Raw genomic sequence first — 114,975 nt, 5'->3', positions numbered from 1 at the left:
CATGGTAGACGGCGGAGGGGTCGCCGGCGCCAGCCTCATAGGCGTAGCGGATGCGGTCCTCCGACACCATGATGTTGCCGTGCACGTCCGTCACGGCATGGAAGATTCCCAGCTCGGGTGTGTGGGACCAGCGTCCGCCGTCCACACCCTGACTGGGTTCTTCGGTGACCTCGAAACGCAGGTGCGCCCAGCCCCGGAGGGCAGAGGCAAGCTGCGCACCTGTCCCCTGCGCGCCGGTCCAGGACAGCTCCGAGCGGAACATGCCGGGCGCGGCGGGCTGAGGGGTCCATTCAAGGTCCGTTCGCTTGTCCACGACGGATCCGATGGCCCACTCAACGTGAGGGCACAGTGCGGTAGGGGCCGAGTGAATAAACAGCACACCGCGGGTCATTGCAACAGACATTCCATCCTCCATAGCTGTAGGTACGTCTTCCCCAACGACCTGCATGGACGGGATAGTTGCTGCTTTGGGCGCCGCGTGGTGCCGGTGATTCCTGCCATCTATGAAACTGTCTGCCGGACTGACAAGGGGCGCATGGAGACAGTGCTTCAAGCACAACTTGAAAGTTGCCGAACTTGGATCTTATTGTGCCGTACACCGCCTAATTACGCCAGTGCAATTCGGCGTGGTGTAGAAGACGCGCCGAAGAAATGTCCTAGGCGCGCGGGTGGGCCTGCTGGTAGCTCTTGCGCAGCCGGTCCACGGACACGTGCGTATAGATCTGGGTGGTGGCCAGGCTGCTGTGACCCAGGATTTCCTGGACCGCCCTAAGGTCCGCGCCGCCGTCGAGCAGATGCGTGGCGGCCGTGTGCCGCAGGGCGTGAGGGCCAGTGGCGGAAGTGTCGCCCAGCGCGTCGAACAACTCCTTCACCACGCTGCGAACCTGGCGCTGGTCCACCCGGCGGCCGCGCATTCCAAGGAACAGGGCCGGTCCGCTGTCCGCGGCAGCAAGTTTCCCCCGCCCGCGGCGCAGCCAGTCGTCGACGGCGAGCGCAGCCGGGAGCCCGTACGGCACCGTACGCTCCTTGTTGCCTTTGCCAAGCACACGCAGTGTTCTGCGGTCCGGGTCGAGGTCATCGACGTCCAGACCTGCCAGCTCACCGACCCGGACGCCCGTGGCGTAGAGCAATTCGACCATGGCCCGGTTGCGCAGCGCCAAGGGCTTCCCGTCTTTGGCTGCCTCGTTGAGGTCCCCCAGCAGCCGGGCCAGCTGCTGCTGCTGCAAGACGCCCGGCAGCGAACCGTCCCGCTTGGGGGCTTGCAGGCGCAGGGCGGGATCGGTTTCGATGAGTTCTTCGCGCAGCGCCCAGGCGGTGAAGCTCCGTGCCGTGGCGGCACGGCGGGCAAGCGTGGAACGGGACGCCCCAGCCTCACTCTGGCTGCCCAGCCACCGCCGGAGGGTGCCCAGTTCGAGTTCCGCAGTATCGGTGACCCCTTCACCGGCCGCATAGCCCAGCAGGCTGGAAACGTCAGACAGGTATGCACGCACGGTATGTTCGGACCGCGCCCGCTCACCCGTCAGGTACCGGCCGAAACCCGTGACGGCCCGGTCGAGGGCCGCCGGCAGTTCCTGTTTCTCCACTCCCCCACTGTCCCAGCATTTGGCCCGGATTCAAGGAACGGCGCGCTAATCAAGAAACGGCAGGAGCCGTCCGGCGAGAGGGACGGCGCCGGACGGCAGTCCTTAGGTTGACTGCTTGGTCCGCTTCCAGCCTCCGTTCTCGGTGACGGCCAGTCCCAGCAGTGCCAGCCTGCCCAGACCGGCCCGCACGGATTCCGCGCCCAGGCCAGCGACGCTGCAGAGCTTTTCGACGGAGCTGGCGGACCGCACTGGAAGGGCGTCCAGCAGGATCAGGTCCTCCAGCGTCAGTCCGTCGTGATCCGCCGCCTGGCCGTACTTTTCATCAGGCAAGGACTGGCCGCTCGGCGAGGCAAGCTCGGCGATCTCTCCGGCGTCAGTGACGCAAACGGCACCGCCGTCGCGCAGTAGCCGGTGGCAGCCGGCCGAGTTGGCGCTGTGCACCGAGCCGGGAACGGCCCCGACGGCCCGTCCCAGGGTTTCCGCGTGGTGGGCAGTATTCAGAGCTCCCGACCGCCATCTGGCCTCCACCACAACCGTGACAGACGCGAGCGCAGCGATCAGCCGGTTGCGCTGCAGGAACCGGTAGCGGGTGGGTGCAGAGCCAGGCGGCACCTCGGCGAGTACGGCACCTTGGTTGGCAACGGCGCGCAGGAGATCCTCGTTTCCCGACGGATAGAAGCGGTCCACGCCGCCCGCCATCACGGCAATGGTCGGCATGTCATCTGAGGCCCCTGCCAGTGCTGCCCGGTGCGCGTGGGCATCTATCCCGTACGCACCGCCTGACACTACCGTGAATCCCCGCTGCGCCAGGGAGTACGCAAGATCACCGGTGACGGACGCACCGTAGCTGGTGCTGTCCCGTGAGCCCACGAGTGCCACCGCCTTGGCCGCGGGAGGCAGCTGGAGCTCAATTCCCCGCCACCACAGGCAGATCGGCTGGTGCAGGCCGAGATCGTCCAGCTGACGCGGCCACAGCCCGTCCGCCGGGATGATCATCCGGCCGCCCAGGCGCTGCATCGTGGCCAGGTCGCGTTCCGGGGCAAGGTCCGGAATCCTCGGCGCCCAGCGTTTCAACGCGGCGCCGAGTCCGGCCCAGGAACTTACGGCGCTGTGCTCTGCCAGCAACCCGGTGATGTCCTGTTCCAGCCCCGGCCCGTAGCTGACCTGGCCGGTGGCGATCCGCAAGGCGTCCTCGGCCCCGGCGACATGCACCAGGGCGAGGCCCGCCACGTCCTGCGGTTCCATCAGCCTGGACAGCGCGGCCCGGGCAAGTCTCTCGTTCTGCATGTGGGTTCCTTTCACGCCGCCGCTGAGGCGGTCTGGCGGAGGCTCAGGGCCTGTCCGATGTCGTTCCCGTCCGGCTGCTCCCTGCCTGCGAGGTCGGCCAAAGTCCAAGCGAGGCGCAGGACGCGGTCATAGCCCCTGGCCGTGAGTACTCCCCGTTCCAGTGCGTGGTCCAGGATCCGGGTTGTAGCGGCCGCCAGTCTCAGTTCGCTGCGCAGGATGCGCCCGGGCACCTGGGAATTGGTTTCCATGCCCCAGTGCTGCAGCCGCTGCAGCTGGCGGGCCCTCGCAGCCAGGACACGCGCACCGACCGTTGCACTGTCTTCTTCTCCCCCGGACTGGCCGAAGTCCGCCAAGGACACGCGGTCCACCTGCAGCTGGATGTCCACACGATCCAGGAGCGGGCCGGACATGCGCGCCATGTAGCGGCGCCTCATGAAGGGGGTGCAGGTACATTCGATACCCTTCCCCGAGGCCTTGCCGCACGGACACGGATTAGCCGCCAGAACGAGCTGGAACCGGGCCGGGTAGGCGGCCGCGCCCGCTGAACGGTGGATGACCAGCTCGCCGCTTTCGAGGGGCTGCCTGAGCGCGTCCAGGACCCTGCGTTCGTATTCTGGTGCCTCGTCGAGGAACAAAATGCCGCGGTGCGCCCGCGACGCGGCGCCGGGACGCGGGAGCCCCGACCCTCCGCCGATGATCGCCGCAGCCGTTGCCGTGTGGTGGGGATTCTCGAATGGCGGCCGACGGACCAGCTGCACACCGGCCGTGGGGAGCTGGCACAGGGAGTGGATCGCCGTCACTTCCATCGCCTCGGTGTCCCGAAGGTCGGGAAGAAGCCCGGGCAGCCGCTCGGCAAGCATGGTCTTGCCGGCTCCGGGCGGGCCCGTCAGCAACAGGTGGTGGGCACCGGCAGCGGCCACCTCAAGGGCACGGCGGGCCTCCGCCTGGCCGGACACGTCGCACATGTCCGGAGCGGGTGCTTCCCCGGACGCAGGCTCAGTCCCGGCGGGTTCGTCCTCCGGTTCAAAGTCGAGGACAAGTTCGTGCGGGTCGGCCCCAAAATCGAACACCAGCCGTGCGAGGGTCCGGTAGCCCCGGACCCTGGCACCGGGGACGAGCTCTGCCTCGGCAGCGTTAGAATCGGCCACCACAATGTCGTGGAACCCTGCCTGCACCGCGGACATCACAGCCGGAAGTATGCCGCGGACGGGCCGAAGCCGTCCGTCCAGCCCCAGCTCGGCGATGAAGACCGTGCGCCCGGTGGGCTTGATGTCCTCCGCGGCCCGCAACACCGACATCGCAATGGCAAGGTCGAAGCCCGAACCGCGCTTGGGCAGCGACGCCGGGATGAGGTTGGCCGTGATTTTCCGCCGGCTCAGCGGAATGCCGGAGTTCTGCGCTGCTGAGCGGATGCGGTCCCTGGCTTCGTTGAGGGAGGCGTCCGGGAGGCCGAGAAGCACAAAGGCCGGCAGCGTCTGGCCGATGTCGGCCTCGACCTCCACGACGTAGCCGTTCAGGCCGACGAGGGCCACCGAATAGGCTCGTCCCAGCGCCATCACAGCACCTCCTTGAGGTGCTCAACGGTGGGTTGACCGACGCCGTCATCCAGCACGGCAATCACGTCCACCCGGCGCAGCGGCAGCCGCAGTCCATTATCGCGGCACCACGCCGAACCCAGACGGTGCAGCCGGGCGAGCTTGTCTGCGCCCACCGCCTCGAACGGGTGACCGTAGGCGAGTGAACGCCGTGTCTTCACCTCGGCAATGACCAGCGCGTCGCCGTCCAGGGCGACGATGTCGATCTCACCGTCGGGGCAGCGCCAGTTGCGCTCCACGATCAGCATTCCCAGCGATTCCAGGTATTCGGCCGCGAGCTCTTCCCCGCGGCGACCCAGCAGATCCTTGGCTTTCATGTCCACCTCCGCAACAAGACTGCGGGGGCGGACTCACGCGGAACAGGGCACTGTCACGCTATGTGGGAAAAGTCAGCGAGAACCCGGTAAACGCCCGGCTGTGGAGGAACAGTGACGCCCGGGGAGGCACCGGGGAATGCCGAGCCGTAACCTCAGTTGCCGAGGTCGACGTCCTTGGGCAGCGCGAGCTCCTCGTTGCGCGGAAGTTCCTCGACGTTGACGTCCTTGAACGTGATGACCCGGACGCTCTTTACGAACCGCGCTGAGCGGTAGACATCCCAGACCCAGGCGTCCTGGAGCGTGAGGTCGAAGTAGACTTCGCCGTCGGCGCTCCGCGCCTGCAGGTCAACGTGATTGGCGAGGTAGAAGCGCCGCTCGGTCTCGACCACATAGCTGAACAGACCCACAACGTCGCGGTACTCCCGGTAGAGCTGGAGCTCCATGTCGGTCTCATAGTTCTCAAGGTCTTCGGCACTCATGGTTCCATCTTGCACCATGCGGCGGGAACCCGCGCACCACGCTGCTCCGACGGCAGGTTCGCTACTCGGACAGCAGGTTCCAGCTGACCCGGTGGTAAGGGCTTGGGCCGCGGGTACGGATGGCTTCCCGGTGCGCCGCGGTGCCGTAACCCTTGTTGACGTCCCAGCCGAAATCCGGGTACTCGAGGTGGAGCTGCTGCATGTGCTGGTCGCGTTCCACCTTGGCCAGGACACTCGCCGCGGCTACGCTGAGGCACTGCATGTCCGCCTTGACCAGGGTGTGGACGGGCGCGTCGCAGCCAGGGTCGGTGACGACTTCATCGAACAGGGAGGGCTGGACGGCGGGCGAGAGCCAGTTGTGGCTGCCGTCGAGAAGGACCACGTCGGGCGTGATGCCGGCGCCGAGGATCTGAAACCAGGCCCTGTTTCCGGCGGCGCGAAGGGCCCCCATGATGCCGAGCTCGTCGATTTCGCCCGCGCTGGCGTGTCCGACGGCGGAGGCGACGCTCCAGGCCCGCACCAGCGGGTCAAGACGCTCGCGGTCTGCCGCCTTGAGCAGCTTGCTGTCCCGGACGTCGGCGAGCAGTTCCATGTTCTGCAGGTCGACGACGGCGATTCCCACGCTCACCGGCCCGGCGAGGGCGCCGCGGCCTACCTCGTCGACGCCGGCCAGGAACCGCGCCCCGCGGGGCAGGAAGCGCTTCTCGTAGTCAAGGGTGGGTGCAACAGACATGGTTAGCCTGCCGACGGCACATTCTTGAAGACGCCGGGATAGTTGTCCAGGGCCGCCCAGCGGTTCATGGGCCAGGCGATCACGGCGGCTCTGCCCTCGATATCGACGATGTCAACGAAACCACCGTTGGTGTCGGTGTGGGCACGGGAGTCCGCCGAATGGTTGCGGTTGTCCCCCATCACCCAGACTTTGCCCTGGGGCACGACGACGTCGAAGGTACGCACTGCCGGAACTTCTGCCGGATTGACATACTTTTCGTCAAGGGAAGCGCCGTTGACGGTGATCTTTCCGCCGGCGTCGCAGCAGACTACGTGGTCCCCCGGAAGCCCGATGACCCGCTTGACCAGGTGCTGCTCGGAGTTGTCCGGCAGCAGGCCCACGAAGGTCAGCCCGTCCTCCACGACGCTGAACGGCCCGTCAGCCTTCTGCGGCGTGGGCGGCAGCCAGCCCTTGGTGTCCTTGAAGACCACCACGTCGCCGCGCTCCAGGGCGAAGGGTTCCGGAACGAGCAGGTTCACGAAGATGCGGTCGTTGATGTCCAGTGTGTTCACCATCGACTCGGACGGTATGTAGAAGGCCCGGAAGAGGAAGGTCTTGATGAGGAAGGACAGCACGACGGCGATCACCACCACCGTTGCGATCTCCTTGAGCCACAGCAGGAACGGGTTGCGGGCACGGCCCTTTCCCTGGCGGCGGGGGCCGGCAGGGACGCGTGATCCGCGTCCGGGCTCCCCGCCGGGGGTGGTCACTGCTGAATCGGGCTCTGGGGCGGCGTGCCGTCCCGGCGTAGCAGCAGTCTGCCCCGGCTCGGAGCTCCCGGGATCGATTTCCGGCATCTACTGTCCGTCCTTTGTTGTTGTATTGGCCGCCGACGGCGGCCGCGCCACTGACGCAAATCTATCAAGCGGCCAGAGAATCTGTACCGGCCGGCCGATCACCCTGTCCGACCGCACCATCCCACCGCCCGGGGCCCCCAGCAGGCTGCGGGAATCCGCGGACACTGACCTATGGTCACCGAGCAGCCACAGCCGGCCCTCCGGAACGGTCACGTCGAACTTCTGGGTGCTCGGTGCATCGCCCTCATACAGATAGGGTTCCACCAGCGGCTGACCGTTGACTGTGAGGCGTTTATCCGCGTCGCAACAGAGCACGCGGTCGCCGGGAAGCCCGATGACCCGCTTCACGTATGTCGTGTCACTGCCGGTCAGCCCCAGCCACTGTCCCGCCGCGGCCGCTGCTTCCTGCAGCGGACCCTTCCCGCTGTTCAGCGGGGCGAACGAGCCCCGGCCGTCGAACACTACAACGTCGCCGCGGCGGATGGGTTCCGTCTGGAAGGCGGTCCGGGAAACCAGGATCCTGTCACCGGTGCCGAACAGCGGTTCCATGGAGGCGGACGGGATGTAGTAGACATCCAGCAAAAGAGAGCGGATCAGCCCGCTGACCAGGACGGCAGCCACCACGGCCAGCAACGCAAAACGCCAGCCCGGTCTCCCTGGCTGGCGTTTTGTCTGGTCCATGATCCGTATCCTGTGGCGCTGTTGCGGATGGCTCCGGCGCTGGCCGGACACGGGTGGGACCCGCCGCGAAAGTCCGTCTGGACTTACTTGGCAGTGCTGAAGTCGCGCTTTTCCTTGATCTTCGCAGCCTTACCGCGCAGTGCACGCATGTAGTAAAGCTTGGCGCGGCGGACGTCACCCTTGGTGACGACCTCGATCTTTTCAATGATCGGGGAGTGCACCGGGAAGGTACGCTCAACACCGACACCGAAGGAAACCTTGCGGACGGTGAAGGTCTCGCGAATGCCGTCACCCTGGCGGCCCAGGACGAAGCCCTGGAATACCTGGACACGGGAGTTCTTGCCTTCGATGATGTTCACGTGAACCTTGAGGGTGTCACCTGCGCGGAACGCGGGAACATCAGTGCGCAGCGAGGCTGCATCTACGGAATCGAGGATATGCATTGATCCACTCCTGGTGAACGCCACAGGTCATTCACTTTGGGTCACGGCGGCCAAGCCCGGAAAATTCCGGGAATCGCTGCCGAAGTGTTGTGGTCCGGTCCCGCCACCCTTTGGCGGTACCGGGGTGTCCCACTGTTGGTTACGCTCCCCCTGTGGCAGGTGCGGACCCAGCAGACACAAGGATTAATTTTGCCACATATGGCACGAATTGGTTAATTTTGGAACATTCCGTCCCATATGGGACACCGGGTCGGGTGACAGAAACAGCTCAGGCGTCCGGCCGCCGCCGGAGGTGACCGTCGACGACGTCGTACCCCAGGTCCGCGAGTGCGGTGCGGTCCGCGCGGGGCAGCGTCCCGGCGTCGAACGTCTCCAGCAGGTCAGGGCGGCGGTCCGCCGTCCTGCGGTACTGCTCGTGCCGGCGCCACTGCGCGATCTTGCCGTGGTTGCCGCTGAGCAGCACGGCCGGGACCTCCCGGTCGCGCCAGACCGACGGTTTGGTGTAGACCGGGTACTCAAGCAGTCCGTCCGAATGCGACTCCTCCACGAGCGACTCGGGATTGCCCACCACGCCCGGGAGCAGCCGGCCGATGGTTTCCACCATGGCCAGGACAGCCACCTCCCCGCCGTTGAGGACGTAGTCGCCGAGGCTGACCGGGCGGACCGTGAAATGCTCCTCGGCCCATTCGATGACGCGCTCGTCAATGCCCTCGTACCGCCCGCAGGCAAACACCAGCTGCTCCTCCTCGGCGAGCTCATAGGCCAGCGCCTGGTTGAAGCGCTCCCCCGCCGGGGACGGGACGATCAGCACGGGCTTGGCCGCACCGGCCGGCCGGGCGGCCGCCACGGATTCGAGCGCCTGGGCCCACGGCTCGGCCTTCATGACCATGCCGGCGCCGCCGCCGTACGGGGTGTCGTCCACGGTGCGGTGGCGGTCGGTAGTGAAGGAGCGGAGGTCGTGCACGTTCAGGTCCAGCAGCCCGTCCTGGCGGGCCTTGCCGATGAGCGACAGCTCCAAGGGTGCCAGGTACTCGGGAAAGATGCTGACGACGTCGATCCTCATCTAAGCTGTGGCTTCCGGTTCAGGCTCTTCCTCGGCGGAGTCCAACCCCTTTGTCTCCGGGTCCTCCGCACTGTCCTCGTTGATCTCGAACAGGCCGGCCGGCGGAGTGAGCAGGACATAGCCCTCCTCGATGTTCACCTCGGGGACGATCTGTTCCACGAACGGGATGAGGATTTCCTTGCCATCGGGCGTTTCGACGACCAGCAGGTCCTGCACCGGCATGGTGTTCAGGCCAGCGACTTTGCCCACAGCCTGCGAGCCGACGCGGGCCTCGAGCCCGACGAGTTCGTGTTCGTACCAGCCCTCGTCGTCGTCCTCGTCGAGCTCTTCGGTCTCGATGAACAGCTTGGCGCCGCGGAGGGTCTCAGCGCTGTTGCGGTCGGCCACCTCGTCGAAGCCGAGCAGGAGGATGTCCTTGTTCCAGCGGGCGCTGCGTACGGTGAGCGGGCCGGCAGAGGCGGGTTCCACCACGAATTCGGTGCCGGGAACGAACCGGTCCTCCGGCGCGTCAGTGAGCACCTGGACGGTCACCTCGCCGCGGATTCCGTGGGGTTTGCCGATACGGGCCACCTGAAGCTGCATGTGTTCCTCTGTTTTGGGCTGCGTGTTGATGCGTGGTTAAGACTTTTGCGGGGGCCCCGAATACTTGTAGGGTCAGGGGCCCAAAGCAGTCCGGCCCCTCCACCGTTAGCTGGTGGAGGGGCCGGACTTTAAGGCAAGTGTTGCAGACGCGTTACCGGCGGCGGTCGGTGTCGACGACGTCGACCCTGACCTGCTCGCCATCTGCCAGTGCCGCCACGACCGTGCGCAGTGCACGTGCGGTGCGGCCCTGGCGTCCGATTACCCGTCCGAGGTCTTCCTGGTGAACGCGCACCTCGAGGGTATCCCCGCGGCGGTTGTTCTTGGCACTGACCTTGACATCCTCAGGGGAGTCGACAATGCCGCGGACAAGGTGTTCGAGCGCTTCTGCCAGCAACTTACTCAGCCTCGGTGGTCTCTGCTTCAGCCTCGGCGGGGGCTTCCGATGCCTTGGCCTTCTTGGTGATGGCTTCCGGGATGATCACGGAACCCTTCTCCGGAGCCACGAAGGCTTCCTTGTCGGCCTTGGTCTTCAGGGTGCCTTCCTGGCCCGGCAGACCCTTGAACTTCTGCCAGTCACCGGTGATCTTGAGGATCGCGGCGACCTGCTCCGACGGCTGCGCACCGACGGACAGCCAGTACTGTGCACGCTCGGAGTTGACCTCGATGTATGAGGGCTCCTCGGTGGGGTGGTACTTGCCGATCTCCTCGATGGCACGGCCATCACGCTTGGTGCGCGAATCGGCGACAACGATGCGGTAGTACGGTGCGCGCATCTTACCGAAGCGCTTAAGGCGAATCTTTACGGCCACTTTTGTGGTCACTCCTGTTTCTGAAACGGGGTTGAACCCGCGTTCTGCACCCGTGGGGCGGGCCGTACTTGGGGGTTCGAAAAGGACAGGATCCGGACGCGGAGAGAGGGGCCACGCAGATCGAGTACCTGTTTATTGTGCCAGATCGTGCGCGTTATTTCGACTTGACATGCGGACCGGGCCCCGTGGGGCGCCGGAAAGACCCAGCGACGCTAGGAAGTCCAGACGTAGAGGCCGGTCTTGCTGCCTTCGTCCACGGTCCCGGCGAGCTCGGCAAGCTGCTGCACGTACTTCCGGGCCTCCCCGGCACCAAAGGGCATGTCGTCCTCGGCCGCCCAGCGCTCGGCCACCCCATCCAACACGTTGCCCTCCCCCTCGGACTCATACGTGAGCAGTTCGGCCAGGGCCCGGACCATCGCGGCCGGCACGCCAAGGAGGGAGTCGCTGGCCACGTCCACCATGGCCAGCTCGTAATCCGCGCCGGCGGCATGCACCGCGGCACCGGCGAAGTCGCCAAGCTGCTCGATTTCGAAGTCACTGATGCCGGCAATCCGCAGGCCGTCTGCGGGCACGGCCCCGCCTTCGAGCGCCTCGGCCCGCTTGAGGGCGTCGTTGTGGGTGGCGACAAACACTTCGGTGAAGGCCATGGATTCGTCCTCATTCCGTCGGCGGTGCATGCCCCGGCAGCGGCAGTGCCGTCCGGGGCTGTTCGAAATCAGCCTAACCCAACTAAGTTCGCGCCACTCAGCGCACGGCGACCCGCAGACGGTTGCGCCACGGATCCTCAAAGCGGAGCTCGGCGCCGGTGTGGTGGGATTCCAATCCGGCGACCTTGAGGCGGTCGGCGAGGGCACCGACGTCGTCCCCGGAGGGCACTTCGATGAGGACTTCGCCGAGACCCAGGGTGTCCCGGCGAGGGCCGGCGCCGCGGCTGTTCCAGACATTCATGGCCATGTGGTGGTGGTATCCACCGGCGGACACAAAGAGGGCCTGGCCGTGCCAGCCTGCGGTTTTCTCAAAACCCAAGACGCCAACGTAGAAATCGTGGGCGGACTGCACGTCGCCCACCTGCAGGTGGACGTGCCCCACCCCCGCATCCGTGTGGCGCTGGCCCTCCACCGACTCCTGCGTGAGGTGCTCCTGCAGGTACCTCTGCGGCGGCAGTGCCAGGCTGTCCATGACGACGTTCTTGCCTTCCCAGGACCAGGCCGCGCGCGGGCGGTCCCAGTAGAGTTCGATCCCGTTGCCTTCCGGGTCGGTGAAGTAGAACGCTTCACTTACCAGGTGGTCTGCGCTACCCACGAAGGACTGCGGCTCGTACTGGGCCGCGCTGGCAATGGTGGCGGCCAGCGAGGACTGGTCCCGGAACAGGAGTGCCGTATGGAAGAGGCCGGCCTCGCCACGGCCGGGGATATTGAGGCCCGGAGCCGGAGCGAGGTGCACCAGCGGCGTCTTGAGCCGGCCGAGGTAGAGGCCGCCGTCCTGCTCGGCCACGACGTCCAGGCCGAGGGCACGCTGGTAGTAGTCGGTCATGAGCTTCATGTCGCCCACCTTGAGCATGACGGTGCCCATGGTGAGGTCGGCAGGAAGCAAGTCCTGGCTGCTGTCTGCTGCTGTCATTGAATACTCCCGAATGTCCGGACCGCCGGATTTCGGTGGCCTCTACATCATTAAATTACTTGAAGCTTCAATTTATTCCTAATGCACGATCCTGCCCCGGAGCACCACATTGCTGAGGCTGCGGATGGTCTCCGGCTCGGCGCGCGGGTCCTCCCGGCACACCACGACGTCGGCGGCCGCCCCTTCCGACAGGCCTTCGGCTCCCAGCCAGCGGCGCGCACGCCAGCAGGCTGAGTCCAGCGCCGCCGATGCCGGAAGCCCGGCGGCGTGCAGCTCCAGGATTTCGTCCGCGATGCGGCCGTGGCGGATGACGCTGCCGGCATCCGTTCCCGCGTAAATTTCGACGCCGGCCTCGTACGCTTCCAGGACGCGCTCGCGACGCCGGGCCCACAGGGCGCGAATGTGCTCCGCATACCGTGGAAACTTTGGCCCGGCCTGGGCAGCAATGTCAGGGAAGGTGGCGATGTTGATGAGTGTGGGAACGATCGGCACCTGCTGCTCCACGAACCGGGGAATATGCCTGGGCAGCAGCCCCGTGGCATGTTCGACGCAGTCGATGCCGGCGTCCAGCATGTCATCGAGGGTGTCCTCGCCAAAGCAGTGCGCGGTGATCCTGGCCCCCTCGTCGTGGGCGGCCCGGACGGCGTCCCGCACGGCGGCGGCAGGGAACGACGGCGCGAGATCGCCGGCGGTCCGGTCGATCCAGTCCCCCACCAGCTTGACCCAGCCGTCCCCTTCCCGAGCCTGCTTGCGCACGGCCTCCACCAGGCCATCCGGTTCAACTTCCACGGCGAAGTTCCGAAGGTAACGGCGGGACCGTGCAACGTGCCGGCCGGCCCGGATAATCCGCGGCGCTTCGGGCCGCTGCTGCAGCCAGTGCGTGTCGCTGGGCGCCCCCGCGTCCCGCACCAGCAGCGTGCCGGCGTTGCGGTCTGTCATGGCCTGGTCATACATCACCTCGTCGTCTACGGAGCCGCCGGGGCCCAGCCCGATGTGGCAGTGGGCATCAGCGAAACCCGGCAGGACCCAGCCATCCAGGACGGCGTCCGGCCGCTGGCCTGGAGGATTGAACGTCAGTTTCCCGTCGACGGCCCAGAGCCCATGGCGTTCTTCATCTGCCGACGTGAGCACAGTTCCGCTGAATTCGATGATGTGCGCCATGGATCAAGCTTAATCGGCTCCGCAACGGGGATCCCGCCTCGCCACTGCTTGGCAAGTGGACGCGTGCTTCACAGATGGACGGGCACAATCCGGGCTGTGGTAGCTTCGTTTACGACCACACGGGTGCCCCTGCAGGGGCTGAGATCAGGCTGGTGCAGCCTGCGACCGTTGAACCTGTCCGGGTAATGCCGGCGAAGGAAGTGAGCAGTAAATTGAGCACCCAGAAATCACAGCTGATCCCTGCCCAGATTGATCCGGCCCAAAATGAAGCCGCCGGTGATCCTGCCGGCGTCACGCAGTCGCTGAAATCCCATTCTCTGGCTTACCTGGAGGGGGACGGCCTGCGGGTTCCGGTAACGGAAATCGCCTTGGAGCCTTCCCCGAACGGCGGGCATAACGATCCGCTGCGTGTTTACCGCACGGCGGGTCCGGGCAGCGACCCGGTGGTGGGCCTCGCGCCGTTCCGAGCGGAGTGGATTGAGGCGCGGGCAGACACGGAGCCGTACGACGGACGCGAACGGAACCTGCTCGACGACGGCAAATCAGCCGTGCGCCGCGGCGCGGCTTCCGCCGAATGGAAGGGTGCCAGGCCGGTGCCCCGCCGTGCGGCGGACGGCAGGACCGTGACGCAGATGCACTATGCCCGGCAGGGTGTCATTACGCCTGAGATGCGCTTCGTGGCCCTCCGCGAGAATTGCGATGTGGAACTGGTCCGCAGTGAAGTCGCCGCCGGACGGGCCATCATCCCCAGCAACATCAACCACCCGGAATCCGAGCCAATGATCATCGGCAAAGCGTTCCTCGTGAAGATCAACGCCAACATCGGCAACTCGGCCGTCACCAGCTCCATCGCCGAGGAGGTGGACAAGCTGCAGTGGGCCACCCAGTGGGGCGCGGACACCGTGATGGACTTGTCCACGGGCGACGACATCCACACCACCCGTGAGTGGCTCATCCGCAACTCCCCCGTCCCCATCGGCACGGTCCCGATCTACCAGGCCCTGGAAAAGGTGAACGGCGAAGCGAACGCCCTGAGCTGGGAAATCTTCCGCGACACCGTCATTGAACAGTGCGAGCAGGGTGTGGACTACATGACCATCCACGCTGGCGTGCTGCTGCGGTACGTGCCGCTCACGGCGAACCGCGTCACCGGCATCGTCTCCCGCGGCGGATCGATCATGGCCGGCTGGTGCCTTGCGCACCATCAGGAAAATTTCCTGTACACCCACTTCGACGAGCTCTGCGAGATCTTCGCGAAGTACGACGTCGCGTTCTCGCTGGGCGACGGCCTCCGCCCGGGCGCGACGGCGGACGCCAACGACGCCGCGCAGTTCGCCGAACTGGACACGCTCGCTGAGCTGACCCAGCGGGCCTGGAAATACGACGTCCAGGTCATGGTCGAAGGTCCGGGCCACATCCCGTTCCACCTTGTCCGCGAAAACGTCGAACGCCAGCAGGAACTCTGCAAGGGCGCCCCGTTCTACACGCTCGGCCCGCTGGTCACGGACGTTGCCCCCGGCTACGACCACATCACCTCGGCCATCGGCGCCACGGAAATCGCCCGCTACGGCACGGCAATGCTGTGCTACGTCACGCCCAAGGAACACCTGGGCCTGCCCAACAAGGACGATGTGAAGACCGGCGTCATCACATACAAGATCGCCGCCCACGCCGCCGACCTCGCCAAGGGGCACCCCGGCGCGAACGAGCGGGACGATGCGCTGTCCAAGGCCCGTTTCGAGTTCCGCTGGCGCGACCAGTTCGCGCTGTCGCTGGATCCGGTGACGGCCGAGGCCTTCCACGACGAGACGCTGCCGGCAGAGCCAGCCAAGACGGCACATTTCTGTTCAATGTGCGGACCCAAGTTCTGCTCCATGCGGATCAGCCAGGACATCCGGAACGAGTACGGCTCCGCCGAGGCTCAGGCCGCCCTCGCCGAGATGGCGGAGGGCATGCGCGAGAAGAGCCAGGAGTTCCTCGCTGCGGGCGGAAAGGTGTACCTGCCGGAGCTGCGGCTTCCGGAGTCCGCCCGCCAGTAACGGCTGGTCGGGCCGAGTTAACCTATGGGCCTGTCCGGCTGGCATTGGGGGCCAGCTGGACAGGCCCTGAAGGTTGATCAGGACGCCGTTTTGTCAGGACGCCGTTTTTGTCGGGACGCCGTGTCTTTAAGATGCACGGGGCTGCTGCCGCCGGCTGACCTCGGCGATGAACGACCTGATGTACCGGTCGCCTTCCGGGGAGTCGTGAGGCCGGTGCCCGCCCGCAGCGATGCGGTGCAGGGCGCCGGTCTCGCGCAGGTAGCCGGCGATTTCCTCGTACAGCGGCTCCCAGCCACCGGTCAGGACCAGGGTGGGAACGCCCGGGACGATCTGCAGCGGCGCCTGCCAGGGCGGTGCCTGCAGCCGGAGGCGCCTGGCCGCGCGTTTCGCCTCGGGGGTACTGGGCTCCGGTGTGTCCGCGGCGAAGGCGCGGCGCAAAAATTCGCGCTCGTAGTCGTCGTCGCCGAGCTGGTGCCGGACCTCGAACAGCGGCTCCATCAGGGCGCGGTGCGCGGCGGTGGCCGGCAATTCGGCGGTGAGCGACAGGCAGGCAGGTTCCACAAGCGTCAGCGAGAAGATCAGGTCAGGGCGTTCGACGGCGGCCATCATCGCGGAAATGGCGCCCTGCGAATGCGCCACCACGTGGCCGCCGGCGGCCCCGCGGCCGTCATCGGCGAGCGACTGCAGCACAATCCGGACGTCCTCCGCGAAGTCCGTCTCCAGCGGTTCGGCCTCGGCACCAAAGCCGTGGCGCCGCAGGAACAGGGCGTCGTACTGCAGGGCCATGCCATGCTGGCGCGGCCACGCCGCGGAGCCGAAGTTACCGGCACCGTGGACGAACACTACCCGCTGCTTAAACATGACCCAACCTTATGGCAGCGCTCTGACATCACGCCGGCCGACATGACGGTGCTCCCTATTTGCCGCCCATGAACTTGTCGAAGCCCTTGGGAAGGTTCAGCTGTGACGGATCGAAATCGGCGCCCTGCTGGCCGAAGGCAGCGCCGGTGGGCACCGCCTTGGCGCCGGCAGCCCGCCGGGCCTCGGCTTCGCGAAGCTCCTGCGCCGCCTTGGCAGGGTTGCCGGAACGGGCCTTCTTCTTGGGCGCGTTCTTGCCGCCCTTGCGGGCACCGCCCGCCCCCATTCCCGGCATCCCGGGCATCCCCGGCATGCCCCCGCCCTGGGCCATCTTCTTCATCATCTTCTGGGCCTGCGCGAAGCGCTCCAGCAGCCCGTTGACCTCGGATACGTGCACGCCGGAGCCGCGGGCGATGCGGGCCCGCCGTGAGCCGTTGATGATCTTGGGGGCCACGCGCTCGTGCGGGGTCATCGACCGGACGATGGCCTCCACCCTGTCGATCTCGCGCTCGTCGAACTGCTCCAACTGCTGCCGGATGTTCTGCGCACCGGGCATCATCATGAGCATCTTCTTCATGGAGCCCATTTTGCGGATCTGCTGCATCTGCGCCAGGAAGTCATCAAGCGTGAAGTCCTCCTGGTCGGCGAACTTCTTCGCCATCCGGGCAGCTTCATCCTTGTCCCAGGACTTTTCAGCCTGCTCGATCAGGGACAGGACGTCACCCATGTCCAGGATGCGCGAGGCCATCCGGTCCGGGTGGAACAGTTCGAAGTCGTCGAGGCTCTCGCCGGTGGACGCAAACATCACGGGCTTGCCGGTGACCGACGAGACGGACAGCGCGGCACCGCCGCGGGCATCGCCGTCGAGCTTTGACAGCACGATGCCGGTGAAGTTCACGCCTTCATCGAAAGCCATAGCCGTGTTGACGGCGTCCTGGCCGATCATGGAGTCGATCACGAAGAGGACTTCGTTGGGGACGATGGCCCGGCGGATCTGGCGCGCCTGCTCCATCATGTCGGCGTCGACGCCGAGTCGGCCGGCGGTGTCCACGATGACGACGTCGTGCAGCTTCTGGCGCGCTTCCTCGACGCCGGACTGTGCGACGGCGACGGGGTCACCTGCCGGGTGCGCCAGTTCGGAGGTGGCGCCCGGGTGCGGCGCAAAGACCGGAACTCCCGCGCGCTGGCCCACAATCTGGAGCTGCGTCACGGCGTTGGGGCGCTGGAGGTCACAGGCCACGAGGATGGGGCTGTGGCCCTGCGCCTTCAGCCACTTGGCGAGCTTTCCGGCCAGGGTGGTCTTGCCGGCACCCTGGAGGCCGGCGAGCATGATGATGGTGGGGCCGGTCTTGGCCATGCGGATGCGCCGCGTCTCGCCGCCGAGGATCTCAACAAGCTCCTCGTTGACGATCTTCACGATCTGCTGGCTGGGATTCAGGGCGCCGGAGACCTCGGCGCCGAGGGCGCGCTCACGGACCTGCCCGGTGAATTCCCGGACCACGGGCACGGCAACATCCGCGTCCAACAGGGCGCGCCGGATCTCACGGACTGTGGCGTCTACATCTGCCTCAGTGAGGCGGCCCTTGCCGCGAAGATTCTTGAAGGTTGCTGTCAACCGGTCAGAGAGTGAATTGAACACGCGCCGTGCACTTCTTTCAGTGGATGTACGGGACTCGACTATCTAGGGTATCAAGACACGCCTTCAAGGTGGCATGCTGACAGGGTGACGAGCCAAATGACTGTAAAAACCTTGCTCATCCTCGGCGCCTCCGGCGATCTCACCGGCCGGCTGCTCCTCCCCGGCCTGGCCAGGCTGGTGGCCACGGGCCGGACACCCGGGCTGAAGCTCGTGGGGGCCGGTTCTGATCCCTGGTCACCGGCGGAGTGGCAGGAACGCGTCCGCACCGCCTTTGCCGATGCCGCCAAAACTGCTGACGACGCCGGCAAGGACGCGCTGGCGGCCATGGAAAAGTCCACGGAATACCACCAGGCCGACGTCACCGCGGACGGCCCGCTGGCCTCGCTGCTGGCCGATCTCGCAGGGCCGGTGGCGGTCTACTTCGCGCTGCCGCCGCAGGTGAGCCAGAAGGCCTGCGAAATCCTGCGCCCGGAGCAGGTCCCCGCCGGGACACGGCTGGTCATGGAAAAGCCCTTCGGCTCCGGCGAGGAGTCCGCCCGTGAACTCAACAGGACTCTCCTGACCCTTGTCCCGGAGGACCACATCCACCGGGTGGACCATTTCCTGGGCAAGGCCACTGTCCTGAACATTCTGGGCCTGCGGTTCGCCAACAATTTCCTGGAGCCGGTCTGGAGCCGTGACCACATCGCCAAGGTGGAAATCATCTTCGACGAGGACCTGGCTCTTGAAGGCCGGGCACGCTACTACGACGGCGCGGGTGCACTGCGCGACATGATCCAGAGCCACCTGCTTCAGATCATGGCGCTGCTGGCCATCGAGCCGCCTGCCACCATCGGCGAACGCGACCTCCGCGACGCCATCGCCGCCGTCCTGCGGGCCAGCAGCATCAAACCGCCCTACACGGACAGCACCCTGAGGGCGCGCTACCTGGCGGGCAGCCTCGGCGGGAAGGACGTCCCCAATTACGCCGAGGAGGAGGGCGTGGACCCGGACAGGCACACGGAGACCCTGGCCGAGGTGCACGTGGACATCGACAACTGGCGCTGGAAGGACGTTCCTTTCATCCTGCGCTCCGGCAAGGCCCTGGGCAGCAAGCGCAAGGAGGCGGTGGTCACGTTCCGGCCGGTTCCGCACCTCCCCGGAGGTTTTACGGGCCGGGATGAGCCCAACACGCTCCGGATCGGTTTCGGCCCGGACACCCTGGAGCTCGACGTCGACGTCAACGGGCCGGGTGACATCTTCAGCCTGGACCGCGCCGCCCTCGTGGCCGAGCTCAACGCCTCCGAGCTGCTCCCCTACGGCGAAGTACTGGAAGGGGTCCTGACCGGAGACCCCCTGCTGTCAGTCAGGGGCGACACCGCAGAGGAATGCTGGCGGATCGTCGAGCCGGTGCTCGCTGCCTGGGCGGCTGGCAAAGTTCCGCTGGAGGAATACCGGGCAGGCTCCGACGGGCCCGCAGCCACATAGCCCCGGCACGCAGAGAGGGCCGGCCACCGTTTTGGTGACCGGCCCTCGCGCTGCGCTGGGCTGGAGGCTGGTGCTAGATGGCGGCTACGCCGCGTTCACCCGTCCGCACCCGCACTGCTTCGAAAACATCGACCGTCCAGACCTTGCCGTCGCCGGCCCGGCCCGTGTTGGAGCTGGCAATGATGACATCGAGGATGTCGTCAGCCTGTTCGTCCGTGGCCAGCACCTCAACGCGGATCTTGGGCAGCAGGTCCACGTTGTACTCGGCGCCGCGGTAAACCTCGGTGTAGCCACGCTGCCGGCCGTAGCCGCTGGCAGCGCTGACCGTCAGGCCCTGGACACCGTAGGCCTCCAGGCCTTCCCGGATCGATTCGAGTTTCTCCGGACGAACGATTGCGGTGATCAATTTCATGCCCCCACGCTTTCCTTACCTGTTGCTGCTGCTGTCTTCTTATCGTCCGTCTTTTTGCCGTCGCTTGCACTACCGGTGATCAGTTCGTGCAGGGGCTGGAAGCTGCCGCCGTGGCCGCCGACACCGAACTCGTACGCGGTTTCGGCGTGCAGGCTGAGGTCCACGCCCACGATTTCCTGTTCCTGGGAGACCCGGAAGCCCATGAACTTGTGGATGGGGTAGGCGATGATGAAGGTCATCACCGAGGTGAACACGATGGACAGGGCTGCTGCCAATAGCTGGGCGACGAGCTGGGTGGTTCCGCCGCCGTAGAAGAGGCCTGCCTGGCCCTGGGTCGGGGTTGCGAGGAAGCCGATGGCCACAGTGCCGACGACGCCGGAGACAAGGTGAACGCCGACGACGTCCAGGGAGTCGTCATAGCCGAGCTTGAACTTCAGTCCGACCGCCAGGGCAGAGGCGACGCCGGCCACCACGCCGAGGCCGATGGCCCCGAGCGGCGAAACGTTGGCGCAGGCGGGGGTGATGGCCACCAGACCGGCCACGACGCCGGATGCTGCACCAAGGGAAGTGGGGTGCCCGTCGCGGTACCGCTCGACAGCGAGCCAGCCAAGCATTGCCGCTGCAGGGGCCGCGAGGGTGTTGATCCAGATAAGGCCGGCCTGTTCAACAGTCGCGGCTGCACCGGCGTTGAAGCCGAACCAGCCGAACCAGAGGATGGCCGCGCCCAGCATGACGAACGGGATGTTGTGCGGGCGGTGGTTGGGGTCCTTGCCGAAGCCCTTGCGGTTGCCGATGATCAGGACAAGGATGAGGCCCGCCACACCGGCATTGATGTGGACAACCGTGCCGCCGGCGAAGTCTATGACCGGAGCGAAGGTCTGTCCGAACCAGCCGTCCTTGGAGAAGAGTCCCCCGCCCCAGACCATGTAGGCCATGGGGGCGTAGACCAGCGTGGCCCAGATCGGGGTGAAGATGGTCCACGCCGAGAATTTGGCGCGGTCAGCGACGGCTCCGGAGATAAGCGCCACGGTGATGATGGCGAAGGTGGCAGCGTAGCCGACCTTGAGCAGGTCCGCCGGATCGGTGAAGTTGTGCAGGCCGAAATGGCTGAAGGGGTTTGCGAAGATCTGGAAGAAGTTGTCTTCGTTGCTCGTGGCCATCGAAGCGCCCCACAGGACCCACATGATGCCCACGGTGCCGATGGCGACGAAGCTCATCATCATCATGTTCAGGGCGGCTTTCGCACGGGTCATGCCGCCGTAGAAGAATGCCAGGCCCGGGGTCATGAACAGCACGAGCGCTGAAGCGACCAGGAGCCAAACGAGACCTGCGGTGAGTTCCATGGTCTACGTCCTCTCTTACTTTTTTGTGCGGTATGCCCGCCTGTCCCAACGCCTTTTGCGTTCTGGTTCAAGTTTTGCCGCGGTGTGTTTCGCTGGCGGAGGATTTAGATTGCCGGCCTGTTACAACAACCTCCCTGACGTAAATGGTGCATATCCTGCTTGTTACGGTTATGTTTCACCCGCCCCAAACGCCCGCCCGGCCTGTTCCGCAAGGATTCCCCACTCCATGACGCCACTCCCCCGTAACGCCGCGGGCAAGCCGCGCTTTTCGGTGATCCGCCGCCCCGACGGTGCTCCGCTGCCCCGTGACATCAAGGTGATGCTCGTCGCAGCCTTCCTGATAGCACTGGGCTTTGGCCTGGTGGCTCCGGTGCTGCCACAATTCGCCACCACGTTCGACGTCGGTGCGACGGCCGCCGCTGTGATCGTCAGTATCTTTGCGCTCATGCGGCTGCTGTTCGCGCCCGCCGGCGGGGCGCTCATCGGCCGGCTCGGCGAGCGGCCGGTCTACGTTGCGGGCCTGCTCATTGTGGCGGCGTCGACGGCGGCCTGCGCCTTCGCCCAGAACTACTGGCAGCTGCTCGTGTTCCGTGGGCTGGGCGGCGCGGGATCGGTCATGTTCACCGTGGCATCGATGGCGCTGGTCATTAGGCTGGCGCCGCCGGAGAGCCGCGGCCGTGTGTCCGGCGCGTACGCGTCGGCGTTCCTGATCGGCAACGTCTGCGGGCCCATCGTCGGCGGCCTGCTGGCCGGATTCGGCCTGCGCGTCCCGTTCCTGGCCTACGCCGGGGCGCTCCTTCTGGCGGCCTTGGTGGTGCAGACCCAGCTCAGCCATGTTCCCGGCTCAGCCCGCGGCGAGGCGACGGGGGCACCGGCCATGAAGCTCACAGAGGCCTTCGGCGACAGCGCGTACCGGGCAGCCATGCTGTCCAGCTTCGCGAACGGCTGGGCTACTTTTGGTGTCCGCATGGCCACGGTGCCGCTGTTCGCCGTGACGGCCCTGGGCTCCGGACCGGGGGCCGCCGGCTGGGCGCTGGCAGTCTTCGCCGCCGGAAACGCCCTCGCCCTGACCGTTTCGGGCAGGCTGGCGGACAGCCTGGGCAGGAAGCCCATGATGGTGGCAGGGCTCGTGGTCACGGGTGCGGCGACGGCCGGGATTGGCCTGACGCACGGGCTGGGGTGGTTCCTGGCCGCCTCGGCGCTGGCGGGAGTGGGCGCGGGAATGCTCAACCCGGCACAGCAGGCCGCGGTCGCGGATGTAATTGGCCGCGAGCGTTCGGGCGGACCTGTGCTGGCGGCCTACCAGATGACGTCCGACGTCGGTGCCATCCTCGGGCCGGTGCTCGTCGGCCTGCTGGCGGACCGGCTGGGTTACAGCTGGGCGTTCGCGGCAACAGGGGCCGTGCTGCTGGTCGCCGCGCTGGGCTGGCTGGCCGCGCGGGAGACCATCCAGCGGCCCGCCCCAACCGGGTAGCAGCAGGGGGCGTTCCCAAGGCTGGGAACGCCCCCTGCTGCTACCTACTTGGGTGACGGCTACTTGGGTGACGGCTAGTTCAGGAGGGCGTCTACGAATCCCTCGGCCTCGAACGGTGCGAGGTCGTCCGCGCCCTCGCCGAGGCCGATGAGCTTCACGGGCACGCCGAGGCTCTTCTGGATGGCGACGACGATGCCGCCCTTCGCTGTTCCGTCCAGCTTGGTCAGCACGATGCCGGTGATGTTGACGACCTCCGCGAAGACCCGCGCCTGATTGAGCCCGTTCTGGCCGGTGGTGGCGTCCAGCACCAGCAGGACCTCGTCCACCTCGGCCAGCTTTTCCACGACGCGTTTGACCTTGCCAAGCTCGTCCATCAGGCCGACCTTGTTCTGCAGGCGGCCGGCGGTATCGATCATGACGACGTCGACTTCCTGCTCAATGCCGGCCTTGACGGCCTCGTACGCCACGGACGCCGGGTCGGCGCCGTCGATGTCGGACTTCACGGTGGGAACGCCCACGCGCTGTCCCCAGGTGGCCAGCTGTTCGGCGGCGGCGGCGCGGAAGGTGTCGGCAGCGCCGAGCAGGACGTCCTTGTCCTCCGCAACGAGGACACGGGCCAGCTTGCCCACCGTGGTGGTCTTGCCCACGCCGTTGACGCCGACCACCATCACGACGGCGGGCCTGTCCGCGTGCCGGTCAATCCGCAGGCTCCGGTCCATGGACGGGTCCACGATCTTGATGAGCTCTTCCCGGAGCAGTGCCTTGACGTGCTCAGGGTCGCGCGCGCCCAGAACTTTCACGCGTTCGCGGAGCGCGTCCACCAGCTGCATGGTCGGTTCGGTGCCAAGATCGGCCAGGAGCAGGGTCTCCTCCACCTCATCCCAGACGTTCTCATCGATCTTGTCGCTGGAGAGCAGCGCCAGCAGGCCCTTGCCGAGCACGTTGTTGGACTTGACCAGGCGCTCCCGCAGACGGGTGAGCCGCCCGGCAACGGGCAGCGGAGTCTCCACCTGGATGGTTTCCAGGCCGGCGGCGTCGTCCGGGACTTCGGCTTCCAGTCCTTCAAGGTCGGCGGCGTCCGGAGCCTGACGGTCCGCCGGTGCGGCGGGCGCAGCCGGACGGTCCTCGAGGAGGGTCCCTCCGCCTCCGAGCGGCCCGTCGGGGTCGTTGGCGTCCCGGGTGCCGGGGTACTGCTTGCCGGACTTCCGGGCCTTCATCAGCACCGGGACCAGCGCGCCGATGACTACCAGGGCAGCAAGAATGGGCAGAAGAATGGGGATGATGTCATTCACACCCCTAGCTTCTCACAAGCCACAGGGGCTTCCCGCAAGCCGCAGGCGCGCGGAAGGCCACGGCCGCCGTCGTCGTGGAAGTCCCCTAGACGTCCGCTCCCAGGCGCTGGCTGATAACGGTGGACACGCCGTCGCCCCGCATGGTGACGCCGTAGAGCGCATCGGCCACTTCCATGGTCCGCTTCTGGTGGGTGATCACGATCAGCTGGCTGGATTCCCGGAGCTCCTCGAAAATCGTAATGAGCCGGCCGAGGTTGGTGTCATCGAGGGCAGCTTCGACCTCGTCCATGACGTAGAACGGCGAGGGCCTGGCCTTGAAGATGGCCACAAGCAGGGCCACCGCGGTCAGGGACCTTTCGCCGCCGGACAGCAGGGACAGCCGCTTGATTTTCTTGCCTGCGGGCCGGGCCTCCACCTCGATGCCGGTGGTGAGCATGTCCGCGGGATCGGTCAGGACCAGCCTGCCCTCCCCGCCGGGGAAGAGCCGCCCGAAGACCCGCACGAACTGGGCCGAGGTGTCCGCGAAGGCCTCCGAGAAGACCTTCTGCACGCGGTCATCCACTTCCTTGATTATGTCGAGCAGGTCCTTGCGGCTGGCCTTGAGGTCCTCCAGTTGAGTGCTGAGGAACTGGTGGCGTTCCTCCAGCGCTGCGAACTCCTCCAGCGCGAGGGGGTTGACCTTGCCCAGCGATGACAGGTCCCGTTCTGCCTTGCGCAGCCTTTTTTCCTGCTCCTCGCGGACGAATGGCACGCCCTGCACCAGCGCCTTGCCATCGGCATCGACCGGCGCCCGCAGCGCCGCCCATTTGTCCGTGGAAGCGGCAGCGGGCAGGGGCACGGGCTGGTCCGGCCCGTAATCTGCCACGAGCTGCTCCGCAGTCAGCCCCAGTTCCTCGGCCGACTTCGTTTCCAGCGCCTCGATCCGGAGCCGCTGCTGGGCACGTGCCAGCTCGTCACGGTGCACCGAATCGGTCAGCTCCGCCAGTTCACGGGCCAGGGCGTCGTTGGCCGTGCGGATGCCAGCCAGTTCCCGGTCCCGCTGCTCCCGGACGTGCTCGGCATGGTCCCGCACCCCGCCAGCCAGCTCAACGGAAACGTCACTGAACTGGATCAGCTGCTCGGCCGCCGCCGAGACAGCCGCCGCCCGCTTCGCCTGGAGACGCCGGCGGCGGGCCCGTTCGGCCGCCTGTTCCCGGGCCCGGCGTTCCGAGGCTGCCGCGCGTTCCAGCGAAGTGGCCCTGTTGCGGATGGCAGTAAGCTGTTCCTCACGGCTGCGCAGGGACAGCCTGGCCTCCATTTCAGCGGACCGTGCCTGCGACGCGGCCAGTGCCAGCAAGTCCCGTTGCTCCGTGGAGGGTTCGTCCTCGGCGGGCGCGTCCTGGGCCGCCGCCAGCCGGGCGGTCACCGCTGCGAGGGCGTCCTGCTCGGTGGCGATGCTGGCCTCGGCACGCGCCAGCGATGCGGCCAGCCGTTCACTTTCGCCGACGGCGCTGCGCAGGACCGAGTTGAGGTGGCCCAGCCGTTCTGCCACTGCGGCCAGCCGCGCATCAGATTCGTGCAGGCGCTCCAGGGCGGCGTCAGTCCGTTCCTGCGCCTCGGCGCGCCGGGCCTGCGCGGCGGCCAGGGCAAAGCGGCACTGTTCCAGTCCGGCGGTGACCGCCGTCAGGCGGGACGCGGCGTCGTCGACGGCGGCCTGCACCTCAAGCAGTGAGGGCACCTTTGCTGAACCACCGGTGACGGTCCATGCGGTGAGCACGTCGCCTGCCAGGGTCACTGCAGTGAGGTCCGGGCGCCCGGCGACAAGGTGCGCCGCGGCGTCAAGGTCCTCGACGATGGCCGTGGCAGCGAGCAGTGCGCATACGGCAGCCGCCGTGGTTCCGGAGGCCGTCACCAGGTCCACGGCCGGGCGGGCATGAGCCGGCAGGCCACTACTCGCGGCGCCGCCTGCGGCAGCGGATCCTGCAGCAGACGTTCCTGCGGGAGGAGGCGCGGCCTCGAGCAGCAGCGTGGCCCGGCCGGCGTCGTCATCCCTGAGGAGGCGAACCAGCGCGGCGGCCGTTGCGGCGTCCTGGACCACGATGGCGTCCGAAGCGCTGCCCAGGGCTGCCGCGACGGCGGCCTCATACCCCGGTTCAACGGTCAGGGCCGTCGCCAGGGGCCCGACGGTGCCAGCCGCAGCGGCACCGAGGACATGCTCCGAACCGTCCTTGCGGTTGAGACCCAGCTGCAGCGCCTCGTGCCGTGCCTTCAGGGCATCCCGTTGGCGGACGGCGTCGCGTTCGGTGTTCTTGAGCGAATCGATTTCCGCGAGGATGCCGTCGAGGGCGGCGCTGGCATCCTCGTATTCCGCATCAAGGGTTTCCTCCCCGTGCTCAACACCTGCCACCTGCGTTTCCAGCGCGGTGAACTCGGACTGGGCATGCCGGCGGCGCTCATCGCCGGCAGCCAGGGATTCGCGCAGCCTGCCGACCTCTGCCTGGGCGGATTCCACCTTTGACCGCGCCGCACCCACCTGGCCGGCCAGCCGTGCCAGGCCCTCACGCCGGTCAGCGGCGGCGCGCAGCGCAGCGGTGAGCCGCTTCTCCTCGGCCGCGGCGGCAGCCTCAGCGGATGACTTGGCGGCAGTTGCGGCCTCCAGCGCGGCGCGCCCCCCGAGGATGTCCTGTTCCAGCTCCGCCTGCTCGCCGCGGACCCGTGCGGCCTGCCGCTCCAGTTGCTCCGGGTCCCCGCCGGGCTCCGGCGCGGGATCCGCTGAGCCCAGCAGGCGGCAGCGCTCCTGGGCCAGGGATGCGAGGGAGCGCAGGCGCTCCCGACCGGCGGACAGTTGGTACCAGGTGTCACGCGCGGCGTTCAGTTGCGGGGTCGCCTCCGCCGCAAGCTGCTCGAGGGAGGCCTGGCGCCGGCGGCCCTCTTCCAGCTGGGTTTCGACGACGGCGCGCCGCGCCTTGAGCGCGGACTCGTCCGCGATGTCCTGCGCCAGGGTGCTTTGCTGCTGGACCAGGTCATCGGCCAGCAGCCTGGCCCGGGCATCGCGGACCTCGAACTGGACGGTCTGCGCGCGCCGTGCCACCTCGGCCTGCTTGCCCAGCGGTGTGAGCTGCCGCCGGATTTCCCCGGTCAGGTCGCTGAGCCGCTGCAGGTTTGCCTGCATTGCCTCCAGCTTGCGGACGGTCTTCTCCTTGCGCCGCCGGTGCTTGAGGATGCCGGCCGCCTCTTCAATGAAGCCGCGGCGGTCCTCGGGAGTGGCGTGCAGGACCCGGTCCAGCTGCCCCTGCCCCACGATGACATGCATTTCGCGGCCGAGCCCGGAGTCGGAGAGGAGTTCCTGGATGTCCAGCAGACGGCACGACGAGCCGTTGATGGCGTATTCGGAACCGCCGGTGCGGAAGAGCGTGCGCGAGATGGTGACCTCGCTGTACTCGATGGGCAGTGCGCCGTCGGTGTTGTCGATGGTGAGCGAGACGTGCGCGCGGCCCAGCGGCGGACGGCCGGACGTGCCGGCAAAGATGACGTCCTCCATCTTGCCGCCCCGGAGGGTTTTGGCGCCCTGCTCCCCCATGACCCAGGCCAGGGCGTCCACCACGTTGGACTTGCCCGAGCCGTTGGGCCCCACGACTGCCGTGACGCCAGGTTCAAAGTCGAACGTCGTAGCCGACGCAAACGACTTGAAGCCCCGGACGGTCAGACTTTTGAGGTGCAAGGTTTTTCAGATCTCCATAGGTGGCGGCAGCGGCTTCTTGTCCACCACCAAATTTAGCGGCAAGCAGGCCGGGAACCCCGGATTTGCGGCCCTCCGGGCCTTCCCAAACTAGGTGGCACTGATCACCAGCGGCCGTTGCGCGGCCGCGGCTGGCAGACGGGGCAGGTATAGGAGGAACGGTTCATGAACTGCTCGCGCTTCATGATGCTGACCATCCCGGCGGCAGCACAGCGCCGGCATTCCTCCCCTTCCCTGCCGTAGGCGTTGAGGGCCCGCTCAAAGTAGCCGGATGCGCCGTTGACGTTGACGTAAAGGGAATCGAAGCTGGTGCCGCCAGCGGCCAGGGCGTCCGTCATCACCTCGCGGGCCGAGGCGAGGACGCGCTCGGCTTCTGCCCGCCGGAGGGTGTCGGTGGGCCGCGCGTAATGCAGCTTTGCCCGCCAGAGGGCCTCGTCCGCGTAGATGTTGCCGATCCCGGAGACAAGCCCCTGGTCCAGAAGCGCACGTTTGAGCCCGGTTTTCCGCTGCCGGAGGCGGCGGTAAAAGGCGTCAAAGGAAAAATAGGGATCCAACGGGTCACGCGCAATGTGCGAGGCCTCCTCGGCGATGACCGGCACCGGCTCCTCCGCAAGCCCGCCGGGCCCGCCGTCGTCTGTGGGGACGAGCGCGGTGACGAACAGGCCGCCGAAGATCCGCTGGTCCACGAACCGCAACTCCGCCGGCATGCCTGCGGCCGGGCTAAGCCGCAGACGGACTTTGAGATGTTTCTCGTCCGGGGCGGTACTGTCCTGCATCAGGAGCTGCCCGCTCATGCCAAGGTGGGCCATGAGGGCTATGCCCGGCACCCCTGAACTGCCGGATTCGGTGCTGAGAAAATCGGAGCCAGAGGCGGCCGTACCGTCCTCCTGCAGCGGCATCCAGAGGAATTTCCCGCGGCGTACCACATCAAGGACTTTGGCTCCCTCAAGGTTCCCGGCAAAGTCCTCGGGCCCCAGGGCATGCCGGCGCACGGACCTCGGGTCCACAACGTCGACGGCGGTGATGGTCCGGCCGCGTACCCAGTTGACCAGGCCGCGGCGGACCACCTCGACTTCGGGTAGTTCAGGCACGGACGCCTAGCTGCCCGCGGCGGAGTCCGATGGCGCCGGAGCACCTGCCGCTGCCGGCTCGGCAGCGGCAGCCTCGGATTCCGTGCCGGAACCCTTCGCCGCCGCCCCCGAGAGCGTCCGCCAGGCATCCGCGGCAGCTTCCTGCTCGGCTTCCTTCTTGGAGTGGCCGGAGCCCTTTCCGTAGGCAGTTCCGCCGATCTGGAGTTCGGCGACGAAGGTACGCGCGTGGTCCGGGCCGGAGCCTTCGACGGCGTAGTAGATGCTGCCCAGCTGCCGTCCTGCGGCCAGCTCCTGGATGCTGGTTTTCCAGTCCGTGCCGGCACCGAGCGCGGCAGCGTCCATCAGGAGCGGACCGACGAGGCGCATCACCAGCTGGCGGGCGGTCTCGATGTCGTTGGACACGTAGGTTGCGCCAATGAGGGCTTCCATTGTGTCGGCCAGTATCGACGCCTTGTTCTTGCCTTCGGTGAGTTTCTCCCCCTGGCCGAGGTAAATATAGTCCCCGATGCCCAGGCTGCGGCCAATGCCGGCGAGGGCTCGCGTGCTCACCACGGCGGACCGGCGCTTGGCGAGGTCACCCTCGGGGAGCGTCGGATTATCGCGGTACAGCGCGTCGGTGACGGAGAAGCCCAGGATGGAGTCGCCCAGGAACTCAAGGCGCTCGTTGGTGGGTATGCCGCCGTTTTCGTAGGCGTACGAACGGTGTGTCAGAGCAAGACGAAGCGTCCCGGCGTCAATGAAGACACCGAGACGCTTCAGAAGCTCTTCAGTTGAAGACATCCTGATCAGCTTGGGGGCCGATTAGACGTCCGCGACCTTGCGGCCCTTGTACTCAAGGAACAGCGCAGTGCCAGCCGAGTCGGTAACGACCTTTGCCTGGTGCGGCAGGCTGTAGGTGACCTGTCCGTTCTCGACGGTCTTCACCAGGTGGGGGGCAGTTGCCTTCCACTGGGAGCGGCGGGCGCGGGTATTCGAGCGAGACATTTTCCGCTTGGGAACAGCCACGGCTAACTCATTTCTCTCTAGAAAAACACTTACAAATCAATTTTGCCGGTCAGGCTTAGCCAGATCAGCTAGGGCAGCCCAGCGAGGATCTACGACCTCGTGGTGGTGCCCCGGCTCGTCTTCCAGGCGCGCTCCGCATTCGGAACACAGACCCTGGCAGTCTTCCCGGCACACCGGCTGGAACGGCAGCATGGTAACAACTGCGTCCCGCAACACCGGCTCAAGATCGATCAGATCGTGCTCGACTCGACGTTGCTCTTCATCGTCTTCCTCGTCCGAAGGCAGGGCGCCTTCATAGAAGAAAAGTTCTTGCACATTGACCTCAAGGTCATACGCAAGGGGATCCAGGCATCGGCCGCACTCACCTTTTACTTCGGCAAGGGCGGTTCCTGATACCAGAATTCCTTCGTGTACGGCCTCAAGCCTCAGGTCGAGCTCGACATCCGAGCCTTCCTGAACGCCAATGAGCGCCACGCCGAGATCTTTCGGCGCGGGTACATGTTCCGTCAGTGTACGCATGCTCCCCGGACTGCGTCCGAGGTCCTTGACGTCAAGCATCAAGGGCGAACTTGCATCTCGTTTAATGAGAACTCCTGTTGAACATATGACCGACGTACCATCTTAGCCTGAACTCCCTGACGGACTCAAACCGGATGCCACGCCGGGGCACGCGGCCGGCGTGCACCGGAAACGTACCGCACAAGCCTACCCCCTGGAGGGCGGGCCGGCCTAAGGCGCGCCGCCCGCAAGAAGCCGTTTCAGCACCGACCTGGGAACGTACTCGGACACACTCCCGCCCAGGGTTGCCACTTCCTTGATCAGCGTGGAAGACAGGTGCAGGTAGTGCGCCTCCGCCGGAAGGAACACGGTCTCCACCCCGCTCAGCTGGCGGTTCATCGTCGCCATGGGAAGTTCATAGTCAAAGTCCGACGACGACCGCAGTCCCTTCACGATGGCGGACACCCCGCGCTGCCGGCAGTACTCCGCCAGCAGTCCCTCCCCGACGGGTTCCACGATGATGCCCCGGAGCGAGGCCAGCGTCTCCCGCGCCATCTCAATCCGCTCCTCCAAAGGAAAGCGGTACCTCTTGGCATAGTTGGTGGACACGGCGACGATCACTTCATCGAACAGGCTCGCGGCTCTGGCGATGACCTCGAGGTGTCCATTGTGGATCGGGTCGAAGGAGCCTGGGCATACGGCGCGTCTCATGCTCCGAACCTACAGTATCCGCGGGCCGGGATACCATGACTTGGGCACCGGCCGCGCACGGGGCCGCGGCTGAACAGACAGGCAGGAACCCAATGACACAACCACTTCCGGCGCCCTGGCAGCGTGCGGCCACCGGGGCGAACCTGCTGGCAAGTGACGGAGCTTTGGGCGTGACGATCTTCGAGGAGATGACCACGCTGGCCATGCAGACCGGCGCCATCAACCTCGGGCAGGGGTTCCCTGACGAGGACGGCCCCGCGGAGATCAAGGCGGCCGCCCAGGCCGCGATCGCCGAGGGCTCCAACCAGTACGCGCCCGGCAAGGGAATCCCCCAACTCCGGACGGCAGTGTCCGCACACCAGAACCGGTTCTACGGGCTGGAACCGGACCCGGACACCGAAATCATCGTCACTACCGGCGCCACTGAGGCCATCGCGGCGTCCCTGCTGGGCTTCGTTGGCCCGGGCGATGAGGTCCTCACCTTCGAGCCGTTCTACGACTCCTACGGCGCCATCATCGGTCTCTCCGGCGCCAAGCATGTCACCGCACCACTGCTGGCCCCCAATTTCCTTCCCGATTCGGCAGCCCTCGAGGCGGCGTTCAACGACCGCACCAAGGTGGTGCTGCTGAACAACCCGCACAACCCGACCGGCGCGGTCTTCCCGCGCGAGGTGCTTCAGCGCGTCGTCGAACTCGCCCGGAAGCATGACGCGATCATCATCACCGACGAGGTTTACGAGCACCTCACTTTCGGCGTCAGCCACATCCCGGTGGCCACATTGCCGGGGGCGGCCGACAGAACGGTCACCATTTCCTCGGCAGGCAAGACATTTTCGTTCACCGGCTGGAAGATCGGCTGGCTGAGCGGCCCGGAGCACTTGGTGTCCGCGGTCCGTACGGTGAAGCAGTTCCTCACCTACAGTTCCGGCACCCCGTTCCAGAGTGCCGTCGCCACCGGGCTTGCCCTGCCCGATGAGTTCTACCAGGGCATCTCCGCCACCCTGCGGAAAAAACGCGACATCCTGGGTGAGGGGCTCCGAGCAGCCGGCCTGGAGGTTTTCACACCCGACGGCACCTACTTCGTCAACGTGGACACATCGCCGCTGGGCATCCGGGACTCCGTGGACCTGGCCCGGCGCCTGCCCGGGCTGGTGGGCGTGGCAGCCATCCCGGTGCCCGTGTTCTGCCATCCCGAGGGCGCTGAGCGGACGCGCAGCCTGCTGCGGTTCGCGTTCTGCAAGCGCGAGGAAGTCCTCGAGGAGGCCGCTGCGCGGCTGGCCACCCTCCGGGACAGGCTCTGACGATGGCCGACGGCGGCTCCCGGGCCTCGCGCTTCCTGCGCGCCACCGGCCAGCATGCAGTGATCGAGCCCGATGCCTACACGGACGGCGGATTCGTGCTCAGCATCGGCGGGGCCGAACAGTCGCACGTGGACCTGGCCGACCCCGAGGACATCTTCTACGAGTACCTGCGCCGCATCGGGCACGTCGTGGACCTCGCCGCTCCGTGGGGTGAAGCCATCAGTGCGCTGCACCTGGGCGCGGGCGCCCTGACCCTGGCGCGGTATATCCAGGCGACCCGTCCCGGCTCCGTGCAGTACGCGGTGGAACTGGAGCGGGAGCTGCTGGACTTCGTCCTGGAGCGGCTGCCGCTGCCGGAGGGCACCGAGCTGCATACCGTCATCGGCGATGCTCGCGCCGCCTTGGCGGAGCTGCCCGCGGACCTGCGTTTCGACGTCGTGATCCTGGATATCTTTTCCGGCCCCGAGGCGCCGGGGCACATCGCCTGCACCGAGTTCTACGTGGAGGCCGCGGCGCTTCTCTCGGTGCGGGGCGTGCTGATCGTGAATGTCGGCGACGAGCCGGGCCTGACGCTCGTCCGGAGCCAGGTGGCCGCGCTGCGGAGGGCCATGACGGACGTCGCCGCCTGCGCCGAATCGGGCATGTTCACGGGAAAGTATCCGGGGAACATCATCCTTGCCGGAACCAGGACGCCGTGGCCCCCCCAGTGGACCGCAGCCCTCACGGCCCGCGGACCCCATCCGGCCAAGGTCCTGGCAGGCGTGGAACTGGACCGGTTGTTCGGCTAGGCCGGCTGTCCGACCGGGAGCTCAGTCCCCGGCCTCCACCGCAAGATCCACGTCCTGGCCGCTGGACGGTTCGGCGTACCAGAGCCGGGTCTCGCCGTACTTCTTGTCCGCGAAGCGCTCCAGGCCCTGAGGCCAGCCGGGTTCGGTGGCGCGGGACGACCGTTCGACCACCACCACTGCCCCGTCGTTAAGGTGCGGCGCAAGTTTCTCCAGCACAGAGGCCAGCGCGGGCTCGTCCAGGGGGTACGGCGGGTCCAGGAACGCAACGTCCCATGCGGCGTCCTCGGCCGCGCGGTCGAGGAAGGACTCGACCTTGGAGCGGTGCACCGTGACGGCCTTGCGGCCCAGGACCCCGTTGATGAGGTCGGCGTTCCGCTGGCACACGGCGCTGGCCTTCGCGTCGAACTCCACGAGGTCCACCGTTTCCGCTCCCCTGCTGGCGCTTTCCACTCCAAGCGCGCCGGACCCGGCGTACAGGTCCAGGACGCGCGCGCCGCCGAGCACGTTGAACGCGTCCAGCCGGGAAAACAGGGCCTCCTTGACGCGGTCCGTGGTGGGTCTCGTCAGTGACCCCGAAACGTTGGCCAGCGGGGTTCCGCCGGCAGCACCGGCCACGATCCTGCTCACGCCCCGGCCCCCGCCTGCGGCGGCCCGGGTGGCAGGGGGTTGGTGCTAGCCGCGCTCAAGGAACGCCTCCTTCTCGGGATTCAGGTACTCGTCAATGGCCTCGGCAAGTGCCGTATAGCCGGCCAGCCCTGGGTCTGCAGCGACGATCTTCTGGGCGTCCTGCCGTGCTCGGGCAATGATGTCCTCGTGCTCCAGTACACGGAGCAGCTTCAGCGTGGACCGGCCACCGGACTGCGAGGCGCCGAGGATGTCGCCCTCGCGGCGCAGCTTCAGGTCCTCCTGCGACAGTTCGAATCCGTCGGTGGTGGCCGCCACGGCGTCAAGCCGGCGCCGGCTGGGGTGGCCCGGCTCGAGCGTGGTCACCAGCAGGCACGTCCCGGGCAGCCCGCCGCGGCCCACGCGACCGCGGAGCTGGTGAAGCTGGGAGATGCCGAAGCGGTCCGCATCCAGGATGACCATCAGGGTGGCGTTGTGCACGTCCACGCCCACCTCGATCACGGTGGTGGAAACCAGCAGCTTGGTCTGGTTGGCGGTGAAGGACGCCATGGTCTCGGACTTCAGCACCGGGTCCTGGCGTCCGTGGAGCGGCGCCAGCGCCACTCCCGCCAGGGCCGGCTCCTCCTTGAGGTGCTCGACGACGGCGGTCACGGAGGCGAGTTCGCGCGCGGCCCCGTCCCCCTCCAGTTCCCCGGGGTCAGGTTCCGCTTCACCAGGAGTGAAGTCTCCGTCGTCGTCCGCCCCGATCTTGGGGCACACGACGTACACCTGGTGTCCGGCCTCGATCTCCTCACGGGAACGGGACCAGATGCGGGCCGCCCAGGCGGGGTTCTCCGCGAGCCCCACCACATGGGTGGTGATGGGCGCCCGGCCGGCCGGCAGCTCGTCAAGCACGGACGTTTCGAGGTCGCCGAACACCGTCATGGCCACGGTCCTGGGGATCGGGGTGGCGGTCATGACCAGCAGGTGCGGCGGCTTGCTGGCTTTGGCCCGCAGGGCATCACGCTGTTCCACGCCGAAGCGGTGCTGCTCATCCACCACGATGAGGCCGAGGTCAAAGAAGGTGACGTTGTCGCTCAACAGGGCGTGCGTGCCGATGACTATCCCGGCCGTGCCGGAGGCGGCGTCGAGCAGTGCCTGCTTGCGCGCGGCGGTGGGCATGGAGCCGGTGAGCAGGCTGACCTGCACAGTGTGCTCACCCAGCCCGCCCAGGAGTCCGTCGCGGGACAGCTCGCCGAGGGTGCGCCGGATGGAATCGAAATGCTGCGCCGCCAACACCTCGGTGGGCGCCAGCAGCGCCGCCTGTCCGCCGGCATCCACCACCTGGAGCATGGCCCGCAGCGCCACGATGGTTTTGCCGGAGCCCACCTCACCCTGCAGCAGCCTGTTCATGGGCCCGTCCTGCGACAGCTCCGCCGAGAGGGTCTTGCCGACGGCGGACTGGCCCGCGGTCAGGGTGAACGGCAGCTGGCGGTCGAAGGCTGCGAGCAGTCCCTCCGGCACGGGACGCCGGGCGGTGGCCTCCTCGGAAGCAAGCTGGGCGCGGCGGCGGGCAAGGGCGGACTGCAGGACCAGGGCCTCCTGGTAGCGGAACCGGTCCCTGGCCTTGCCCCAGTCCTGCGCCGTCTCCGGGGTGTGGATGCGCCGGTAGGCCTCCGGCAGCGGCAGGAATCTCTCGCGGGCCGAAATGGCCGCCGGCAGCGGATCCGGCAGGGCGTCCAGGTCAGCGGTGTCCAGCAGGGCGGACACGACTTTCTGGATGGACCAGCTGGTGAGATGTGCGGTGGCCGGGTACACCGGGATGGGCATGGCCGCGAGCTTCTCCGGGTCCATGCCGGGGACGTCCGGGTCCTCGTCCAGCAGCTGGTAGTTCGGGTTGGTGAGTCCCAGCGAACCGGCGTAGCGCGTCACTTTCCCGGAGAACATGGCCCTCCGGCCGGGCAGCAGCTCGGCCTTGGCGCGGCGGCCGTTGAAGAAACTGATTTTCAGCGTGCCCGTTCTGCCGTCGTCGGTGATGACGACGTCGGTGATGGAGCCTTTCCGGGCGCGCATCTGCCGGGTGCTGTTGGAGGTGACGCTGGCGATGAGGGTGACCTCCTCATCGAGCGGCAGTTCACTGATGGGCGTCAGTTCGCCGCGGTTGAGGTAGCGGCGCGGATAGTAGTTGAGCAGGCCACCCACCGTGGTGATGCCCAGGTGTTTCTCGATCACGGCCGCGGAGCGTTTGCCGATCCGCCGCTCCAGGCCGAGTTCCAGTTCGACGTTCATCTTCCCTCTGCGCTCACTTCTCCTGACGGATCCCGGGGCAGGGCGAGCTCACTGACGGACACGTCCGCGGGATCGCCCAGCGACCTGATCAGCCCTAGGGCCGGGGCCGGACCCGGGACGTGCACGTGGACCCGCCACCGGTACCGGCCCTCAGCGTCCGCCGAGGGGCCAACCTGGCTCATGATCACGGAGTCCCCGAGTTCATCCAGGCGCTGCCGGAGGGTGGCGGCGTCCAGCGGGGAGAGGTTGATGGTGCACATGACCTCGACGCCGTCGTCGTCCGGCATGTCGGCGTGGATGTGGGGGTCCTGCAGGTCGTACCCGTGCAGGCCGTCCAGCAGTTCGCTGCGAAGTTCCTCGCCGAGCACCGCCGAGCGGAGGCAATCGAGGATCAGCAGCATTCCCACGCCGCCAGCGTCCACCACGTGGGCGGCCTGCAGGGCATCGAGCTGACGCTCCGTGCGGACCACGGCCTCGAGGGCGGCCTCGACGGCCGCGTCCAGGACCAGGCCCAGGGCGTGGTTGCTGTCGTTGCCGTTTTGGCCGGCGTCGACGGCGGCTGCGGCCCGTCCCGCCGCCTCCATCACCGAGAGCATGGTGCCGGGAACGGGGTCGCTCAGCGCGGACCAGGCCCTGATCTGCGCCCGGTTCAGGGCTGCGGCGAGGAGCGACGAGGTGAGCCTGGCATGCCCGGCCAGAGGCTCGGCCGCGGCACAGAGGAACACCGAGAAGAGCGTGCCGGAGTTCCCTTTGGCCTGTTCCATGGCTGCGTGGCCGGCGCGCGCAAGGACGGCGCCCACGTCATTGAGCTGTGCCTGTTGACTGGAGGGTACCGGCTGGTTGAGAGTCTGTTGCCCCAGCAGTTCCGGCGCACCCTGATCCGGCACCGGGACCTGGACGTGGACCTGGCCGGCGTCGGCGGGCGCGGCATCCTGCAGCGCGCGGTGCGCGGCACGGACCGTGAGGTAGAGGTTGGTTCCGGTGTCGCCGTCGGCTACAGGGAAGATATTGATGGCATTGAGGCGGTCGCTGTGGTTGCCCAGTGCGGTTTCGGCCTTGCCCATCCACCTCTTCATCGCTTGCGCGTTCGCGGCAACCTTAGTCTGCAAAGTGATCCCATCCCACGGAGTCAGCGGGACGTCCCGCGATCGTCACGCCCGGCGCTTTATCTGCGCCGCAGGCTTGTACTGAGCCTATCCCAGTAAACCCGGGCGGCACCTGCATGGCCGCCGGGAATGTGGCGAGGAGCCCGTGGTCTTCGCCGCCACCGAGTACCCAGGCGCGAGGGTCGGTCCCGAGCAGGGTGGCTGCCGGACGGAGGGGCTCGGAGAGCGCGGCCAGCTGCCCGGCATCCAAGTCCAGCACAACATGGCTGGCCACGGCCAGCCTGGTGCCGTCCCGCACCAGGCCGTCGGAAATGTCCATCATTGCTGTGGCTCCGGTCTTGCGCGCCAGCGGCCCGGCGTCCAGGGGCGGCTCCGGACGGCACTGAAGTTCAAGGAGCGGCAGCAGTTCCGGTGGAAGCGAACCCACATGATGGGCGGACTCCAGCAGCGCCAGCCCGGCGGCGGCCCAGCCTGCCCGTCCGGCGATGGCCACCGTGTCGCCTTCCCGGGCACCCGACCGCAGAACAGGCTGGCCGCCGTCGAGCGTGCCGAGGACTGCAACGGTGACGGACAGTTCGCGGCCGCGGCCGAGGTCGCCGCCGGCGACGGAGCAGGCCCCCGCCCCCAGTTTGCTGATGGCGGCCGTGAGGCCGTCCGCCAGGTCCTCGACCCATCCGACCGGCGTGGCCGGGGGCATGGTTAGGCTGACCACCATGGAGGTTGCCGACGCGCCCATGGCGTTGATGTCGCTGAGGTTTTGCGCTGCAGCCTTCCATCCGACGTCGTAGCCGGTGGTCCGGTAGCCGTTGTTCCACTCAAGCCGGAAGTCCTGGTCCTGGACCTGGGTATCGATGCTGATGACGGTCCTGCCGTCCGGAACGGCAACGATGGCGGCGTCGTCGCCCGGTCCGAGGACCACGGCGGCACTGTGCAGGGCGTTGAGTTCCAGGCGCGGGAAAATCCGTGCCAGAAGCTCCGCTTCGGACAGTTGGGCGACAGTCAATGGTGTTTGGGGCACGCCACTACGCTACCGCCACGGTCAGACATTTTTAGCTGACCTGTGGGGAGGCCGCCGTCCAACGAGCGCTGGCGGCACTTCGGCGTCAGTCCGGCTCTCCCGGAACGATAGGCTTGAAGGATGCATTTTCCGCTCGCCCAGAAATCCGTCCGCACGCTGAAGGTTGCAGTGGCCGCCACCGTGACAGGACTGGCCCTGGGCGGCTGTTCACCCGCCGTCGACGTTGCCCCCGCCGCCGATGCAGCCAATCCGGCCTGTGCGCCCATGATGGTGGCGCTTCCGGATGCCATCGGCGACGCACGGTTGCGGAAGACGAACAGCCAGGCCACAGCTGCCTGGGGTGACCCGTCGCAGGTGGTCCTGCGGTGCGGGGTCAACGTCCCTGGCCCCACGACGGACCGCTGCGTCAGCGTCAACGACGTGGACTGGGTCATCAAGGAGGGCAGCCCGGTGTGGACGCTGACCACCTACGGCCGGGAACCCGCCACGGAAATCCTGATGGATCCGGACAAGATCAGCTCGGCCACCGTCCTGGCTGACCTGTCCGGCGCGGCCGCGAAGATCAAGGCCAGCCGCAAGTGCGTGGGCCAGGAGGACCTGCAGGACCTGCCCACCAGCAAGTAAGCAGGTGCCGCTGGGCCCACGCCGGCAGGGTTCCCTGGCCGAAGCGGAGCGAGGTTAGGGTGCCGGTGGGGACTAGCGCAGGCCGGTTTTCCGGGTCAGCGCCAGGTGGATCAGCTCGTCGATGAGCTCCGGATAGGACAGGCCGGTGGCCGCCCACATCTGCGGGTACATGCTTTTGGGCGTGAAGCCGGGCATGGTGTTGATCTCGTTGATGATGAGGTCGCCGTCGGGGGTGTAGAAGAAGTCGACCCGGCTCAGGCCTTCGCCCCCGACCGCGTCGAACGCCGCAGCGGCAAGCTCGCGGACGCGGGCGATCGCTTCCTCGGGCATGTCCGCGGGGCAGCTCAGGGCGGCTGCGTCATCGACATACTTTGCCTGGAAGTCGTAGAACTCGTGCTCGCCGCCGGCCACAGAGATTTCGCCGGGCAGCGACGTCCGGGGCACGTCGGAGCCACGGCCCTCAAGCACGGCGCATTCGATTTCCCGGCCCACGATGCCTGCCTCGATCACCAGCTTGGGGTCATGCTCGCGGGCTGACTCGATGGCTGCGTCCAGGCCGTCAAGCGAGTCAACCTTGGAGATGCCCATCGAGGATCCGGCGCGGGCGGGCTTGACGAACACCGGGAAGCCCAGGAGATCAACCTGCTTGCGAACGGACTCGGGGTCGTTGCGCCACTGCCGGTCGGTCACCGCTATGTAGGGGCCAACCTTCAGGCCAGCCGCTTCGAAGACCACCTTCATGAAGTGCTTGTCCATGCCCACGGCCGAGGCCAGCACGCCGGCTCCGACATAGCGGGTATCGGAAAGCTCCAGGAGTCCCTGGATGGTGCCGTCCTCGCCGAACGGTCCGTGCAGCAGGGGGAACACAACATCCACTGCCCCAAGTTCCTGCGGCACCTCATTGGGGGCCGTCACGATGAGCTGGTGCTCTCCCCCGATCTCCGTGAGGCTGACCGTCCGGGCCGACGGCGGAACCTCCGGAAGCGCCGTCGCGGACAGGGACCACTGTGCCGTGTCCCCCGATGCGAGCACCCACTGGCCGGACTTGGCAATGCCGATGGGCACGACGTCGTACTTGTTCCGGTCGATGGCCCCCAGCACTCCGGCCGCGGTCACGCAGCTGACGGCGTGCTCGCTGGAGCGCCCGCCAAAGAGGACGGCCACCCGCGGCTTCGGCTGGGCCGTCCCGCCCTGCGGTGTGTTGCTTTGGTTGGTCTTGTCCGCTGCGGTCAAGTTTTCTTCCGACACTGTCAGTAATCGCCTTCGGCTTTGAGTTCCCGGGACAGCAGCAGCGGCCCGAGTTGGTCAACGGACAATTTTCCGGCGAGGACCGCAACGACGGCCGCCGTGATGGGCATTTCAACGTCGAGCTTGCCGGCCAGTTCGTGGACGGCCTGGCCTGACTTGATGCCTTCGGCTGTCTGGGTCATTTTCTGGGCAACCTCATCCAGCGTGAGCCCCTGTCCCAGCAGGCGGCCGGCGGTGTGGTTCCGGGACAGCGGCGACGAGCACGTGGCCACCAGGTCCCCCAGGCCGGCCAGGCCGGCCATAGTGTGGGCTTTGCCGCCGAGTGCGAGGGCCAGCCGGGAGGTTTCGGCCAGGCCGCGGGTAATCACGGAAGCCTTGGTGTTGTCCCCCATCTGCTTTCCCTCGCAGATGCCCACGGCCAGCGCGATGACGTTCTTGACGATGCCGCCGATCTCGACGCCCACGATGTCCGAGGTGGTGTAGGGACGGAAGTACGGGGCGGTGCAGCTTCTGGCGATCCAGCCGGCCACGGCGGCGTCAGGGCAGGCGACCACCGAGGCCGTGGGCTCCTCCCGGGCGATCTCCATGGCAAGGTTGGGGCCGGAGACGACGGCGATGCGGTCGGCAGGGATGTCCAGCTCCTCGGCGATCACCTCGCTCATCCGTGCGTCGGTGCCCAGTTCGAGGCCCTTCATCAGGGACACCACGAGGGCATCCGGCCCGATCAGGGGCTTCCACTTGCGCAGTTGAAGGCGCAGCGACTGCGCCGGAACGGCAAGGACCACGAGGTCGGCTCCGGACAGCGCGTCTGCCACGTCGGTGGAAGCGGTGATGCTCGGCGGAAGGTCAATGTCTGCCAGGTACTGGGGGTTGCGGTGGTTGCCGTTGATCTCGGCTACGACTTCCTCCCGGCGCCCCCAGAGCCGGATGCTGCGCTCAACGCCGGAGGCAGTGGCGGCGTCGGCCAGGATTTTCGCGAAGGTGGTGCCCCACGAGCCGGCGCCCAGGACCGCCACGGACACGGCGGAGCCGGGCCGGGCGTGCACAGGCGTCATTTCCCGCCCCGCTCGACGTCGCGGCCGTGCTTCGTCTGGTTGTGGGCGGAAGGGTCCCAGCGCCGGGCCGGCGGCTGCTCCCCGCGGAGGTCGGCCAGCAGGCCGGTCACGGCCCCCATGATGACGTCAGTGGCCTCCGCCAGGGTGGCCTTGTCGCGGGGCCGGCCGGCGAAGCGGGACAGGTCAACGGGGTCGCCGATCCGGATCCTGGATGTCTTACGCGGGAACAGGTTGAACCGCTTGGCGTAGCGGGGAAAGAGCTCGTGCGCGCCCCAGTGCGCCATCGGCACCACGGGGATGCCGGACTCAAGGGCGAGGCGGGCGGCGCCGGTGTGGCCCTTCATCGGCCACAGGTCGGGATCGCGGGTCAGGGTGCCTTCCGGATAGATGATGATCGCCCCGCCCTCGGCGACAATCTCCTGGGCGAGCCGCAGCGAGCGGTTAGCTCCCGCCGTCGAGCGTTCCACCGGAATCTGTTTGGTGGCGTGGAGCACGGCACCCACCACCGGTACCTTGAACAGCCCCGACTTCGCCAGGAAATGCGGGGCGCGCTTCTGGCTGTAAAGCATATGCCCGATCACGAGGGGGTCGATCTCGGTGCAGTGGTTGGGAACGGCGATGAAGCCCCCCTTGGGAAGCTTCTCCGTGCCCTCCCATTTGTTGTTCATGACCAGGTTCAGGACCGGCCGGACAATGCCGGCGATAATCACGAACGTTATGTGGCTCTTGGCCGATTCCTTCACCGGGCCCCCGCTACTTGGCCGACGAAATGTCGAAGTCGGCGCCGAGACCGGCCAGCTTTTCGGTGAACCGCTCGTAGCCGCGGTTGATGATGTCGATTCCGGTCACCCGCGAGGTGCCGGTGGCCGCCAGGGCGGCGATCAGGTGGCTGAAGCCGCCCCGAAGGTCCGGGACGTCAATGTCGGTTCCCTTGAGCTGTGTAGGACCCGAGATGACCGCGGAATGCAGGAAGTTCCGCTGCCCGAAACGGCACGGGACGCTGCCCAGGCATTCGCGGTGCACCTGGATGCTGGCGCCCATGCGGATGAGGGCGTCGGTGAAGCCGAAGCGGTTCTCGTAGACGGTCTCATGCACGATGGACACGCCCTCGGCCTGGGTCAGCGCCACGACAAGGGGCTGCTGCCAGTCAGTCATGAAGCCCGGGTGGACGTCCGTTTCCAGGACGAGCGGGCTGAGCTTTCCGCCGCGGTGGTAGAACCGGATGCCGTCCTCGCCGATGTCCATGCCGCCGCCCACCTTGCGGAAGGTGTTCAGGAAGGTCATCATGTCCCGCTGCGAGGCGCCTTCGACGAAAATGTCCCCGCGCGTCACCAGCGCTGCTGATGCCCAGGAGGCCGACTCGTTGCGGTCGGACAGGGCACGGTGGTTGTAGCCGCCGAGGTCGCGGACACCCTCGATGCGGATGGTCCGGTCGGTCTGGACGCTGATGATGGCGCCCATCTTCTGGAGCACGGCGATGAGGTCGACGATCTCTGGCTCGGTGGCGGCACCGGAGAGTTCTGTGATGCCCTCGGCCCGCGTTGCGCTCAGGAGGACCTGCTCCGTGGCACCGACGGAGGGGTACGGCAGGGAGATCTTGGCCCCGTGCAGCCCCTTGGGCGCGGAGATGTGGATGCCGCCCGGGCGCTTTTCGACGACGGCACCGAACTGCCGCAGCACGTCCAGGTGGTAGTCGATGGGCCGGTCGCCGATCTTGCAGCCGCCCAGGTCCGGGATGAAGGCCTCGCCGATCGCGTGGATCAGGGGCCCGCACAACAGAATGGGGATCCGGGAGTCGCCGGCGTGGGCGTCGATCGCCGTGCTGGACGCCGTCTTGGCCGCCTTCGGATCCAGGGTCAGGTCGCCGGTGACGGGGTCCTTGTCCACGGTGACGCCGTGGAGCTGGAGCAGGCTGGTGACAACCTCGACGTCCTTGATTTCCGGAACGTTCCGCAGCACGGAGGGCTCGTTGCCCAACAGCGCGGCCACCATGGCCTTGGGCACAAGGTTCTTGGCACCGCGGACGCTGACACGGCCAGTTAGCGGGACGCCTCCGCGGATTGTCAGAACACTACTCATTTACCGGTTTCCTCACGACTACTCGCCCCCAAATCCTTACAAAGGCACCAGCTAAGCATATGAGTTCGCGTTACCGAACCGAAATACTGACGCGGGTGTGTGGGCCTTGGCGGCCGAACCGGGGGCAGCGGAAAGGCCCGCCGCGGCTATGCACGGCGGGCCTTGTGGCGATGTTTTTGTCGTCTCCGGTCAGGAGGTCCGGGCCGGAAGCGTGAGGGGTTTGAAGGACGGCCGCGTGGCTTCGTAGGCCGTGATGTCCTCCTCGTGCTGCAGCGTCAGCCCGATGTCATCGAGGCCCTCCAGCAGGCGCCAGCGGGTGTAGTCGTCGATCTCGAACGGCGCAACCACATTGCCGCAGGTCACGGTCTTGGAGACGAGGTCAACGGTCACCTCGGTGCCGGGCGCGTTCTCGAGCGTCTTCCAGATGAGCTCGATGTCATCCTGGGCAACCTGGGCGGCCAGGAGTCCCTGCTTGCCGGAGTTGCCGCGGAAGATGTCGGCGAACCGGGAGGACAGCACCACGCGGAAGCCGTAGTCCTTGAGCGCCCAGACGGCGTGCTCGCGGGAGGAACCGGTGCCGAAGTCGGGGCCGGCAACCAGCACGGACCCCGCCTTGAACGGCTCCTGATTCAGGATGAACGAAGGATCCTTGCGCCACGCCGAAAACAGGGCATCTTCAAAGCCGGTCCGTGTGATGCGCTTGAGGTACACGGCGGGGATGATCTGGTCCGTGTCGACGTTGCTTTGGCGCAGCGGGACGCCGATACCGGTGTGGTTGGTGAACTTTTCCATGGCGTCTTCCTAGGCGGCGTCGGTGGTGAGGGCTGCGGATTCCGGTGCCGGGTCAAGGTCCGACGGCGAACTCAGCGTTCCGCGGACTGCCGTGGCGGCTGCGACTACCGGAGAAACGAGATGCGTGCGGCCGCCCTTGCCCTGCCGGCCTTCGAAGTTGCGGTTGGAGGTGGAGGCGCACCGCTCCCCCGGCTCCAACTGGTCCGGGTTCATGCCCAGGCACATGGAGCAGCCTGCAAAACGCCATTCGGCGCCGAAGTCCTTGAAGACCCTGTCGAGGCCCTCGGCCTCGGCCTCGAGGCGCACCCGCGCCGAGCCGGGAACCACCAGCATCCGGACCTTCGGGTCCTTCTCGCGGCCACGGATGATGTCCGCTGCCGCGCGCAGGTCCTCGATGCGCGAGTTGGTGCAGGAGCCCAGGAAGACGGTGTCCACCCGGATGTCCTTCATGGGCGTTCCGGCTTCCAGGCCCATGTACTGCAGGGCGCGTTCGGCGGCGGCCTTGGCGTTCTCGTCGCCGAAGTCTTCCGGGGACGGCACCTTGGCCGACAGCGAGACGCCCTGGCCCGGGTTGGTGCCCCAGGTGACGAACGGCTCAAGGGTGCTGGCGTCCAGATCGACCTCCACGTCGAAGACGGCGTCGTCGTCGGTGCGCAGCGTGTTCCAGTATTCGACGGCGGCGTCCCACTCCGCACCCTGGGGGGCATGCGGGCGGCCGTACATGTAGTCGTACGTGGTCCGGTCGGGAGCCACCAGTCCGGCGCGGGCGCCGGCCTCGATGGACATGTTGCAGATGGTCATCCTGGCGTCCATGGACAGCGCACGGATGGCCGAGCCACGGTATTCGAGGACGTAGCCCTGGCCGCCGCCGGTGCCGATCTTGGCGATGACGGCCAGGATAATGTCCTTGGCGGTGACGCCTGGGCGTAACGTGCCCTCGACGTTGATGGCCATGGTCTTGAACGGCTTCAGGGACAGCGTCTGGGTGGCCATGACGTGCTCCACCTCGGATGTGCCGATGCCCATGGCCAGCGCGCCGAATGCGCCGTGCGTGGAGGTGTGGGAGTCGCCGCACACCACCGTCATGCCCGGCTGGGTAAGGCCAAGCTGGGGCCCGACGACGTGCACGATGCCCTGCTCGGCGTCGCCGAGGCTGTGCAGACGGACGCCGAACTCCTCGCAGTTGTTGCGCAGGGTCTGGATCTGCGTCCGGCTGGTGAGGTCGGCGATCGGCTTGTCGATGTCGAGCGTCGGGGTGTTGTGGTCCTCGGTGGCGATGGTGAGGTCCGGGCGGCGCAGCTTGCGGCCGGCCAGGCGGAGACCCTCGAAAGCCTGCGGCGAGGTTACCTCATGGACGAGGTGCAGGTCGATGTACAGAAGGTCCGGCTGGGCGTTGGCGCCTTCGCCGTCGCCTTTGCGCACCACGTGCGCATCCCAGACTTTCTCGGCCAATGTTTTGGCCATGGCCATCTCCCTTCGATGCTGTTTGCTGTTGGATCCACTGAAACAGCAGACCCCTGCAATAAGCCAGTCAATTGATTTGCATCTCAGATAATGAGACGGCAATATCAGTACATGGACAATTCTAGTGGAGTCGGTGTCATTGATAAAGCAGCTCAGGTGCTCGACGCGCTTGAGGCCGGACCCACCACTCTTGCACAGCTTGTTGCTGCCACGGGACTGGCCCGGCCGACAGTGCACAGGCTCGCCTTGGCGCTGGTCCACCACCGCCTGGTGAGCCGGGACATCCAGGGCCGCTTTGTCCTCGGCAGCCGGCTTGTCGAGCTTGCCTCCGCCGCGGGCGAGGACAGGCTGATCGCCTCCGCGGGGCCGGTCCTCATGCAGCTTCGCGACGCCACCGGCGAAAGCGCCCAGATCTTCCGTCGCCAGGGCGACTGGCGCGTCTGCGTCGCCTCCGCCGAACGGCCGATCGGACTCCGCGACACCATTCCGGTAGGAACCCAGCTGTCCATGAAGGCCGGCTCTGCGGCCCAGGTCCTGCTCGCCTGGGAAGACCACGACCGCCTGCTAGAGGGCCTGCAGTCGGCGCGCTTCACGCCCACCGTTCTGGCGGGAGTACGACGGCGGGGCTGGGGCCAGAGCCTCGGCGAACGGGAGCCGGGGGTGGCCTCAGTCTCGGCACCTGTGCGTGGACCCTCCGGCCGCGTCATCGCAGCAGTTTCCATCTCCGGCCCCATCGAGCGGCTCACCCGCCAGCCTGGCCGGCTGCACGCCGAGGTCGTCTGCAACGCTGCCCGCGTGCTGACGGAAGCCCTGCGCAAGAACAACGACTAGCTCCAGTGTCGTGGTGCCCTGGAGGGACGCCAGCCCGGGGAGAACCGACCACGGTTTCCCACCCAACTAGGTAGCAGATTAGGGCGTTCCCAGGGCTGGTAACGCCCTAATCTGCTACCCAGTTTTCGTTCCAGGGCGGATCAAAAAACTTTTGGATTGTGCCCACATCTGATGCTGAATCGGGCCCTTATTGTCGTACCCCCTTGGCAGACTGTCCTTATGGAAGGCACCGGGAACCTTATGGAAGGCACCGGGAATTCGGTACTGACAGCAGCGGCGCCACACGCCGACGCGCTGCCGGCTGCCGCGGTTCCCGAGGTGCTTCTTCCGGAGGCAGTTTTTCCTCTTGACGTATATCCGGACGACGCATTCGTCGGTGAAGATCTTCCGTTTGATGGGTGGGACGGAGAGATTCCGTACGACGATGACCTCGATGCCGCGTATCCGGCGTCCTTTCCTGAGGACCCGTTTCCCGAGGCCCTGTTTGCCGATGTCCTGTTCACGGACGCCGCTTCCTCCAACGCCGTTACGATGCGGCCGCGGTTGGAGGACCGTGTCGCGGCGGCGCGTGCGCTCCTGACCGCCGATCTCGCCGCTGACAATGCCGGGCTGATCGACCAGCTCCACGCCTCCGAGAACGTCAAGAGCATGCTCTCCGGGCAACAGGCCAGGCTTACCGTCGAGTTCGAAGCGAGACACCGTCAGGAACACGCTGAACGTGGGGATGCCAGTTCCCGGACGCTGTCGGCCGAGGACCTGGGCAAGAAACGCCCCCAGGAACACACCACGGGCGTGGCCGAGCAGATCGCCCTGGCCCGCGGCGAGTCACCGCACCTCGGCGGCCGGCTCCTCGGCATGGCCAAGGCCCTGGTGATTGAGATGCCCCAAGCCTGGCGGCCCTGGACACGGGCCAACTCAATGAAGAGCGCGCCATGTATTTCGTGAAAGAAACAGCCTGCCTGACCGTCGAAGACCGGACCGCGGTCGACGAGGAACTGGCTGCGGATACGGGGACCTTCACCGGCGCAGGAACTCGGACCCTCATCGCCGCCGTGAAGGCCGCCGCCACCCGCAGAGACCCCCACTCCGTCACCCAACGCGCCAGCCATGCCGCCTCGGAACGGTCTGTGAGCCTGCGCCCGGCACCGGACTGCATGACCTACCTGACGGCGCTGCTGCCCGTCCACGAGGGCGTCGCCGTGTTCACGGCACTGACGCGGAACGCCGACACCCTCCGCGCCGGCGGGGACCCGCGCTCCCGCGACCAGATAAAAGCCGGCACCCTGGTCGAAAGGACCACCGGCACGCCGGGCGGCATCACTGGCATCGAACTCAACCTCGTCATGACCGACCGTAGCCTCCTGCAAGTCGACAGTGAACCCGCCCGGATCCCCGGCTACGGCATCGTCCCGGCGCCTGGACACGGGCTCTCGTCGGACAGGGTGAGGAGCAACGAGAAGGAGAGGGATTGGCTCAGGGCCAGGGTTTGGCTGGACGTCAGGGCCAACGCGTAGCCGAGCGTCACGATTCCGGCTCACCGGATGGCATCCAGCCCCCGGCGGGCAGTCAAGGTGGTGGCACGAAGGACGCAGTGAAGGAACTGAAGATCTGGCTCCGCCGCCTCTACACAGCCCCGGAGACGGGCGATTTAGAGGCCCTGGACTCCCGGCGGCGGTTCTTCCTGCCACCGCTGCGGCGCTTCATCCAAATCCGGGACGACACCTGCCGGACCCCGTACTGCGACGCCCCTATCCGCCACCACGACCACATCATCCCTTGGCACGACGACGGCCCAACATCCCTCGCCAACGGGGCGGGACTCTGCGAAGCGTGCAACCACACCAAAGAACTCCCCGGCTGGAAAGCCCAACCCAGACCAGGACCCCGGCACACCTACGAAATCACCACGCCCACCGGACACACCTTCCACTCAATGGCACCACCGCTACCGGGAACCGGGCAGTAGGGTGGGCGCATGACCAGCTATGCAGTGTTCCTCCGAGGCATTAACGTGGGCGGCATCAACATCAAGATGGTGGACCTCAAGGAAGCCCTCAAGGCGGGACCGTTCACGGGCGTAAAGACCCTGCTGGCCAGCGGCAATGTGGTGCTGGCCAGCCATCTCAACCCCGCAGCCGTCAAGAAGGAATTCGAGGCAACCCTGCGGAAGGCGTTCGGCTACGATGCCTGGGTGGTGGTGCTGACAGCGGACCGCGTGTCAGAACTCGTTGCCGCCTGCCGCTACCCAGCCGACAACAAAAGCACGCACACCTATCTCACCCTGGCCTCGAACACAGCCGCGCTGGATGAACTGTTCAACTCAGGGAAGGCCCTGGACGGCGCAGAGCAGGAGCGGCTGGGTCCCGAGGCCATGGCCTGGCTGGCGCCCGCCGGCGGTACACTCGAGAGCCCGTTCAGCAAACTGACTGCCAAGCCGAAGTACAAGGCTTCCACCACAACACGGAACCTCCGCACCATGATCAAGGTCCGCGACGCCGCCGCAGCTTTGGAGACGGCGGCGGGTTGAGCAGAACTAACCCGCGGCAGCCCGCAGCGCCGCGTTGAATGCCTCCAGCCGCCGGACCTCCGCCTCGACCGGTTCCACCACCAGCCGGCCCGCCACCTCTGCCACGGCAGCGTTGAGCCGCTTCCGGGCCTGCGCGCCCCGGCGGCGCGCCACGCCGGCAGAGATAAATTTGGCTGTCACGGCAAGCAGGATCCCCAGCGCGGCTCCGCCGGCAATCATCAGGGTGGGGACCGGCCAGCCTTCCACCCGCGGCACGTCCGGAACGGGCAGCTGGAGGTAGCCGAGACCGGCAAGCACACCCAGCCACCCCAAGCCGACAACGGCCGTTAACAGCGCCAGCCACTGGATGACGTTAAACGCTGCCCACCACCAGGACCTCCGGCCGGCACCGAGGTCCGCCCGGGCAATGGCCTGGTCAAGGGCGTCCGGCAGGCGGTCCCTCCCCGTCCGGGCCGCCGCGCGGATGGATGCCCGCCAGGGGCCCGGGGCACCGTCACTGGCGGCGTCGGCAAACTGCCGGACCGCAGCATCAGTCCGCGCGCGCTCCGGAGCACCCGCGGGCGGCAGGGATGTCCGGTTCACCTCGGCGCTGGCATTGCGGCGCAGGTTGAGCCGGCGGAGCGGATCGGGCCTCAAACGGACAAGCCACCGCGTCACGGGCCAGCCTGTGCGCCGGGTGGACTCGATCAGGTACGACGCGGACACAGCATCGGCCACCAGAGGCACGTTGGCGGCCGTCGCCAGTTCTTCGGCCAGCAGGGCAGCCGTGCCGCTCTTGACGCCGGCGGCTTCCCCACGGCCCGAGGATTCCTCCAGCTGCGCCGCCGCCTTGGTCACGTCCGCGGACAGCCGCAGCGATAGCGCTTCCCGCTGGGAAACGACCCGGCGAATGGCAGCCCGGACACCGTCAACCCCCGCTCCGGTCAGTGCGGAGACCGCCAGGACCCGGACCTTGGCTAGCCCGTCGCGGGCCAGGATCCCCCGCAGCGACTCCAGCACGGGCTCAACGTCCCCGGGCGGGAGCCTGTCCACCTGGTTCAGCACCACCAGTGTGACGGCACCGTGTGATGCCAGCGGAGCCAGGAAGCCGTTATGTACGGCGGCGTCAGCGTACTTTTGCGGGTCCAGCACCCAGACCAGAACGTCAACCATCCCCACGAGCCGCTCCACGATCTCCCGGTTCGCGGTGCGGGTGGAATCGAAGTCGGGCAGGTCCAGCAGGATCAGCCCGGTATCCTCGTCGGCGAATCCGTCCACGGGATCTGCGAGGTGGCGGGCCCGCACGTCCAGCCAGTCGAGCAGCGGCTCACTGCCGTCGGCGCCCCAGACGCTCGCCAGGGGTTCGGAGGTGGTGGGCCGGCGCGCCGCCGCCGTCGCGATCTCAGCGCCGTTTACGGCGTTGAACAGGGTGGATTTTCCGCTGCCGGTCGCACCGAAGAAACCGACCACCGTATGGTCGGCCGAGAGCGACCGACGCGACCGGGCACGCTCCAGCACGCCGAGTACGTCCTCGAGGTCGGCATCGGGCAGCACGCCTTCGGCCAGTTCCCGGGCCTTGCCCAAAGCCTCGAGACGGCCCTGCAGCCGCGTCTCTTCCTTCGCCCTCCCCCGGCGGTTCATGTGGCGTCCGCCAGCCGGGTCAGCGCCCGCGCATGTTCGGCGAGTTCGACGGCGGCGTGTCCGGCTTCCGGGTCCAGCCGGTCCAGGAAGCGCTCCTGCTCGGCCGCCAGCAGGCCACGGCACCTGCTGCTCAGGTCCTCGCGGGCGGTACGTGCCAGCCGGCGGACGGCGTCCTCGCCGAAAACGGCTTCCAGAAGTTTCTGGCCTACGACGGCGGTGCCTCCGGCGACGCCGATCTCCAGGCCGGTCAGCCCGGCGGTCATGGAGAAAACCACGATCATCAGGGCGGCGCCGAGGCCGTTGATGCCGAAGGAGAGCCACCGGGCCTGGGTCCGTTTCTCCTGCCCTTCGGTCCTGATCAGCTCCATGAGGTCGGCCTGCCAGTCGCGTATTTCCGCGGCCACGAGGTCGGCGAAGCCGGGGCTCGTTCCCGAGAGGTCGTCCGTGCCCAGGAGCTGCCGGCCCGCCGGGTCCGAGCGCCAGCGCTGGTCTGCGTCCTCCGCCGCCTTGGCAGCCTCATCCAGGATGACGGCCTGGAGGCCTGTTTCGATGGCGGTTTCCACTTTTACGGCGGGCGCGGGCTCGCCGCGGAAGAAGGCTCCGAGCCGGTCGCGGAACCGCCCGACGTTCTGCTCCAGGCTCCGGAAGAACTCACCCGTTCCCACGAAGTCCTGCCAGCGGGCCAGGACCTCCCCGCGGAGCAGGGCCCCGTCCCTGGTGGCATCAATGATCCGGGTGCCGGCGTCCTGGTAGGCGGCCCGCACGTCGTCCCCCAACTGGACGGTTGCGCGGCCCTGATCCGTGGCGGCCTCAGCGATCCCCCGGACACGCAGGGCAAGCTCCCGCACTGCGCCGTGGAGCGTCCGCCGCACGATGTCGGCGCGGGCAACGGCGTCGGCGGCGAGGCCACGAAGCCAGGTCTGCAGGGGCTGCACCGTTTCCGCCGGCAGCATGCCGGAACCGCCAAGGTGGACTTCCGGGATGACGAAGAGTCGGGCGGCTCCAAGGCCCTCCCGCGCCAGCATGCTGCGCAGGTCCTCGCTCACTTCGGCTTCCGCAGCCGGCGGCACGCGGTCGAGGACCACCGCCACCATGATGTCCCTTGAGGCCGCGTTCAGCAGCAGCTTCCACGGTACGGCGTCAGCGTAGCGGTTGGCGGTGGTCACGAAGATCCACAGGTCCGCTGCCGCCAGCAGCTGTCCGGCGAGCCTGCGGTTCTCGTCGGATATGGAGTCAACGTCCGGAGCATCAAGCAATGCAATGCCCTGCGGCACGGCGGGCTCACCCACGAGGACCAGTGATGAGACGGGCGCAGTGTCTGTTGATGGGCTGGCCTGACCGGCCGGCCCGGGTGTGGCGGCGGTCGTGCGGGAGGTTCCCGGGACCACGGTTCCGCGGATCCGGCTGAGTCCGGGCAGTACCCGCTGGTCCTCGAACCAGGCGGCCTCCGAGGGATGGTGCAGAAGGATGGGCTGCCGGGTGGTGGGCCGAATGGCGCCGGCGCGCGTGACCGGATGGCCGACGAGCGCGTTCACGAGCGTTGATTTGCCGGCCCCCGTCGAGCCGCCGACGACGGCCAGCAGCGGAGCGTCCAGGCTGCGATAGCGCGGCAGGATGTAGTCGTCAAGCTGGGCCACCGAGTTCCGGATCTCCAGCCGCGCCTGGTCTGCGGTTGGCAGTGCTAGCGGTAAAGAGACAGCTGCCAATTCCCGGCGTACCTCCTCCAGGAGGCGAACGCCGGCAGACGGCGTTTCCAGTTCCTGGCTGCTGGCTGGCGGGATCCGGTTGGAGTTCACAGCCTCATCATGCCAGTTGAGGCAGGATTTCGGAGGAACGCGTGGCACGACCCGGCTTGGCTAACCGGCCAGCGGTTCCGCAGACTTTTCGGACAAAGCAAAACCGGCCCCGGGCTGTTGCCCGGAGCCGGTTACCTGTGACCCCAGCGGGATTCGAACCCGCGTTACCGCCGTGAGAGGGCGGCGTACTAGGCCGCTATACGATGGGGCCATGTACTTTCTGATCAGCGTCTCCGCCGATCAAGCCAAGTTAGTGTTTCACACATTTGGCGTTTGTTCCAAATCGATTATTTGCGATTCAAAACACCCGAAAATCTGCGGACAACCCGTAGAAATCCAGAGCTGGGATACCAGGACTCGAACCTAGAATGACGGTACCAGAAACCGTAGTGTTGCCAATTACACCATATCCCATTGGCACTTTCGGGCCGGTCGAAAGTCTCTATCTTTCGCTCCGTGCCCCTCAGCACGAGTAATTACTCTACCCGAGAGTTTTGCCCTGCACAAATCGGCGACCCGTTACCTGCGCCACACTTTAGGGAGCAGGCAACGGGCCCGAGCCCACTAGCTGGAACCTGCCGGCAGCGCCAGAAGTTCCAGCAGGGAGGTGATCTCCTGCCCCTGGAAATCCGGGGCCTGCTCCCCGCCGCGGTTGAGCCAGATGCCCAACAGTCCTGCCGCCGTCGAGCCTTCAGCGTCGAGCAGCCGGTTGTCTCCGATGTAGAGCGTGGCGGCAGGCGTGCTGCCGATCAGCCGGACGCCCTCAAGGTAGATGGCGGGGTCCGGCTTGGGGACACCAACGGTGTCGGTGCCGACGAGGAACCGGATCCGTTCCAGGCCGGCACTGTCCAGCTTCACCCGCTGGTAGTCGTGCACGTTGTTGCTCACGGCCCCATAGGGAATGCCAGCCTGGTCCAGGACGTCGAGGAACGGCAGGACGTCCTCGAAGGCCCGGACGTAACTGGGCTGCAGCCGTGAGTACGTGCTCAGCCAGTTGTGCGATTCGTCCCCCTCGCCCATTTCGACGCCGAAATGGCCCAGGGCCGCGCGGCCCCTGAGCAGTCGCTGCTCATTAAAGGTCAGTTCACCGGCGAGGTAGCGGTCATAGTAATGGGTCGTCTCGTGCGTGAAGATCCGCCCCACCTTCTCCCACCCGGCCTGGTCCAGGCCGGGCAGGAGGTGTTCGCTGGCGTCCCGCAGCGCCGTGGTCATGGCGTAGGCAAGGTCCACGAGGGTGTCATCAATATCGAACAGGACGCCGCTGACCGCCCCGAGGCTACGGGACAGGACGGCGGTTTCCACTGCGGGCTGTGACATCAGCCGCGGAAAGCGCGCAGCCGCGCCAGGGACGAGTCCTTGCCCAGGATAACCATGGACTCGAACAGCGGCGGGGAGATACGGCGGCCGGAGATCGCGGTCCGCACGGGACCGAACGCGAGCCGCGGCTTGATCCCCAGGTCCTCCACCAGCGCCTGCTTCAGCGCGGACTGGATGTTTTCCGCGGTCCAGTCCCCGACCGGCTCGAGGGCAGCCAACGCCGCATCAAGGACCTCGGTGACGTTTTCCGGCAGGCCCTTGCGGGCGTCGTCCGCGACGTCGATTGCGTCGTCGGACTTGAACAGGAACGCCAGCATCTCCGGCGCTTCGCCGAGAAGGGTGATCCGCTCCTGGACCAGGGGCGCGGACTCCGTCAGGATCTCCTCCTGGCGGTCGGTGAGGGTCTCCCCCACCAGGCCCGCGTGCCGGAGGTACGGGACCAGCCGTTCGCGGAAGACTGCAGGGTCCAGCAGCCGGACATGCGTTCCGTTGATCGCTTCGGCCTTCTTGAGGTCGAAGCGGGCCGGGTTGGCCAGGACGTCATGGATGTCGAAGTTCTTCACCAGCTGCTCCACCGTGAAGATGTCCTCGTCGGCGCTCAGGGACCAGCCGAGCAGGGAAAGGTAGTTCAGCAGGCCCTCGGGGATGAAGCCGCGTTCCCGGTGCAGGAACAGGCTCGATTCGGGGTCGCGCTTGGAAAGCTTCTTGTTGCCCTGGCCCATCACATATGGCAAGTGGCCGAACTCCGGCATGTATTCCGCGACGCCCACCGCATACAGCGCGCGGTAGAGGGCGATCTGCCGCGGCGTCGAGCTGAGGAGGTCTTCGCCGCGGAGCACGTGGGTGATGCCCATGAGGGCGTCGTCCACCGGGTTGACCAGGGTGTAGAGCGGAGCGCCGTTGGCGCGGACAACGGCGAAGTCCGGGACAGAGCCAGCCTTGAACGTGATCTCGCCGCGGACCAGGTCGGTGAACGTGATGTCCTCGTCCGGCATCCGCAGCCGCAGCACGGCTTCCCGGCCCTCGGCCTTGAATGCCGCAACCTGCTCATCGCTGAGGTCACGGTCAAATCCGTCGTAGCCCAGTTTCGGATCCCGTTCGGCGGCGCGGTGGCGCGCCTCGATCTCCTCCGGCGTGGAGTAGGACTCGTAGATGTGGCCGCCCGCCCGGAGCTTGGCGATGACGTCCTGGTACAGCCCGCTCCGCTGCGACTGGCGGTACGGCGCATGGGGCCCGCCCACCTCCACACCCTCGTCCCAGTCAATGCCGAGCCACTTCAGGGCATCCAGCAGCTGGTGGTAGCTCTCCTCGCTGTCGCGCGCCGAGTCCGTGTCCTCGATGCGGAAGATCATCTTGCCGCCGGTGTGGCGGGCGTAGGCCCAGTTGAACAGCGCGGTGCGGATCAGCCCGACGTGCGGGGTGCCGGTGGGTGACGGGCAGAAGCGGACGCGGACGGGCGTTTCGGGGGTGACGGCAGGAATGGCAGCAGACGCGGCGGAGGGGGTAGTCATAGTGATACCAACTTTACCAACCGGGCAGCGCCACCCCGTCCCCCGCTAGCGGCGGACTACCGGGTTCGACAGGCGGCCGATGCCCTCGATCTCCACTTCGTACCTGTCGCCGGCCTGGACGAGGCCGACGCCTGCCGGGGTTCCGGTCATGATGACGTCGCCGGGCAGCAGGGTGAAGGCGCTGGAGACGATGGAGACCAGTTCGCGGACGCCGCGGATCATCTGGGAGGTGCTGCCGTCCTGGCGCAGTTCGCCGTTGAGACGGCCCTTGATGGACAGGTCCTCGGGATCAAGTTCGGTTTCGATCCAGGGTCCAAGGGGCGCGGAGGTGTCGAAGCCCTTGGCGCGGGCCCACTGCAGGTCTGTCTTTTGGACGTCGCGGGCGGTGAGGTCGTTGCCGCAGGTGTATCCGAAGATCACGTCGTCGGCGCGCTCCTCCGGCACATCCTTGCAGATGCGGCCAATGACAACGCACAGCTCCGCCTCGAAGGACACTTCCTCGGAGAACTCGGGCAGGACCACGGGATCGTTGGGACCCACCACGGCCGTGTTGGGCTTCAGGAACAGCAGCGGCTGCTGGGGTACTTCATTGCCGAGTTCGTGGGCGTGCTCCACAAAGTTGCGCCCCACGCCGATCACCTTGCTGCGCGGAATGATAGGGGCCAGCAGGCGGACATCCTCCAGCTTGTGCCGCACGGACGTGCGTTCGACGCCATTGAAGAACGGATCGCCATTGATGACAGTGATTTCCTCACTGCCGGGCTGGCCTTCAACAACGCCGTAAAGGGGATCAGAATCTGCTACAAACCGGGCAATACGCATGGCTCCAAGCCTACAGTCTTAGTCCCTCTGCCCCAGGAGGCGCAGGTATTCCAGCTGTGCCGCCACGGAGTTCTCGGCGGCGCGCCGGACGGAAGGGTCGACGTCGGCGTACACAATACTGGTGACCTCCCCTGCGGCGGCGTCCCGGCCGAGACCGTCGAGGGCCCTCCGGATCTGGGCCAGCCGGTCCAGCCGGTGGTCCCGGTAGGCGCGGACCACTGCGTCGAGTGCCGGCAGGACGGGGCCGTGGGCGGGCAGGACCGTGGCCGGCCCCAAGCGCTCCAGCCGGTCGAGGGAGGAGAGGTAGTCCGCAAGTGTGCCGTCCGGGTGGTCAAGGACGGTGGTCCCCCTGCCCAGGATCGTGTCGCCAGTCAGCACAGACCCGGCGGGGCCGTCGAGGGGCAGGTGGAAGCAGACGGAGTCGGACGTGTGCCCGGGGGTGGACACCACGCGAATCTCGGTGCCGCCGGCGGCGATGGTCTCCCCCGGCTGCAGCACGGCTCCTCCATGGCAGTGCTCGGCAGCGGCGGCCCGGACCGGGGCACCCGTGATTTCGGCGAGGCGGGCCGAGCCGGCGGTGTGGTCCGCGTGCCGGTGCGTAATCAGGATGAGCTCCACGGGAGCGGCAGCGGCCAGCGCCTGAAGGTGAGTCTCATCCACCGGTCCCGGATCAACCACCACTACCGTCCCGTGGCCCGGCTCCACGACGATGTAGGAGTTGGTCCCCTCCAGGCTCATCGGCCCCGGATTGGGCGCGAGGCGGAAGCGTGTCAGCGGGCTGCTGTTGGTAAGGGCACTGCTGGAGTCCTGGTTCACAGGTTCATTCTGTCATCCGGGAACGAGCGACCGACGGGAGCAGAACGACGGCGGGCGGCCGGTGGGCTGCCGAAACAGCCCAGCCGCCCACCCGCCGTCGTTCGCTTTGAATCACTTAGCCCAAGCGGCTCAGGCGAGCCGGGTCAGCCAGCCGTGGGTGTCCGCGACGGCGCCGGTCTGGATGCCGAGCAGCTGCTTGCGGATGGCCATGGTGGTCTCGCCGGCCTTTGCGTCCTCGGAGCCGATGTATTCCGTTGCGTCCTTGAGAACGCCGATGGGCGTGATGACTGCGGCGGTGCCGCAGGCGAAGACCTCGGCGATATCGCCGGAGGCGACGCCGTCGCGCCATTCGTCGAGAGTGATCTTCCGTTCGGTCACCTCGCGGCCCATGTCCTTGGCAACCTGCATGATCGAGGACCGGGTCACGCCCTCGAGGATGGTGCCGCTCAGCGCGGGCGTCACCAGCGAGCCGTCCTTCATGACGAAGAACACGTTCATTCCGCCCAGTTCCTCAACGGCGTTGTCGTTGAACTGGTCCAGGAACAGCACCTGCTTGCAGCCGTTCGCTTCGGCCTCCTGCTGCGCGATGAGCGAAGCGGCGTAGTTGCCGCCGCACTTGGCAGCACCCGTGCCGCCGCGGCCTGCCCGGGCGTATTCGCGGGAAATCCAGATCGAAATGGGCTTCAGCTCCCCGCCGAAGTAGTTCCCGGCCGGCGAGGCAATGACGCGGAACGACACCTCACGGGCTGCCCGCACGCCCAGGAATGCCTCGGTGGCGATCATGAACGGGCGCAGGTACAGGGCCTCGCCGTCGCCGGCGGGAACCCATTCCTTGTCCGCAGCCACGAGTTCACGGATGGCTCCGAGGAAGTATTCGGCCGGAATCTCCGGCAGCGCCAGGCGGCGGGCTGACTTGTTCATCCGGGCGGCATTGGCCTCCGGCCGGAAGCTCCAGACGGAACCGTCGGCGTGACGGTATGCCTTCAGTCCTTCGAAGATTTCCTGCCCGTAGTGCAGAACAGCGGCGGACGGGTCCAGCATGATCGGCCCGTAGGCCTCGATCCGCGCATCATGCCATCCGCCCTGGCCGCTGGCGTCGACCGTGAAGTCAACAATCGCAGTGTGGTCGGTGAAGTGGTCGCCAAAGCCTGGGTTCGCCAGGATGGCTGCACGCTCCTCAGCGGACCTCGGGGTTGCCGAGGCGTGCTGGGTGAATTCGACGCCATGGGCAGTCTGAGTCATGGTTCCTCCACGGTCGGCTGCCTGGCATCTGAACGTGGTTCAGCATCGGACCACGGCAGCGATTGGTAATTCAGGTCAAGCTTACGCCTGCTGGCGGACGCTAAACGGCCGCCGCAATGGCGTCACCGATGGCGCTGGTGCTGCGCACTTCGCCGTTGCGGTTTTCGACGTCGGCCACCACCGCGGACTCGATCCGCCGGGCCGCGGCGGCGTAGCCCAGATGCTCCAGCAGGAGGGCCGCGGACAGGATTGCCGCGGTGGGGTCGGCCTTCTGCTGGCCGGCAATGTCCGGTGCGGAGCCGTGGACGGGTTCGAACATGGACGGCGTTGTGCGGTCCATGTTGATGTTGCCCGAAGCTGCGAGGCCGATGCCGCCGGTCACCGCCGCCGCAAGGTCGGTGATGATGTCGCCGAAGAGGTTGTCGGTGACGATCACGTCGAAGCGGGAGGGGTCGGTGACCATGAAGATGGTCGCGGCATCGATGTGCAGGTAGTCATGGGTGACCTCGGGGAATTCCTTGGCCACGGCCTCGACGGTGCGCTTCCACAGGTGGCCGGCGAAGACCAGCACGTTGTGCTTGTGGACCAGGGTCAGCTTCTTGCGAGGGCGCTCGTTGGCCCTCCGGAACGCATCGCGGACCACGCGCTCCACACCGTGGGCCGTATTCAGGGAGACCTCGGTGGCCACTTCGTGCGGCGTGCCGCCGCGCAGGGTGCCGCCGTTGCCAACGTAAGGACCCTCGGTGCCTTCACGGACGACGATGAAATCGATGTTGCCCGGCTCAGCCAACGGGCTGCCCACCGTGCCGTAAAGACGGGACGGGCGCAGGTTGACGTAGTGGTCAAGGCTGAAGCGCAGCTTGAGGAGCAGTTCGCGTTCGATCAGCCCGGACGGGATGCGGGTGTCCCCTGGCGCGGCGCCGATGGCGCCGAAGAGAATGGCGTCGCGCGTCTTCAGGTCCTCGAGGACGGCTTCCGGAAGCGTCTCGCCGCTCTCAAGCCAGTGCTGGGCACCGAGCTTGTAGTGGGTCTGGTCGAGGCTGACGCCCTCGGCCGCGACGACCTTTTCGAGAACCTTCAGGGCTTCGGCGATGACCTCCGGGCCAATGCCGTCGCCCGGAATGACAGCGAGGTTGATGGTAGATGCGCTCATATTTTCAGGGTAGCCAAGCTATCCACATTCTGGTCAAGCTGTCTCAGTATTCGAACACCCGAACCTGACGCTCTCTCACTTCCCGTCGCCCCAACGCCAACGCTCTCTCACTTTCCCAAAGGGAGTGAGAGAGCGTTTGGGGAAAGACGGCAGGAAGTGAGAGAGCGTCCTAGGCGTCCGCGGGCTCCTCGTACTTCGGGAACACCGGCGCGGGGGCGGGCAGGTCGGTGCCCGCGGCGATCGGAGTGGAGATCGCCGGGAACTCCCGCGCCTCTCCTTCCGGCTGGCCGAGGTAGCCAAGCAGTGCGGCCGTGGCCGCGGGCATGACCGGCTGGGCGAGGATCGAGACGATGCGCAGCACCTCGAGTGTCACGTACAGCACCGTCTGCATGCGTTCGACGTCGGTCTTCCGCAGCACCCAGGGTGCCTGCTCGGCGAAGTAGGCGTTGGTGTCCCCCAGAACCGTCCATATCGCCTCGAGGGCGCGGCTGAACTCCTGCTTTTCGAAGGCCGCACGTGCCTGCTCCAGAAGCGCGTTGGCCTGGCCCAGGATGGCGGCGTCCGCCTCCGTGAACGCACCGGGCACAGGTACACGGCCCTCGCAGTTCTTGGCCACCATGGACAGTGAGCGCTGGGCGAGGTTTCCAAAGTTGTTTGCCAGGTCGGAGTTCATCCGGCCGACGATGGCCTCGTGGTTGTAGCTGCCGTCCGCGCCGAATGGGACTTCGCGGAGGAAGAAGAAGCGGACCTGGTCCAGGCCGTACTGGGCAACAAAATCAGCCGGGGCAACGACGTTGCCCAGCGACTTGGACATCTTGACGCCGTTGTTGTGCAGGAACCCGTGGATCATGACCCGCTTGGGCAGCTCGAGACCGGCGCTCATGAGGAAGGCCGGCCAGTAGATGGCGTGGAACCGCGAGATGTCCTTGCCGATGACGTGGACGTCGGCGGGCCAGTACCTCTTGAACGACTCCGATTCGACGTCCGGGTAGCCTGCGCCCGTGAGGTAGTTGGTCAGCGCGTCGACCCACACATACATGACGTGCTTTTCGTCGCCGGGCACGGGCACGCCCCAGTCGAAGGTGGTGCGGCTGATGGACAGGTCCTCGAGGCCGCGCTTCACAAAGCTGATGACCTCGTTGAAGCGGGACTGCGGTGCACCGAACTCGGGCTGGGCCTCGTACAGGGCGAGCAGCTTGTCCTGGTAGGCGGACAGCCTGAAGAAGTAGCTTTCCTCGGCGGTCCAGGTCACCGGGGTGTCGGTCTCCTTGGTGTACCGGGCGCCGTCCTCCTTGACCACGGTGTCGTCCTCACCGTAGTAGGCCTCGTCCCGCACGGAGTACCAGCCCTCGTACTTGGACAGGTAGATGTCCCCGTTGGCTTCCATCTTCTTCCAGATGGCCTGCGAGGCGGTGTAGTGGTCCGCGTCAGTGGTGCGGATGAACCGGTCGTAAGTGATGCCGAGGGCTGCGTGGGCGGCCTTGTAGATCTCCGCGTTCCGGTCCACCAGTTCCTTGGGCGAGACCCCTTCCTTCTCCGCGGCCTGCGCAATCTTCAGCCCGTGCTCATCAGTTCCGGTGAGGAACTTCACGTCGTACCCGTCAAGCCGCTTGAACCGGGCCATCGCATCGGTGGCGATGTACTCGTAGGCGTGGCCGATGTGCGGCACGCCGTTCGGGTAGGTGATGGCCGTAGTGATGTAGAAGGGGCTGTTGTCTGAGGAAGTCACGGGCGGAACGTTACCTTTACGCGGAGGGATGGAGCTAGATCAGTTCGGTCAGCGTATCGCTCAGCCGGACCAGCTCGTGGTCATGTGACGCCACGAGGACTGCAATGCCGTCGGACGTGGTGTCCTTCAGGATGCTGATGATGCGGTTGGCGGAGGCGCGGTCCAGGCTCGCCGTGGGCTCGTCCACCACCAGGACTCGGGTGCCCAGAATCAGCGCCCGGGCGATCGCGACGCGCTGGCGTTCACCGCCGGAGAGCTGCTCGGGGCGGTGCCGCATGCGGCGGCCCAGGCCCACGAGGTCCAACAAGTCCTTGGCCATCTCTCTCCGCTGCTCCACTTCGCCGTCCGGAACCGCCGGGAGGAGGACGTTTTCGAGCGCGCTCATGCCGTCGATCAGGGCGCCGCCCTGGTCAACGTAGCCGATCAGGGCGCGGCGGCGGTCGGCGATCTCGTCGTCGCTCATGGTTTCGAGCGAATCGCCCTCCCACATCACCCGGCCCGACGTCGGCAGGGTCAGGCCCGCTCCGACCGTCAGGATGCTGGTCTTGCCCGAGCCGCTTCGGCCCGCCACGCAGTGCATCTCACCGGCGTTCAGGGTGAGGTCAAAGCCTTCAACGACGCTGACGGCGTCGGCCCCGTTTTTGCCTCCGCCGTAGCGGATGGTGATGTTGCTCAGCTCCAGCGGGGTGGCGTGGTCGGCTTCCTTGACAATGGTGTTGGCCCGGGTCTGGACCGGGCGTTCGCCCTCTTTGTTCCCGCGCACGCGGCGAAGGTTCAGGTCGTTAGTCATTTGACCACTTTCGTTGCAATCGGAATCCAGCAGAGAACAGCCACGAGTCCGGCCACTGCGGCCCACCACGCGGCGTAGGGGGCAAGAACAAGGCCGATGCCCAGGGCGCCGAGGATGCCCAGCGGGACGGCAACCGCACCCACCAGTGCGTTCTCGAAGAAGCGGACCTGGCCCAGCATGTCCGGGTTCCAGCCCATCGCCTGCAGGGTGCCGAGGTACCGGCGCTTGGCCTTCAGCTCGAAGCGCCCGGTGACCAGCGTGAGCAGGAGCCCCACGGCTACACCGGACAGCCCAAGGACGATGCTCGGCAGGGCCACGCTGGCGGCGGCCAGGCCGCTGAGCGCGCTGGCGCCGGCGGCACGCGGGATGTCGATCAGCAGCGCAATCAGGCCGCCCACCGCCGAGCCGAACACGCCTACGGCGACAGCCAGCGAAATGGCGTTGAAGCGGTGGGTGCTCAGTTGCCGGTTGGCGAAGGTCAGCGGCGAGTCGACGGCGATGAGCTTTTCGTCGTGCTGCGGTTCCTGGTTGACTTCGTCGCGGTGGCGCAGTTGCTGGGCGGCGAAGAAGGCCGCGCCGAGGTACAGGGCCAGCACCGAGGCCGAGACGATGGCGGTGGCGATGTTCCAGCTTAGGAGGCTGAGCACGATGCCGGCCACGGCCAGCAGTCCGGCGCCGACGGCAAACTCCTCCAGCACCCAGGAGCGGATGCGGCGCTGGGTCCAGCCCATCGCGCGGAGCGTGCCGGCTTCGCTGCGGCGCAGCCGAACGTAGCTGACCGTCGAGGCGCCGGTCAGCAGCGCGGCGCCGCAGAGCGTGAGGAACAGCAGGGTGAGGTTCGTCGCCGTTAGCGAGCCGGCCACGGCGTCAGCCGCGTTCTGCCTGACCCACGACTGCTGGACGGTTCCAAGGGCTGACTCCTTGCCGGCGTCGTCCTTGGAGTAGCCGGGAACGAAGATGTTGGCGTCCTCACGGGCAGAACCGGCCACAACGGTGGCTTCCAGGCCCATGTCCCGGATTTCGGTGGCGAGCTTCTCCACCTCGGGCTGTGCCTGCTTCCAGCTGCCGGCGGCGCCGGCGCGCACGCGCACGGCGTCGATGACGGAGGCGTTCTTCTCGTAGCCGCGGGCGGCAGCCAGACCGTAGTAGTCGGTGATGGCGCCGGCCGACTGGCTGACGAGCCCGGTGGCGCTCAGTGAGGGCTTGAGCGTGGTGCCTGGGACGTCCTTGCCCTGTGCGTCCTTGGTCAGCGTCATCGGCGTGGGATCGTAGCCGCCGAGGGGAAGCCGGTTGATGTCCCCGGCCGCTTCCTGGACGGCGGCGGGATCGAACGTGCCGTAGACCATGGCGAGCGGGGTGGCCAGTTTCTTGCCCGTTTGGAGGTTCTCCCGGTAGGAGCGCTCATCCACCGGGTTGCGCTGGGTCTGGTCCACGGCCTCGCCGGTGGCGCTCTTCTCCGGAAGGCGGTTCACGGTGACCCACTCGCCCGCGGTGGCGGTCTTGTCCTCGGCGCCGTTGCCCGCGGTGGAGCCGTCCGCGTATTTGGGGGCGGAGGCGAAGTTGGTGCTCCAGGTTGGCGGGCTGTAGAGACCGCGGCTGAAGTTCGCCGAGTTGCCCAGCAGCTTGGAATAGTCCGTGGACCCGGGCCAGGACAGCGCGAACGGCGACTTGGAGACGAAGGGCAGGTAGTCCTTGTCCAGGGAGCGTTCGGCCGTGCCGACTTCCTTGACCACGTTTCCGGAGTCGTCGATCTCCTCGATCTTCACGGAATACTTCAGGTCAACCGAAGTGCCGGAACGGACGATCAGCGGGATGGCCTGGGAGTCCTCGGTCAGCTGCCCGTTGCGCTTGGCCTGCTGGTACTGGGTCATGATGGGGGCCCAGTACTTGAGCTTTACGCCGAGGAAGTCCGGGCCTTCGTCGAGTTCCTTCATGCCGATGCCCGTGGTGAAGAGGCTCTCGAGGTGCTGGCCAACCGCTTCGGCACTCCTGGCGTCGGCCGGCGGTGCCTTTTCCAGGGGCGCCAGGAAGTCACCGGCGGTGCCCAGCAGGGCACGCTCGGAGACGGGGTCGACGGCGACCACGGACTCCGTGACTTCCGGAGCCATGGGCAGCGCAACACTGAGGTTGAAGAGGTTGTGCTCGGACCCGCCCGCCGGGGCCGGGAACTTGATCCCGGTCTCGCCGTCCGGACCGGCGATCTGGATGCTGTTGCCGCCCTCCACCTGCTGCTCCACGAGCTTGCCCTTGCCGAGTGTGCCCTCGGCGGTGGACTTGAACAGCGTGTGCTGGGATGATCCGTCGGAGCTCGTGGCGCTGGCCGTCAGGCGGTACTTCTTGGGGGTATCGCTCAGCACGGACTGTGCGGCGGGCCACTTGTTGGGATCCGTACCACCGGGCTGCCCGGCGGTGGCGGTTCCAACGAGGCCCGCGTTGAAGCCCAGGTAGTCCATGGCCTCCAGGCGCGGGGTCTCGAGGTTCTGCGTCACACGCGAGACCAGGCTGATGGGCGCGGCAACAGAGGTGCCGGACAGGTCCCGGATCTTCTGCAGCTGGTCGAAGCTGATGCCGCCCTGCCCGGTGGCAATCTCGGGCTGCATGAGCGTGCCGTCCGAGCCTGCCTTGGCCTGGACCAGGATGTCGTAGAGCCCGCGCGAGTTCTGGTCCACGGTCCGGTTCAGCGCAGCCTGCGACTGGGTCTGGACGAGGACTGACAGGCACATGGCGAAGATCAGAATGGCAGCGGTCAGCAGCAGCACTTTGCTTCTGATGAACCTCTGGACGGCGTTCATGGGGCTCCCTGAAACCTGGATTGCGTGCGCACGCCACGATGACCGCAGAATGTGGGGTTCCCTTGCGGGCGTGCAAAAAATATTGGCCGGTCTGCCGGCTGGATCCTTAAATTCGAACCTAGCCATTGTACGCAGACCGGCCAATCATACTTGGCCGGGGTGACCTCCAGGGGACAAGGAGTTCACCCCGCGTTGGGTACCTGGCCGTTGCCGGCCAGTGCTCGTCGGACTAGTCCTCGAGGTCCACTTCGCGCACCATCTCGGCACCGATGCCGGCCTTGATGGCATCCAGCACCTGCTGCGGGACGGAGCTGTCAATGGTCAGCAGCGCCAAGACCTGGCCGCCTTCCGCGTTCCGTGCCACCTGCATGCCGCCGATGTTGATGTTGTTCATGCCCAGGATGTGGCCGATGGTGCCGATGACGCCTGGACGGTCCGCGTAGGAAACCACCACGAGGTGTTCGCTGATGGGAATTTCAACGTCGTAGCCGTTCACGCCGACGAGCTTCTGCACCTGCTTGGGCCCGGTCAGGGTGCCGGCCACGGAGATCTGCGCACCGTCGCTCAGGGCGCCGCGCAGTGTCAGCACGTTGCGGTAGTCCTCGGCCTCGGGCGTGGTGATGAGGCGGACGTTAATGCCGCGCTGCTCCGCGATCACGGGGGCGTTGACGTAGGACACCTGCTCGGTGACGACGTCCGCGAAGACGCCCTTGAGGGCGGCGAGTTCCAGGACCTTGACGTCAAGCGCGGCGATTTCGCCGGCAACCTCGACGTCGATCTGGGTCACGGAGGCGTGGGTCAGCGCCGTGAAGATGCGGCCCAGCTTCTCGATCAGCGGGATGCCCGGGCGGACGTCGGGGGCGATCAGGCCGCCGGCGACGTTCACGGCGTCCGGGACCAGTTCCCCGGCGAGGGCGAGGCGGACAGACTTCGCGACGGAGACGCCGGCCTTTTCCTGTGCCTCGTCCGTTGACGCGCCCAGGTGCGGGGTCACCACAACGTTGTCCAGCTTGAAGAACGGCAGGTCGGTGCTCGGCTCCTGAACGAAGACGTCCACGGCGGCTCCGGCGATCTGACGGTCCTGGAGCGCGGTGTAGAGGGCTTCCTCGTCCACGAGGCCGCCGCGGGCAACATTCACCACGTAGGCCGTGCTCTTCATTTTCTTGAAGGCGTCCGCGCCGAGCATGCCGACCGTTTCCGGCGTCTTGGGCATGTGGATGGTGATGAAGTCAGACTGCGCGAGCAGCTCGTCGAGCGTGACGAGCTTCACGCCAAGCTGGGCGGCGCGGGCGGAGGTGATGTAGGGGTCGAACGCGAGGATCTCGGTGTCGAAGCCCTGCAGGCGGGCGGCGACCAGGGCGCCGATGCGGCCCAGGCCGATGATGCCGATCTTCTTCTCGAAGAGTTCGATGCCGGTGTACTTGGAGCGCTTCCACTCACCGTCCTTCAGGGCGGCGCTGGCCTGCGGGATGTGGCGGGCCAGGCTGAGGATGTGGCCCACGGTGAGTTCCGCGGCGGAAACGATGTTCGACGTCGGGGCGTTGACCACCATGACACCGGCCTGGGTGGCGGCCTTGATGTCGACGTTGTCCAGGCCGACGCCGGCACGGGCGATGACCTTCAGGTTCTTCGCGGCGGCGATGGCCTCTGCGTCCACCTTGGTGGCGGAGCGGACCAGGATGGCGTCAACGTCCTCGATGGCAGAGAGCAGCTGGGAACGATCTGCGCCGTCGGTCTGGCGGATTTCAAAGTCCGGGCCAAGGGCCTCGATGGTGGCGGGCGAGAGTTCTTCGGCGAGCAGTACTACGGGTTTTGACACAGCTGATCCTCTGCGTTGAAGTCCTGGGGGTACATAAAGTCTAGGCGTACGGAAAGGCCGGGCTCACATTGTTAAGTGTGAACCCGGCCTCACTGTCGTGCTTTGAAGGGCTCAGCCTTAGCGGGCTGCAGAGCCTTCTACGTAGTCCTCGTCCTGCTGCTGCCAGGAGAACAGGGAGCGCAGTTCGCGGCCGACGCCCTCGATCGGGTGCTGCTCTGCCTTGGCACGCAGCTCCTTGAACTCGACGCCGCCGTTGTCCTGGTCGTCAATGAATCGCTTGGCGAAGGCGCCGTTCTGGATGTCGGCAAGGACAGCCTTCATGTTTTCCTTCACCTCGGGGGTGATGACGCGCGGGCCGGAAACGTAGTCGCCGTACTCAGCGGTGTCGGAAACGCTCCAGCGCTGCTTGGCAATGCCGCCTTCCCACATGAGGTCAACGATGAGCTTGAGCTCGTGCAGGACCTCGAAGTAGGCAATCTGCGGCTGGTAGCCAGCCTCGGTCAGGGTTTCGAAGCCGTACTGGACCAGCTGGGACACGCCGCCGCACAGGACGGACTGTTCGCCGAAGAGGTCGGTTTCAGTCTCTTCGGTGAAGGTGGTCTTGATGACGCCGGCGCGGGTGCCGCCAATGGCCTTGGCGTAGGACTTGGCCAGGTCCCAGGCGGAACCGGAGGCGTCCTGTTCAACGGCGATGATGTCGGGGATGCCGCGGCCGGCTTCGAACTCGCGGCGCACCGTGTGGCCGGGAGCCTTCGGGGCGACCAGGATGACGTCAACGCCTTCCGGGGCCTCGATGTAGCCGAAGCGGATGTTGAAGCCGTGAGCGAAGGCCAGGGCCTTGCCGGCGGTCAGCTTGTCCTTGATGGAGTCGGTGTAGATCGCGCGCTGGTGCTGGTCCGGCGCCAGGATCATGATGACGTCGGCCCACTCAGCGGCGTCGGCAACGTTCTTGACCGTGAAGCCGGCGTCCTCTGCCTTGGCGATCGACTTCGAGCCTTCCTTAAGCGCGATGACAACCTCGACGCCGGAATCGCGCAGGTTCTGCGCGTGGGCGTGGCCCTGGGAACCGTAGCCGACAATGGCTACCTTGCGGCCCTGGATGATCGACAGGTCTGCGTCGTCGTCGTAAAACATTTCAGTCACTTGCGTAACTCCTCTTGAGTGGATTTCTTGGAGATGTATGTCTGTAGTGCCGCGTTTGCGGGCGAAACGCACCGCCTGGGCTGCCCTAGGCTGTGCTTACGCGGAGCGTAGGGCCCGATCACTCATGGAGCGGGATCCCCGTCCAACGGCCAAGGTGCCGGACTGCACAATTTCGCGGATACCGAAGGGCTCCAGCACTGAGAGCAGTGCCGTGAGCTTTTCGGGATGGCCAGTTGCTTCAATGACCACCGAGTCTGTGGAGACGTCGACCACTGAAGCACGGAACAGGTCTGCAGCCTGGGTCACCTGCAGACGAGTTGCGGCATCCGCACGTACCTTGACCAGGATGTGGTCGCGCTGTACGGAAGATTCGGAAGTCAGTTCAACAATCTTGATCACGTTGACCAGCTTGTTCAACTGCTTGGTGACCTGTTCGATCAGGTCACCGTCGGCGTCGACGACGACCGTCATCCGGGAGATGCCCGGAACCTCGGTCGGGCCGACGGCCAGGGAATTGATGTTGAAGGCGCGGCGGGCGAACAGGCTGGCCACGCGGGTCAGCACACCGGGCTTGTCTTCGACCAGAACGGACAGTGTGTGGCGGCTCATGATCAGTCCTCCTCTTCCCATTCCGGGGTCATGTTGCGGGCAACCTGGATCTGGTCATTGCTGACCCCGGCGGGCACCATCGGCCACACCATGGAGTCGGGGCTGACCACGAAGTCGATGACCACGGGGCGGTCATTGATTTCCAGCGCCTTCTGGATTGTTGCGTCGATGTCTTCGTCCCGCTCGCACCGGAAGGACGCGCAGCCGTAGGCCTCGCCGAGTTTGACGAAGTCCGGGATCCGGATTGTCTGGTGGCCGGTGTTCAGGTCGGTGTTGGAGTAGCGGCCCTCGTAGAAGAGGGTCTGCCACTGGCGCACCATGCCCAGCGAGGAGTTGTTGATGACGGCAACCTTGATGGGGATGTTGTTGATGGCGCAGGTGGCCAGTTCCTGGTTGGTCATCTGGAAGCAGCCGTCGCCGTCGATCGCCCAGACCACGCGGTCCGGCTCCCCCACCTTGGCGCCCATGGCCGCCGGAACGGCGTAGCCCATGGTGCCGGCGCCGCCGGAGTTCAGCCAGGCGTGCGGCCGCTCGTACTTGATGAACTGCGCCGCCCACATCTGGTGCTGGCCCACGCCGGCAACGTAGATGCCTTCGGGACCGGTCAGGGCGCCGATGCGCTCGATGACGCGCTGCGGTGCGCTGAGACCGTCTTCGGGCTCGGTCCAGCCCAGCGGGTAGGTTTCCTTCAGGTTGTTCAGGAACGCCCACCAGCTGTCCAGGTCGGGCTTTCCGGCGACCCCGAACTGCGTCTTCAGGGCCTCGGTCAGTTCGGGGATGATCTCCTTGACGGACCCCACGATCGGAACGTCCGCCGTGCGGTTCTTGGAAATCTCGGCCGGGTCGATGTCTGCGTGGATCACCTTCGCGTTGGGCGCGAACGTCTTCAGGACGCCGGTGACACGGTCATCAAAACGTGCCCCCAGCGTAATAAGCAGGTCAGACTGCTGCAGGGCGGTCACGGCGGAGACCGTGCCGTGCATGCCCGGCATGCCGACGTGCTGCGGGTGTGAGTCCGGGAACGCACCGCGGGCCATCAGGGTGGTTACCACGGGGGCGCCGGTGATTTCGGCGAGTTCACGCAGTTCTGCCGAAGCATGCGCCTTCACCACGCCGCCGCCAACGTACAGCACGGGTTTGCTGGCCGCGGCGATCAGCTTCGCTGCTTCGCGAACCTGCTTGTTGTGGCCGCGGACCACCGGCCGGTAACCGGGAAGGTCGATCTTGGGCGGCCAGGAGAAAGTCATCTGGCCCTGCTGGGCGTCCTTGGCAATATCAACGAGGACCGGTCCCGGGCGCCCGGTCGAGGCCAGGTGGAAAGCCTCAGCCATGACGTGGGGGATGTCGTTGGGGTCCGTCACCAGGAACGAGTGCTTGGTGATGGGCATGGTGATGCCCACGATGTCGGCTTCCTGAAAGGCATCGGTGCCAATCACTCCGCTGGAAACCTGGCCGGTGATGGCCACGAGCGGAACGGAATCCATGTGCGCATCCATGATGGCGGTAACGAGGTTGGTGGCACCCGGGCCCGAGGTGGCGATGCAGACGCCCACCCGCCCGGTGACCATGGCGTAGCCTTGCGCGGCGTGGCCGGCTCCCTGTTCGTGACGGACCAGAACGTGGTTCATTTTGGAGGCCATCAAGGGGTCGTAGGTGGGCAGTATCGCGCCACCGGGCAAACCGAAAATGTCGTCGACGCCGAGTTCTTCGAGCGAGCGGACGATTGCTTCTGAGCCGGTCATCACCGTCGGGGGTACGACGTTGTTCGGCCCAAGGACAGGAGAGGCGGCTGCAGCAGTGTCGACCCCGGTGTCTGCCGGCTTGTCGACGCGTTCCGGAGCCTTGGCGGCTCCAGCGGACTTTGAAGCCATCAGCGAGGGGCTGATGGGCGATCCTTTGCTCATCGAACTCTTCCTTAGTGGATCTTGAATTGGTGTGGTGCTTTGGAAAATGAACGTTCCGTCCCGCCCGGAAAATAAAAAAACCCCTCAGCCTGGTGGCTATTCGAGGGGTTGCGCGTGACGGTTCGTTACCAGTCGGGCTATGGAGCCACGCGCTTGGTAAGTACGACAGAGCCCACAGTGGCGCCGACGGTAACGGATGCGATCATGCGTTCAGTTTTCCCTCATGTGAGATACGTGTCAACGACGCGGCACGCGATCTCACCATTTGGACATCATTGTCCAGTTTTTGATCCTTCCCTAAGGGATCGGACTGCAGCCGCCCGCTTAGGGCGGCAGGGCGGAAGGCTCCTGCCCCGAGCGAGCGGCGCTGACGCCGTTCACTCGGGGCCCCTCGGAGCTTCCTTGTTAAGCCCTGCCGCCTGAGCGGTAGAGCTTAGGGCGTTTATTACCCGCAGTAGGCGCCGGTGGAGGCGCTGTGCACCAGCTTGGCGTACTTGGCCAGTACGCCCTTGGTGAACTTGGCCGGCAACGGCTCCCAGCCGATCTTGCGGGACTCGAGTTCCGCCTCGTCCACGAGCAGGTCGAAACTGCGGGCAGCGATGTCCACACGGATCCGGTCGCCGTCCTGGACGAAGGCGATGGGGCCGCCGTCGACCGCTTCCGGCGCTACGTGGCCGATGCAGAGTCCGGTGGTGCCGCCCGAGAAGCGGCCGTCAGTGAGAAGCAGGACATCCTTGCCGAGTCCGGCACCCTTGATGGCGCCGGTGATGGCCAGCATCTCACGCATACCGGGGCCGCCCTTGGGGCCTTCGTACCGGATGACCACAACGTCACCCTTATGAATGGCGCCGTTGTCCAGCGCATCCAGGGCGCCCTGCTCGCGTTCGAACACACGGGCGGTGCCCTCGAAGACGTCGGCGTCGAAGCCGGCGCTCTTCACCACGGCCCCCTCGGGCGCCATCGAGCCGTGCAGGATGGTGATGCCGCCGGTCTTGTGGATCGGGTTGTCCATGGCGCGGAGGATCTTGCCGTCCAGGTCCGGCGGGTTGATCGCGGCCAGGTTCTCGGCCACGGTCTTGCCGGTGACGGTGAGACAGTCGCCGTGCAGCAGCCCGGCGTCGAGCAGTGCGCGCATGATGACCGGAACGCCGCCGATCTTGTCGACGTCGGTCATGACGTAACGGCCGAAGGGCTTCAGGTCGCCCAGGTGCGGGATCTTGTCGCCGATGCGGTTGAAGTCGTCCAGGCTCAGTTCGACCTCTGCCTCGCGGGCGATTGCCAGCAGGTGGAGGACGGCGTTGGTGGATCCGCCGAAGGCCATGGTGACGGCGATGGCGTTCTCGAAGGCCTTCTTGGTCATGATGTCGCGGGCAGTAATGCCGTGGCGGAGCAGGTTCACCACTGCCTCGCCGGACTTGCGGGCGAATTCATCACGACGGCGGTCTGCCGAGGGCGGAGCCGCGGAGCCGGGAAGTGACATGCCCAGGGCCTCACCGATGCAGGCCATGGTGTTGGCCGTGTACATGCCGCCGCAGGCACCTTCGCCGGGACAGATCGCCTTTTCGATGCGGGTGAGGTCCTCCATGCTCATCTTGCCCGCCGCGCACGCACCGACTGCTTCGAAGGCGTCAATCAGGGTGACTTCCTTTTCGGAGCCGTCCTCCAGCTTGACCCAGCCGGGCATGATGGAGCCGGCATACAGGAAGACGCTGGCGAGGTCCAGGCGCGCGGCAGCCATGAGCATGCCCGGGAGGGACTTGTCACAGCCGGCCAGCAGCACGGAGCCGTCGATGCGCTCTGCCTGCATGACGGTTTCCACGGAATCGGCGATGACTTCGCGGGAGACCAGGGAGAAGTGCATTCCCTCGTGGCCCATGGAGATGCCGTCGGAAACGGAGATGGTGCCGAACTGCATCGGGAACCCGCCGCCGGCGTGGACTCCCTCCTTGGCGCCCTGGGCCAGCCGGTTCAGGGACAGATTGCAGGGAGTGATTTCGTTCCAGGAACTCGCGACGCCGATCTGCGGCTTGGCGAAGTCGTCATCGCCCATGCCGACGGCCCGGAACATTCCACGTGCCGGAGCTGCGTGAATGCCGTCGGTGACGACCCGGCTCCGGGGCTTGATGTCAGGCTTGTTATCGGTCGCGTTCAGGGTGTCCTCACTCATGGGTCAAAGTCTATGACTCCGGAAAGGCTGCCAACGACCGGAAGCGCCCCCTGCGGCCCATTTTTCTGGAAATTCCGATCAAATAGTGGACTTGAGTCTCACATTCTGGAATCCACGCCCGTTTCGCCTACCAATTGGGCCCGGCGCGCCGCTGCGCCAAACCCGCTCCCCCGTTGGCATTGACAAACCTAGACAGCCCTATTGACAGCGACGTACCGTCAAGCAACGGCAACCTCGCGTGATGGATGGAAGGCTTTGCTATGGAGTGGATTATCTGGGTCATTGTCATCGTTTTGATCATCGCCATTGTCTGGTGGCTGCTGAACCGGAACTCGCGGGGAACGGCAGCGGACACGGCCCGGGGTGAACAGGTGGCCTCCCCCGCCGAAACCGCTCCCGTTACTTCTGCCCGGACGGAAGAGCCGCCGTCGGCCGCCGCTGCCACTGCTGCTGCTGCGCCTACAGCGAGCAGCACGCGCACCGTGCCGGAAACCGGCCGGCTGGCCGAACCCGAGGCAGGGCCGGCAGCCGCGGAAGCCGCGCCGCTGGCGGGGCAGCCCTCCGCCGCAGCCGCTCGCCCCGACCCCGAGGACCTGGAACCGGACATCGAATCCTGGGAGGCCGCCGCGGCCCGCCCCTCGGCGTCGTCCGCCGGAGGAGATGTTGACGACTGGGATGACGACGGGGACAAGGCCGAATGGGACGCCCAGTGGTCTGATGCAGGCAGTTCGGAGGCTGGCACATCGGAGGCTGGCACATCCGGATCCGCCGGCACGGCTGCGGGAGCCTTCGGAGCCACTGCCGCCGGGACCGCGCCAACTGCTGCGCAACCGGCCGCGCCTACGCACCACGCCGAGTACACCGGCCCGCATGCGCCCACCCTCCCGGGCGCGGAATCTGCCGCGGCCGAGGCCATAGACGCTGAGGCTGAAACCCAGCAGAGGATCCAGTCCTCAGCGGCCACGGAAGCCGGCGCCAGCCATGAAGTCCGGCCCCATCAGCCGGAACCCCAGCCTCATCACCTGGAACAGGGCTTCGGCGCGGAACGCGGATTCGGCGAGCAGCCCATACCCCACAAACAGGCATCCGGAGAGGGCTCGGCAACTGCGGCGGAGCAGCCATACGGCGAGGGTTCGGCCTCGGCGGCAACAGACGGCAGCGCCCCGGAGGGATACGCCGTCAAGGGCGACGTCAATGCCATGACCTACTACGAGGAAGACAGCGCCGGCTACGAAGACGCCAGGGCGGAAGTTTGGTTCCTTTCCCCGGCGCACGCCGAGGCCGCCGGGTTCCGGGCGCCGCGCCGGTCCCGGCGCTAGTGCCTCGCTGCGGCGGCAGCCAGCGGACGGAGGACGCGCATGACACCCAACCGCCACCCCGGAAAGCCCGCCGCGGCTGCCGTCACCCTGCCCGTCACGGCGGCCGCCCTGGCATTATCCGCCTTGACGTTGTCGCTGTCCGGCTGCACCGGCGAGGGCGGCAGGCCTGCCCCGGGCGGCACTGGCTCCCCCGCCATAGGTGCAACTGCGACCGGCTCATCAGGGACCGGCATCCAGGGCACCAGCACCTCTGCACCAGGCCGTCCGGCCGCTTCCAGTCCGGTCCCTGCGTCGCCGCGGGCACCCGAAGTCCGGAGCAGGGTCGAAGGACTGCAGATCCCCTGGGCCACGGTGTTCCTGCCGAACGGCACGGCGGTCATTTCCGAACGCGATTCCGCCCAGCTCAAATCCGTAAGGGACGGCAGGGTGGGCACCATCGGGGCCGTCCCCGGCGTCGTTCCGGGCGGTGAGGGCGGCCTGCTCGGGCTGGCACTGTCGCCGGGGTTCGCCGCGGACCACTATCTCTACGCCTACTTCACTGCGGCCGATGACAACAGGATCGCGCGCATGCGCCTCGAAGGTACGGGAGCCGGGGCAGGCGCCGGCGGGGAGCTCCGGCTGGGTGAGCCGGAGGTGATCTTCTCCGGCATCTCCAAGGCCTCCACACACAACGGGGGCAGGATCCGCTTCGGCCCGGACGGGTTCCTCTACGTGGGCACGGGCGACTCCCAGCGCCGGGAGCAACCGCAGGACCGGAACGCCCTGGGCGGCAAGATCCTGCGGCTGACAAAGGACGGCGCCCCTGCGCCCGGCAATCCCTTCCCGAACAATCCCGTCTACAGCCTTGGCCATCGGAACGTGCAGGGCCTGGCGTGGGACGGCCAGGGCCGGCTCTGGGCCAGCGAGTTCGGCCCCGACGTCAATGACGAACTCAATCTGATCCAGCCCGGCGGAAACTATGGCTGGCCGGAGGTCACGGGAGCGCCCCACCGCGACGGCTTCATCGATGCCAAGGTTGTGTGGCCGTCCACGGCGGACTCCTCGCCGAGCGGACTCGAAATTGTTGGCAGCACGGCGTACCTCGGCGCGCTGCGGGGCCAGCGCATCTGGGCTGTCCCGCTGGACGGAGAAAACGCAGGCACTCCTGTGGGCTACTTCACACGGCAGTTTGGGCGGATCCGGAACGTTTCGCTGGCCCCAAACGGGGATCTGTGGGCCCTCAGCAACAACCAAAACCCTGATTTCGCGCTGATTTTGAGGTTTCCGCGGTAGTGCCAGGAGCTCCTGCGCACCTCGATTTCACACTGGCCCAAACTTCGTGTAGAGTTTCATGTCGTTGCGGAGGTCAACGAGGGAAACAAAAGCCCACGGATGAACGAAACAACAGATGCACCTCTAGCTCAATTGGCAGAGCAATTGACTCTTAATCAATGGGTTCCGGGTTCAAGTCCCGGGGGGTGCACCACCGAAGCCCCGCCTTCAAGGCCACAAGCCTGAAGGCGGGGCTTTGTCGTTCCCGGAATATTGCTGTGCGCCGCAGCGTCCGCTGGTCGCAGCCGCCACTGGGCACAGAATGCCCAGCTTAAACCGAAAGCCATCCCGCAGGAGGCGTTACGGCCTTCAGGGTCCACCGGCGCCCGGCGCACTGCCCGAGGACCCCCTGACCTGCAGCTCGCTGCTGACCAGGTGCTTGCGGCCCGGCAAGTCAGGATTGCCCAGCCGCTCCAGGATGTACCTGCCGGCCTGGACCCCTACCGCAAGATTGCCGTTGTCCACCGAGGTCAGCGACAGGTGGCGGATCCGCGCCAGATACGTGTTGTCGTAGCCGACCAGGGAAATGTCACCCGGAACCGTCACACCCGCGTCAGCGGCCGCGGACAGCACGCCGATGCAGGCAATGTCGTTGAAAGCGAAGATCGCTGTTGGCGGGGTGCTGGCGGCCAGGAGGGTCCGGGCCGCGCTGTACCCGCTTTCCTCACTCATGCCGCCGGCCACCGTGCGCGGTTCCAGGCCGGCCTCCCGCATCGCCTGCTCGTAACCCGCCCGCCGCAGGCGCCCGATCTCATCAGGGCCCTGGAGATGGGCGATGCGTTTGTGGCCGAGCGCTATGAGATGCTCGGTCGCTTTCCGCGCGCCGGCGGCGTCGTCGTTCACCACCACGTCCACCCCCGGCAACTCGGGGTCCAGGGTCCCCGCCAGCACCACGGGAACGACGGCGGAGGCGGTCCTGATTGCCGCGGACTCGGTGGTGGTTCCCACCACCACCAGGCCATCGATCCGCTGCTCCAGCAGCGCCTCGACGGACGGGCGGCCAATCCTGTGGTCCGTGTAGGAATCGGCGAGGACGGGCGAAACGCCTGCGGCATGCAGGGACGCGGAGAGGCCTTCCAGCAGCTCAATAAACCAGGGGTTCCGGAGATCGTTGAGCAGGACGCCAACGGTCCCCGTGCGCGGCATCGAGAGCCCGCGGGCAAGCTTGTTCGGCCGGTATCCCAACTCGCCCATCGCCTCAAGCACCGCCCGCCGTCGGGCGTCACTGACGTTCCCGGAACCCTGCAAAACCAGCGAGACGAGCGACTTGGACACCCCTGCCCGGTCCGCCACATCGCGGATCGTGGGTTTGGCGGCGGGCAGACCGCGTTGGGTGGGCGATGGGCTCACGGTGCTCCTCCAAGTCATGGCAGCCTGGCGCCGCCAGTCCGGTGCTACCAGCCTAAGCCTTGACGAACCTGGCGATTACCCACCATTATGGACCGGTCCAAGTAAATTCCAAGTCATAAAAAGGATCCTCATGAGCGAACCGCGTGCACGGCGGCTGGTGGCCGGAATGGTTGGAGGCGGCGCAGGAGCAGACATCGGCAAGACGCACCGCCGCGCGATGCGCCTGGATGGCGAATATGACCTTCGGGCAGGCATCTTTGGCCGCGATCGGGTCCGCTCCGAGGCCCTGGCCTCCGAGCTTGGGATCCCGGAAGACAGGCGGTATGCCGGCTACCGCGAGATGGCGGACAGCGAAGCAGGACGCGAAGACGGCATCGATGTGGTGGTCGTTGCCACGCCAAACGACAGCCACTTCGAGATCGCCCGCGCTTTCCTCGAGTCCGGCATCTCCGTGGTGTGCGAGAAGCCCCTGACACGCGACTCGGCAACCGCTGCAGAACTGGTGCGGCTTGCTGCCGACAACGGCGCCATCCTGGCGGTTCCGCACTGCTACTCCGCCTATGCCATGGTCCGCCATGCGGCCCGGATGGTGCGGGACGGCCAGCTGGGAACCATCACGTTCGCCGACGTCGAGCATGCCTCGGGCTGGGCCGCATCTCCCTTGGAACAAGGCGGGCACAAGCAGGCCACCTGGCGGACGGACCCGGACATCGCCGGCTTCCCCAGCGTCGTTGGCGATCTCGGCACGCACGGCTTCCACCTACTTCGCTACATCACCGGGCTTGAGGCCGAGAGGGTGTCCGGACGGCTGAAGACCGTGGTTCCGGGCAGGCGGGTCTTTGACCACGCGACGGTCGAGCTGCAGCTCACCGGCGAAGTTCCTGGCAGGCTGTGGGCCAGCATGGCTGCCGCCGGCCACAACCACGGCCTGCGCATCCGGGTCTTCGGCACGCAGGGAAACCTCGAATGGCAGCATGAGGACCCCCATCACCTGACCGTTCAGGACCTCGACGGGACCACCACGGTGCTGACGGAAGGGCTCAGCACGCTGTCAGAGGACGCCGCCCGCCTCACCAGGGTGGGGCTGGGCCATCCTGAAGGATTCCTCGAGGCCTTCGCCAACTTCTACCTCGACCTGGCCGCGGAACTGCGCGCCCGCCGGGACGGCACCCTGCCGGAGAACCGCGAACTGTCCATCCCCACGGGGCACGACGGCCTTGTGGGCGTCAGGTTCGTCGAGGCTGTCGCAGCCTCAAATGCGCGGGATGCCGCCTGGGTAACGCCGGCGGGTGCCGCGGAGAAGGTGGGGGTCTGACCATGCAGCGCTTCGGACTCCTCGGGGCAGGCTTCATTGGCTCCGTTCACGCCGCCAACCTCGCAGCCCACCCGGACGTTGACTTTCGGCTGGTCTTCGATGTTGACCAGGACCGCGCCAAAACCCTTGCTGTCAAGCACGGGGCCCGCGCTGCCGCGGACCTGGCGGAGGTGTTCGACTCCGCCGCCGTCGACGCGGTGTTCATCGCTTCCTCCACCGACACCCATGCCGCCCACCTGCGCCGCGCCGCCGGGGCCGGTTTGGCGGTGCTCTGCGAAAAACCGATCGATCTGGACCTCGGACAGGCACGCGAAACTGCTGCCTTTGCCGCCCGGCACGCTGTGACGGTCATGGTGGACTTCAACCGCCGCTTTGACCGTGACTACGCCGAGCTCAAACGGATCGTCGGTGCCGGGGAGATCGGAAAGGTGGAGCTCATCCAGCTCACCAGCCGCGGGCCGGCCATGCCGCCGCTCTCCTACATCGCCACGTCTGGCGGCCAGATGCGCGACCAGACCGTTCACTTCTTCGATCTGGTCCGCTGGCTCACAGGAGCAGACCCCGTTGAGGTCTTCGCCACCGGATCAGCGCTGGCAGAACCGCGGCTGGCCGAATACGGCGACGTGGATACGTCAGTGGTATCCCTTCGGCTTCCCGGCGGCGCCCTGGTCCAGATCGACTGCGCCCGCCGCACGGGGTACGGCTATGACGAGCGGATCGAGATCATGGGTTCAGCAGGCATGGCCGAGGCCGGCCGTCACCGCGCCGGCGCGGTGTCCCGGTACTACTCAGGCAAAGTGGTGGACGACGGAATGCACCCCGGCTGGTTTGAGCGGGTCCAGCCGACCTACGCCGCCGCCTTGGGCCACTTTGTTGCCGCACTGGAGAACGGAACAGGAGCCGACGGCGGTTCGGCCGTCACGCCATCACTCGAGGATGGCCTGAAGGCACAGGCCATAGCTGAAGCGGCGACACTGTCCCTGCGCTCAGGCAGGACCGAAACGATCCGGTACTGACGCGGCGGGATCATGGGGCAGTGAGCCCGAACCGGGGACACAGGAGCGGCAGCCCCGTTCTCACGCCGAAGTCCAGGGCATCCCCGCGATGGCCCACACCGCTGCCCACAAAGCTCCGGGTTCTCATCCCGGCGGCTTTGGCATCCTGTGCAGCGACGGTCGCCTGGGGTCCGTACACCAGGTCCCGGGATCCACTCGTAAAGATGGCCAGTTCATCCGGATATCTGCGGGCTTTCATGATGTTGGCGGGCTCTTCCGCAGCGAATGCCGCGTGGTTGCCCTTGAAGATGACGCTCACGGTGTTGGCCTCGGTGCCGTTGAGCGGCTTCAGCTCGCCGGATATATCGAGAATTGAGCCGAACAGATCAGGACCCTTGGCGCCAAAGGACAGTGCGCATTCGCCGCCGTTCGAGTAGCCGCCCACCGCCCATTCGGTACGGCGCCGATCCACGTTCAGGTTCCTGTGGATGTAGTTGACCACGTCTTTGGTGACGTAGGTGTAGACCTTACCGAGGTCCGAGTCGACGCAGGCGGGATTCTGGAAGGGGTTGCCGAGCTGGTCAATGGTCAGCGTGATCGGGGCCAGTCCGTGGTTTTGCCTGGCCAAAGCATCGAGTTCCCGGACCGAGGATTTGTCCTGTTCCGGCCCGCCGGGCTGGCCCATCATCATGATGAGGACCGGGAGTTCCGGCGGGTCGGGGACCAGCGCGGCCGGCGGCAGGTACAGGTGGGCGTCCCGGGCATGGAAGCCGGACGCTGTGGCAGGGATGGTCACAGAACCGCTCCGGCCTGACACCGGCATGCCCGCGGGCGCTTTCCACGTTTTCCATAGCGGCTGCAGCGGTGCCGGCTTCGGGTCCAGCGTCGGCAGCGCCAGATGGCTGGTGGTGTTGAGGCCCAAAAGAGCGCCCAGTGTGGCATCGAGGCCGTAGGCGGCAACGGCCCAGACCCGCGTGTCCGTGTCCAGCGGCAAACCGAAGACGTTGAGCCATCCCTCGCAGATGTAGAGGGTGATTGCCCCGGCTGCAACGCCGCCGGCAGCCGCCAGGCCGGCAATGCGGAACCACTGGCGTCCCCGCCTGACCAGGAGATACAGCACGGTGAGGATGCTTGCTGCATCAAAAGTGTCCAGGAGGGGTCTTTGAAGGATATTGAGGTCCAAGAACTGCATACTGTCTCCTTGTATGCCCCCAAGGGGAGGGTAAGGCCCGATCCTTACAGCTGCCTGAATACTTTCTGGACGCCACCTACGACCCACAGCAAAGGCTCAGATTAGGGGGCTAAGGTGATTCCCGCCCAGCAGAGCAAACAGGAGGATGCTGTTGTCGACGTGGCTGTATTCGATCAGTCTCCTGGAGGGATGGTTCCCCAACACGGTGTGGGTGCTCAGCACCCTGGCGCTTGGATTCCTGCTGCTCCGCAGGCAACGGCGGTGGTGGATTTTTGCGGGCATAACCGTGGGTGTCTCATGGGCAGCCTGCTTCGGACTTGCATGGCTGCTGGTCCACGTGTTCTATGTCTGGCCGGAGGACCTTCCCCCGGAGGTTGTCGGCTGGACCGCGCTGGGTGTCTTCGCCGCGGCGGCCGCCGTCGGCAACATGGTCCGGGGACGCCTCCTGCGCACTCTGGTTGCACCGGTTGCCGCCCTCATGGTTCTGAGCCTGTGCGGATTGCAGATCAACGCCTACTTTGGTTTTATGCCGACAGTCGGGACCCTGCTCGGGAAGTCCTCGTCCACGCTGCTGCCCCTGGAATCAGCTCTGAAAAAGCACGGCGACGCCCTATCCTTCGAGACCTCACCCGTATACGAGCGCTGGCACAAGCCACTGAACCTGGCCGCGTCCGGCGTCATGCGCCACGCTGAGATCCCCGGCACCGTTTCGGGCTTTCACGGCCGCCACGCGCACATCTATCTGCCGCCCGCCTATCTGGTCAAGAACCGGCCAAAGCTTCCGGTCCTGGTACTTGTCGGCAGCCAGCCGGGCTGGCCCGGGGTGTGGGCGGTCAGCGGCAATCTGGTCGAGATGATGAACCAGTTCGCCGAGGCGCACCGTGGACTGGCGCCGGTAGTGGTCATCCCCGACCCGAACGGGACCGAGGACGGGAACACCATGTGCATGGACACCACCCTCGCCAAAACCGATACCTATATGAGCGTGGACGTTCCCGACTGGATCAAGCACAACCTCGACGTCGACTCCGACCCGCGCCACTGGGCGGTGGGCGGCTTCTCCTTTGGCGGCACCTGCGCCGTCCAGATGACCACCCGGCATCCCGGGATCTACCCGAACTTCATGAGTTTTTCCGGCGAGCGCGAGCCTGCCCTCGCGGTCTCCCGGCAGGAGACGGCAGACATGGCATTTGCAGGAAACCTTGCTGCGTTCACCGCGGAGGTCCCGCTGACCCTGCTTGCCCGTCGGCACTATCCGGACAGCTACGGTTTTTTCGCGGCAGGCGGCGACGACAGCGAGTTCCGGGACAACGCCGTCGTACTCTCGGCGGCGGCCGTAAGGGCCGGGATGCGCGTCAGGACGGCCATCATTCCGGATGCCGGGCACTCCTGGAAAGTGGTCCTGGACTCGATGCAGCAGGCACTGAACTTCATGGCCACGCCCATGGGGCTGGCCCCGTGAGCGAAACCCTCCCCGGATGGGCCTTGAGGCTGCTGGCGTCCGGGCGCCTGCTCCTTGCAATTCCCCTCGCGTCTTGCCTCACCATCACGATGTGGACCGCTGCCATCGCATCGCAGGCCGTTGCTGCCGGTCCCCCGGCCGGAATCCGGCAGGCGGTGGTGCCCAGCCTGTCCGCTGCCGGCCAGGGCGACTTCCGCGCCCCGTTCCTCTCCATTTTCTTCTCCGGGAATCCGGTGTCATATCTGCTGGCGAGCGCCGTCATCCTGGCCGGGGTGGGGTTCGCCGAATCCACGATGGGAATCTGGCGGGCGGCGGCGGCCTTCCTCGGCGGCCATCTTGGTGCCCTGGCGCTGTACTTCGCCGTAGTCCAGGCGGGTTCCGCGCTCGGCAGCGACTGGCTGTCCAGCATGAAGCGGGCGGGCGTCATGGGTCCTTATGCAGGTGCTCTCGCGGCCGCAATGGCCGCGAGTCCGCTTGTCAGTGCGCTGTGGCGCCGGCGCCTGCGTTCCGTTGCAATCGCCGTGACGGTGATGCTTCTCCTGTACGTCGGGCACCCACAAACACTTGACGCATTCCTCGGCCTGCTGTGCGGGCTGGTGCTGGGCCAGTTGATGCACCGCCACACCGCCCGGGCCTCCCGCCTCTCCGCCCATTTCGCCCGCTCGTCCAGCAGGGAGACCAGGGCCCTGCTGTCCATGACCGTGGCTGTCTTCGCGGCCGGCCCGGCCATCGCGGCCCTGGCACAGGCCCCCTCGGGTCCGCTGGCGCTGCTCCGGGACCTCATCGTCAATCCGATCCCTACCATCGGCCAGCTCCAGGCCAATTGCCGGGCGGCAATCGACCTCAGCTGTGCGCAGGTGATCCACAGTCCCGGCCTCAACGGCCCCGGCGGCGTCGCCCTGTCGCTGGTGCCGTTCCTGATGCTTCTCGTGTGCGCTGAAGGTCTCCGGCGGGGAAACCGCCTGGCGCTCTGGCTGACCATCGGTGTTCACCTGGTGATCGCCGTTCTCTCCGCCCTGCATCTGCAGCTCTTCTCGCTTTTCGGGACCTACATGCGCACCGGCGGCCGAATCCTGTCCGTGGACTCGGCGATCGTCGAGGTGCTGCCGGTTGTGCTGGTCCCGTTCGTCATCGCAGCGGTGCTGTTCGTCAGCCGGCGGCATTTCATCGTCGACCCCGATCCCGTGCTGCGGCACCGGACGCTGATCCTGCTCCCGTCGCTGTTCGCGGTGTTTGTCCTCGGATACGTGATCGCCTGGTTTGCGGAGGACAATTATCACCGCCGTGCCGGGCTGCTGGCCCTGCTCACCACGCTCCCGAGGATGTTCCTGCCCTACCCGTTTTCCTTCCGCTATTCCGTGTCGGTCTATCCGCACGGCTTCTTTTCCACCCTGCTCTTCAGCTTCGGCGGCGCCGCGTACTGGCTGGTTGCGATGGTCAGCGTCCTCGGGCTCTTCCTCAGCCGCAGGCTCAGGGACACTCGCCAGGACACCGACCACGCCCTGGCCAAAGAGCTCGTCCACGTGGGTGGCGGCTCGTTGGCATGGATGGCGCTATGGCCCAATAACCGCTATTGGTTCAACGACGCCGGGACGGCGGGGATCGCTTACCAGGTCCACTTCAATGTTGCCGTCACCGTGGGCGGCCCCTTCGGCGACCCCGGGGACGCGGAGGCTGCGGCCGAAGGGTTCACCCGCTTTTGTGCGGCCCATTCCCTGGCAGCCTGCTGGTATTCCATCGCCGATGACCAATGGGAACACCTGCGGAAGCTGGGATACCGGCGGGTCGCCGTTGCCGAGGAAACGCTGCTGCCCATCCGGGAAATCGAATTCAAGGGGAAGGAGTGGCAGAACGTCCGCACCGCAATCAACAAGGCGCGGAAGCTGGGAATTGCTGCGCTCTGGTCAACCTACGGCGAGCTGACCGGCAGCCTGCGGGCGCAGGTCCACGAGATTTCCGAAGCCTGGGTGGCAGACAAGGCCCTGCCCGAGATGGGGTTCACCCTGGGCAGCCTGGAGGAACTGAAGGACGACGACGTCCTGCTGTGCCTGGCCGTGGACACGGAGGGCACGGTGCATGGCGTGACCAGCTGGTTGCCGGTGTTCGCGCGCGGACGCGTTGTCAGCCGGACCCTTGACTTCATGCGGCGCGGCCGCGACTCCTTTCCCGGCGTCATGGAGTTTCTGATCGCTTCGTCCGTCATTCACTTCAAGGAGACACTGGACGTCATTTCGCTCTCCGGCTCGCCGCTGGTCAATTCCGTTCCGTCTGCCGCAGCGGCCCCGGCAGATTCCGCAGAAGGGGACGCGCTGGGCAGATTCCTGAACCTGCTGGGCAGCGGCCTCGAGCCCGTTTACGGCTTCCGTTCGCTGGCAGCGTTCAAGGCGCGGTTCCAGCCCAGGCACCGGACGCTCTACATGATGTACCAGGACCCGCTGTGGCTGCCGCGCATCGGACGCGCCGTCACTGAGGCGTACATGCCCAACATCTCATTTCGGCAGACAGCGAAGCTCGTGCGCGAAATCGTGGGCTAGAGGCCCGGCACTTGGCCGGCTTGCCTTATTCCTGAACGGCTGCCCGGGCAGGTGTTCTCAGCAGCATCCGCGGGGCCCGGTTCCGTGACCTCGCCGGTGCGTGGGCTATCAATGCCAGCGTGGCGCCAATGAGCACAAGGTTCTTCATGACGAACTCACCATCCGCCGTCAGGAGCAGCGGGTCGCCCTGGGCAAACATCAGCCCGGGCAGCATCACGAAAGTCAGGAACGTTCCGCACAGGTGCGCCACGAGGACCGGGAGCGCCAGGCGAAGGGCAACCCCGGTGACTAGCGCTGCTCCCAACAACACTTCGACGCCACCGAGCACTGTCACCACCGCGTGGGGGTCTGCCCAGGGAAGGGTTCCAGCGACCATCGCCGCAACCGGGGATACGCCTAACACTTTCAGCGCCCCGAACCACAAAAACAGGACACCGAGCAGAATACGCAAAGAGGGCAACGCCGCCGGGCGCAACACCCGCACAAGGCGGTCGTCAGCAGCACCCCCAAGACGCACCAGCAGCCCGCCCCCGCGCAGCAAAGTTTTCATCGTATTTACCTCCCTGGCTTTGGGGCAGCCGCCTTCCCCGCTTATTGGATGCAGGGAGACTACGGGAGGGCCCTTGGGTTTACCTTTGGCAGGCAGGCACGGGGCGGGTCCCCGCAGGCGCCGGGCCAGGCCCTTCCCGCGTCAGGCCGTCGTCTGGAGCGCCACCCGCACCGGCGCCCCGGACTGCAGCGATGCCTGTGCGGCGTCAGCCACCATTGATGCCGCGACGGCGTCCTCCGGTGTGCACGGGTTAGGCCGCTGCCCCAGAACCAGTTCCACAAAGGCCGCCATCTCGGCCCGATAGGCCGTATCGAACCGCTCGGCGAAGGTCCTGTGGGATGGCCCCGCCGGGAAACTCACGTCCGGTTCGGCGGAGGACATCGCCATCTGCTCATCCATCCCCACCATGACGGACCCTGCGGATCCCTGGAGTTCCAGCCGGACATCATGGCCGGCCCCGTTGTAGCGGGTTGCCGAGACCGTTCCGACGCTGCCGTCGTCGAAAGTCACCACGGCCAGCGCAGTGTCGACATCACCCACGGCGCCGATCGCGGGGTCACCGTTGTTGGAACCCTTCGCGAAGACCTCCACGATTTCCTTGCCGGTGAGCCACCGGAGGATGTCGAAGTCGTGGACGGAACAGTCCCGGAACAGCCCGCCCGACGTCGCAAGAAATTCCACCGGAGGCGGCGTCATGTCGCAGGTGACCGCCCGGACCGTGTGGAGCCATCCCAGCTCCCCGGCGTTGAAGGCGCGCTTGGCCTCCAGGTAACCCGGATCGAACCGGCGCTGGTGGCCGACCTGCACAGTGCCACCCACGGCCCCGATGTGGTCGAGGACGGGCAGTGATTCCTCGACGTTGACGGCTACGGGCTTTTCGCAAAACACCGGGATTCCGGCGTCCACGCCGGCCCTGATCAGACCCGGATGGGTCGCGGTTCCGGTGGCGATGACCAGTCCGTCGATTCCGGAGCCAAGCAAGGCTTCGACGGACGGAAGGAACTCGGCGCCGATTCCGCCGGCCAGGGACCGTGCGTGCTCTGCGGCAACGTCGGTCAGCTTGAGGTGGACCGAGGTGCCCTGCGGATTCATCACCTCATTCAGTCCGGTGATGTTGTGTGCGTGCATAGCGCCGATCCGGCCGACTCCAACGAGTCCAAGAGTTACTTCTTTCATGCTGCTCCTTGTCACGGCTCCCCTACTGCGGTGCCCGGCCGGTGTCCGCAGGGGAGTCAGTCACGCCGGCGACCTCGGCCTGGACTTCCTGAAGGGCTTCCGGGTGGCCGCCGAGCTGTTCGAGTTCGTGCGCCAGTTCGGCCAGTTCGGCGCCGCCTGCCATCTGGGCGGTGAGTTCGTCGAGGGTGATGTCCTTCTTGTCGTAGTAGCCAATCGACCTGCCGCGCTTGAGCAGCAGGAACCGGTCCCCGACGGGGAAGGCATGGTGCGGGTTGTGGGTAATGAAGATGACGCCCAGTCCGCGGTCACGGGCCTGCAGGATGTAGCGCAGCACGACGCCGGACTGCTTCACACCCAGCGCGGCCGTGGGTTCGTCCAGGATCAAGACCTTCGCGCCGAAGTACACGGCGCGGGCGATCGCGACACACTGGCGTTCACCGCCGGAAAGCTGGCCGATGGGCTGCTCAACATCGCGCAGGTCGATGCCCATGTCCGCCAGTTCCTTCTTGGTGATCTCCTTCATGGCCTGGACGTCCATGCGCTTGAACGGTCCGACGCCGCTGGTCAGCTCAGAGCCGAGGAAGAAGTTGCGCCAGATGGGCATCAGCGGAACGACGGCGAGGTCCTGGTAGACGGTGGCGATGCCGGCATCCAGGGCGTCACGGGGCGAATCAAATTTCCGCTTCTCGCCCATGATGTGGAGGACGCCTTCGTCGTGCTGGTGCAGGCCGGCGATGATCTTGATCAGGGTGGATTTGCCGGCGCCGTTGTCGCCGAGGACACAGGTGACCCGGCCGTTGTCCACCGCCATGGTGACGTCCGTGAGGGCGACGATGTTGCCGTAGTGCTTGCCGACGCTCTCCAGCGAGAGCAGGTGCACCGGGGTGTGGGTCAGTGGGTCCTTCTCGTTCCTGAGGAGTTCCTGCTGGTCTATTTGTTTGGCGTCCATGGTGTTCAGCCCTTACTTGAGTCTGCGCGGCGCTTGACGATCAGGTTCACGATGGTGGCCAGGAGCAGCATCAGGCCCAGGAAGAACTTGAACCAGTCCGGGTTCCACTGCGCGTACACGATGCCCTTGTTGGCCATGCCGAAGATGAAGGCGCCGATCGCGCCGCCCACCGCGGATCCGTAGCCGCCGGTGAGAAGGCAGCCGCCAATGACCGCGGCGATGATGTACAGGAATTCGTTGCCCACGCCCTCGCCGGACTGCACGGCGTCGAAGGCGAACAGGTTGTGCATGCCCAGGATCCAGCCGCAGAAACCCACAGCCATGAAGAGGCCTATCTTGGTCGCCTTGACGGGAACGCCCACGGCACGGGCGGCGTTGGCGTCTCCGCCGACGGCGAAGATCCAGTTGCCCACCTTCGTGCGGAGCAGCACCCAGGAGGCGATGGCAACCAGGGCGATCCAGATGAAGACGGTGTTCTTCACGTCCACGCCGCCGATGTTCACCGACGAGGAGAAGATGGCCTGCGCGGACTGATACCCGTCCATGGTGGAGATGGACGGTGATGAAACGCCTCCGCCGATCATGCGGGTCAGGCCCAGGTTCAGGCCGGTCAACATCAGGAACGTGGCGAGCGTGACGATGAAGCTGGGGAGCTTGGTCTTCATGAGGATCCAGCCGTTGATGAAACCGATGCTCAGCGACACCGCAAGCGCCAGGATTACGCCGATCCAGACGTTCATGCTGAAGTACCAGCTGAACATCGATGCCGTGAGTGCCGAGCTGATGACTGCGACGCCGGTGGACAGGTCGAACTCGCCGCCAATCATCAGCAGCGATACCCCCACCGCCATTATGCCGATGGTCGAGGAACCGTAGAGTACGGTGGCGAACGCGTTCGGCTGGGTAAAGGTCTGGGACACCGCAGCAAAGAATATGAAAAGGACGATCGCGCCCACGAGGGCGCCTACCTCCGGACGGCCAAGCAGCTTCTGCACCGGGTTGCGCCTGCCGACACGCTCGTCGGTCAGCCCCGGTTTGGTAATGGTCTGGGTCATGGTCATTGGAATGCTCCTTGCTGCCCGGCCCGGCGTTTCCGCCGGACCGGGCTGGCGGGCTGCTAGCGGATACCCTGCTGGGCGAAAGTGAGGGCGTTTGCCGCGCCGGCCTTGTCCACGATGGTGGGGCCGGTCAGGACGGGCTGGCCACCGCCGATCTTGAAGCCGCCGCGCTTGAACTGCCAGAGTGCGTCAACCGAGCTGTAGCCCTGAAGCCACGGCTGCTGGTCAACGGTGAATTCAACTGAGCCGTCGGCGATCTTCTGGGCGAGTTCGGCGTTCATGTCGAAGGAGGCCACCTTGGCTTTGCTGCCGGCCGCGGTAACCGCCTTGAGGATGGTCAGCGTGTAGGGCGCACCCAAGCCGATGACGACGTCGGCATCCGGGGTTGCCTGCAGTTTGGCAGTCACGGTGGAGGACACCTGGGTCATGTCGGTGCCCGTCACATACAGGATCTCCGTCGCCGGGACCTTCGACTTCACGCCTGCGCAGCGGGCTTCAAGGCCGACGTGGCCCTGTTCCTGAATGACACAGATGGCGTGCTTGAGTCCGAGGGAGTTGAGCTTGTCGCCAACGGCTTCGCCGGCGAGTTTCTCATTCGATCCGAAGTGCGTGAACGCGCCAAGCTGGGCCGACACGGATTCGCCCGCGTTGAGGCTCACAATGGGAATGCCGGCATCAGTGGCCTTCTTCAGCGCGTCCTTCAGTGCATCCGGCTTGGCGAGGGTGACGGCAATGCCGTCCACCTTCTGGTCCACAGCCTGCTGGATCAGCTGCGCCTGCCGGCCACCTTCGGGGTCCGACGTGTACAGGAGCTCCACGTTGTCCTTTGCCGCTGCTTCCTCGGCACCCTTGCGCACGATGTCCCAGAAGGTGTCGCCGGGAGCGGCGTGCGTGATCAGGGCGATCTTGATGCGCGGCGTCGATGCGGCCTGGCCGCCGGCTCCGGCATTCGCGTTCTCCGGAGCCCTGCCGCCACTGGACGAACAGGCGCTCAGAGCCATCATCGGCACGACGGCGGCAACCAGTGCCACCCTTCGCCATGAAAATTTTTTCACCGAAAATCTCCTTTGATCCGGGTTCCGGCCGTGCCACACCGCACCAGCCGGATTCTTGATATCTCCGATCATCGTGACTCGGATCACTCTTGTCAATCTTTGTCCTAACATTAGGACGATATGAGTTTTTAACTTGGGCTAGTTGGCGGTGAATGCACGCCGGAATGCGGACAGGGCATTGTCACCCGCGTCGAGTCCAGCTCCGCCCGAAGCTCCCGCCTCCAGGCCTATGACGCCGGCGTAGCCGGCGTCGGCGAGCGCCCCGGCGACCGCGCTGTAGTTGATCTCCCCCGTGCCGGGCTCGAACCGGCCCGGAACGTCTGCCACCTGGATTTCCCCTATCCATGGCAGCGCGCCGCGGACAAGTTCAATCAGGTTTCCTTCGCCAATTTGGGCGTGGTAGAGATCCAGCATCATCCTCACGTGCGGGTGGCCGGCTGCGGACACCAGCGCCTGGGTATCCTTGGCCCGCGCCAGCGGAATGCCGGGGTGGTCCAGGACCGTGTTGAGGTTTTCGAGTGCGAAGACAACGCCATGCCGTTCACCGATCCGGCCCAGCCGCTCCAGGGTGCGCAGGCCGGTCAGCCACATCTGGCCGGTGGAGCGGTGGATGGGCCGCACGGCAACTCCGCCGTCGCCCAGTTCCGCGGGGTGGACAACCATGCGTTCGACGCCGAGTTCGAGGGCGGTCGGAATCAGCTTTTCCGCCGATTCGACAACCCGGTCGGCACTTTCGGGGTCTATGAGGCTGCCACCGAAGTAGCCGCTCATGGAGGAGAATCGTGCACCCGTCGCAGCCAGCGCTGCAATGTCACGCTTCCGTGTGTCCCAGAGTTCCACTTCGAACCCCTGCCCATGAATGCGCTGCACCCGCTCGACGAGGGGCAACTCACCATAAATCATTTCGGCACAGGCTGCCAGCCGGAAGCTCATGCGCCCCGACCCGTGAGCTGGAGTCCTGCGGGCTGCTGCCCCGTGAGCTGCAGCCCGGGCTCCGCCGCCTGCAGCCGTGCCACGGCCGAGACGTCCACCGGGAGGCCCGTTTCGTGCGACCGGATCGCCGCCAGCGCCACGGCGAGTGCGTTGCGGGCATCGGTACCGCCCGGAGCCGGTGTTCCAACTGGCGCATGGCCTGCCCGGCGGGCCGCAGCGCCGTCAACAAACCGGGCGAGCTCGGCGGTGTAGGCATCGTGGAAGAGGTCGATGTTCAGCCGCACGGTGCTGGAGGCAATGCCCGCGGCCGTGTAGCTGACGGCGTTTGATGCCTGCGGGCCGCCGGCGGTGACCATGCCGGCCGATCCGAAGACTTCCCCGCGCACGTCGTAGCCATACAGGGCGTTGAAGTTGGCCTCGGCCACCGCAATGGCCCCGTTGCTGTAGGTCACCGTGACCACCGCCGTGTCCAGCAGCCCTCCGGCTTTCGCCCTCGGCGCCACAAGGGCGTCAGCCGCCGCATGGACCTTCACCGGAACCGCGCCCGGGTTCAGCCAGTTCAGGGTATCGAAATCATGGATCAGCGTTTCCAGGAAGATCGTTCCGGGCGCGATCCGTTCCGGGGAGGCTATTCCGGCCGCGGTGCCGGGGTCCCGCGTGAGGGAGCGCAGCAGCTGCGGGGTCCCCACCGCGCCGTCGTCGATCAGTTTCCTGGCGGCGGCGAAGTCCGCCGCGAACCGCCGGTTAAATCCAAACTGGACGTTAACCCCGGCGGCGCCTGCTGCGGCCAGCGCCTCGTCCAGCTCTTCGACGGTGCGGCCGCCGGGCTTTTCGCAGAACACGTCCTTCCCCGCCCGAGCCGCAGCGGCGATAAGACCGGAATGAAACCTTGCCGGCGACGCCACCAGGACCGCATCGATGTCGGGGTCATTGATGACGTCCGCCGGATCTGCGGTGATTCTGGCAGCGCCGAGCTTGGCGGCAAGGGCCTCGGCGGCCGGAAGCGCGGGGTCGGCGATGGCATCCAGCCGCGCGTTGGGAATGCGGTGCGCCACCGACTCGGCATGGAAGGCTCCGATCCAGCCGGCTCCAATCAGGCCGATGCGGACGGGCTGGTTCTCACCGGCCGGTTGCTGGATATAGGTCATGGTTCAATCCTCTTCTCGGTCTTCTAGATCGTTCTAGTGGATTGATGGTGGCATAACTTTTGGCCTTCTGTCTAGATCGTTCTATAGACTGCTGGCAGCAAGGAGGCACATGACTGAACAACAACGGCGCCCCACCCTGATGGACGTGGCCCAAGCGGCCGGCGTATCACGGGCCCTGGTGTCCATAGTGATGCGCGGCGCCCCTGGTGCGGCCGAAGCCACCCGGCAGAAAGTGCTCGACTCCGCCCGCGAACTGGGCTACCGGCCCGACAGCCGCGCCCGCTTGCTGCGCAGCAGCCGCACCAAGCTCCTGGGCCTCAGCTTCTCCACTGCCCACGCGTTCCACGCCGAGATTGTAGACGCCGCCTACGCCGAGGCCGGCGCCAAAGGCTACGAACTCGCATTGGGCGGCGTCACCAGCGGCAGGCCGGAGGCCCGGACCATCGAGTCCCTCCTGGATTTCGGGTCCGAGGCGCTGATTCTCATCTCATCCACGCTCAGCAGCGACGAATTGGCGCGGTACGCCGGCCAGGTGCCGGTGGTGAGCCTCCTCCGGAACGACGTCGGCGATCTCACCGATTCCGTGAGCAGCGACGATTACGAGGGCATCCGGATGGCGGTGGAGCACCTCGTGTCCCTGGGGCACCGGCGGATCGTCCATGTCGACGGCGGCACGGCGGTCTCTGCCGAACCGCGCCGGTCCGCCTACCGGGCGGAGATGGAACGCCACGGCCTGGCGCCGGCCATCATTGCCGGCGGCGCAATGGAGGAAGATGGCATGACCGCCGGCAATTCCCTCGGCCCGGACATGCCGACTGCCGTCATCGCCTTCAACGACAGATCCGCCCTCGGGCTCCTCGAGAGCCTCCGGGCGCAGGGGCTTCGGGTACCACAAGATGTGTCAGTGCTGGGCTACGACGACAGCCAGTTCGCACGGCTCAGTTATGTGCAGCTGTCCTCGATCAGCCAGGACGCCCCGCTGCTTGCCGCGGCGGCCGTTGACCGCGCCGTGGCCCGGATTGAAGGAACGCAGCCTGCCGGGCATGTTGTCCGGACCCCCCACCTGGTAGCGCGCAGGACCACAGCCGGTCCCCCTGCGGGCGGCTAGGGCTGTCGCCTAGGAATTGGCGTCGAGGGCCAGTCCGGTGTCGGCGCCGGCCACGATGGCGTTGGTCTCCGGGGATGCGAATCGCTTGGCCAACTCACGGACCACGGCCTGAAGTTCCTGGCGGAGCACATCCGGGTCGATGGATGCAGCGGCCAGGACTGACCGTTCCATGTCTGCTGCAGCCATGACAGCTTCGGTACCGCGCTCAGTCAGGGAGACAACGTGGCTGCGCCGGTCCGAGGTGCTGCGCTGGCGCACGATGTGCCCGTGCGACTCGAGACGGCTCAGTGTCTTGCCCATGGTCTGGGCCTGAACCCGGACAAGCTGGGCCAGCTGCGCCTGCGTCATGGGGCCGCTGTTGTAGAGCACCTCGATGGCGATGACGCCGGCATGGGTCAGGCCAATGGCACCCAGCTTCTCGTTCCAGGAGTGCTCCACAAGGCGGGCCGCCGTGGACAAGAGGCGCCCTGTGGGCCAGCGATCCATATCAGGCATACCACCAAGTATAACTAAGCCTGATTAGTACCCGGCACAGAGCCTTACTAAACTGAAATGTCTTGCACGAAAACAAGGAGACAACGTTGGCTGAAAAACTTACGCCGGGCGATACCGCCCCCGGTTTCACACTGAAGGATGCAACGGGAGCAGACGTCAGCCTCAGCGATTTCCGCGGCCGGAACACCATAGTTTATTTCTACCCGGCCGCCGCGACGCCCGGCTGCACCAAGCAGGCCTGCGACTTCCGGGACAGCCTGGCATCCCTTCAGGCTGCCGGCTACGAAGTGCTGGGCATCTCGCCTGACCCGGTGGGCAAGCTGGCTAGCTTCGCCGACGCCGAGGGGCTCACGTTCCCCCTCCTGTCGGACGGGGACCACGCTGTTGCCGAGGCCTACGCCGCGTGGGGCGAGAAGAAGAACTACGGCCGGACCTACGAGGGCCTCATCCGTTCCACCGTGGTGGTGGACCCGGACGGCAAGGTTGCCGTGGCCCAGTACAACGTCCGGGCCACCGGGCACGTCGCAAAGCTGCGCAAGGACCTGCAGCTCACGGACGCCTGACCACTTGCCGTCACCTGCCACAAGGACCGCAGACGTGACGGTACAATTGAGGCTGGCATCCGCCGTCGTAAGTTTTTCCTGCTGCTCACAGCGGCACGAAGCGCACCAGGCGGAGCCGGGCGCGAGTGGTGAAATTGGCAGACACGCAGGATTTAGGTTCCTGTGCCTTCGGGCGTGGGGGTTCAAGTCCCCCCTTGCGCACAAAAGTAAATGGAAGAATCCCGGGCTGCGGCCCGGGATTCTTCCGTTTAATGCCCCGCCCAACCGGCCGCCAGAAAATTATTCCCGGTTCACCCATCCGTTGCTGCCGACCAGGCGAATACCCAGTGAGACACCGCCCAACAGCCTGGAACTACAGGCCGGTGACCCACAGTCGGAAAGGATCACCGGAGGAAGCCGCACCTCTCCGGTCCCATTCGTCGGCACAACTAAGGAGAATCGAAAATGCAGTCTTTCAAGCGCTCAACCTTCACCGTCGCAGGCATCGCAGCAGCAGCTCTGCTGAGCCTCACCGCTTGTGGCGGCTCCGCCGGCACCACCAGCAGCTCCTCGGCCGCCGGCGAGCCGTCTGCCTCCAGCATGGCGCCGACACCGTCGGAGACGTCTGCGGCGGCCATGGATCCGGCGGCCAACCTCGCCGGCCCCGGCTGTGCCGACTACGCCAAGCAGGTTCCCAGCGGCAAGGGTTCCGTCGCCGGAATGGCCCTGGACCCCGTGGCCGTCGCCGCCTCGAACAACCCGCTGCTGAAGACCCTCACCGCCGCGGTCTCCGGCAAGCTGAACCCGAAGGTCAATCTGGTCGACACACTGAACGGCAGCCAGTTCACGGTGTTCGCGCCGGTGGACGCTGCCTTCGCCAAGGTCGACGCCGCAACGATCGCGACGCTCAAGAAGGACGACGCCCTCCTGAGCAAGATCCTCACCTACCACGTGGTCCCGGGCCAGATCGCGCCGGACAAGATCGTGGGCACGCACAAGACGGTGCAGGGCGGATCGGTAACCGTGACCGGCACCAAGGATGCCCTCAAGGTGGACGGTGCCAACGTGATCTGCGGCGGCGTCCAGACGGCGAACGCCACCGTTTACCTCGTGGACTCGGTGCTGATGCCCAAGTAGGCGCTGAGCCTGTTCCGGGACTTGTCCAGGGCCGGAGGCCGCGGTCCGCACCCGACGGTGCGGCCGCGGCCTCTTTGCTGGTATGTCCACGGCCCGGCGTGTCCTGGCTCACGCGTACGCCAAGGGGGCCGGGTGCGTCAATTAGACTGAGTGGCGGGCAAGCAGCCGCCCAAGCGCACCCCAGCAGTCCAGAGGTGGTAATCGAGTGCCCAGCAGCAATATCCCGCGCCGTATGGCCCTCAAGACCGGTGCCGTATTCCTGGGCCTGTCGCTCACCTCCTGCACCAGCGAAGCCGAGCCCACGCCCTCGACCGCCGCGGCGAGCACCACAACGGCTGCAACTGCCCCTGCCGCAACCTTCACGTTCGGCACCGCGTCGCAGCCTCTGGGCCTGGACCCCGCTCTGGCCAACGACGTCGAATCGCAGCGCGTCACCCGGCAAATCCTGGAAGGGCTCGTGGGCGTCGACCAGACAACGGGCGAGCCCACGCCGCTGCTGGCAACGGAGTGGACAGAATCAGCGGACGGCATGTCCTACACCTTCACCCTCCGCCCCGGCATCAAGTTCCACGACGGCTCCCCCTTCAATGCCGACGCCGTCCGCACCAATTTCGAGCGCTGGTTCAACTTCTCCGCGGCGCTCCGGAAGCAGGCTCCGGGTACTACCTTCAAGGGAGTCTTCAAGGAACACGCCGACCAGGCGGAGCTTTCCGTTTTCAAGTCCTGCACCGCCCTGTCAGCGATGCGGGTGCGGATCAACCTCACGGAACGCTTCACCGGCTTCCTGCAGGCCCTGACCCTTCCCGCGTTTGCCATCTCCTCCCCCAAGGCACTCGCCGCCGGGAAGGCCGACAACCTTAGCCTGCGACGCGGCGGCCAGGCGCTTTCCTCGTACGCCACCCATCCGGTGGGCACCGGCCCCTTCCACTTCTCCGCCTGGGACAGCACGGGCGTCACGCTCGCGGCCAACAAGGAGTACTGGGGCGCCAGGGGACAGATTGCCACCCTCAAGTTCGTCACCTACGACCACCCGGAGACGCGGCTCCAGGCCCTGCTTGACGGCAGGATCGACGGCTATGACGCGGTAACGGTGGGGAACTTCGACCAGTTGGTCAAGCGCGGCAAGCAGATCATCCAGCGGGATCCGTTTTCCGTGATGTACCTCGGCATGAACCAGGAAATACCCGTGCTGAAGGACCTCAAAATCCGCCAGGCCATCGAGCTGGCCATCGACAAGGACACGCTGATCCGGCGTTTCTTTATCGACAACACGGCCCAGGCCTCGCAGTTCGTTCCGCCCAAGCTGAGCGGGTTCAACAACAACGCACCCGCGCTGGGCCATGATCCCGGCAAGGCGAAGGAACTCCTGGCCGAGGCCGGCTACAAGGGCCAGGCCCTGAAGTTCTACTACCCCATGAATGTGACGCGGCCGTACCTGCCCACACCGGAGAAGGTCTACGCCGAAATCAGCCGCCAGCTCACGGCAGTCGGCCTGAACATCAAGCCGGTCCCTGTCGACTGGACAGACGGCTACCTGCAGAAGGTCCAGAACCCGGGCGACCATGCCCTGCACCTGCTCGGCTGGAACGGTTCCTACTCCGACGCTGACAACTTCCTTGCGCCACTCTTCGGCGAGAAGAACGGCGAGTTCGGGTACCAGGACCCGCAGGTGTTCTCCAAGATCGACCGCGCCCGCGGACTCCCGGACGGCCAGGAACGCACAGAGCAGTACCAGACCATCAACGCCCAAATCGCGGAGTCCTTGCCCGCCGTCCCCATCGCCTTCCCTATCTCGGCGTTGGCCCTCTCCGACCGGGTAATCAGCTATCCCGCCTCGCCGGTATTAAATGAAGTTTTCACCAAGGTCGTGCTGAGGCCTTGACGCCGGGGCGCAATTTCAGTTAGTGGGCGGTGCAGGGATATTCTGTGACAGCCAGAGCCGCCTATCGGAGACTGATTGTGACCTTCATTTCCAAGACCCAAAATGCCGACGTCGTTCTCATTGGCGGCGGCATCATGAGCGCCACGCTGGGTGCGTTCATCAAGCAGCTCGAACCCAACTGGACCATCTCCCTGTTCGAACGCCTTGACGAGGCGGGCCTCGAGAGCTCAGGACCGTGGAACAACGCCGGCACCGGACACGCCGCCCTGTGTGAGCTTAATTACTCCCCCGCAGCCAAAGACGGCTCGGTGAATCCTGCCAAGGCCCTGCACATCAACGAGCAGTACCAGCTGTCCCGCCAGTTCTGGTCCCACCTGGTGGACAACTCCCTGATCGGTTCCCCCAAGGGTTTCATCAATACAGTGCCGCACATGAGTTTCGTCATCGGCGACGACAACTCCAGCTTCCTCAAAACCCGGTACAACGCGCTCAAGGAACACGCGCTGTTCCGGAGCATGGAGTACTCCGAGGACTTCGCGCAGATCGCCAAGTGGGCACCGCTGATCGTTAAGGGCCGCGACAAGAAGCAGCGCGTTGCTGCCACCCGCGCGGCCGAAGGCACCGACGTCGACTTCGGTGCCCTGACCCGGGAGCTGACCGGCTACCTGGGCAACAACGGCGTCGAAATCAACTACGGCCACGACGTCACCGACATCCGCAAGGCGTCCGACGGCGGCTGGGACCTGTCGCTCAAGCACCCGGCTTCCGGTGAGCGCGGCAGCATCCGTGCCAAGTTCGTGTTCGTCGGCGCGGGCGGCGGAGCGCTGCACCTGCTGCAGGCGTCCGGTATCCCGGAAAGCAAGGGCTTCGGCGGGTTCCCCGTATCCGGCCAGTTCTTCCGCTGCACCGACCCCTCCCTTGCGTCGCAGCACAACGCCAAGGTCTACGGCCAGGCTTCAGTAGGTGCTCCCCCGATGTCCGTGCCGCACCTCGACACCCGCTACGTCAACGGCAAGCGCTCCCTGCTGTTCGGCCCGTACGCCGGCTTCTCCACGAACTTCCTGAAGAACGGCAGCTACCTCGACCTCCCGCTGTCCATCCGGCCCAGCAACATCATCCCGATGCTCGCCGTGGCCAAGGACAACATGGACCTCACCGCCTACCTGGTCAAAGAGGTGGCCAAGCGGCACGGTGACAAGGTGGAGGCGCTGCGCGAGTACTACCCGGAGGCCAAGGACGGCGACTGGGAACTCATCACGGCTGGCCAGCGTGTTCAGATCATCAAGAAGGATCCGAAGAAGGGCGGTGTGCTGCAGTTCGGCACCGAGGTGATCGCCGCCCGCGACGGTTCCATCGGGGCGCTCCTCGGCGCTTCGCCGGGTGCGTCCACGGCCGTGCCCATCATGATCGAGCTCCTGCAGAAGTCATTCCCCAAGAACTTCAAGGGCTGGCAGTCCAAGCTCAAGGAAATGATGCCCGGCTACGGCGTCAAGCTGAACGAGAATCCGGAGCTGGCGGCGGAGCTTGAGAAGGCCACTGCCAAGAGCCTCCAGCTGGAAGTGTCACCCGCAGTTCAGCGTTGATCGCTCCAGCGCCGACCCGTCGGCGCTGACCCGGCGCGGGTTGCGGCAGGCACCACCGAAGGCAAACAGTCCGTCAACCCAGGAGATCATGCGATGTTCCGGCTGGCCCATCTATCCCTCGGGAACCGCGCGCTCATCGCGCTGATCACCATTTTCGCCTCGGTGTTCGGCGTGATCACCATGTCGTCGCTGAAGCAGGAACTCATTCCCTCGGTTGAGTTCCCGCGGATCACGGTGATCACGTCGATGCCAGGGGCGTCGCCCGAGGTGGTGGACAAGCAGGTCGGCCGGCCGCTGGAAACGGCGCTGAACGGCGTCGAAGGCCTGGAGTCGACGTCGTCCACCTCGCGCAACGGCGTTTCGCAGATCAGCCTGGTGTTCACCTACGGCTCCAACCTGGACCGGGCCCGGAACCAGATTGACCGGGCAATCTCCAACGCCAGGCGCACGCTCCCGGACGACGTCCAGCCGCAGGTCATCGCCGGCAGCATCAGCGACTTCCCGATCGTCTTCCTCGCCGTCTCCTCCGACAAGCCGCTGAGCGAGCTGAATACGGATCTTCAGCGGCTGACGGTTCCGAAGCTGCAAAAGCTCGACGGCGTCCGCGGCGCCGACGTGACAGGCGGCGCCAGCCGGCACATCCTGATCCAGCCGAACGCGGGCAGGATGGCTGCCGGGGGCGCCAGCATCCAGTCCGTCCGGAACGCCCTGGCCAATAACGGCGATCTTGTCCCGGCAGGCACCATTGAGGAGAAAGGCCAAAGCCTCTCCCTGCAGATCGGCAGCCCGGTCGACTCGGTGGCCGCGGTCAGGGCCCTGCCGCTCAGCGGGGCCAAAGCCGGCACCACCGTAGGTTCGGTGGCCGACGTCAGCATTAAGGACGACGCGCGGACGTCCATCACCCGGACGAACGGCCTCGAAACCCTGGCCATTTCCGTCACAAAGAAGCCCGAGGGCGACACCGTGGCGATCTCGCACGCGGTGAAGGATCTGTTGCCGCAGCTCGAGGCGGAGCTTGGCTCGAAGGCCAAGTTCACGCCCGTCTTCGACCAGGCACCCTTCATCGAGAAGTCCATCAAGGACCTCACCACTGAGGGCCTGCTGGGCCTCGGTTTCGCCGTGGCCGTCATCCTCATGTTCCTCATGTCCGTCCGCTCCACCCTGGTCACCGCCGTCTCCATTCCGCTGTCACTGCTGATCACCTTCATCGGCCTGTCCGGCACCGGGTACTCGCTGAACATCCTCACGCTGGGGGCACTGACCATCGCCATCGGCCGCGTGGTGGATGACTCGATCGTGGTGATCGAGAACATCAAGCGGCACCTGAGCTACGGCGAACCAAAGGTCACCGCAATCCTCACCTCAATCCGCGAAGTGGCTGGCGCCATCACCGCCTCCACGCTCACGACGGTCGCCGTCTTCCTGCCCATCGCGTTTGTCGGCGACCTCGCGGGCGAACTCTTCCGTCCGTTCGCCCTCACGGTCACCATCGCACTGCTCTCCTCGCTCCTGGTGTCCCTGACCATCGTCCCCGTCCTCGCGTACTGGTTCCTGAAGAGCCCCGCCAACGGAGATGCCGGCGACGCCCCGCAGTCCGCCCGGGACGTCCAGGCGCGGGCGAACGACGCCGAGCAGCGCAGCCTCCTACAGCGCGGCTATCTGCCCGTCCTGAACAAGACCCAAAAGCACCCCGTGGTCACGCTGATCGCCGCCGTCCTGGTCCTCGGAGGGACTGCGGCAATGACCCCGCTGCTCGCCACGGACCTGTTGGGCAGCTCCGGGGAGAACAGCATGACGGTCAAGCAGGAACTGCCCGCCGGCACGAGCCTCGAAGACACCAGCGCCGCGGCCCGGAAGGTTGAGGACGTGCTCCTGGGCATCGACGGGATCAAGGACGTGCAGGTGACCTCCGGCAATGCGCAGGCAGGCTTCACCGCGCTAACGTCTTCGGGCGCCTCCAATTCCTCGTTCACGGTTGTCACCGATGACAAAGCGAACCAGGGGACGCTGCAGGACACCGTCCGCAACGAACTCGCGGCGGCTGGGACTGCCGGCAAGATCTCCGTCGGTTCCCAACAGGGAGGCTTCGGTACGTCCTCCACCGTGGACATCACCCTTAGGGCGGCCACCTCCGCGGACCTGCGGAAGGCCAGCGACGCCATGGTCAAAGCCATGGCCGGAGTACCCGGAAGCAGCGAGGTGACCACCAACTTTGCCGCCAGCCAGCCCGTGGTGCAGGTCAGGGTTGACCGGGCCAAGGCTGTTGCCGCGGGCCTGACCGAACAGCAGGTGGCAGGCGTCCTGGCCTCCACCATCAGCCCAGTGCCCGCGGGCACCGTGCGCATCGACACGGACGATTTCCCCGTCCAGATCGGCGAAGGTCAACGCTTCACCAGCATCGCCGCCGTCCGCAACATCCCGCTCCCCACCGCAGCCGGTGCGGTCCCGCTCAGCCGGATCGCCGCCGTCGAACAGGTAGACGTCCCCGTTTCGATCACCTCCAGCAACGGCCAGCGGACCGCGCAGGTATCGGTCACGCCGTCGGGATCCAACCTGGGCGCCGTCAGCGCGGAGGTGCAGCAGCGGCTCAAGTCCGTCGACCTTCCGGCGGGGGTGACCGCGGAGATCGGCGGCGCCACCACCCAGCAGGCGGAATCGTTCCGGCAGCTCGGCCTCGCGCTGCTGGCCGCCATCGCCATCGTCTACGTGATCATGGTCGCGACGTTCAAGTCACTGGTGCAGCCGCTGATCCTCCTCATTTCGGTGCCGTTCGCCGCCACCGGAGCGGTAGCCCTGCTTCTGGTCACGCGGGTGCCCCTTGGGCTGCCGTCGCTGATCGGCATGCTGATGCTCGTGGGCATTGTGGTGACCAACGCGATCGTGCTGATCGACCTGATCAACCAGTACCGGAAGCCATACGCAGGCAAGCCGGGGATGAGCGTTGCAGACGCCATCACGCACGGTGCCCGGCAGCGGCTGCGCCCCATCCTGATGACGGCGCTGGCCACGGTCTTTGCCCTGACCCCGATGGCCCTCGGCATGACGGGCGGCGGCGGGTTCATCTCCCAGCCGCTGGCCATCGTGGTGATCGGCGGTCTGGTCTCCTCCACGGCGCTCACGCTGGTGCTCGTCCCCGTGCTGTACCGGCTGGTCGAGGGGCGGAAGGAGAAAAAGGAGCTCATGCGCCAACTCAGGGAACGGCCCGGCTTCTCCCCGGCGGATGACGACGTCGACGCCGAGCTGGCCGACTGGACCACCGGCATGGTGCCCAAGCTGACCGGCCGCCGCGCCGCCCCCGGCTCCCCCGACTGACTCTGCCCCGCCACCTTCCGGCCCTTCATCCCTCCTCCGCTACTTCCGCTCCTGCCCACCCAACCAGGTAGCAGCACAGGGCGTTCCCAGCCGTGGGAGCGCCCTGTGCTGCTACCTAGTTGCCGTGAATGTCAGGAGCCTGTGGATAACCCAAATCCCGGCTCCCGTTTTTGGCACGATGGGGCCATGAAATATCCGAGCCCGTTGCCAAAGCACCTGTCGGCCGCGCCCTTCACGGTCAATGAAGCAATCGATGCGGGGGTTGCCCGGGACCGGCTGAAGATTGGCGGTCTCGTGACTCCCAGCCGGGGCATACGGATGCCGTCCGGCGCGGGCACCAGCCCGACGTCGACGCAGCAGCTCGCGCAGCTGGCCCGGCCCCACACGCTCGTCACCGGACTTTCGGCGGCCTCACACGCCACTGCGTTCCTGTTATGGGAGTTTCCGGGCTTCCTGCCCGGCGCCGACCGCCCTGGCATCCACATTTCCCGTCCGGACGCGGTTGCCATAGCCCGGCGGCGGGGCGTTGTGGGCCACCGCGGGCAGTTTTTCCCGGACGAAATCGTGGAACTCGGCGGGGTGTTCGTGACCAGCAGGGCCCGGACGTGGCTGGACATTGCGCGGCGGATGAGTGTCGACGAGCTGACGGTGGTGGCGGACCACCTCCTGCGCCGTCCCCGCCCGGAGTTCGAGGGGAGGTCCGCAGCCCATGCCACCCGGGACGAACTCGCCGACATGCTGGACAGGCACAAGGGTACGCCCGGGATTCGGAAGGCCCGCCTGGCTCTGGAACAGGCCCGTGTCGGGGCGGATTCTGCCCCTGAGACGCGCCTCCGCCTTGCGCTGGTCCGGCGCGGCTGTCCCGATGCCGAGGTTAACGTGCCGGTGGCGCTGGGCGGTATCGTGCGCCAGCCCGACCTTGCCTACCCGGAGTTCCGTGTGGCGGTGGAGTACGACGGCGAAGGCCATTCCGATCCAGCGCAGGTGCTGAGGGATATCAGCCGTGACGAGGATTTCTCCGCCGCAGACTGGATCCTGGTGCGGATCGGCAAGACCCACATGGAGAACGACGCGCGGGCGGCCGTTCGCAAGGTCCGGCTGGCACTCCAGGCGCGCGGCTGGCGCCCGTCTGGGTAGCAGCACAGGGCGTTCCCGGCGCTGGGAACGCCCTGTGCTGCGACCCAGTTGGGAGGGCCGGGAATAACCTGGCGCTGGCGACGTTGAGGCGGGTACATGCAAATGCATGTAAATCGGGTACACTGGTAATACAGGCCCGAAAAACTCGGCGAACGGAAGGCTCATCATGCAGATCGGCGTATTCAGCGTTAGCGACATCACCCAGGACCCCACCACGGGCCGGACCCCCACCGAGCACGAGCGCATCAAGGCGTCCGTGGCCATCGCCAAGAAGGTCGAAGAAATCGGCATGGACGTCTACGCCATCGGCGAGCACCACAACCGGCCCTTCTTCTCCTCCTCGCCCACCACGACGCTCGCGTACATTGCCGCCCAGACCGAGCGCATCACGCTGTCCACGGCCACCACGCTGATCACCACGAATGATCCGGTCAAGATCGCCGAAGACTTCGCCATGCTGCAGCACCTGGCTGACGGCCGCGTGGACCTGGTGCTGGGCCGCGGCAACACCGCCCCGGTCTACCCCTGGTTCGGAAAGAACATCCAGGACGGAATCGAGCTGGCCATCGAAAACTACAGCCTGCTGCGCCGGCTGTGGGATGAGGACACCGTCAACTGGTCCGGAAAGTTCCGGACGCCGCTGCAGAACTTCACCTCAACGCCCCGCCCGCTCGACGGCGTCGCCCCCTTTGTGTGGCACGGATCCATCCGCACCCCGCAGATCGCCGAGGTGGCCGCGTACTACGGCGACGGGTTCTTCGCGAACAACATTTTCTGGCCGAAGGAGCACTACCAGCAGCTGATCAGCCTGTACCGCGAGCGCTACGAGCACTACGGCCACGGCAAGGCGGACCAGGCGATCGTGGGGCTGGGCGGGCAGTTCTTCATGAGGAAGAACTCCCAGGATGCCGTCAAGGAGTTCCGGCCTTACTTCGACAACGCCCCCGTCTACGGCCACGGCCCGTCACTGGAGGACTTCACGTCCCAGACGCCGCTGACTGTCGGCAGTCCGCAGGAGGTCATCGAGAAGACCCTCACGTTCCGCGAGTACTTCGGCGACTACCAGCGCCAGCTGTTCCTGATCGACCACGCCGGCCTGCCCCTGAAGACCGTCCTGGAGCAGCTGGACCTGTTCGGCGAGGAAGTCCTGCCGGTGCTGCGCAAGGAATACGGGGACCGCACGCCCGCCCACATTCCGGCTCCGCCCACGCACGCCGGACGCGTTGCCGCACGGATCGCAGCCGAGGCCACTGCTGGCGAGGGCTCTGCCGCGGAGGCCGGGACCGGCCAGGACACAACCGGCCAGGACACCGTGCCCGCCGCCTCCCCGACAGAGTCGCGATGACACCCCGGACAGCACCGGCGGCCTCGGCCACCAGACTGGCCGCCGAAACCTGGGAGTCGCTGTTCCGCGCGCAGGTGGCGGTGATGCGCCGGCTGCAGTCCGGGCCCGCCTTCCGGAACCTGGCGGTCAACGAGTACGACGTGCTGTTCACGCTGTCGCGGTGCCCGTCCGGCTGGCTGCGGCTGAACGAACTGAACGACAACGTGCTCCTGAGCCAGTCCAGCCTGAGCCGGCTGGTGGAGCGGCTGGAGAAACGCGGCCTGGTGGAGCGCATGGCTGCCCCGGACGACGGCCGGGGCGTGCTGCTGAAGCTAACGGACGAGGGCGCGGCGCTGCAGAAGGAAATTGGCCGGGAGCACGTGCGGGACATCGCCGAGCTGGTTGGCCCCGCGCTGACTGCGGCGGAGCAGCGGGAGCTGCTGCGGCTCACGGAGAAGCTGCGCGCGTCGCTACCGTCCCGTTAGCGGGACGGTCCATGGCCGGGTTAGCGGGACGGCGGTTGCCGCGCGATTGGGACGGCCGACGGCGGGACCCCAGGCCCGCCGTCGGACGCCTCCCGCGCCTGCCTTCAGCGGATGATGGCGAGTTTGTCCGGGTCCTCCGCCGGCAGTTCGCCGTTCACCGTGGCGATGACACGGATCTCCCGGAGAGAGAGGCTTCCGCCCACGGTGGACAGGAAGGCCGTGTCAGAGGAGTCCCGTCCCGAGGTGATGCGCAGCATGGCCTCCCTGGGAGCGAGCCCGGTGGGGTCGATCACGTGCCAGGCCCCGTCGACGTGGGCCTCGGCCACCGCATGGAAATCCATCGGGGACAGGCCCGGCGCGTACACGGCGGCCAACCGGGCGGGAACGTTCTTGGCGCGCAACAGCGAGATCGCCAGGTGCGCATAGTCCCGGCAGACGCCCCGCCGGTTCAGCAGGGTCTCCACGGCGCCGTCCGTTCCCCGGGAGGAGCCGCTGACGTAGCGCAGTTCGTTGAACACCCAGTTGCGCACGGCGTGCAGGAGTTCCTCACCCTGGAGTCCCCCGAACTCGGCATAGGACGTCGGGAGCAGCCGGTCGGACTCCGCATAGCGGCTGGGCCGGACATAGCGGATCAGCTCCATCAGGGAGGGCTGCTCGGGTTCCGCGAGGCCCGCAACGGTCGCGGAGTAGTCCACGGCAACCTCGGTGGGGTCGGGAAACTCCATGTAATGGAACCTGCCGCCGTGGTGGTCCGAAAGCTCAGTGAGCGGAACGTGCTCCCCGCCGGCCGTCACGCTGAGGTTCTCCTCGAAGGACACGTAGCCGGAGTTCCTCGCCACGGAGATGGCCATCGCCACCTTGGTGTCGGCCACGGTCTTAAATACCAGGCGGGCAGCAACAGTTCGTTCCATGGGTCTCCGGGGGTGTGGGGCGGCGTCAGCCAGTTCCGGCTGCGGACGGGGGGTGTGCCGGAGGCGCAGCGGGACTAGTTTTGGATCTTCAGAGACATTAGCATCCGCTGGACGTTGGCGAATTCCGAGCCCTCGTTGACGTAGCCGGCAGCCTGGTCGAGGGTGTCGAAGGCCTTTGCCGGGGCCACCTTTTCATCCGGCGCGAAGGCCTTCAGTGAGCGAATGTCGCTGAACGAAAAGTTCCCCTTGCCGGCCAGGCCCTGCACCACGTTCTGCAGCTGGCATGCCTTGGAATCGGCGCCGCCCACGAGGTTGGTGATGCCGTAGGAGCCAAAGTAGCGGTAGCCCTGGATGACCCTGAAGACGACGTGCGGGTCGATGGTCCCCAGCCCGCCGCTGTGCGGCAGCTCCACCGGGACACTGCTGACGACGAAGTACGGCTTGCGGGCGGAAGCGGCGCAATTGGCTGCACCTGTACTGGGCAGGCCCGTTTGCAGGGTGGCCAGGTAGGTGCCTTTGGCGTCTTTGACCTCGATCTTGACGGCACCGGGCAGGGTCCCCTTGTCAGGTTCCGCCGACTGGGTAATCCAGTCCTGCGGAAGCTCGAAGCTCACCGTCTTGGCAGGATCCGAGAAGACCTTCCACGCCGCTGCCGTGGCTCCGGCCTTGGCGGAGGCACCGGTGGACCCTGTCGCCGTGGGGCTTGCGGAAGCGGATGCCGACCCGGTCGCCGGGCTGGTGCCCGGCTCCGCGGTCCACGCGGGCGCACCCTTGCCGCCATTGCTGCAGCCGGCCATCAGTCCAGCCGTCAGCAGCACGACGGCGGCGATGCCCGTTCGTTCAGAGGCCGTGAATCCCGTCATGGCTCCAGCCTAGCCGGGACGCCGCACCCACCCGGCGGCTGCCTGCCAGCGTTTCGCCGGTGAATTTGCAACTAGGCTGTGGACATGGCCGAACATGAGCTGGACGCAGCGGAGCAGACCCTGGCGGGCATGTCCGCCGTCGACATTGCAGACTGGCGGCTGCGGACATTCGCCCTGTACGACACGGTGCGCAAGATCGCCGCGGACAGCCCCGCGGAAGCCCACGCCTACTGGCGCCAGGAGCGCGACCGCATGTTCGGCACCCATCCGGCGTCGGCCCTGACTGCCGAGGCAAAGGCGTCCTTCTATGGTCTCAAGACGGCCGACTATGATCCCATCTACCGTTTCTACGTCCCTCTCACCAAGGAAGGCGCCGGACGGGAGATGACCGTCGAAACAGGGACGGACGGGCTGGTCAGGTTCGTCCGGCTGGGAACGTTCGACCTTCCCGAGATGGGGCAGCTGGCCGTATGGAAGCTGATGGGCTACGGGGGCGGAATCTTCGTTCCGTTCCGCGACGCCACCGCAGGGAAGCCCGGCGGAAGCTACGGCGCCGGCCGCTACCTCCTGGACACCATCAAGGGCGCGTTCCACGGCGTCCGCGGTTCCGGTCCCGACGCCCAGTACGTGCTGGACTTCAACTTCGCCTACAACCCTTCGTGCGCGTACAACGAGGCATGGGCCTGCCCGCTCGCCGGCCCCGCCAACCGGCTGGCCGTGGAGATTCCCGCCGGCGAGCTGTACTGACGTCACGCAGTTCCTGGCCGCTCTGCCCGGCACATACGATGGCTCAATGACCCCACCTGTCCAGCGGCGGATCGCCCGCGTCCGGCCCCTCGCCCCTGCCCCGTCGCCGTCGCCGTCGCCGTCGCCGTCAGCATCAGAAACAGCCACAGCACAGCTGCCCGAACAGTTCTTTGTGGCCAACGACGCCGCAGACTTCGCGGGCACGGCGGGGCGGACCTGGTCGGTGGTGGACTCCCCGTTCCCCGGCTCGCGCGCCAACGCCGGCAGTGCCCCCCGCAGCGGCTGGGAGCGGGGCGCGGAGGTCTCCGAGGACAGCTTCACCTTCCTGGCGCCGAGCGTGCCGGCCAATGTCCTGGGGATGGCCCACAATACCGGGCAGGCCGGCCGGGACCTCCCCGCACAGGCCTTCCACAAGGCCGCCACCAGCGTGATCGGCCCGGGCGAAGCGATTGAACTGCCGGCCGGAATCGGGCTGGTGGAGCCGGAGGCGGAACTGGCCGTCGTCATCGGCCGGACAGCGAAAAACCTGACCCTTGGCAACGCACGCGGCGCGGTCCTGGGCTACACCATAGCCAACGACGTCACCGCACGCTGGCGGCAAAAGTCCGATGAGCTGTGGCTGAGCGCCAAAAGCCAGGACACGTTCACTCCCGCCGGACCGTGGATCGTGACGGCGCTGGACCCCACGGACCTGCCCATCGGCGTCGTCCACAACGGCACCGACCTGCCCGCGGCGAGCACCGCGGACCTCGGCTGGAAGGTGGACGAGATCCTGGTCTACCTGACGTCGTTCATGACCCTGCACCCCGGCGACCTGGTGCTCACCGGGTTCCCGGCCGCGAGCTCCGGCATCCAGCCGGGCGACACCGTCACCTGCCGGGTGGGCGGAATCGGGGAGCTCTCCAATCCGGTCACGGAAGCTAGCTGACCGGTACTCCGCCCAGGTTCCGGACGCTTCCGACGGCGGCCGTCACCGCCGCGGCGGCAGCCTCGAGGCCGGCGCCGGTCACGGACGAATCAAAGCTGAACCTCACGGCGGTCTGGGCGACCTCCGCTTCGATGCCCAGTGCCACCAGCACCGGCGACGGCGCATCCGATCCGGCCGCGCAGGCCGAGCCGCTGGAGCACACCACGCCCTGCCGCTCGAGTTCCAGGAGCACGGATTCGCCGCTGGTGCCAGGGAAGCAGAACGAGGCCACCGAAGGCAGCCGTTCGGACGGATGGCCGGTCAGCAGGGCTCCGGGAACGCTGGCCAGCACGGCGGCAATGAAGCCGTCCCGCAGGCCCCTGGCGCGCGCCGCGAGCGCGGGCCGGTCGGCATGCGCCAGGGTGAGGGCGGTGGCCAGGGCCACGGCCCCGGCAACGTTTTCGGTGCCGGAGCGACTGCCGCGTTCCTGGCCGCCGCCGTGCACGAGGGGCTCGATCCGGGTCCGGCCCCGGACGAACAGGATCCCGTTGCCTTTGGGCGCCCCGAGCTTATGCCCCGAGATGCTTAGCGCGTCCACGCCGAGCGCCTTCACGTCCAGCGGCAGCCAGCCGGCGGCCTGCACGGCGTCGGTGTGGAAGGGGATTCCCCGCTCCTTCGCCAGTGCCGCCAGTTCGGCCACCGGCTGGACAGTCCCCACCTCGTTGTTGGCGTACATGATGCTGACCAGCGCGGTTTCGTCCCGCAGGACGGCGGCGAGCGCCTCCGTGGTCACCGTCCCGTTCCCGTCGACCGGCACCACGTCCACGGCGAATCCGTGGAAGCGTTCGAGATACCGTGCGGACTCCTCCACGGCGGGATGCTCGACGGCGCTGATCACCACCCGTTTCAGCGCAGGGTCCGCGGCCTGCCGAGCAAGCGCAATTCCCTTGACGGCGAAGTTGTCCGCCTCCGTGCCGCCCGAGGTGAAGGTGATCTCTCCCGCCCTGCAGCCCAGCACCGCGGCCACGGTCTTCCGGGCATCCGCGAGCGCCCGCGCCGCGGCGTCCCCGAGCGAGTGGTGGCTTGACGGGTTGCCGAATTCGCCAGTGAGGTACGGCCACATGGCCTCCAGCACCTCCCGGCGCACGGGGGTGGTGGCTGCTGCGTCCAGGAAGATCATGGCGTGTTCACCCCACTGTCAGTTCGACGTCCAGGCCAAGGTCCAGGGCGGTGACGCTGTGGGTCAGGGCCCCGACGGAGATGACGTCCACACCGGCGGCGGCAATGTCCGCCACGGTGCGAAGGTTGACGTTGCCGCTGGCCTCCACCACGGCCCGGCCAGCCACCTGCCGGACACCGGCGCGCAGCTCTTCGATGCTGAAGTTGTCCAGCATGATGGTGTCCACCCCGGCAGCCAGGACGGGTTCGATCTGGTCGGCGCTGTCCACCTCCACCTCAAAGTGTGTGGTGTGCCCCAGCTGCGCCTTCGCGTCGGCGAGGAGCGCGGTCAGCCGGGCCGGGTCTCCCCCGGTCATGACGGCAAGGTGGTTGTCCTTGGCCAGCACGGCATCGGACAGGCTGTAGCGGTGGTTGGCGCCCCCGCCGCACCTGACGGCGTACCGTTCCAGGACGCGCAGGCCGGGGGTGGTCTTGCGGGTGTCCGTGATGCGGGCCTTGGTGCCGGCCGCCAGAGCCACGAATACCGCCGTCTTGGTGGCAATCGCGCTCATCCGCTGTGCCAGGTTCAGGCCCACCCGCTCGGCCAGCAGCACGCTGCGCGCCCGGCCGGTGACCCGCGCGAGCTTGGTTCCGGCGGCGAACGCCTCACCATCGGCGAGGAGCAGCTCCACCTCGGTGTCGGGGTCCACCATCAGCATGGCGTCGCGGAACACGCTGCCGCCGCTGAAGACCCCCGGTACGCGGGCGTTGAGCACCGCGGTGGCGCGGGCCTCGGCCGGAATCAGCAGCTGCGAGGTGATGTCGCCGCTGGGCGCATCCTCCGCGAAAGCCCGTTCCAGGATCTCGTGGACGGGTGCTGCGGGGAGGGTCAGGCTAGTCATGGACAAGGCTCGCTTTCGGGCTCATTCTGAATTCTTCGTCTAGGTCGCCGACTGGATGGTCTGCGGGCAGGCTGTCATCCCGGTAATGTGCTCCGAGCGATTCCCGCCGCTCCCGCGCCGCGTGCACCAGCAACTGCGCGGCGAGCAGCAGGTTGGCGTACTCATGGGTCCGCGGGTCCGCTGACCGCGGCACCGCTTCAGGACGCACGACGGCGGCCCACCCGGCAAGCGCGGACCCCGCTTCCCGCAGCAGTCCCCCACTACGCAGCACCCCGGCCTGAGCAGTCATCAACCGCCGCAAAGCCCCGCGAGAAAACTCCCCGGATACGGCATCTCCCAAATTTCCCTCGGGGTAGGGCGCTGCGCTCCAGTCATCAGCCTCGAAGTCGCGGGACAGTGCCACAGAATTGTCGACTGACGGTGCCCCGGAAGCGTGCGTCAAAGGGAGGCCGCTAGCGGCTGAGCTAGCACGCGGAGGGATGCCGTTAGTCGACGCCCCCGGCTGAGTAGTGCTGTTTTGCGACGCCCCAAGCGTTGTGGCGCCACCAAGGAACGCTTCAACAGCCCGCCGCCCGAAAACCAGTCCTTCGAGCAGCGAGTTGCTGGCCAGCCGGTTGGCACCCTGGACACCGGTGCAGGCGACTTCGCCGGCCGCAAAGAGCCCGGGAACGGAGGTGCGGCCGTCCAGGTCGGTGGCGACGCCGCCCATCCAGTAGTGGGCTGCGGGTGCGACCGGGACGAGCTCGCGGGTCCAGTCGATGCCGGCTTCGCGGGTGCCGCGCGTGATGGTGGGGAAGCGTTTCGCCAGGAACCCTGCTCCCCTGGTGTCTTCGATGCCCCGGGCGTCGAGGTAGACGTGGCCGTTGGGGTCACCGAGCGCGGCCAGGTGCAGGGCAATGCTGCGGGAGACGACATCGCGCGGGGCGAGTTCGGCGTCGGGGTGGTAGCCGGGCAGGAAACGGCGGCCCTGGGCGTCAACGAGGATGGCGCCCTCACCGCGGACTGCCTCGGAGATCAGCAGCGGGTCCTGGCCGTCGTCGGACTTCGCTCCCCCGTCCTGGCGGACAATTCCCCTGTCCGGCCGGACCAGGCACGTGGGGTGGAACTGGAAGAACTCCAGGTCAGCGACGGCGGCACCGGCGCGCCAGGCGAGGGCCAGCCCGTCGGCGGTGGCAACGGAAGGGTTCGTGGTCTGCGCGAACAGCTGCCCTGCCCCGCCGGTGGCCAGCAGGACGGCGTCGGCCTGGATGCTGCCCGCCCGCCCGTCCTGCAGGAACTCAACGCCCGTGACCCGGCGGCCCTGCTGCATGAGGGCTGTCACGCTGGCGTGGCCCAGCAGCCGGATCCTGCCCGAGGCCTGCGCGGCCAGCACGGCGCAGATCAGGGCGTTGGCGATGCCGGCGCCGGTGGCGTCGCCGCCGGCGTGCAGGATCCGCGGCGCGGAGTGGGCGGCTTCGAGCCCCAAGGCGGGGTCGCCGTCGTCGTCCAGGTCGAAACGGACGCCGAAGCGTCCGAGCCCGGCGATGTCCCGGCGGGCCTCGGTGCAGAGCACCCGGACAGCCGCCGGGTTGCAGTGCCCGGCGCCGGCCTTCAGGGTGTCGGCGATGTGGGCTGCCACGGTGTCGCCGGGCGACGGCTCGTCGAGGACGGCGGAAATGCCGCCCTGGGCGAAATATGTGTTGCTGTCCGCGAGCGCGCCCTTGGTCAGCACCACCACGTCGGCGCCTGCCTCCGCCGCGAGCAGGGCGGCATAGAGGCCGGCGATGCCGCTGCCGACGACGGCGAGCCGCTGGCGGCCGGCCGTTCCGTTTTCGCTGGGGATGGTCATTGTGGGCTCTCTATTGGGGCTTGGCGGCGAGCATGCGCTCGAGTGCCGTCCTGGCGTCCTGCTGCACATCGTCGTCCACGGTGATGCGGTTGACCACGCGGCCGGCGACGAGCTCTTCCAGGACCCAGGCCAGGTAGCCGGGGTGGATCCGGTACATGGTGCTGCACGGGCAGATCACCGGGTCCAGGCAGAAGATGGTGTGCTGCGGGTACTGGGCCGCCAGCCGGTTCACCATGTTAATCTCGGTGCCGATCGCGAAGACGGTGGGCTCGGTGGCTGCGGCGATGGCCTTCTGGATGAAGTCCGTGGAGCCGGCGGAGTCAGCCGCGTCCACCACGTCCATGGGGCATTCGGGGTGCACAATGACGTTGACGCCCGGGAAGTCGGAGCGGGCCTTCTCGATCTGGGCCACGCTGAAGCGTTTGTGAACCGAGCAGAATCCGTGCCAGAGGATCACGCGGGAGTCGAGCAGGGCCTGTTCGTCGTTGCCCCCAAGCTCCTTGCGCGGGTTCCACATGGGCATCTGCTCGAGCGGTACGCCCAGCGCCTTGGCCGTGTTCCGGCCGAGGTGCTGGTCCGGGAAGAACAGCACACGCTGGCCGCGCTCGAAGGCCCACTCGAGGACCGTCTTGGCGTTCGAGGACGTGCAGACGATGCCGCCGTTCCGGCCGCAGAAGGCCTTCAGCGCGGCGGAGGAATTCATGTAGGTGACGGGGATGACCGGAACGCGGCCTTCGGCGTCGGGCTCGGTGCCGAAGATCTCCTCGAGCTGCTCCCAGCAGTCCTCGACGGATTCGGCGTCGGCCATGTCTGCCATCGAGCATCCGGCAGCGAGGTTGGGCAGGATGACAGCCTGTTCGGGCGTGGACAGGGTGTCCGCGGTCTCGGCCATGAAGTGCACGCCGCAGAACACGATCGCTTCGGCGTCGGGCCGGGTCAGGGCCGCGTTGGCCAGCTGGAAGGAGTCACCCACAAAGTCGGCGTACTGGACAACCTCGTCCCGCTGGTAGAAGTGGCCCAGGATGACGGCGCGGTCGCCTAGGGCCGCCTTGGCAGCCCGGATCCGGGCATCGAGTTCTGCTTCGCCGGCAAGCTGGTACTCCTCGGGAAGCTGTCCCTGGCGGGGCGTGGAGGCAGGTGCGACGTCGGCGCTGGAGGCGCCGGGACCATAGGCCGGAACACCGGCGAGCGTCTCCGCGAGGTCGTACTCCCACGGGCCCTTGGCGAGCGCGGAGCTGCAGGTGCCGCCGGCGCCGGCCGCCGTGGCCTTCTCGGCCTGTTCACGCGTGATCAGCTGGATGGCAGTGTTGACGCTGCTCATGGGGTACTCCTGTTATCTGGGTCGAGGCCGGGGCGGCCGGTAAATCGGTAAAGACGCGGCGGGCGGTGCTTGCCGCCCTGGAGGTATTCACCGGTTTCTTCGATTTCCGGCGTCGACTTGATCTGCCGGCGGAAGTTGGCGGGGTCCAGTTGTGTGTCCAGCACTGCTTCGTAGACCTCGCGGACCTGTGCGAGGGTGAAGTACTCCCCCAGAAAGTGGTAGGCGATGGAACCGTAGGCCAGCTTGTTCCGCAGGCGCCAGAGGGCATACTCCACGATCGCGTTGTGGTCGAAGGCCAGGCTGCCGAGCCTGTCGGCGCGGAACCACCGCACGTTCTCGGATTCGTCCGCGAGGGCGGCTTCGGTGGGCTGGACCAGCGCCCAGTAGACGATGGACACCACGCGCTGCGTGGGCGAGCGGTGCATGCCGCCGAAGGCGTAGAGCTGCTCAAGGTAGCTGGGGGCCAGCCCGGTGGTGTCCCTGAGGTTCCGCGAAGCGGCGTCCTGCAGCGACTCTGAGTGCGTCAGCGGACCGCCGGGCAGCGCCCACAGGCCTTTGAACGGTTCCCGGATCCGCCGGACCAGCGGGAGCCATAGCGTGGGACGGCCGGAGGACTCGCTGGGGCGGAGCGCGAAAATCACGGTGGAAATCGCCAGCGACGGTGGCGCGGACTGCCGTTCGGCCACGTTGGCTGAGGTGGTGTACACGGTAATCACCCGCTTCGCTGCGATCGGCCTGTCCGCAGATCGCGGGCTCGCCCTGGATTAGTTATAGTCAAGTTGACTCAAACTGATTCTACGGCCCGTTGCCCTGGATACAAAATGTTTCGCCGGAAGTTGGGGTAAATTCGAAAGGTCCCAAAAGGACCAGTCCCCAACCCCAAGAAGGTACGCAGCATGACGATGAAGTCCACGGCAGAGCGACCCCCAGTGCAGCTCCGCCACAGCATGAAGCCCCGCCAGCTCACCATGATGGGCCTGGGCAGCGCCATCGGCGCCGGGCTTTTCCTCGGCTCCGGAGCCGGCGTCCAGGCGGCCGGGCCCGCCGTACTGGTGTCCTATCTGGTGGCCGGAACCCTCATCATCCTGGTCATGTGGGCGCTCGGCGAGATGGCAGCAGCAAACCCCAACAGCGGCGCCTTCTCTGTTTACGCCGAGCGCGCCATGGGCAAGACCGCCGGGGCAACCGTGGGCTGGCTCTGGTGGCTGCAGCTGGTGGTGGTCATCGCCGCCGAAGCGCTCGGCGCTGCGGGGCTGCTGTTTTCCGTGTGGCCGGTGGTTCCGGTGTGGGCGCTCGCCCTGGTGTTCATGATGGTGTTCACCGCCATCAACCTGGCCGGCGTAAAGAACTTCGGCGAGTTCGAGTTCTGGTTTGCCATTCTCAAGGTGACCGCCATCGTCCTGTTCCTGGCCGTTGGCGCCGCACTCCTCCTGGGCCTCCTCCCGGATGCGGCATCCCCGGGGCTCGCCAACATCACCGGCGACTTCGCACCGTCGGGCATGGCGGGCATTGCCACGGCCCTGTTCGTGGTGATTTTCGCCTTCGGCGGCACGGAGATCGTCAGCGTCGCAGCCGCGGAGACTGAAGATCCTGAGCGCAGCGTCACCAGGGCCATCCGCACGGTGGTGTGGCGGATCCTCGTCTTCTACATCGGCTCGGTCTTCGTGATCGCGGCCGTCCTTCCGGCCACCTCGGAGTCGCTGTCATCACCCTTCGCGGGCGTCCTGGACGCCGCGCGGATCCCGGGCGCCGCCACCGCCATCACCCTAGTGGCCGTCGTCGCCCTGCTGTCCGCCTTGAACGCCAACCTGTACGGGGCATCCCGCATGGTGTTCTCGCTGGCCGAGCGCGGCGAGGCTCCCGGCTTCCTGTCCCGGCTCAGCGGCGCGGGGGTGCCGATGATCGCCGTCGGCGTCTCTGTGGCGTTCGGGTTCATCGCCACGGTCCTGGAGCTGCTGTTCCCCGGACGCATCCTGCCGGCCCTGTTCCAGCTGGTCGGGTCCACTTGCCTGGTGGTCTGGGGTTCGGCACTGGTCTCCCAGCTCATCCTGCGCCGGCGGGCCGACCGCGACGGCACCCACCTGGCCCTGAGAATGAAGGGCTTCCCCGGACTTACAGTGTTCGGCCTCGTGCTGCTCGGGCTGGTTTTTGCGGTGGGCTTCAGCGCCGAAAGCAGCCGCATCCAGCTGGTCAGCACGCTGCTGCTCATCGCCGGCATCGCCGCCGCCTGCTGGGCCGGGGCCCGGTTCGCGGCATCCCGGCGGGCCCGGTCCCACACCGAGCCAGCGGATTCCGGGCCACACCACCCAGCCAGGTAGCGGCACAGGGGGTTCCCGGAGGCCGGGAACCCATCAGATGCCGCCCGGTTCGGAAGCCATGGATTGGCCCGTTCCGCAGGCAGGTAGAGTGGTGCCCATCCACGGCGGACCGACGACGAAGCAGTCCCGGCGAGCCCTGCACCTGAGGATTGAGACTTGATGAGGACTGAGGCGATGAGCGGCAGACACACCGGCGAACAGCACTCCCACACTGTCGAAGGCACCGACCCGCAGCTGTATGTCGAAGTGCACGACCCCAAGAACGACGCCGGCCTCCGCCCGATCCTGCTCATCCACGGCTTCTCCGCCTCCAGCAAGCTGAACTGGGAGGACACCGGCTGGATCGCCTCCCTCCTGGAGGCCGGCCGGCGGGTCATCGCCGTCGATCTTCCCGGCCACGGCCGCAGCGGCGCACCGGAGGACATGGACTCCTACTCGCCCAGCCGGATCCGGGCTGACCTGCTGCAGATCGCGTTCGACGCCGGCGCACGGCCTTTGCGCAACGGTGACCCCGCCAGCGGGCTGGACGTGATCGGCTACTCCCTGGGTTCCCGGCTCGCGTGGGAGTTCGGCGCCACCCAGCACGAGCTGGTTCACCGGCTGGTCCTGGGCGGCCCGAACATGGCCGATCCGCTGGCGGCGTTCGACCTCCTGGCCGCCCAGCGCTATCTCGCCGACGGCACGCCCATCGAGGACGCGTCCACCGCCGGGCTCCTCAGCATGGCGCAGGCACTGCCGAGCAACAACATCTTTGCCCTGCTGTCGCTGGTGGAGGCCATCAAGGGCGAACCGTACGACCCCGCCGAAGCGGTGCCGCACATGCCCGTCCTTCTGGTGGCCGGCGAAAACGATGAACGCGCCGCGTCCATGCCTCAGCTTGCCGAACTGGCGCAGAAGTCCGGTTCCATGGCCGAGCAGCTGGTCCTGCCCGGGCGTACGCACACCAATGCCATCACCAGCCGCGCCTTCAAGCAGGC

Annotated in this window: 98 protein-coding genes, 4 tRNA genes, 1 pseudogene and 1 riboswitch (2 of these 104 running past the window's edge); of the genes and pseudogenes, 30 read left to right on the top strand and 73 right to left on the bottom strand. The window is 66.7% G+C overall.

The window, feature by feature from the left end:
• The 17 genes from AC1DFE_RS02660 to AC1DFE_RS02580 all read right to left on the bottom strand — a co-directional run.
• Window positions 1-403: the 5' portion of a DUF3145 domain-containing protein gene (locus tag AC1DFE_RS02660; RefSeq protein WP_003806074.1), read on the bottom strand. The gene continues 101 nt to the left of window position 1, outside the view; only the first 403 of its 504 coding nucleotides appear in the window; its start codon is at window positions 401-403; its stop codon lies beyond the left edge, outside the window.
• 253 nt (window positions 404-656) lie between these two features.
• Window positions 657-1,583, bottom strand: a complete 927-nt coding sequence (locus AC1DFE_RS02655) for a tyrosine recombinase XerC (protein ID WP_476904352.1) — start codon at window positions 1,581-1,583, stop codon at window positions 657-659.
• A gap of 102 nt (window positions 1,584-1,685) precedes the next feature.
• Entirely contained in the window at window positions 1,686-2,870 is a 1,185-nt protein-coding gene (gene dprA / locus AC1DFE_RS02650) for a DNA-processing protein DprA (protein WP_476904351.1), read from the bottom strand.
• Window positions 2,871-2,881: 11 nt separating this feature from the next.
• Window positions 2,882-4,426 carry a YifB family Mg chelatase-like AAA ATPase gene (locus tag AC1DFE_RS02645; RefSeq protein WP_476904350.1) on the bottom strand — a complete coding sequence of 515 codons (1,545 nt, stop codon included), beginning with the start codon at window positions 4,424-4,426 and terminating at the stop codon, window positions 2,882-2,884.
• Window positions 4,426-4,782, bottom strand: a complete 357-nt coding sequence (locus tag AC1DFE_RS02640; protein WP_476904349.1) for a YraN family protein — start codon at window positions 4,780-4,782, stop codon at window positions 4,426-4,428. The genes AC1DFE_RS02645 and AC1DFE_RS02640 overlap by 1 nt, the downstream gene beginning before the upstream one ends.
• 152 nt (window positions 4,783-4,934) lie before the next feature.
• Complete coding sequence (locus AC1DFE_RS02635) at window positions 4,935-5,261, bottom strand: DUF2469 domain-containing protein (RefSeq protein WP_003806068.1); 327 nt, start codon at window positions 5,259-5,261, stop codon at window positions 4,935-4,937.
• 61 nt (window positions 5,262-5,322) lie between these two features.
• Complete coding sequence (locus AC1DFE_RS02630; RefSeq protein WP_476904348.1) at window positions 5,323-5,994, bottom strand: ribonuclease HII; 672 nt, start codon at window positions 5,992-5,994, stop codon at window positions 5,323-5,325.
• 2 nt (window positions 5,995-5,996) lie between these two features.
• Window positions 5,997-6,830 carry a signal peptidase I gene (gene lepB / locus AC1DFE_RS02625; RefSeq protein ID WP_476904347.1) on the bottom strand — a complete coding sequence of 278 codons (834 nt, stop codon included), beginning with the start codon at window positions 6,828-6,830 and terminating at the stop codon, window positions 5,997-5,999.
• Window positions 6,831-7,511, bottom strand: coding sequence for a signal peptidase I (gene lepB, locus AC1DFE_RS02620; RefSeq protein WP_476904346.1), 681 nt, complete (start codon window positions 7,509-7,511; stop codon window positions 6,831-6,833).
• An 83-nt stretch (window positions 7,512-7,594) separates the two neighbouring features.
• Window positions 7,595-7,954, bottom strand: a complete 360-nt coding sequence (gene rplS, locus AC1DFE_RS02615; protein WP_476904345.1) for a 50S ribosomal protein L19 — start codon at window positions 7,952-7,954, stop codon at window positions 7,595-7,597.
• A gap of 268 nt (window positions 7,955-8,222) precedes the next feature.
• On the bottom strand, window positions 8,223-9,017 hold the full coding sequence (gene trmD, locus AC1DFE_RS02610; protein WP_476904344.1) for a tRNA (guanosine(37)-N1)-methyltransferase TrmD: 795 nt from the start codon (window positions 9,015-9,017) through the stop codon (window positions 8,223-8,225).
• A complete protein-coding gene (rimM, locus tag AC1DFE_RS02605; protein WP_476904343.1) occupies window positions 9,018-9,599 on the bottom strand; it encodes a ribosome maturation factor RimM in 582 nt (193 codons plus the stop codon). It lies immediately after the preceding gene.
• Window positions 9,600-9,750: 151 nt separating this feature from the next.
• Window positions 9,751-9,993, bottom strand: coding sequence for an RNA-binding protein (locus AC1DFE_RS02600; RefSeq protein WP_076802241.1), 243 nt, complete (start codon window positions 9,991-9,993; stop codon window positions 9,751-9,753).
• A 1-nt stretch (window position 9,994) separates the two neighbouring features.
• Window positions 9,995-10,408, bottom strand: coding sequence for a 30S ribosomal protein S16 (rpsP, locus tag AC1DFE_RS02595; protein ID WP_102972220.1), 414 nt, complete (start codon window positions 10,406-10,408; stop codon window positions 9,995-9,997).
• Window positions 10,409-10,620: 212 nt separating this feature from the next.
• Window positions 10,621-11,055, bottom strand: coding sequence for a hypothetical protein (locus AC1DFE_RS02590; protein WP_476904342.1), 435 nt, complete (start codon window positions 11,053-11,055; stop codon window positions 10,621-10,623).
• A gap of 97 nt (window positions 11,056-11,152) precedes the next feature.
• Window positions 11,153-12,028, bottom strand: coding sequence for a VOC family protein (locus AC1DFE_RS02585; protein ID WP_476904341.1), 876 nt, complete (start codon window positions 12,026-12,028; stop codon window positions 11,153-11,155).
• Window positions 12,029-12,106: 78 nt separating this feature from the next.
• A complete protein-coding gene (locus AC1DFE_RS02580) occupies window positions 12,107-13,189 on the bottom strand; it encodes an amidohydrolase family protein (RefSeq protein WP_476904340.1) in 1,083 nt (360 codons plus the stop codon).
• 109 nt (window positions 13,190-13,298) lie between these two features.
• Window positions 13,299-13,406, top strand: a riboswitch (TPP riboswitch).
• Between AC1DFE_RS02580 and thiC the strand changes: the two genes are divergently transcribed.
• Window positions 13,402-15,228 (top strand): phosphomethylpyrimidine synthase ThiC, encoded by a 1,827-nt coding sequence (gene thiC / locus AC1DFE_RS02575; RefSeq protein ID WP_476904339.1) that lies wholly within the window; start codon window positions 13,402-13,404, stop codon window positions 15,226-15,228. (Overlaps the previous riboswitch by 5 nt.)
• 126 nt (window positions 15,229-15,354) lie before the next feature.
• On the opposite strand, the gene AC1DFE_RS02570 is transcribed toward thiC, so the two are convergent.
• Together AC1DFE_RS02570 and ffh are read right to left on the bottom strand one after the other, a co-directional pair.
• A complete protein-coding gene (locus AC1DFE_RS02570; protein WP_476904338.1) occupies window positions 15,355-16,089 on the bottom strand; it encodes an alpha/beta fold hydrolase in 735 nt (244 codons plus the stop codon).
• Between the two features lie 55 nt (window positions 16,090-16,144).
• The gene (gene ffh / locus AC1DFE_RS02565; protein ID WP_476904337.1) at window positions 16,145-17,725 is read right to left on the bottom strand and encodes a signal recognition particle protein; all 1,581 of its coding nucleotides are present in this window, start codon (window positions 17,723-17,725) and stop codon (window positions 16,145-16,147) included.
• 84 nt (window positions 17,726-17,809) lie between these two features.
• Here ffh and AC1DFE_RS02560 point away from each other — a divergent pair, with 84 nt between their 5' ends.
• Window positions 17,810-19,192 (top strand): glucose-6-phosphate dehydrogenase, encoded by a 1,383-nt coding sequence (locus AC1DFE_RS02560; RefSeq protein ID WP_476904336.1) that lies wholly within the window; start codon window positions 17,810-17,812, stop codon window positions 19,190-19,192.
• Between the two features lie 73 nt (window positions 19,193-19,265).
• On the opposite strand, the gene AC1DFE_RS02555 is transcribed toward AC1DFE_RS02560, so the two are convergent.
• Together AC1DFE_RS02555 and AC1DFE_RS02550 are read right to left on the bottom strand one after the other, a co-directional pair.
• Window positions 19,266-19,604 (bottom strand): P-II family nitrogen regulator, encoded by a 339-nt coding sequence (locus AC1DFE_RS02555; RefSeq protein WP_003806050.1) that lies wholly within the window; start codon window positions 19,602-19,604, stop codon window positions 19,266-19,268.
• Window positions 19,601-20,947, bottom strand: coding sequence for an ammonium transporter (locus tag AC1DFE_RS02550; protein WP_476904335.1), 1,347 nt, complete (start codon window positions 20,945-20,947; stop codon window positions 19,601-19,603). The genes AC1DFE_RS02555 and AC1DFE_RS02550 overlap by 4 nt, the downstream gene beginning before the upstream one ends.
• Before the next feature lie 226 nt (window positions 20,948-21,173).
• On the opposite strand from AC1DFE_RS02550, the gene AC1DFE_RS02545 reads away from it, so the two are divergent.
• Window positions 21,174-22,421: an MFS transporter gene (locus AC1DFE_RS02545; protein WP_476904334.1), complete on the top strand. Its 1,248-nt coding sequence runs from the start codon at window positions 21,174-21,176 to the stop codon at window positions 22,419-22,421.
• 74 nt (window positions 22,422-22,495) lie between these two features.
• Here the strand turns inward: AC1DFE_RS02545 and ftsY are convergent, their stop codons facing one another.
• The 7 genes from ftsY to coaD form a co-directional block, all read right to left on the bottom strand.
• Window positions 22,496-23,713, bottom strand: a complete 1,218-nt coding sequence (gene ftsY, locus AC1DFE_RS02540) for a signal recognition particle-docking protein FtsY (RefSeq protein ID WP_476904333.1) — start codon at window positions 23,711-23,713, stop codon at window positions 22,496-22,498.
• Window positions 23,714-23,798: 85 nt separating this feature from the next.
• Window positions 23,799-27,413: a chromosome segregation protein SMC gene (gene smc, locus AC1DFE_RS02535; protein ID WP_476904332.1), complete on the bottom strand. Its 3,615-nt coding sequence runs from the start codon at window positions 27,411-27,413 to the stop codon at window positions 23,799-23,801.
• A gap of 122 nt (window positions 27,414-27,535) precedes the next feature.
• Window positions 27,536-28,522, bottom strand: coding sequence for a bifunctional DNA-formamidopyrimidine glycosylase/DNA-(apurinic or apyrimidinic site) lyase (gene mutM / locus AC1DFE_RS02530; RefSeq protein ID WP_476904331.1), 987 nt, complete (start codon window positions 28,520-28,522; stop codon window positions 27,536-27,538).
• 6 nt (window positions 28,523-28,528) lie between these two features.
• On the bottom strand, window positions 28,529-29,302 hold the full coding sequence (gene rnc / locus AC1DFE_RS02525; protein WP_476904330.1) for a ribonuclease III: 774 nt from the start codon (window positions 29,300-29,302) through the stop codon (window positions 28,529-28,531).
• A gap of 21 nt (window positions 29,303-29,323) precedes the next feature.
• Entirely contained in the window at window positions 29,324-29,527 is a 204-nt protein-coding gene (gene rpmF / locus AC1DFE_RS02520; RefSeq protein WP_009356569.1) for a 50S ribosomal protein L32, read from the bottom strand.
• 36 nt (window positions 29,528-29,563) lie between these two features.
• Complete coding sequence (locus AC1DFE_RS02515; protein WP_476904329.1) at window positions 29,564-30,088, bottom strand: YceD family protein; 525 nt, start codon at window positions 30,086-30,088, stop codon at window positions 29,564-29,566.
• A 168-nt stretch (window positions 30,089-30,256) separates the two neighbouring features.
• The gene (coaD, locus tag AC1DFE_RS02510; RefSeq protein ID WP_476904328.1) at window positions 30,257-30,736 is read right to left on the bottom strand and encodes a pantetheine-phosphate adenylyltransferase; all 480 of its coding nucleotides are present in this window, start codon (window positions 30,734-30,736) and stop codon (window positions 30,257-30,259) included.
• Window positions 30,737-30,828: 92 nt separating this feature from the next.
• Here coaD and AC1DFE_RS02505 point away from each other — a divergent pair, with 92 nt between their 5' ends.
• Together AC1DFE_RS02505 and AC1DFE_RS02500 are read left to right on the top strand one after the other, a co-directional pair.
• Window positions 30,829-32,037, top strand: a complete 1,209-nt coding sequence (locus AC1DFE_RS02505) for an aminotransferase class I/II-fold pyridoxal phosphate-dependent enzyme (RefSeq protein WP_476904327.1) — start codon at window positions 30,829-30,831, stop codon at window positions 32,035-32,037.
• Window positions 32,038-32,039: 2 nt separating this feature from the next.
• The gene (locus tag AC1DFE_RS02500) at window positions 32,040-32,825 is read left to right on the top strand and encodes a spermidine synthase (RefSeq protein WP_476904326.1); all 786 of its coding nucleotides are present in this window, start codon (window positions 32,040-32,042) and stop codon (window positions 32,823-32,825) included.
• A 21-nt stretch (window positions 32,826-32,846) separates the two neighbouring features.
• On the opposite strand, the gene rsmD is transcribed toward AC1DFE_RS02500, so the two are convergent.
• From rsmD to AC1DFE_RS02480, 4 genes are read right to left on the bottom strand one after another with little or no spacing between them, the layout of a single operon-like run.
• Window positions 32,847-33,452, bottom strand: coding sequence for a 16S rRNA (guanine(966)-N(2))-methyltransferase RsmD (gene rsmD, locus AC1DFE_RS02495; protein WP_476904325.1), 606 nt, complete (start codon window positions 33,450-33,452; stop codon window positions 32,847-32,849).
• A 45-nt stretch (window positions 33,453-33,497) separates the two neighbouring features.
• On the bottom strand, window positions 33,498-35,717 hold the full coding sequence (locus AC1DFE_RS02490; RefSeq protein ID WP_476904324.1) for an ATP-dependent DNA helicase RecG: 2,220 nt from the start codon (window positions 35,715-35,717) through the stop codon (window positions 33,498-33,500).
• Entirely contained in the window at window positions 35,714-36,793 is a 1,080-nt protein-coding gene (locus AC1DFE_RS02485) for a DAK2 domain-containing protein (protein ID WP_476904323.1), read from the bottom strand. The genes AC1DFE_RS02490 and AC1DFE_RS02485 overlap by 4 nt, the downstream gene beginning before the upstream one ends.
• A 22-nt stretch (window positions 36,794-36,815) precedes the next feature.
• Entirely contained in the window at window positions 36,816-37,841 is a 1,026-nt protein-coding gene (locus AC1DFE_RS02480; RefSeq protein WP_476904322.1) for a thiamine-phosphate kinase, read from the bottom strand.
• A 120-nt stretch (window positions 37,842-37,961) separates the two neighbouring features.
• Here AC1DFE_RS02480 and AC1DFE_RS02475 point away from each other — a divergent pair, with 120 nt between their 5' ends.
• Window positions 37,962-38,465, top strand: coding sequence for a DUF3515 family protein (locus AC1DFE_RS02475; RefSeq protein ID WP_476904321.1), 504 nt, complete (start codon window positions 37,962-37,964; stop codon window positions 38,463-38,465).
• Between the two features lie 72 nt (window positions 38,466-38,537).
• Here the strand turns inward: AC1DFE_RS02475 and AC1DFE_RS02470 are convergent, their stop codons facing one another.
• The 6 genes from AC1DFE_RS02470 to leuC form a co-directional block, all read right to left on the bottom strand.
• Complete coding sequence (locus AC1DFE_RS02470; RefSeq protein ID WP_476904320.1) at window positions 38,538-39,698, bottom strand: D-alanine--D-alanine ligase family protein; 1,161 nt, start codon at window positions 39,696-39,698, stop codon at window positions 38,538-38,540.
• A gap of 17 nt (window positions 39,699-39,715) precedes the next feature.
• Window positions 39,716-40,768: an NAD(P)H-dependent glycerol-3-phosphate dehydrogenase gene (locus AC1DFE_RS02465; RefSeq protein WP_476904319.1), complete on the bottom strand. Its 1,053-nt coding sequence runs from the start codon at window positions 40,766-40,768 to the stop codon at window positions 39,716-39,718.
• The gene (locus AC1DFE_RS02460) at window positions 40,765-41,511 is read right to left on the bottom strand and encodes a lysophospholipid acyltransferase family protein (RefSeq protein WP_476904318.1); all 747 of its coding nucleotides are present in this window, start codon (window positions 41,509-41,511) and stop codon (window positions 40,765-40,767) included. Before AC1DFE_RS02460 ends, AC1DFE_RS02465 begins: the two co-directional genes overlap by 4 nt.
• A 10-nt stretch (window positions 41,512-41,521) precedes the next feature.
• Window positions 41,522-42,847, bottom strand: coding sequence for a UDP-N-acetylglucosamine 1-carboxyvinyltransferase (murA, locus tag AC1DFE_RS02455; RefSeq protein ID WP_476904317.1), 1,326 nt, complete (start codon window positions 42,845-42,847; stop codon window positions 41,522-41,524).
• A gap of 189 nt (window positions 42,848-43,036) precedes the next feature.
• Window positions 43,037-43,639 carry a 3-isopropylmalate dehydratase small subunit gene (gene leuD / locus AC1DFE_RS02450; RefSeq protein WP_476904316.1) on the bottom strand — a complete coding sequence of 201 codons (603 nt, stop codon included), beginning with the start codon at window positions 43,637-43,639 and terminating at the stop codon, window positions 43,037-43,039.
• 9 nt (window positions 43,640-43,648) lie between these two features.
• Complete coding sequence (gene leuC / locus AC1DFE_RS02445; RefSeq protein ID WP_476904315.1) at window positions 43,649-45,103, bottom strand: 3-isopropylmalate dehydratase large subunit; 1,455 nt, start codon at window positions 45,101-45,103, stop codon at window positions 43,649-43,651.
• Between the two features lie 111 nt (window positions 45,104-45,214).
• On the opposite strand from leuC, the gene AC1DFE_RS02440 reads away from it, so the two are divergent.
• The 3 genes and pseudogenes from AC1DFE_RS02440 (at window position 45,215) to AC1DFE_RS02430 (ending at window position 48,461) form a co-directional block, all read left to right on the top strand.
• Window positions 45,215-45,934 (top strand): IclR family transcriptional regulator, encoded by a 720-nt coding sequence (locus AC1DFE_RS02440; protein WP_043420062.1) that lies wholly within the window; start codon window positions 45,215-45,217, stop codon window positions 45,932-45,934.
• Between the two features lie 531 nt (window positions 45,935-46,465).
• Window positions 46,466-47,900: pseudogene (locus tag AC1DFE_RS02435) on the top strand (HNH endonuclease).
• Between the two features lie 9 nt (window positions 47,901-47,909).
• On the top strand, window positions 47,910-48,461 hold the full coding sequence (locus tag AC1DFE_RS02430; RefSeq protein WP_476904314.1) for a DUF1697 domain-containing protein: 552 nt from the start codon (window positions 47,910-47,912) through the stop codon (window positions 48,459-48,461).
• Window positions 48,462-48,467: 6 nt separating this feature from the next.
• Here AC1DFE_RS02430 and AC1DFE_RS02425 read toward each other — a convergent pair whose 3' ends face one another.
• From AC1DFE_RS02425 to ilvD, 18 genes are all read right to left on the bottom strand, one after another.
• Window positions 48,468-50,081: a GTPase gene (locus AC1DFE_RS02425; RefSeq protein WP_476904313.1), complete on the bottom strand. Its 1,614-nt coding sequence runs from the start codon at window positions 50,079-50,081 to the stop codon at window positions 48,468-48,470.
• Window positions 50,078-51,877 carry a dynamin family protein gene (locus tag AC1DFE_RS02420; RefSeq protein WP_476904312.1) on the bottom strand — a complete coding sequence of 600 codons (1,800 nt, stop codon included), beginning with the start codon at window positions 51,875-51,877 and terminating at the stop codon, window positions 50,078-50,080. Before AC1DFE_RS02420 ends, AC1DFE_RS02425 begins: the two co-directional genes overlap by 4 nt.
• Window positions 51,878-52,015: 138 nt before the next feature.
• Window positions 52,016-52,088, bottom strand: a tRNA-Glu gene (locus AC1DFE_RS02415).
• Window positions 52,089-52,219: 131 nt separating this feature from the next.
• Window positions 52,220-52,291, bottom strand: a tRNA-Gln gene (locus tag AC1DFE_RS02410).
• Between the two features lie 150 nt (window positions 52,292-52,441).
• A complete protein-coding gene (locus tag AC1DFE_RS02405; protein ID WP_476904311.1) occupies window positions 52,442-53,194 on the bottom strand; it encodes an HAD family hydrolase in 753 nt (250 codons plus the stop codon).
• On the bottom strand, window positions 53,194-54,705 hold the full coding sequence (gene gltX / locus AC1DFE_RS02400) for a glutamate--tRNA ligase (RefSeq protein WP_476904310.1): 1,512 nt from the start codon (window positions 54,703-54,705) through the stop codon (window positions 53,194-53,196). The genes AC1DFE_RS02405 and gltX overlap by 1 nt, the downstream gene beginning before the upstream one ends.
• Window positions 54,706-54,750: 45 nt before the next feature.
• Window positions 54,751-55,527, bottom strand: coding sequence for a fumarylacetoacetate hydrolase family protein (locus AC1DFE_RS02395; RefSeq protein WP_476904309.1), 777 nt, complete (start codon window positions 55,525-55,527; stop codon window positions 54,751-54,753).
• 18 nt (window positions 55,528-55,545) lie between these two features.
• Entirely contained in the window at window positions 55,546-56,343 is a 798-nt protein-coding gene (locus AC1DFE_RS02390) for an MBL fold metallo-hydrolase (RefSeq protein ID WP_476904308.1), read from the bottom strand.
• A gap of 129 nt (window positions 56,344-56,472) precedes the next feature.
• Window positions 56,473-57,585 carry a branched-chain amino acid aminotransferase gene (locus AC1DFE_RS02385; protein WP_476904307.1) on the bottom strand — a complete coding sequence of 371 codons (1,113 nt, stop codon included), beginning with the start codon at window positions 57,583-57,585 and terminating at the stop codon, window positions 56,473-56,475.
• A gap of 100 nt (window positions 57,586-57,685) precedes the next feature.
• Window positions 57,686-58,738, bottom strand: a complete 1,053-nt coding sequence (locus tag AC1DFE_RS02380; protein WP_476904306.1) for a 3-isopropylmalate dehydrogenase — start codon at window positions 58,736-58,738, stop codon at window positions 57,686-57,688.
• A 169-nt stretch (window positions 58,739-58,907) separates the two neighbouring features.
• Window positions 58,908-60,467, bottom strand: a complete 1,560-nt coding sequence (gene metG / locus AC1DFE_RS02375) for a methionine--tRNA ligase (RefSeq protein ID WP_476904305.1) — start codon at window positions 60,465-60,467, stop codon at window positions 58,908-58,910.
• Between the two features lie 34 nt (window positions 60,468-60,501).
• Window positions 60,502-61,257 (bottom strand): ABC transporter ATP-binding protein, encoded by a 756-nt coding sequence (locus tag AC1DFE_RS02370; RefSeq protein WP_476904304.1) that lies wholly within the window; start codon window positions 61,255-61,257, stop codon window positions 60,502-60,504.
• A complete protein-coding gene (locus AC1DFE_RS02365) occupies window positions 61,254-64,049 on the bottom strand; it encodes an ABC transporter permease (RefSeq protein WP_476904303.1) in 2,796 nt (931 codons plus the stop codon). Before AC1DFE_RS02365 ends, AC1DFE_RS02370 begins: the two co-directional genes overlap by 4 nt.
• Window positions 64,050-64,278: 229 nt before the next feature.
• Window positions 64,279-65,868: a phosphoglycerate dehydrogenase gene (gene serA, locus AC1DFE_RS02360; protein WP_476904302.1), complete on the bottom strand. Its 1,590-nt coding sequence runs from the start codon at window positions 65,866-65,868 to the stop codon at window positions 64,279-64,281.
• A 117-nt stretch (window positions 65,869-65,985) separates the two neighbouring features.
• Entirely contained in the window at window positions 65,986-67,011 is a 1,026-nt protein-coding gene (gene ilvC, locus AC1DFE_RS02355) for a ketol-acid reductoisomerase (protein WP_476904301.1), read from the bottom strand.
• Between the two features lie 96 nt (window positions 67,012-67,107).
• Window positions 67,108-67,620 (bottom strand): acetolactate synthase small subunit, encoded by a 513-nt coding sequence (ilvN, locus tag AC1DFE_RS02350; RefSeq protein WP_003801493.1) that lies wholly within the window; start codon window positions 67,618-67,620, stop codon window positions 67,108-67,110.
• Window positions 67,621-67,622: 2 nt separating this feature from the next.
• The gene (locus tag AC1DFE_RS02345) at window positions 67,623-69,524 is read right to left on the bottom strand and encodes an acetolactate synthase large subunit (protein ID WP_476904300.1); all 1,902 of its coding nucleotides are present in this window, start codon (window positions 69,522-69,524) and stop codon (window positions 67,623-67,625) included.
• A gap of 445 nt (window positions 69,525-69,969) precedes the next feature.
• On the bottom strand, window positions 69,970-71,691 hold the full coding sequence (ilvD, locus tag AC1DFE_RS02340; protein ID WP_476904299.1) for a dihydroxy-acid dehydratase: 1,722 nt from the start codon (window positions 71,689-71,691) through the stop codon (window positions 69,970-69,972).
• Window positions 71,692-71,951: 260 nt separating this feature from the next.
• Here ilvD and AC1DFE_RS02335 point away from each other — a divergent pair, with 260 nt between their 5' ends.
• The 3 genes from AC1DFE_RS02335 to AC1DFE_RS02325 all read left to right on the top strand — a co-directional run bounded on the left by AC1DFE_RS02335 (window position 71,952) and on the right by AC1DFE_RS02325 (window position 74,475).
• A complete protein-coding gene (locus AC1DFE_RS02335) occupies window positions 71,952-73,010 on the top strand; it encodes a sunset domain-containing protein (protein WP_476904298.1) in 1,059 nt (352 codons plus the stop codon).
• A 39-nt stretch (window positions 73,011-73,049) separates the two neighbouring features.
• The gene (locus AC1DFE_RS02330) at window positions 73,050-74,282 is read left to right on the top strand and encodes a PQQ-dependent sugar dehydrogenase (RefSeq protein WP_476904297.1); all 1,233 of its coding nucleotides are present in this window, start codon (window positions 73,050-73,052) and stop codon (window positions 74,280-74,282) included.
• A gap of 117 nt (window positions 74,283-74,399) precedes the next feature.
• A tRNA-Lys gene (locus tag AC1DFE_RS02325) sits at window positions 74,400-74,475 on the top strand.
• Window positions 74,476-74,630: 155 nt separating this feature from the next.
• Here the strand turns inward: AC1DFE_RS02325 and AC1DFE_RS02320 are convergent.
• Complete coding sequence (locus AC1DFE_RS02320) at window positions 74,631-75,671, bottom strand: LacI family DNA-binding transcriptional regulator (RefSeq protein ID WP_476904296.1); 1,041 nt, start codon at window positions 75,669-75,671, stop codon at window positions 74,631-74,633.
• A gap of 130 nt (window positions 75,672-75,801) precedes the next feature.
• Here AC1DFE_RS02320 and AC1DFE_RS02315 point away from each other — a divergent pair, with 130 nt between their 5' ends.
• Both AC1DFE_RS02315 and AC1DFE_RS02310 read left to right on the top strand, forming a co-directional pair.
• Window positions 75,802-76,986 carry a Gfo/Idh/MocA family protein gene (locus AC1DFE_RS02315; RefSeq protein ID WP_476904295.1) on the top strand — a complete coding sequence of 395 codons (1,185 nt, stop codon included), beginning with the start codon at window positions 75,802-75,804 and terminating at the stop codon, window positions 76,984-76,986.
• Between the two features lie 2 nt (window positions 76,987-76,988).
• Window positions 76,989-78,002: a Gfo/Idh/MocA family protein gene (locus AC1DFE_RS02310; protein ID WP_476904294.1), complete on the top strand. Its 1,014-nt coding sequence runs from the start codon at window positions 76,989-76,991 to the stop codon at window positions 78,000-78,002.
• A gap of 10 nt (window positions 78,003-78,012) precedes the next feature.
• Here the strand turns inward: AC1DFE_RS02310 and AC1DFE_RS02305 are convergent, their stop codons facing one another.
• Window positions 78,013-79,173: an alpha/beta hydrolase gene (locus AC1DFE_RS02305; RefSeq protein WP_476904293.1), complete on the bottom strand. Its 1,161-nt coding sequence runs from the start codon at window positions 79,171-79,173 to the stop codon at window positions 78,013-78,015.
• A 151-nt stretch (window positions 79,174-79,324) separates the two neighbouring features.
• Between AC1DFE_RS02305 and AC1DFE_RS02300 the strand changes: the two genes are divergently transcribed.
• Both AC1DFE_RS02300 and AC1DFE_RS02295 read left to right on the top strand, forming a co-directional pair.
• Window positions 79,325-80,635, top strand: a complete 1,311-nt coding sequence (locus tag AC1DFE_RS02300) for an alpha/beta hydrolase (RefSeq protein ID WP_476904292.1) — start codon at window positions 79,325-79,327, stop codon at window positions 80,633-80,635.
• On the top strand, window positions 80,632-83,169 hold the full coding sequence (locus AC1DFE_RS02295) for a bifunctional lysylphosphatidylglycerol flippase/synthetase MprF (RefSeq protein WP_476904291.1): 2,538 nt from the start codon (window positions 80,632-80,634) through the stop codon (window positions 83,167-83,169). Before AC1DFE_RS02300 ends, AC1DFE_RS02295 begins: the two co-directional genes overlap by 4 nt.
• Window positions 83,170-83,194: 25 nt before the next feature.
• Here the strand turns inward: AC1DFE_RS02295 and AC1DFE_RS02290 are convergent, their stop codons facing one another.
• The 7 genes from AC1DFE_RS02290 to AC1DFE_RS02260 form a co-directional block, all read right to left on the bottom strand.
• A complete protein-coding gene (locus AC1DFE_RS02290) occupies window positions 83,195-83,719 on the bottom strand; it encodes a DoxX family protein (protein WP_476904290.1) in 525 nt (174 codons plus the stop codon).
• Window positions 83,720-83,860: 141 nt separating this feature from the next.
• Window positions 83,861-84,895, bottom strand: a complete 1,035-nt coding sequence (locus AC1DFE_RS02285) for a Gfo/Idh/MocA family protein (protein WP_476904289.1) — start codon at window positions 84,893-84,895, stop codon at window positions 83,861-83,863.
• Between the two features lie 22 nt (window positions 84,896-84,917).
• Window positions 84,918-85,844: an ATP-binding cassette domain-containing protein gene (locus tag AC1DFE_RS02280; protein ID WP_476904288.1), complete on the bottom strand. Its 927-nt coding sequence runs from the start codon at window positions 85,842-85,844 to the stop codon at window positions 84,918-84,920.
• 5 nt (window positions 85,845-85,849) lie between these two features.
• Window positions 85,850-86,905 carry an ABC transporter permease gene (locus AC1DFE_RS02275; protein ID WP_476904287.1) on the bottom strand — a complete coding sequence of 352 codons (1,056 nt, stop codon included), beginning with the start codon at window positions 86,903-86,905 and terminating at the stop codon, window positions 85,850-85,852.
• 56 nt (window positions 86,906-86,961) lie between these two features.
• Entirely contained in the window at window positions 86,962-87,957 is a 996-nt protein-coding gene (locus AC1DFE_RS02270) for a sugar ABC transporter substrate-binding protein (protein ID WP_476904286.1), read from the bottom strand.
• A gap of 138 nt (window positions 87,958-88,095) precedes the next feature.
• Entirely contained in the window at window positions 88,096-88,890 is a 795-nt protein-coding gene (locus AC1DFE_RS02265) for a TIM barrel protein (RefSeq protein WP_476904285.1), read from the bottom strand.
• A complete protein-coding gene (locus tag AC1DFE_RS02260; RefSeq protein WP_476904284.1) occupies window positions 88,887-90,038 on the bottom strand; it encodes a Gfo/Idh/MocA family oxidoreductase in 1,152 nt (383 codons plus the stop codon). Before AC1DFE_RS02260 ends, AC1DFE_RS02265 begins: the two co-directional genes overlap by 4 nt.
• A 109-nt stretch (window positions 90,039-90,147) precedes the next feature.
• On the opposite strand from AC1DFE_RS02260, the gene AC1DFE_RS02255 reads away from it, so the two are divergent.
• Window positions 90,148-91,146 carry a LacI family DNA-binding transcriptional regulator gene (locus AC1DFE_RS02255; RefSeq protein ID WP_476904283.1) on the top strand — a complete coding sequence of 333 codons (999 nt, stop codon included), beginning with the start codon at window positions 90,148-90,150 and terminating at the stop codon, window positions 91,144-91,146.
• 9 nt (window positions 91,147-91,155) lie between these two features.
• Here AC1DFE_RS02255 and AC1DFE_RS02250 read toward each other — a convergent pair whose 3' ends face one another.
• Window positions 91,156-91,632: a MarR family winged helix-turn-helix transcriptional regulator gene (locus tag AC1DFE_RS02250; RefSeq protein WP_476904382.1), complete on the bottom strand. Its 477-nt coding sequence runs from the start codon at window positions 91,630-91,632 to the stop codon at window positions 91,156-91,158.
• A gap of 95 nt (window positions 91,633-91,727) precedes the next feature.
• Here AC1DFE_RS02250 and bcp point away from each other — a divergent pair, with 95 nt between their 5' ends.
• From bcp to AC1DFE_RS02205, 9 genes are all read left to right on the top strand, one after another.
• Window positions 91,728-92,204 (top strand): thioredoxin-dependent thiol peroxidase, encoded by a 477-nt coding sequence (gene bcp, locus AC1DFE_RS02245; protein ID WP_476904282.1) that lies wholly within the window; start codon window positions 91,728-91,730, stop codon window positions 92,202-92,204.
• 119 nt (window positions 92,205-92,323) lie between these two features.
• Window positions 92,324-92,405 (top strand) — tRNA-Leu (locus AC1DFE_RS02240).
• Window positions 92,406-92,648: 243 nt separating this feature from the next.
• Complete coding sequence (locus AC1DFE_RS02235; protein ID WP_476904281.1) at window positions 92,649-93,320, top strand: fasciclin domain-containing protein; 672 nt, start codon at window positions 92,649-92,651, stop codon at window positions 93,318-93,320.
• A 232-nt stretch (window positions 93,321-93,552) separates the two neighbouring features.
• A complete protein-coding gene (locus AC1DFE_RS02230) occupies window positions 93,553-95,202 on the top strand; it encodes an ABC transporter substrate-binding protein (protein ID WP_476904381.1) in 1,650 nt (549 codons plus the stop codon).
• Between the two features lie 77 nt (window positions 95,203-95,279).
• Window positions 95,280-96,785 (top strand): malate:quinone oxidoreductase, encoded by a 1,506-nt coding sequence (locus tag AC1DFE_RS02225; protein WP_476904380.1) that lies wholly within the window; start codon window positions 95,280-95,282, stop codon window positions 96,783-96,785.
• Window positions 96,786-96,878: 93 nt separating this feature from the next.
• Window positions 96,879-100,097 (top strand): efflux RND transporter permease subunit, encoded by a 3,219-nt coding sequence (locus AC1DFE_RS02220; RefSeq protein ID WP_476904280.1) that lies wholly within the window; start codon window positions 96,879-96,881, stop codon window positions 100,095-100,097.
• A gap of 186 nt (window positions 100,098-100,283) precedes the next feature.
• Entirely contained in the window at window positions 100,284-101,234 is a 951-nt protein-coding gene (locus AC1DFE_RS02215) for an endonuclease domain-containing protein (protein ID WP_476904279.1), read from the top strand.
• A 166-nt stretch (window positions 101,235-101,400) separates the two neighbouring features.
• Window positions 101,401-102,579: an LLM class flavin-dependent oxidoreductase gene (locus AC1DFE_RS02210; RefSeq protein WP_476904278.1), complete on the top strand. Its 1,179-nt coding sequence runs from the start codon at window positions 101,401-101,403 to the stop codon at window positions 102,577-102,579.
• Window positions 102,576-103,043, top strand: a complete 468-nt coding sequence (locus AC1DFE_RS02205) for a MarR family winged helix-turn-helix transcriptional regulator (RefSeq protein ID WP_476904277.1) — start codon at window positions 102,576-102,578, stop codon at window positions 103,041-103,043. Before AC1DFE_RS02210 ends, AC1DFE_RS02205 begins: the two co-directional genes overlap by 4 nt.
• A gap of 104 nt (window positions 103,044-103,147) precedes the next feature.
• Here AC1DFE_RS02205 and AC1DFE_RS02200 read toward each other — a convergent pair whose 3' ends face one another.
• Window positions 103,148-103,954 (bottom strand): transglutaminase-like domain-containing protein, encoded by an 807-nt coding sequence (locus tag AC1DFE_RS02200; RefSeq protein WP_476904276.1) that lies wholly within the window; start codon window positions 103,952-103,954, stop codon window positions 103,148-103,150.
• A 74-nt stretch (window positions 103,955-104,028) separates the two neighbouring features.
• Entirely contained in the window at window positions 104,029-104,817 is a 789-nt protein-coding gene (locus AC1DFE_RS02195) for a hypothetical protein (RefSeq protein ID WP_476904275.1), read from the bottom strand.
• 84 nt (window positions 104,818-104,901) lie between these two features.
• Here AC1DFE_RS02195 and AC1DFE_RS02190 point away from each other — a divergent pair, with 84 nt between their 5' ends.
• Window positions 104,902-105,564, top strand: a complete 663-nt coding sequence (locus AC1DFE_RS02190; RefSeq protein ID WP_476904274.1) for a DUF1684 domain-containing protein — start codon at window positions 104,902-104,904, stop codon at window positions 105,562-105,564.
• A 46-nt stretch (window positions 105,565-105,610) separates the two neighbouring features.
• Complete coding sequence (locus AC1DFE_RS02185) at window positions 105,611-106,492, top strand: fumarylacetoacetate hydrolase family protein (protein WP_476904273.1); 882 nt, start codon at window positions 105,611-105,613, stop codon at window positions 106,490-106,492.
• On the opposite strand, the gene AC1DFE_RS02180 is transcribed toward AC1DFE_RS02185, so the two are convergent.
• From AC1DFE_RS02180 to AC1DFE_RS02160, 5 genes are read right to left on the bottom strand one after another with little or no spacing between them, the layout of a single operon-like run.
• A complete protein-coding gene (locus AC1DFE_RS02180; protein WP_476904272.1) occupies window positions 106,485-107,651 on the bottom strand; it encodes a cysteine desulfurase family protein in 1,167 nt (388 codons plus the stop codon). The two genes, AC1DFE_RS02185 and AC1DFE_RS02180, sit on opposite strands and share 8 nt — an antisense overlap.
• A gap of 7 nt (window positions 107,652-107,658) precedes the next feature.
• On the bottom strand, window positions 107,659-108,531 hold the full coding sequence (gene nadC, locus AC1DFE_RS02175) for a carboxylating nicotinate-nucleotide diphosphorylase (RefSeq protein WP_476904271.1): 873 nt from the start codon (window positions 108,529-108,531) through the stop codon (window positions 107,659-107,661).
• A complete protein-coding gene (gene nadB / locus AC1DFE_RS02170) occupies window positions 108,524-110,359 on the bottom strand; it encodes an L-aspartate oxidase (protein WP_476904270.1) in 1,836 nt (611 codons plus the stop codon). Before nadB ends, nadC begins: the two co-directional genes overlap by 8 nt.
• A 10-nt stretch (window positions 110,360-110,369) precedes the next feature.
• Window positions 110,370-111,680 carry a quinolinate synthase NadA gene (gene nadA / locus AC1DFE_RS02165; RefSeq protein ID WP_476904269.1) on the bottom strand — a complete coding sequence of 437 codons (1,311 nt, stop codon included), beginning with the start codon at window positions 111,678-111,680 and terminating at the stop codon, window positions 110,370-110,372.
• Window positions 111,677-112,387 (bottom strand): NUDIX hydrolase, encoded by a 711-nt coding sequence (locus tag AC1DFE_RS02160; protein WP_476904268.1) that lies wholly within the window; start codon window positions 112,385-112,387, stop codon window positions 111,677-111,679. The genes nadA and AC1DFE_RS02160 overlap by 4 nt, the downstream gene beginning before the upstream one ends.
• Window positions 112,388-112,576: 189 nt before the next feature.
• Here AC1DFE_RS02160 and AC1DFE_RS02155 point away from each other — a divergent pair, with 189 nt between their 5' ends.
• Both AC1DFE_RS02155 and AC1DFE_RS02150 read left to right on the top strand, forming a co-directional pair.
• Window positions 112,577-113,998 (top strand): amino acid permease, encoded by a 1,422-nt coding sequence (locus AC1DFE_RS02155; RefSeq protein ID WP_476904267.1) that lies wholly within the window; start codon window positions 112,577-112,579, stop codon window positions 113,996-113,998.
• 174 nt (window positions 113,999-114,172) lie between these two features.
• On the top strand, window positions 114,173-114,975 hold the 5' portion of the coding sequence (locus AC1DFE_RS02150) for an alpha/beta fold hydrolase (RefSeq protein WP_476904266.1). The gene runs 25 nt beyond the window's last position; 803 of the gene's 828 nt are visible here — the first part of the coding sequence; the start codon lies at window positions 114,173-114,175; the stop codon falls past the right edge of the window.

It is taken from the genome of Arthrobacter sp. 05T423 (genome assembly GCF_056396245.1).
This window is presented reverse-complemented; position numbering and strand designations above follow the sequence as displayed.

Excerpts from the sequence above, each read along its gene's own strand:
- dprA (WP_476904351.1), bottom strand. The coding sequence starts at position 2,870 with ATGCAGAACGAGAGACTTGCCCGGGCCGCGCTGTCCAGGCTGATGGAA.
- AC1DFE_RS02645 (WP_476904350.1), bottom strand. The coding sequence starts at position 4,426 with ATGGCGCTGGGACGAGCCTATTCGGTGGCCCTCGTCGGCCTGAACGGC.
- AC1DFE_RS02640 (WP_476904349.1), bottom strand. The coding sequence starts at position 4,782 with ATGAAAGCCAAGGATCTGCTGGGTCGCCGCGGGGAAGAGCTCGCGGCC.
- AC1DFE_RS02635 (WP_003806068.1), bottom strand. The coding sequence starts at position 5,261 with ATGAGTGCCGAAGACCTTGAGAACTATGAGACCGACATGGAGCTCCAG.
- AC1DFE_RS02630 (WP_476904348.1), bottom strand. The coding sequence starts at position 5,994 with ATGTCTGTTGCACCCACCCTTGACTACGAGAAGCGCTTCCTGCCCCGC.
- lepB (WP_476904347.1), bottom strand. The coding sequence starts at position 6,830 with ATGCCGGAAATCGATCCCGGGAGCTCCGAGCCGGGGCAGACTGCTGCT.
- lepB (WP_476904346.1), bottom strand. The coding sequence starts at position 7,511 with ATGGACCAGACAAAACGCCAGCCAGGGAGACCGGGCTGGCGTTTTGCG.
- rplS (WP_476904345.1), bottom strand. The coding sequence starts at position 7,954 with ATGCATATCCTCGATTCCGTAGATGCAGCCTCGCTGCGCACTGATGTT.
- trmD (WP_476904344.1), bottom strand. The coding sequence starts at position 9,017 with ATGAGGATCGACGTCGTCAGCATCTTTCCCGAGTACCTGGCACCCTTG.
- rimM (WP_476904343.1), bottom strand. The coding sequence starts at position 9,599 with ATGCAGCTTCAGGTGGCCCGTATCGGCAAACCCCACGGAATCCGCGGC.
- AC1DFE_RS02590 (WP_476904342.1), bottom strand. The coding sequence starts at position 11,055 with ATGGCCTTCACCGAAGTGTTTGTCGCCACCCACAACGACGCCCTCAAG.
- AC1DFE_RS02585 (WP_476904341.1), bottom strand. The coding sequence starts at position 12,028 with ATGACAGCAGCAGACAGCAGCCAGGACTTGCTTCCTGCCGACCTCACC.
- AC1DFE_RS02580 (WP_476904340.1), bottom strand. The coding sequence starts at position 13,189 with ATGGCGCACATCATCGAATTCAGCGGAACTGTGCTCACGTCGGCAGAT.
- AC1DFE_RS02570 (WP_476904338.1), bottom strand. The coding sequence starts at position 16,089 with ATGTTTAAGCAGCGGGTAGTGTTCGTCCACGGTGCCGGTAACTTCGGC.
- AC1DFE_RS02555 (WP_003806050.1), bottom strand. The coding sequence starts at position 19,604 with ATGAAATTGATCACCGCAATCGTTCGTCCGGAGAAACTCGAATCGATC.
- AC1DFE_RS02550 (WP_476904335.1), bottom strand. The coding sequence starts at position 20,947 with ATGGAACTCACCGCAGGTCTCGTTTGGCTCCTGGTCGCTTCAGCGCTC.
- AC1DFE_RS02545 (WP_476904334.1), top strand. The coding sequence starts at position 21,174 with ATGACGCCACTCCCCCGTAACGCCGCGGGCAAGCCGCGCTTTTCGGTG.
- rnc (WP_476904330.1), bottom strand. The coding sequence starts at position 29,302 with ATGTCTTCAACTGAAGAGCTTCTGAAGCGTCTCGGTGTCTTCATTGAC.
- coaD (WP_476904328.1), bottom strand. The coding sequence starts at position 30,736 with ATGAGACGCGCCGTATGCCCAGGCTCCTTCGACCCGATCCACAATGGA.
- AC1DFE_RS02505 (WP_476904327.1), top strand. The coding sequence starts at position 30,829 with ATGACACAACCACTTCCGGCGCCCTGGCAGCGTGCGGCCACCGGGGCG.
- AC1DFE_RS02500 (WP_476904326.1), top strand. The coding sequence starts at position 32,040 with ATGGCCGACGGCGGCTCCCGGGCCTCGCGCTTCCTGCGCGCCACCGGC.
- AC1DFE_RS02490 (WP_476904324.1), bottom strand. The coding sequence starts at position 35,717 with ATGAACGTCGAACTGGAACTCGGCCTGGAGCGGCGGATCGGCAAACGC.
- AC1DFE_RS02485 (WP_476904323.1), bottom strand. The coding sequence starts at position 36,793 with ATGAAGAGGTGGATGGGCAAGGCCGAAACCGCACTGGGCAACCACAGC.
- AC1DFE_RS02475 (WP_476904321.1), top strand. The coding sequence starts at position 37,962 with ATGCATTTTCCGCTCGCCCAGAAATCCGTCCGCACGCTGAAGGTTGCA.
- AC1DFE_RS02465 (WP_476904319.1), bottom strand. The coding sequence starts at position 40,768 with ATGACGCCTGTGCACGCCCGGCCCGGCTCCGCCGTGTCCGTGGCGGTC.
- murA (WP_476904317.1), bottom strand. The coding sequence starts at position 42,847 with ATGAGTAGTGTTCTGACAATCCGCGGAGGCGTCCCGCTAACTGGCCGT.
- leuD (WP_476904316.1), bottom strand. The coding sequence starts at position 43,639 with ATGGAAAAGTTCACCAACCACACCGGTATCGGCGTCCCGCTGCGCCAA.
- leuC (WP_476904315.1), bottom strand. The coding sequence starts at position 45,103 with ATGGCCAAAACATTGGCCGAGAAAGTCTGGGATGCGCACGTGGTGCGC.
- AC1DFE_RS02440 (WP_043420062.1), top strand. The coding sequence starts at position 45,215 with ATGGACAATTCTAGTGGAGTCGGTGTCATTGATAAAGCAGCTCAGGTG.
- AC1DFE_RS02430 (WP_476904314.1), top strand. The coding sequence starts at position 47,910 with ATGACCAGCTATGCAGTGTTCCTCCGAGGCATTAACGTGGGCGGCATC.
- AC1DFE_RS02425 (WP_476904313.1), bottom strand. The coding sequence starts at position 50,081 with ATGAACCGCCGGGGGAGGGCGAAGGAAGAGACGCGGCTGCAGGGCCGT.
- AC1DFE_RS02405 (WP_476904311.1), bottom strand. The coding sequence starts at position 53,194 with ATGTCACAGCCCGCAGTGGAAACCGCCGTCCTGTCCCGTAGCCTCGGG.
- gltX (WP_476904310.1), bottom strand. The coding sequence starts at position 54,705 with ATGACTACCCCCTCCGCCGCGTCTGCTGCCATTCCTGCCGTCACCCCC.
- AC1DFE_RS02395 (WP_476904309.1), bottom strand. The coding sequence starts at position 55,527 with ATGCGTATTGCCCGGTTTGTAGCAGATTCTGATCCCCTTTACGGCGTT.
- AC1DFE_RS02385 (WP_476904307.1), bottom strand. The coding sequence starts at position 57,585 with ATGACTCAGACTGCCCATGGCGTCGAATTCACCCAGCACGCCTCGGCA.
- AC1DFE_RS02380 (WP_476904306.1), bottom strand. The coding sequence starts at position 58,738 with ATGAGCGCATCTACCATCAACCTCGCTGTCATTCCGGGCGACGGCATT.
- AC1DFE_RS02370 (WP_476904304.1), bottom strand. The coding sequence starts at position 61,257 with ATGACTAACGACCTGAACCTTCGCCGCGTGCGCGGGAACAAAGAGGGC.
- AC1DFE_RS02365 (WP_476904303.1), bottom strand. The coding sequence starts at position 64,049 with ATGAACGCCGTCCAGAGGTTCATCAGAAGCAAAGTGCTGCTGCTGACC.
- ilvN (WP_003801493.1), bottom strand. The coding sequence starts at position 67,620 with ATGAGCCGCCACACACTGTCCGTTCTGGTCGAAGACAAGCCCGGTGTG.
- AC1DFE_RS02345 (WP_476904300.1), bottom strand. The coding sequence starts at position 69,524 with ATGAGCAAAGGATCGCCCATCAGCCCCTCGCTGATGGCTTCAAAGTCC.
- ilvD (WP_476904299.1), bottom strand. The coding sequence starts at position 71,691 with ATGAGTGAGGACACCCTGAACGCGACCGATAACAAGCCTGACATCAAG.
- AC1DFE_RS02335 (WP_476904298.1), top strand. The coding sequence starts at position 71,952 with ATGGAGTGGATTATCTGGGTCATTGTCATCGTTTTGATCATCGCCATT.
- AC1DFE_RS02330 (WP_476904297.1), top strand. The coding sequence starts at position 73,050 with ATGACACCCAACCGCCACCCCGGAAAGCCCGCCGCGGCTGCCGTCACC.
- AC1DFE_RS02315 (WP_476904295.1), top strand. The coding sequence starts at position 75,802 with ATGAGCGAACCGCGTGCACGGCGGCTGGTGGCCGGAATGGTTGGAGGC.
- AC1DFE_RS02310 (WP_476904294.1), top strand. The coding sequence starts at position 76,989 with ATGCAGCGCTTCGGACTCCTCGGGGCAGGCTTCATTGGCTCCGTTCAC.
- AC1DFE_RS02305 (WP_476904293.1), bottom strand. The coding sequence starts at position 79,173 with ATGCAGTTCTTGGACCTCAATATCCTTCAAAGACCCCTCCTGGACACT.
- AC1DFE_RS02290 (WP_476904290.1), bottom strand. The coding sequence starts at position 83,719 with ATGAAAACTTTGCTGCGCGGGGGCGGGCTGCTGGTGCGTCTTGGGGGT.
- AC1DFE_RS02285 (WP_476904289.1), bottom strand. The coding sequence starts at position 84,895 with ATGAAAGAAGTAACTCTTGGACTCGTTGGAGTCGGCCGGATCGGCGCT.
- AC1DFE_RS02280 (WP_476904288.1), bottom strand. The coding sequence starts at position 85,844 with ATGGACGCCAAACAAATAGACCAGCAGGAACTCCTCAGGAACGAGAAG.
- AC1DFE_RS02275 (WP_476904287.1), bottom strand. The coding sequence starts at position 86,905 with ATGACCATGACCCAGACCATTACCAAACCGGGGCTGACCGACGAGCGT.
- AC1DFE_RS02265 (WP_476904285.1), bottom strand. The coding sequence starts at position 88,890 with ATGAGCTTCCGGCTGGCAGCCTGTGCCGAAATGATTTATGGTGAGTTG.
- AC1DFE_RS02260 (WP_476904284.1), bottom strand. The coding sequence starts at position 90,038 with ATGACCTATATCCAGCAACCGGCCGGTGAGAACCAGCCCGTCCGCATC.
- AC1DFE_RS02255 (WP_476904283.1), top strand. The coding sequence starts at position 90,148 with ATGACTGAACAACAACGGCGCCCCACCCTGATGGACGTGGCCCAAGCG.
- AC1DFE_RS02250 (WP_476904382.1), bottom strand. The coding sequence starts at position 91,632 with ATGGATCGCTGGCCCACAGGGCGCCTCTTGTCCACGGCGGCCCGCCTT.
- AC1DFE_RS02235 (WP_476904281.1), top strand. The coding sequence starts at position 92,649 with ATGCAGTCTTTCAAGCGCTCAACCTTCACCGTCGCAGGCATCGCAGCA.
- AC1DFE_RS02230 (WP_476904381.1), top strand. The coding sequence starts at position 93,553 with ATGGCCCTCAAGACCGGTGCCGTATTCCTGGGCCTGTCGCTCACCTCC.
- AC1DFE_RS02220 (WP_476904280.1), top strand. The coding sequence starts at position 96,879 with ATGTTCCGGCTGGCCCATCTATCCCTCGGGAACCGCGCGCTCATCGCG.
- AC1DFE_RS02215 (WP_476904279.1), top strand. The coding sequence starts at position 100,284 with ATGAAATATCCGAGCCCGTTGCCAAAGCACCTGTCGGCCGCGCCCTTC.
- AC1DFE_RS02210 (WP_476904278.1), top strand. The coding sequence starts at position 101,401 with ATGCAGATCGGCGTATTCAGCGTTAGCGACATCACCCAGGACCCCACC.
- AC1DFE_RS02205 (WP_476904277.1), top strand. The coding sequence starts at position 102,576 with ATGACACCCCGGACAGCACCGGCGGCCTCGGCCACCAGACTGGCCGCC.
- AC1DFE_RS02200 (WP_476904276.1), bottom strand. The coding sequence starts at position 103,954 with ATGGAACGAACTGTTGCTGCCCGCCTGGTATTTAAGACCGTGGCCGAC.
- AC1DFE_RS02195 (WP_476904275.1), bottom strand. The coding sequence starts at position 104,817 with ATGACGGGATTCACGGCCTCTGAACGAACGGGCATCGCCGCCGTCGTG.
- AC1DFE_RS02190 (WP_476904274.1), top strand. The coding sequence starts at position 104,902 with ATGGCCGAACATGAGCTGGACGCAGCGGAGCAGACCCTGGCGGGCATG.
- AC1DFE_RS02185 (WP_476904273.1), top strand. The coding sequence starts at position 105,611 with ATGACCCCACCTGTCCAGCGGCGGATCGCCCGCGTCCGGCCCCTCGCC.
- AC1DFE_RS02180 (WP_476904272.1), bottom strand. The coding sequence starts at position 107,651 with ATGATCTTCCTGGACGCAGCAGCCACCACCCCCGTGCGCCGGGAGGTG.
- nadC (WP_476904271.1), bottom strand. The coding sequence starts at position 108,531 with ATGACTAGCCTGACCCTCCCCGCAGCACCCGTCCACGAGATCCTGGAA.
- nadB (WP_476904270.1), bottom strand. The coding sequence starts at position 110,359 with ATGACCATCCCCAGCGAAAACGGAACGGCCGGCCGCCAGCGGCTCGCC.
- nadA (WP_476904269.1), bottom strand. The coding sequence starts at position 111,680 with ATGAGCAGCGTCAACACTGCCATCCAGCTGATCACGCGTGAACAGGCC.
- AC1DFE_RS02155 (WP_476904267.1), top strand. The coding sequence starts at position 112,577 with ATGACGATGAAGTCCACGGCAGAGCGACCCCCAGTGCAGCTCCGCCAC.